Here is a 115,343-nt window from a genome sequence, read left to right as displayed (position 1 = left end):
ATCACTGGCCTCATCGAAAGCGGTAAAGGAATCCAGTACCGGGTCGTAAATAAAGACTCCCCCATCGGTACCAATCCAGATATTGCCCCGGCGGTCCTCGTAGAGCGCGGTTATGAAATTCTTGCCTAAACCGGAGTTCTCTTTCTTGTAAATACGGAAAGACAATCCGTCATACCGGTTCAGACCGTCCTTGGTTCCGAACCACATAAAGCCTTTCCTATCCTGCAAAATCTGATACACGGTGTTCTGCGAAAGACCGTTCCGGATATCCATCGTTCTGAAATAGTAATGAACAGCATCCTGCGCACAGACCGGCAACGCCGCTCCCATGCACAGGCCAAGTAAAAGCTTTATAATCAACTGTCTCATAACAACACTTTTAATGTACAATTTACCATTTACAAAGTACAATTTAACTATGCAGATGACAGCGCAGCCAAATTGTACTTTGTAAATGGTAAATTGTAAATGCCCCTATTTCTTAAGTGAATTGCAGATACGTGTATTTATCTCTTTCACGCGTTTCTCATCCAGCTTTATCACCTTGCGGTCGTAAGTCATCAGACCGTTCACTTCCACCTCCACATCCGTGGTCTGTGTATAGACGGCTGCCGAGAAACCTCTTTTTATCATCTGATACAGCATATCGGCATATTTCACGTACTCATCAGTCACTTCTTTGGAAGAGTTGAACTGAACATATCCCCAATTGCGGTTCGGTTCCCAGATATGGTCTTTCAAGACAAGGCCGATGCCGCCATACTCACCCAAAACCGTGGCACGCTGTGCATCATACAGATACATTTCCGGTTGGGGATAGTTGTGGAGGTCGAGCATGTCACCGCAAGTATAATGGTTACCGCCACTTGCCGGATTCACCAGGCGGGTCGGGTCATACTGTTTCGTCCATTCGGCTATCTCTACCGTCTTGAACTGCCCCCAGGCTTCGTTGAACGGTACCCATGTACCGATACACGGATAAGAGTAGAGACAATCCATTATTTCCTTCCATTCCTTGTGATAATAGGCTTCGGATTCGGCGGAGCGTTTCAGTTCTGTTCCGTCGAAATAGCGGCGGTTCTGCCATTCCGGATTACGGTCACCACTCGGCATATCCTGCCATACGATGATACCCAAACGGTCACAATGTGTGTACCAACGTGCCGGTTCCACCTTGATATGCTTGCGAATCATATTGAAACCGAAATCTTTCGTCTTCTGTACATCATACAGCAAAGCCTCGTCTGTGGGAGCTGTATACAGTCCGTCGGGCCACCAACCCTGGTCCAGCGGTCCAAACTGGAACAAAGCCTCGTTATTTAGTTCCAGGCGTACGATGCCATCCGCGTCACGACGGGTGGAGTACTTACGCATGGCAGCATAGCTGTCCACCTTATCCACTACCTTGCCTCCGCTTTTCAGAGTCACTTTCAGCGTATAGAGGAAGGGGGAATCCGGACTCCACAACTTGGCATTCCGGGGCATGGACACCTCCACCGGCTCTGCATTGATACTTTTGCCGGTGGCTACCAGTTGATTGCCGTCATACACATTCACTTCCACAAAGTCGGAAGGACATGCACTATTCAATTCAGCCTTCACTGTCAACAGATTACGGTCAATATCGGGAGTGATACGGAGGTTCTTGATATGTTTTCCGGCAACCGGCTCCATCCATACCGTCTGCCAGATACCGCTTACGGGAGTGTACCAGATACCTTCCGGATTGCTGACCTGCTTTCCACGGGGTTGAGGTCCTTTATCCGTTGGGTCCCAAACTTTTACGACCAACTGATTATTGCCTTTGCCAGAAAGGGCGGCAGTAATATCGAAGGAGAACGGAGTAAATCCACCCGTATGGCTGCCTACTTTCACATCATTCACCCATACATCCGTTTTCCAGTCGACAGCACCAAAATGCAACAGCACTTGTTTTCCCTTCCAGGCAGAAGGAATTTCAAAACTGCGCTGGTAGACCAGTTCCTGGTTTTCATTGATTCTTTTTCCAACTCCGGACAAGGAGGATTCGATGGCAAAGGGAACAAGTATCTGCCCTTCGAACTCTGCCGGAAGATGCTCACCTTTATTTATAACGGCATAATTCCACAGTCCGTTCAAGTTCTTCCAGTCACTCCGTTCCATGATGGGACGAGGATATTCGGGCAACACATTCGCGGGATTGATCTGGGATGCCCAGTCCGTTTTGATTTTATCACCTGCCGGCTTCCATTGCGCCGAACTTCCGATTGCAAACAACGTCAAGAATGACGATATGAGGAAAAATCTTCTCATAGTATTATAACTTTTTATTGGTTTCTACGAAAGCAAAGATAAGCCGATTCAGAAAAAAAGAATAGAAATTTCGAACCAATAAATAGTATTTTTGTGGAATATCAAGGTATTACCGTCTCATTTTATCAAAGAAATTCATCAAAGGCACCTTTTTCCGCTTTTCTTGCCACGCCTATGACAAGGTTTTGCCTTCCCATTGGCAAGACTTTGCCACCGCGTTGGCAAAACTTTGCCATAGGCGTGGCAAAAGTTTGCCAAGGCAGTGACAACTTGTTGGCAAAATACCTCCCTGATATACAAGGAGTAGCAAACAATAGACAGCAGGGAACGACTAATATCCCGGATTCTGCTGGTTCTCCAATGCCGGATTGGCATTTATCTCATCCTGCGAAATAGGAAGCACAATCTTCTCGAAAGTACGGTCGATTGTTTTTCCACGGTGACTCACCGGAATATCTTGAAAATCGTCGTTGAATTCGATGGTTCTGCCCATACGCATCATGTCGAAGAAGCGTTGTCCTTCACCAAAAAGCTCCTTGCTGCGCTCGTCCAGAATCATATCATCGGTAATGGTAGCGGCAGTGGCCGGTGCCAGTCCGGGAGAACGCCTGCGGATTTCATTCAGGTAACCGGCGGCGGCATCTGCGCCTGCTTCCTGCTTCGTGGAGTGCAAGGCTGCTTCGGCGGCAATCAGATATATCTCGGAAAGACGGATTATCTTGATATTGACGGCTGTATTGGTTGCCTTGCCGTCACCTGCCAGAGTGGTACTGCCCATATACTTGTAGCAGGCTCCCTTGCGTTCAATCTCATTGTCCACCCAGTATTCATCGTTGTCCATGATTCCCCAACGCACATCCGTCTCGTCTTCACCCAGACGGTTCAAGAAATAATCGCTGGCAAGATACCAGCCCATGGCATTCTTCAACTGTCCGTAGCGCATCAGGTAAAAGCCCAAAGAAGAAGTTCCCAGGTCTGATTCCTCAGTGGTGATGCCCAGCTCAAAGATGGACTCGGAACCAAACTGCTTGCTCCAGGAAGCCGTCCAATCGGCAGGCTCATACAGTTTGTACACACCGCTTTCTATAATCTCCCGGGCAGCGTTCAAAGCACCGTCATAATCTTCCATATAGAGTTTCACACGCGCTTGCAGGGCTATGTTGGTGTAATAGTCCGCATATCCGCTCTGCTTTGTCTTCTTCTTGGCAAGCAGGGCCGCCCCGTCCGACAAGTCCTGCAGAATCTGGCGATAGTTCTCCTCCACAGTAGCACGGGTGGGCTGGGCGTTCACCGTAAGCGGCTCGGTTACATTGGGAACTCCATAAGAGGTCTTGTTGTAATTGTAAGGAAGCCCGTAGAGACGGACCAAATCGAAATAGAACAGCGCCCTCAGAGTCAACGCCTGCCCTTTGGCTTCGGAAAAGTCTTCCATACTGCCCGATTCTTCCAGCTTCTCAATGTTGCTCAACAAGGTGTTGACCTGCAGAATGCAGTAATATCCACGGCTCCAGAAACCGGAATAAGTATTGCTGTTGGAAGTGTGGTTGAACGTATAGAATGCATCCAGTCCGCGTCCGGCAGCAAAAATCGTGAGGTCACCACCCTTGGCATCACCGTACATAAAAAGGTTTCTGCCGTAATAGGACGATGAGGTCATCGCACTCATCACACCGTTGATAACCACCTGCGCATCGGCTACCGTACCGACAGCACCTTCTGCATTTCCGGAGTTGGTGGGCTGCATATCCAGAAAATCGTCACACGAAGTGAATGTAAAGGCACCAAGTATCACAAGTGCCAATAAATGATATATCTTTTTCATTGTTAGTTCCTCCAGTTCATTAAAATTTCAATTCAACGCCAACGACAAACGTTTTTCCGATAGGGGTTTCCCAACCACGTGTGCCGTATTCGCTCACTTCGGGGTCTGCCTCCTTGTATTTGGCTATTGTCCAAAGGTTGCTGGCAGTGAAGAAAAGGCGGGCATTCTCGATGAAAGCCTTGCGGGTCATGGCTTTGGGCAGCGTATAGGCCAATGAGAGATTCTTCAAGCGCAGATAACTGGCATTGAACAAGTGGCGGCTGCTGTATTGTTGCGGGTCATCGAGGTCTACACCTTCGATACGGGGCTCTGTACCGTTCGTATGGTCTGGCGTCCAAAGGTTGTTGTAGTAGCTTTTAGCACGGATACGCTCCCAATAATAACCGTCGTCGGCCACATCCATGTAGGCTCCATCGTACAAGTCTCCTCCTATCTTATAGGTAAAGCCCAACGAAAGGGCTATGCCTTTGTAGGAGACCGAGGTATTGATGCCCCCATACACTTTGGGAACGGCATTGCCGATGATGGTGTAGTTGGCATTGTTATAGTCATAAGTAGCTCCGCGCCCGTTATACTCAAAATCTCCGGCCTTGCCATTCTTGGGGTCATTTACATAGTAGACGTTCTTGCCGTTGGTCTTGTCCACACCTGCCCATTCGTATCCATAGAAAGCCAGCGTGGACTGACCTTCCCGGTATACATATTGCGCACGGCTGTCGCTACTGGTGGGGTCGTACCAGATAATGTCCGCACCGCCATACAACTCTTTCACCTCAGAACGGAGGAAGGTTGCGTTGGCACCGGCACTCCATAACCATCCTTTACTATCAATGATGTCACCACTCAACTCCACCTCTACCCCATGGTTGTTGATGCATCCTACGTTCCGCAACGTAGAGGAAAATCCCGTAACCATCGAAATGGGAACATCCTGGAGCAGGTTCTTCGAATCACGGTTGAAGTATTCCACCGTACCGCGCAGACGCTGGCCGAAGAAGCCGAAGTCGATACCCACATTCGTGTTGTAGCTCGTCTCCCAAGACAGCTTGTCATTGGTAACGGTAGTGATTGTACCGCCCGGGTTACCCATGTACTTACTGGTATAGCTCATCAAGCTCATATAGCCGTAATTATCCGAAGGCAGCGTACCGTTAATACCATAAGAGGCACGTATACGCAGGTTGCTCAGGAAAGAATATTTGCTCATAAAACCCTCGCGCATGATGTTCCACGCTCCTGCCACTGACCAGAAGTTTCCCCAACGTTCCTGCTTGCTGAGCCGGGAAGAACCGTCGCGGCGGTAAGAACCGGAAATGAAGTAGCGTTCATCGTAATTATAATCCAACTTGGAGAGCACGGACACCATCGAGTTTCCCCAGGAATATCCGGCAGAAGTCTGCGTTCCGGCAGTAGAAACTGTATGAATGGTGCTGACCGCAAGATTGCTTCCTGTGGCACGCACATAGTCTGTCTTGTTCTTCTCCGCTTCGAAACCCACCATGGTGCCAACTGTGTGTTTGTCGAAGGTGCCGGTATAATTGGCGGTAGTGGAGGTAACCATCTTCTCGTATGTAGTACGGTATTCGTTGACATTCCCATTGTCTGCCGAGCCTTTATAGTGATTGGCACTGTAATAGATATGGTCTTTTACAGTAGTATTGTCGTAAGAGTAGATAGAACGAAGGTCCAGGCCCGGCATCAGATGCAGGGTGAGCGTCTCCGCAGCCATGATTTTGGTACTGGTAGAACCGTTCTCCCACTCTTTGTCATAATAAAGCCCATTGTAGGCGTAGCTACCGTAACGTTCGGTCCAGAGCTCGCCGGTCTTGTAATCAGTGGGCCAGTAGAGTCCCCACAGCAAGTTACGGGTCTGCATGAAGTAATTGCTGCCCGTGTTGCGTGTATCATTATAACCGCTTTTCTTGGTACGCGCCAGGCTGGCATTGGTGGTCAGTTCAAGGAATTTCCCCACCTTCTGGGTGAGGTTCAGGCGACCGGAAACACGGTCGAAGCTGTTCATCTTCAAACGTCCTTCGTCCTGGGTATAGGAAAGGGAAGTGTAATAGTTGGTATTCTGCGTAGCACCGCTGACGGACATATCGTAGGTCTGGTAAATGGCGGTACGGAAATATGCCTTGTCCCAATCGTAGTATTTGCCTCCACGCCCGGAGTTGTCGTACTCAAGGATATTGACGTTCTCGTAAGCTCCCGTACCATTTGTGGTAAATTGGTAGCCATGTTTGTTGAAACGGCTGTTCAACTGGCCTATGGCATAGGCTGCCGCCTTTTCGTCCGTTTCGCCCTTACCGCTTGTACGGGCATCGTGAAATACGGTGTAGAGCATATTCACATTCTCCTGTACGCTGGCCGTTTCATAGTTGTCCGTTGCCCAGCAGGGCGTGAAGCCCACTTCGGCTTTCAGCGTCACCACCGGCTTGCCAATCTGTCCTTTTTTGGTAGTAATCAGAATGACGCCGTTTGCCGCACGCGACCCATAAAGCGAGCTGGCCGCCGCATCTTTCAATACAGAAATAGATTCGATGTCTTCCGGGTTCAACGTATTCATGATGTTGTTGGTAGAATAGAGCTCACCGCTCATCTGCCCCGTATTGCCCGAAGAGACCGGAACACCGTCCACTACATACAACGGTTCATTCCCGGCATTCATAGAACCTATGCCACGGATGCGGATGGCCGGTGCGGAACCCGCCTGGCCGGAATTATTCGTCAGTTGCAAGCCCGCCACTTTACCGTTCAACGCGTTTTCAAAGCTGGTCGTCGGAATGTCTTTCAGCGCATCCGCTTTCACTAAAGAAGCCGAACCTGCATAGCTGCTCTTTTTGGCCGTGCCGTAAGCCACCACCATCACTTCATCCAGCAGTTCCGAATCCGATTTCAGCACCACCTTCATAGCAGGCTTTATGGCAGCTTCTACTTTCTGCATACCTACAAAAGAGACAATCACTGTCTTTGCCGTGCCCGGCACATTCAAGATTGTAAATTTACCTTCGATATCGGTCACGGCCCCCAGCGTTGTACCCTTCACCAATACCGATGCCCCAATAATCGGCTCATTGTTGTCCTCGGCAAATACTGTTCCCGAGACCGTAGACGTCTGAGCCATCACTCCCGCCCCCATAACCAGGCAGACAATGATTAACAAGAAGAATTTCTTTCTCATGCTTCTCTTCCTTAAAATTAGTCAATCAAAACACTTTTTAATATCCAAACGCTGCAAAGGTATGTATCTTTTTCAAAAAGAAAAGCAATAGTATTCAAAAAGCTTCATTTTGATTGTATTTTAAGCTAAACACAAGCAATATGTCTATAACCTAAGCATTCCAAGCAATAAGTATGATGCTGGATACGGAAATATAAGCAATGCCAAAGAAGATATATCCGGATTTTAAGATATGACACGTCCCGGCATACAACTTTTTTCGTAACTTTGCACAGTTTTAAAATACACTGAACGAATGGAGTTTAAGTATGACGTTATTGTAATCGGCGCCGGACACGCAGGATGCGAAGCCGCTGCCGCTGCTGCAAACCTGGGTTCGAAGACTTGTCTTATCACAATGGATATGAACAAAATCGGACAGATGAGTTGTAACCCGGCAGTGGGAGGCATCGCCAAAGGACAGATAGTACGCGAAATAGACGCCTTGGGAGGATATATGGGATTGGTGACAGACCAGACAGCCATACAGTTCCGTATACTGAACCGTTCCAAAGGTCCCGCTATGTGGAGTCCGCGCGCGCAGTGCGACCGCAACAAATTCATCTGGGCATGGAGAGAGATACTGGAAAATATCCCCAACCTGCATATCTGGCAGGATACCGTGCAGGAAATCCTCGTTGAAAACGGTGAGATTACGGGAGTAGTCACATTATGGGGAGTAACGTTCCATGCCAAATGTGTAGTACTCACCGCAGGAACTTTCCTCAATGGACTGATGCACGTGGGACGTACCATGCTTCCAGGTGGACGTATGGCAGAACCTGCATCCTACCAATTAACCGAATCCATCGCAAAGCATGGCATCACCTTTGGACGCATGAAGACGGGAACCCCCGTACGCATAGATGGACGCAGCGTGCATTATGAGGATATGGAAATCCAAGACGGAGAATGTGACTTCCACAAGTTCTCGTTCATGGACACTCATGTACGCCATTTGAAACAGCTCTCTTGCTGGACCTGCTTCACCAACGAAGAAGCACACCGCATCCTGCAGGAAGGTCTGCCGGATTCTCCCCTTTTCAACGGACAAATCCAAAGTATCGGCCCACGTTATTGCCCCAGTATAGAAACCAAGATTGTGACTTTCCCCGACAAACCGCAGCACCAGCTTTTCCTGGAGCCCGAAGGGGAAACAACCCAAGAGCTCTACTTGAATGGATTCTCTTCTTCATTGCCCATGAACATCCAGATTGCAGCATTGAAAAAGATACCGGCGTTCAGAGACCTCGTCATCTACCGCCCGGGCTATGCCATCGAATACGACTTCTTTGACCCCACCCAACTGAAACATACGCTGGAAACGAAGAATATAAAGAATCTGTTCTTTGCTGGACAAGTAAACGGAACAACCGGTTACGAGGAAGCAGCTGGACAAGGAATCATGGCAGGCATCAACGCCCACATCAATTGCCACGGCGGAGAGCCGTTCACCCTTGCAAGGGATGAAGCATATATCGGCGTTTTAATCGATGACTTGGTAACAAAAGGCGTGGACGAGCCTTACCGTATGTTTACTTCCCGTGCCGAATATCGCATCCTGCTCCGTATGGATGATGCGGACATGCGACTCACGGAAAAAGCCTGGAAGCTGGGACTCGCCAAGGAAGAGCGGTACAAGCTGCTGACAGAAAAACGTGAAGCCGTGAACCGGATTATAGACTTCGCGCGGAATTACTCGATGAAACCGGCATTAATCAATCCGGTATTGGAGCAGCTCGGCACAACTCCACTGCGCCAGGGATGCAAATTGATAGATTTGATAAACCGTCCGCAGATAACGATTGAGAACATTGCCGAACACGTCAGTGCCTTTAAACGAGAACTGGATAAAATATCCGATAGAAAGGAAGAAATTGTAGAAGCTGCAGAAATACTCATCAAGTACGAGGGATACATCGGACGCGAACGGATTATTGCGGATAAATTGGCAAGATTGGAAAGCATCAAGATAAAAGGTAAGTTTGACTATAATTCCATTCAATCCCTTTCTACCGAAGCTAGACAGAAGCTGATGAAGATAGATCCGGAAACAATAGCCCAAGCGAGTCGGATTCCGGGAGTATCTCCAAGCGACATCAACGTGCTACTGGTACTTTGCGGACGATAGAGCGCAAAGTTCCACGTGAAACAAAGAATTCAATAAACGTATTAAATAAACTGATTATGAGCAAAGAAACTCTTACCAAAAGCATCCGAGAAATACCCGACTTCCCCATTCCGGGAATTCTATTCTACGATGTAACTACCTTGTTCAAGGAGCCTACCGCCTTGCAGGAACTCTCGGACACACTATACGAGATGTATAAAGACAAAGGCATCACCAAAGTAGTGGGTATAGAATCAAGAGGATTCATTATGGGCCCCATTCTCGCCACCAGACTGGGGGCAGGCTTCGTACCTATCCGCAAGCCGGGAAAGCTTCCTGCAGAAACCATTGAAGAAAGCTATGATAAAGAATATGGCAAAGACACCGTGCAGATGCACAAGGATGCCATCAATGAAGACGATGTAGTATTGCTACACGACGACTTGCTGGCAACCGGTGGAACAATGGAAGCCGCCTGCAAACTGGTGAAACAGATGAACCCCAAGAAAGTGTATGTAAACTTCATCATCGAGCTGAAAGAGCTTCATGGCAAGGATGTGTTTGGAGATGATGTGGAAGTGGAGGCTGTGCTGTCGCTTTAGCCATTTCATATTTCACCACAGATTACACAGATTAACACAGATTATTTATCCACCACAAAACACAGTTTTATCGAAGAGAAATCTGCGCTAATCGGTGTAATCTGTGGTGAAACGTCGGTATTATGGAAGAACTCAGAACTAACGACTACCTCAAAGGGATTGTATCCAACCTTCCCGAAAGTCCCGGTATTTACCAATATCTGAATACCGAAGGGACTATTATATATGTAGGAAAGGCAAAGAATCTGAAGCGAAGAGTGTCTTCCTACTTCAACCGGGAGCACGAACCGGGAAAGACGAGGGTACTGGTCAGCAAGATTGCAGATATCCGATATATCGTGGTGAATACGGAAGAAGACGCGCTATTGCTGGAAAACAATCTTATCAAGAAATACAAGCCTCGCTACAACGTACTGTTGAAAGACGACAAGACGTATCCCAGCATCTGCGTGCAGAACGAATACTTTCCACGCGTATTCAGAACCCGGAAGATAATCCGTAACGGTTCCTCCTATTATGGCCCTTACAGCCATATACCTTCCATGTACGCATTACTCGACCTCATCAAGCATCTGTACCCTTTGCGTACATGCCACCTGAACCTCTCTCCGGAAAACATACGTGCCGGAAAGTTCAATGTTTGCCTGGAATACCACATCAAGAACTGTGCAGGACCTTGCATCGGGAAGCAAAGTCAGGAAGAGTATCTGAAAAACATCGCTGAAATCAAGGAAATACTCAAAGGGAATACCCAGGAGATAGAACGGATGCTTTTCCAGCAAATGCAGGAACTGGCAGCCGAAATGAAGTTTGAAGAAGCACAGAAGATAAAGAAGAAATACCTGCTGCTGGAAAACTACCGGGCGAAATCGGAAGTGGTAAGCAACGTGCTGCACAATATCGACGTGTTCTCCATCGAGGAAGACAGCGATGAAAAGTCCGCTTTTGTCAACTACCTGCACATTACGAACGGTGCCATCAACCAGGCTTTCACCTTTGAATACAAGAAACGATTGAATGAGAGCAAAGAAGAACTGCTCTCTCTCGGCATCATCGAAATGCGGGAAAGATACAAGAGCCTTTCTCGTGAAATCATCGTGCCTTTTGAGCTGGATATGGAGCTGAAAGATGTCGTCTTTACCATTCCGCAACGGGGAGACAAAAAGAAACTGCTGGAACTCTCCATCCTCAATGTGAAGCAGTACAAAGCCGACCGCCTGAAGCAAGCCGAAAAGCTGAATCCGGAGCAACGGACCGTGCGCCTGCTGAAAGAGATACAGCAAGAGCTGCACCTGGACCGCCTGCCCATGCAGATAGAATGTTTCGACAACTCCAACATCCAGGGTTCCGACCCCGTGGCCGGGTGCGTGGTCTTCGTCAAGGGGAAACCTTCCAAGAAGGATTACCGCAAGTACAATATCAAGACCGTAGAGGGACCGGATGACTATGCCTCCATGAAAGAGGTCGTAAAACGGCGCTATCAGCGCGCTATAGAAGAGAAAGCACCCCTGCCCGACCTTCTTATCACCGACGGTGGAAAAGGGCAAATGAGCGCCGTAAAAGAGGTGATAGACGAGCTTGGCCTGAACATCCCCATCGCCGGACTTGCCAAAGATGGCAAACATCGCACTTCCGAGCTATTGTATGGCTACCCTCCCCAGACCATCGGATTGAAACAGAACACCCCCCTCTTCCGACTGCTGACGCAGATTCAAGATGAAGTGCACCGTTTCGCCATTACCTTCCACCGCGACAAGCGCAGCAAACGGCAGATTGCCTCCGCACTGGACGAGATAAAAGGTATCGGTGAAAAGACGAAAAGCACGTTGCTCAAGGAGTTCAAAAGCGTGAAGCGTATCCGCGAAGCATCTGCCGAGGAGCTTGCCGCCGTGGTGGGAGAAGCGAAAGCCAAAATCATCCAGACCTATTTCTCAGAGAAATAATGACTGATAAATCAGCCTGCAAAGCCATGCACACAACGAATTAATTCGTAACTTTGTCCCCTCAAAAAGACAAAAACAACATGAGAGTAGTGATACAACGTGCCGGACACGCTTCCGTCACCATCAACGGAACCTGCAAAGCCTCCATTGGAAAGGGCCTCATGATACTCGTAGGCATCGAAGAATCCGATGGAAAAGAAGATATTGACTGGCTTTGCAAGAAGATAGTCAATCTGCGCATTTTCGATGACGAAAACGGCGTAATGAACAAATCCATTCTTGAAGCAGACGGCGAGATACTGGTTATCAGCCAGTTCACCCTCCACGCCTCCACCAAGAAAGGCAACCGTCCCTCCTACATACGGGCAGCACGGCCGGAAATATCCGTCCCACTGTACGAACAATTCTGCCGGGAACTGAGTTTAGCATTAGGTAAAGAAATAGGTACCGGCGAATTTGGTGCCGATATGAAAGTAGAACTGATGAACGATGGTCCCGTGACCATCTGTATGGATACAAAAAACAAGGAATAATGACGTTAGAAGAAGCACAGAAACAAGTGGATTCCTGGATAAAGGAATACGGAGTGCGCTATTTCAGCGAACTCACCAATATGGCGATACTGACCGAAGAAGTGGGCGAACTCGCCCGCGTCATGGCACGCAAGTATGGCGACCAATCCTTCAAGAAAGGAGAAAAAGACAATCTCGACGATGAGATGGCAGATGTTCTTTGGGTACTTCTCTGCCTTGCGAACCAGACCGGAGTGAACCTGACAGACGCCTTCTGCCGCAACTTCGAGAAGAAAACCAGACGTGACCAGACAAGACATATCAATAACCCTAAATTGAAAGACCATGGAGAAGAATGAGCCTACCCAGAGTAAGTATGACGCCGCCCTGGCAAAGTACAACACCCAACTGGATGATGCGGAAATAGCTGCACAAGCTGCCAGAATCATTGCAGAGAAAGTGCCGGCAAACAACACGCCGGAGGTAAAGAAATTCCTTTTCAACTGCATTGACCTCACCACACTGAACAGTACGGACAGCGACGAAAGCGTCATGAAATTCACCCAGAAAGTGAATAAATTCGACGAAGAGTTCCCCGACCTGAAGAATGTGGCAGCCATCTGTGTATACCCCAATTTTGCAGAAGTCGTAAAAGACACGCTGGAAGTGGAAGATGTAAAAATAGCTTGTGTATCAGCAGGTTTCCCCTCCTCCCAGACTTTCATTGAAGTGAAAGTGGCAGAAACTGCCATGGCACTGATGGAAGGCGCCGATGAAATAGACATCGTTATTTCGGTGGGCAAGTTCCTGGCGGGAGACTATGAAGGCATGTGCGAGGAGATACAAGAACTCAAAGCAACCTGCAAAGAGCACCACATGAAGGTAATCCTCGAAACCGGAGCTTTGAAGACGGCTTCGAACATCAAAAAAGCATCCATCCTTTCCATGTATTCGGGTGCCGATTTCATCAAGACTTCCACCGGCAAGCAGCAGCCTGCCGCCACGCCGGAGGCCGCCCTGGTTATGTGCCAGGCCATCAAGGAATATCACGAGCTGACGGGTATCAAGGTAGGCTTTAAGCCCGCAGGAGGAATCAACTGCGTGAACGATGCACTGATTTATTACACCATCGTCAAGGAAGTGCTCGGCGAAGAATGGCTGAACAACGAGCTGTTCCGTCTGGGAACCAGTCGTCTTGCCAACCTGCTGCTTTCGGAAATCAAGGGTGAAGAGATGAAATTCTTCTAAGAGAAAGCTGTATTTACCTATAAATAAAGCCTGATGGAGTGGGTTCCATCAGGCTTTCTCATATTATCAACCGGAAACAGTTCCGTCATTTTTCCCGCTCTACCACATAATCCAGATACCCGGCTAGCGCTACTTTTACCTCCGTATCGGGCAAAGAAGCCAGCAAAGAAAGAGCCTTTTCCTTATAGTCATACATCACTTGCGAAGCATACTCTATACCACCATTCTGCTTGGTAAATTCGATTAAATGGGCTATTTCGCCAGGCGTTGCCTCCCCATTCTTTATCTTTACGGCAATTTCTTCCGCTGTTTTATCCTTCACGGTATTGAGCACATGAAGCGCAGGTAGAGTCAACTTCCCCTCCACCATATCATTTCCGGTAGGTTTGCCTATTTCCTTGCTCTCGGAGTAATCGAAAATATCATCCTTTATCTGAAAACAAAGCCCGATATATTCACCGAACAGACGCGCAGATTCCGCCTTTTCATCGCTGGCTCCCACCGAGAGAGCGCCCGCCTTCGTACAAGCTGCAAAGAGCACGGCCGTCTTCTTGCGGATAACGTCGAAATAGACTTCCTCGGAGAAATGGAGATTGCTGACGTTGGAAAGCTGCAGAAGTTCACCATCTGCCAAATCCTGCCCCAGGCAGGAGACGATGTCGATAATGTCATGGTTACGGGTCATGCCCACTTGCACCAACGCTGTTGCAAGCAGATAATCGCCTGCCAGTACGGCTACTTTATTATTGAAAATGGCATTAACGGAGAGTTGTCCACGGCGTTCAGTACTTTCGTCCACTACATCATCGTGCACAAGGCTGGCATTATGAAGAAGTTCCAACGCAACCGCAGCATGCAGGGTTGCAGGACATACCTTGCCAAAAAGCTTCGCAGCCAGAAGCACCAGAATGGGGCGCATCATCTTCCCGTTCTTCTGCCGGATATGCGCAATTACGCTGTTCAGCAAAAGGTTGGAACTGGAGAGAGTACTTTCAAAAAGCTTCTTGAAGTCCTCCAATTCCTCAGAAATCGGAGATTTTATCAATGATGAGTTGTCCATGCATCGCTATTTGCCTACAAAAATAGTAATAAAACGGTTAATACGGTATTTTTTTGTACTTTTACCATGAAAAAAAGGATTAAATGTATGAATTCAATCGATAAACTGTTTTTGCTCGATGCCTATGCACTGATATATCGAGCCTATTACGCGTTCATCAAGAACCCGAGAATCAATTCAAAAGGATTCAACACTTCGGCCATTCTGGGCTTTGTAAACACCCTGGAAGAAGTGCTCAAAAAAGAGAATCCCACACACATAGGAGTAGCCTTCGACCCGTCGGGCCCCACCTTCCGCCACGAGGCCTACGAGCAATACAAGGCACAGCGCGAGGAGACACCCGAGGCCATCCGCCTTTCCGTACCTATTATAAAGGACATCATCCGCGCCTACCGCATTCCCATCCTCGAAGTATCCGGCTACGAAGCCGACGACGTGATAGGCACGCTCGCCACCGAAGCCGGACGGCAGGGCATCACCACCTATATGATGACTCCCGACAAGGACTACGGGCAACTGGTATCGGACCGCGTCTTCATGTACCGCCCCAAGCACACCGGCGGATTCGAAGTGATGGGTACCGAAGAAGTAAAAACCAAGTTCAACATACAGACCACCGAGCAGGTCATCGACATGCTGGGACTGATGGGTGATGCTTCCGACAACATCCCCGGCTGTCCGGGTGTGGGCGAGAAAACCGCACAGAAACTGATTGCCGAATTCGGCAGTATCGAAAACCTGCTGGAACATACCGACCAGCTGAAAGGCGCACTGAAAACGAAAGTGGAAACCAACCGCGAGATGATAACCTTCTCCAAATTCCTTGCCACCATCAAAACAGATGTTCCCATTCAGCTCGACATGGATTCGCTCGTCCGCGAAGAACCGAACGAAGAAGAACTCCGCAAGATTTTCGAGGAGTTGGAATTCCGCACACTCATCGACCGGGTACTCAAAAAGGGAAGCGGCAATTCGTCCTCCCCTACTCCAACCTCTCCGGTACCCGACCTCTTTGCCGGGACTCTGTTTGCCCAGCCGCAAACCTCCACTCCCGAAAACAGCGCCCCGATTCAAGGCGATTTGTTTGCAAATTTTGCGGGCGAGGGGACGGGCGTTTCTGAAAATTCAAACCTGACGCGGTTAGAAATGCTCGATATAGACTACCAACTCATTGATACAGAAGATAAAAGAGCAGAAATTATTCAAAAGTTACTTACAAGCGAAATTCTCTCAATAGATACCGAGACTACCGGAACCGAGCCAATGGACGCCGAACTTGTAGGAATGAGCTTCAGTGATGCCGAAAACCGTGCATACTACGTACCCGTTCCCGCCGAACGAGAGGAAGTCTTAAAAATTGTAAACGAGTTCCGTCCCCTCTTCGAAAACGAGAAATCCATGAAGGTGGGACAAAATATCAAGTACGATATGATTATCCTCCAAAATTACGGCGTCCAGGTGAAAGGCAAACTTTTCGACACCATGCTTGCCCACTACGTGCTTCAACCCGAACTGCGACACAACATGGACTATCTGGCGGAAATCTACCTGCACTACCAGACCATCCACATCGATGAGCTAATTGGAGCGCGAGGCAAAAACCAAAAGAACATGCGCGACCTTCCACCTGAAGATGTCTACCGTTATGCCTGCGAGGATGCGGACGTCACCCTCAAACTGAAAAACGTGCTGGAAAAGGAACTGAAGGAGCAAGGTGCCGAACATCTGTTCTACGAAATAGAGATGCCGCTCGTCCCCGTACTTGTTAATATAGAGAGCAACGGAGTGCTGCTCGACACGGAAGCCTTGAAGCAATCGTCCCAACACTTCACCGTCCGTCTGCAGGAGATTGAGAAGGAAATCTACGAGATGGCTGGCGAGACATTCAATATCAGCTCCGCCAAGCAGGTAGGCGAAGTGCTGTTCGACAAGCTGAAAATCGTGGAGAAAGCGAAAAAGACCAAGACCGGACAATACGTCACCTCCGAAGAGGTGCTGCAAAGCTACCGCAGCAAGCACGACATCATCGGGAAGATACTGGAATACCGCGGACTGAAGAAACTGCTGAGCACCTATATAGATGCCCTGCCCCAGCTCATCAACCCACGTACGGGCCGCATACACACCTCCTTCAACCAGGCGGTGACCGCTACCGGACGCCTCAGCTCCAGCAATCCCAACCTGCAGAACATCCCCATCCGCGACGAAGACGGAAAGGAAATCCGCAAGGCGTTCATCCCCGACACCGGCTGCGAGTTCTTCTCTGCCGACTACTCGCAGATAGAGCTGCGCATCATGGCACACCTCAGCGAAGATAAGAACATGATAGACGCCTTCCTCAGCGGACACGACATCCACGCCGCCACCGCTGCCAAGATATATAAGATAGATATAAACGACGTAACCGCCGACATGCGCCGCAAGGCAAAAACGGCAAACTTCGGCATCATCTACGGCATCTCCGTCTTTGGGCTTGCCGAACGCATGGGCGTTTCCCGCCAGGAAGCCAAAGAGCTGATAGACGGCTACTTTGAAACCTACTCACAAGTGAAGGAGTATATGGACAAAAGCATCCAGGTGGCACGCGAGCAGGGCTACGTGGAAACCATCTTCCACCGCAAGCGCTTCCTGCCGGACATCAACTCAAGAAACGGGGTGGTACGGGGCTATGCCGAACGGAATGCCATCAACGCCCCCATCCAGGGAAGTGCCGCCGACATCATAAAAGTAGCGATGGCACACATCTATCAGCGCTTCCAAACTTACAATCTGAAAGCAAAGATGATTTTACAGGTCCATGACGAACTAAATTTCAGCGTTCCAGAGGCTGAAAAGGAACTTGTACAGAAAATCGTAATCGAAGAGATGGAGCAGGCATATCGCATGCACGTACCCCTGAAAGCCGATTGTGGGTGGGGAAACAACTGGTTGCAGGCACACTAAACAGCCCAATAACTTTATTTAACTTACAATCAGAAAGCAACAGAAGCAATCCTTTCCAAATACAGTTTGCTCATCAGAATATCCGGCAACCTCACTGCCGGATATTTTTTATTCACCAATCTTGCCAAAAGGAAAGCATACCGAAGCCCTCACTACTGACATATTGATAAAATTTAATCCGATATTTATATTTATGTCAATTTAATACGTACCTTTGCAGCGAAATCAATGACATATTGATAGAAAACAGAAAGTTGAACTAAAAAAGACATAAAACCATGAAAGCAAAAGTATCTTTAAAAACAGTGATTGTTTCAGCACTTCTCTTAGTTTGCGGATTAAATGCCTCAGCCGACAATAAGAGCAACCTCATTTACAATTCGGAAGAAGTAAATGGCATGAAGGTGGCAGAGACCGTATACAAAATGGACGGAAACACGCTCGCCAACTATATGAAGTACAATTACAAGTACGACGACCAGAACCGCATGACCGAAAGCGAAGCCCTGAAATGGAACAGCACCAAGAATACATGGAGCAACGACATGTGCATCCGCTATGCATACCAGGGCAAGACGGTGACTACCACGTACTATAAATGGAACAGCAAGAAAGGCGAATACATACTGGTTCCCGAGATGACAGTAATCATGGACAACCCTAACATGTAATTGATAAACTCTCTCTTAAAGTAAGAAATCTTATTCCTAACAACAATAACCGAAACCTTTCATAAAAGAGCCGGAATGATTCGCACATTCCGGCTCTTTTATTATATCTTGAAAAACAAATCCTTTCCGTCAGATACCAATAACCTTACACGATTAGTATCCTGGATTGTTTTCTATAATGGCACTGTTTGTATCAATCTCACTTTGGGGAAGCGGCCAAAGTTCATCCTTTCCTTCGATATACTTCATCGTGTTATACACACGGAGATTCAGTGCTTTCCCATCCCAAGAACTACCTTCTGAATATGCCGGATGCCAGTTGTCATCAAATGAAGGCTTGGCATTGGACATAAGCCCTTTTTGATTGGGAGCATAAATCTTACCTGTCATCACTGTAGAAGCCATACCCCAACGACGGAGATCAAACCAACGAAAACCTTCATTACAAAGTTCAACAGTACGTTCGTAACGTAATGCCTTTCGGAGTCCGCTCTGCGAAGTAACTACCACATCGGGCATTCCTACACGATTACGAATTATATTGATGTCCGTTCGTGCTAACTCCAGATTGCCATCAGCCATTTCAATATTGGCTTCTGCCTCTATTAGATAAACCTCTGCTAAACGCATCAAGCCGCAATTAAGATCACTGGTTTCATGGTTGGAGATTGCAGCTCTTTCCAACTCGGCTATATCCAAATATTTCCTCCAGAGATATCCAGCAGGACCTTTAGTGCCATTGGCACCGTATACGCCCTTGGTACCCTGTGACTCCATGTTTGTCACGTCCTTGCCCGTGCTATAGTCGTGAATCTTTTTACTGGTAGTGGAAGTCTGGAATTCCAGATTGAATATGCGTGAACCAGGTCGCAAACAGAAAAGATCCAGACGAGGGTCCCGGTTTTGCCAAGGGTTCTGCCAGTCATACAGAGAAGATTCCGTAATCGATTTGCCATCCTTGCATTGAAACATATCAACAAATGTTTGTGTAGGACCAAAATAGGCGCATCCTCCCAGTGTACGTGGAGCCATGTAATATGCCTCCTTGGTTTTATTACTGGATATTACCGCATCATACTGCACGGACCAGAGCCACTCATTGCTTGCCTCACCGTCATAACCAAACAGAGCCGTCTGACCGGTTGGCTCTCCTGCCTCATGACTTTCTCCACAATACTGTGTATTGATGGATTCCAATTCAAAGCCTGCCTCCTTAGCCAAATTCAAGGCTTGTTTGGCCGAACTGGCAGCCAAGTCATACTTTTTCCAATTCAAGGCAATACGGGCACGTAACGCATACGCTGCTACCCGTCCGATGCGTGCACTGCCATAGCTTTCTGCTTTATGGCGGAGTGGAAGGTTAGCCAAACACTCGTCGCTAAGATCCGAAAGCAGATTCTCTACAATGGTCTCTCTCGGTGTACGTGGGGTCTGGCTGTCATTTATACCCGCTGTGTGGACCACATACGGCAAGTCTCCATAGTGCTGGCAAGCTTGATCATAACAGAATGCCCGTATGCACAGCAGCTCTGCCCGTATACTCTCTATATCCGTATCAGAGGCTGTGCCATGCAGATTATCCAGCGCATCGAGAAGCTGGTTGATACGTGCCACGGTCTTATACACGCAATTATAAAGCTTGTTTGCCACCGCGTTTTCAGCAGAAGCTCCGGAGGTGATTAATTCCGTATACATAGCCGTGTTGACACGTGTAGCACCAATATCTGTAATATTGTCTGTCACCTTCCACCAGGTGGTGGTGCTGGCACTATAAGCTGTCAGAGATGAGTAAACAGCGTTCAAACCGAAATTCGCCTCTTCCATACTCGAAGGATAAGAGGCAGAAGACGGTGAAGTGAGTGGTTCAAGGCCGAGTGAACAAGCACCGAGGCCTAATAGAAACAGCGAAAGGAGTGCTGTATAAATATTGTTTCGTTTCATATCATTTTTTCTTTTTATGTCTTCTTGAATACAGACGGTTTCCCTATTCCGACTAATCAGAATTTGATGTCAACGCCAAAAGTGAAGGCTTTCGTCTGGGGATAATTGTTTGCCGCACCCAGAGATACCCCATCTGTTGCTGATGCGTTATAGTTGACTTCGGGGTCATAGCCATCCCAAAAGTCAGTAAAAGTCAAGAGATTCTCAGCATTGGCATAAATGTAGGCAGACTTCAGTCCGATGGCTTTCATCCATTTGGAGGGCAGGTCGTAACCCAGCTGCAGGTTCTTCAGACGCAGGTAAGCAGCACTCTTCATCCAGAAGGATGATGTATAGGTGTTGTTACTGCTCTTATAGGAGAGGCGAGGCGTGGATGCATCATGATTCTGCTCCGTCCAATAGTCAAGGTGTTCCTTGCGGTAGGTTCCTCCCTGATAGCAAGGCATCACGTAGTAGGAATTGAGATAACCGTCGGCCTTGCCAACTCCTTGCAAGAAAGCCGAAAGACGAATTCCTTTGTATCCTACTCCTAAATTAAAGCTATAACTATAGCGTGGAACTGTACTTCCGATAATCGTCTTGTCATCTGTAGTAATTTTGTTGTCTCCGCTGACATTCCGGTATTTCAGGTCACCGGGATATACGGTTGTACCGAATTGGAGACAGTTGGCATTGATTTCGTCCGCTTCTTCTTGTGAATTGATGAAACCGTCGCATATCAATCCGTAAATGGAGTTAATGGAAGACCCCTCTTGGTTACGAATATCACCGCTTGTGCTGCTTGTGCCCCGCATGTCGGTGATGGTGTTTTTCACGTCGCTCAGCGTAAGGGCGGCATCCAGCGAAAAGTCCCTCGTCAGCTTCTTGCTGTAGCCTACGCTTAGCTCCCATCCCTGGTTTCTTACCTTGCCGGCATTCTGGAAGGGAGCACCCATACCAATGTGGTTGGGGATGTCCAGCTTCATCAGGATACCATCCGTTATCTTCCTATACCAGTCGGCAGTGATGTTGATACAGCCGAACAGTGAAAGATCTATGCCTAAGTCAGTCATGGTAGAAGTCTCCCATGTAAGGTCCCTATTGGAGAGCGAGGTAACAGCAGAGGTCGTGTAAAGATTACCTCCCATAGATATAGAGCCCGTAGAGAGTTGCTGAGTAGTGGGATAATAGGAACTTCCGATATTCTGGTTGCCCAGTTTGCCCCAAGAGGCACGTAATTTCAGATTATCCACTCTATCGCGTATAGATTCCATAAAGGGTTCCTCGCTGATGCGCCATGCTGCAGAGAATGAAGGGAACACGCCATATCGGTTACCCTCTGCAAATCTGGAAGAACCGTCGGTACGGATATTGGCCTCCACAAGGTAGCGTTCCTTGTAGTTGTAATTCAAGCGGCCAAAGAAGGAGTTGATGGCCCATTGGTACTCCCCTCCTCCATTGTTCATGTTCTCAATGTTACCGGCATCAATTTGGTCATATTGAGGGAAGTTGAATACTTGACGATAGGCAGAAAGAGTCTTTTCTGTATAGGTCTGACACTCCATACCTGCCATTACTTTGAAGTAGTGGTCATCCAGCTGTTTCTCATAGTTGGTCAGTGCCTGTGTGTTCCAGTAGAAGTAACGGTAGGCCGATTCTGTAAGCGAGTTGTAGGTTTCGCCGCTCTTGAAGCTGGTAGTACCTTCCGGGTCACCATACGTGGTGACAGAATTCTTATAGTTATGGTTATTCTTGGTGATATAACGTGGAGTGGCTTGAACTGACACATTCCATCCATCGAGAATCTTATAGGTCAGAGCCATCGCCATGGTAGCACGGATAACATTGTTTTTCACAATACCGCCTTCACGCAACAACAGCACGGGGTTATTGCCCATCAGACCATTTGCCCCATTATAAAGACCAGTAGTAAATTGATTGACAATGTTCGGGGTTCGGGTGTTCATATAATTGAAGGCATGTCCTTCGTAGGGAGAACTATTTTTATTGGCATTGCTTACTTGTATGTCAAACTTCATGTCCAGACGGTCGCTAAGCTTGATGTCCATATTGTTGCGTACAGAGATTTTACGGTAAGAGGAATTGACCACTATACCCGTCTGGTCCAGATACCCTATAGAAGTAAGTGTCTTGATACGTTCTGATGAAGAAGTCAGAGTAAGCGTATGCCCATGGTTGAATCCGTTTTCTGTAAGAATCAAGTCCTGCCAGTCTGTATTAGGATAGATGTCCGGGTCAGTAGCCATGCCAGCCACATATTCCCTTATATATTCATCACTATAGGGCAGGTCGGATCCGTCGTTACCTGCTGCCACATTTTCCAATTGCATATATTCCAATGCATCCACTTTTTGAGGAAGCATCGTTGCGCCTTGGAATCCAAAATATCCTTTATAGGATATGCTGAACTTGTCTTGACTGCCACCCCGTTTGGTAGTCACCAGAATGACACCATTGGCAGCACGTGAACCATAGATGGATGCAGATGCAGCATCTTTCAAGACGGACACTGACTCGATGATGTTAGGATCCACTTCATCTATGGTTCCTTCTACGCCATCGACCAACACCAACGGGGCGGCACTATCACCACCGAAGGTTCCGATACCACGTATACGTATATGACCGCCATTGCCGCCTGGCTCACCGCTCTGTGTAGTGACAGTTACACCTGCAGCCATGCCTTGCAGAGCCGAAGATACGTTTGATACTCGACGGCTTGCAAGCTTCTCGCTGTTAAGCGAAGAAACCGAGCCTGACAGATTAACCTTCTTGTTAGTGCTATAACCTACCACTACCACGTCGTTAAGCAATTGTGAGTCTTCATCCAGTACCACATGAATGAAGTTCTCCCCTGCAGTCTTCAGCTTGAGGGTACGGAAGCCGATGTAGGATACGATGAGTTCCGCGTCTTCGATGGTTTCAAAATTGAAGTTGCCGTCCACATCGGTAATGGTTTTCTCGGGAGAATGGGTCACTTGAATTGTAGCACCGGGAAGTGGATTATTGAACCGGTCCACCACTTTACCTTTGATGGGTTTCAGTGAAGCTGCGACTACATTCAACGAAACAAGCAGCCCACAGACACACACAAAGGATTTAATCATTCTTGTTTTCATTAGTTTCTATGATGATTTTAATTTCGGCTGCAAAAGAATGGATGCTGTATTACAGACTTGTGTCACTTCTGTGATTTTGATATGACACCGGATGAGAGCCCGACATATGTAACTTGAACGTAACCCCATAGAAACGACGAAGTAATTTCACTCACCTATTTTTGCTCTCAATTCAAACAACAAATAATTGAAAGAGAAAAGCAATGAACAAAAAGAACATTTTTTACGCCGCATTGCTGCTTATGGCAATAGGGGCAGAAGCTAAAGAGATTAAAGGCAAAGTCATGGCCGACGGCAAGGGGCTGGCCAAAGTTGTAGTAACCGATGGCACCGCATTCGCTCTTACCAGTGAAGACGGAAGCTATATGATTGATGCTGATGAGAAGGCCCACTTTATCTATGTAGTGACACCTTCAGGCTATATGGCACCTTGCAACGGGGGTACTCCCGTCTTCTATAAGACTCTGAACGAGAACAGCCACGATTTCCAGCTCCATCGCTGGGGAACAGTAGGAGGCAAATACGCCATGATGGCAGCAGCCGATACACAACCGCGCGGAGAGAACGCATTCCATCGGCTTGAAACGGAAGCTTTCCCCGACCTCAAGCAAGTGGGCTTTGAATATATGAGCCAGAATATTCCTGCTTTCGCCATCTTCTTGGGCGACATCTTATGGGATAACCTGGAAATGTTTCCCCACATCAAGCAAGAGATAGCAAAGATCCAAATTCCCATCTATCCGGTTATCGGCAACCACGACCACGACAAGGAGGTGAGCGACGATGATGCCAGTGCACATCTTTATCGGCATTTCTTTGGACCCACTTACTATGCGTTCAATGCTGGAAAAGACTATTATATCGTTTTGGACAATATCCTTTATAAAGGAAACAAGAAGTATGAGGTGGGGCTCAATGATCAGCAGCTCAATTGGGTGAAGAGCTATCTGCAGTACGTCCCCAAAGGGGCTCATCTGTTTGTTTGCATGCATGCTCCGGCATACTTCTATAACGAGAACTACAAGTTGGGACGCGTAGCCGAGTTACTCGACCTTTTCGAGGGTTATAAGGTAGATATTCTCAGTGGTCACACCCATGTACAATGCAACACACAAATCAGAAACAACATTCGTGAGTACAATATCGCCTCCATCGGAGGCGCGTGGTGGTTATGGGACGGCATCTATAGCAAAGACGGTACCCCTATTGGCTACCAAGTATTCGAATCCGGCAAGAACGGAATTGCAAATTATTTCAAGTCATTAGGACATGACCGTGACTATCAGTTCCGTTACTATCCCGTGGGTACAGTACCCGGCCATGAAGACGAACTCTGTGTCAAGGTATGGAATTGGGATAACCGCTGGAAAGTGGAATACTACGAAGACGGGAAGTTGAAAGGCGAAATGAAGCAGTATAAAGGCATGGATCCTGATTATGATTTCTTCCTGCAGCGCAAAGCTGTCACAGAGGGAAAGGATATGAAGGAACGTGGTCGCCAAGCTAACAAGAATGCTTATTTCTTTTTCTCTACAAAACCGAGCGATAAAGCAAAGAAAATAAAAATCGTGGTGACTGACGCCAACGGGAAAAGCTACGAGCAGTCTTTGGAACATTAAGTAAACAGACAGATAGTAATCGGTACCTAATTATGAGCCATTCCCTGCTCCTCGTTATTCAGCTATCGGTTATTATTCGTACCTTTACCCGAAAAAGGAATGCCACATGATACCCAAGCCCCTCATTACCTACATCGAGACAGCAATCATCCCCCGTTACAAGGAGTTTGACAAGGCACACAACCTCTCCCACGTCCGTACCGTCATCGAAGAAAGTCTTGCCCTCGCCCGGCAACATCCCGAAGCGGACGAACGCCTGGCATACGTCATTGCCGCCTACCATGATACGGGACTGTGCCGCGACCGCACCACCCACCACCTTGTCTCCGGCGAGATACTGATGGCGGACTCCACCCTGCGGCAATGGTTCTCCGATACGGAAATCCTCCTCATGAAAGAAGCCGTAGAAGACCACCGCGCCTCCACCGACCACGAGCCGCGCAGCATCTACGGCAAGATTGTTGCCGAAGCAGACCGTATCATCGACCCGGACATCACCCTGCGCCGCACCGTCCAATACGGCTTGAAACAGAATCCTGCCGCAGACAAGGAGTGGCACTACCAACGGTTCCATCAGCATCTCATGGCAAAGTATGCACCCGGCGGTTATCTGAAGCTTTGGTTTCCCGAGGGGAAGAATGCGGAACAGCTGAAGAAGCTCCAAGCCATTATCGCAGACGAAGGACGACTGCGGCAAGTTTTCAACCGAATATTCGAGGAGGAAAAGTAATAGCGGTATCAATGAAACATATGCCCCATTTCATTTCCGACTATGGAAACGGTTTGTTTCCTATAATGGAACAGAGTGTTCTCTATAAGGAAACAAAGTGTTTCCTATAACGGAACAAATCGTTTTATCCCGTCGAAACAAGTCGTTTCATACAAGAGAAACAATCTGTTCCGACGGGGTGTAACAAAGTGTTCAGTACTGTGAACTAATACAATAGCTCTATTTAGAAGGTCTCACAAGATAAGTATCCGCCTCCATAAGTATAAAGACTTATGGGCGTGCCAACATGAGGAAATCATAAAACTCACAGATGGACTGGCCTTCGGTCTCTGATTCGAAGACAAAGAAGAGCGGCTGCTTTCCCTTATGCAGCTTTGCCGGAATAGAGAGCGAAGCATAGAACTCCCTGCAAGTGCTGCCAGCCTTCACATTCACAAGTCCTATCTCTACACCGCCTTTTGTTGTCCAAGGGCTACCCAGCATGATGCGGATGCGCCCGTCGGTATCTTCAGCCTTCAACCTTAACTGCATCTGCAAAGACTTATCTCGCGGAACGGCACTCATATTCAAGTATTTATATCCTACAATCGACCCACTTGTGTTATTCACCACCGGAGCGAACGGGATTTTGTGGTTGTTATCGCCGGCATAGGGATTATTATCCCGGTACACAGGCCGGATATAAGACCCCGTATACACATAATGGGGATAGACCTCTTTGATTCCTCCGGGATTGGTGTGCCAACAAGCCAGCCCGGCCGAGATGCGCTGCATAGGATTGAGCCCTTCAAGAAGGAAGCCTTCAGAATTGAACTCTCCGCGTGAAATCACGACTTTCCCGCCTTTTCCTTTTTCCACCTTTACATCAATGGCCGACACCATAGCTTGGCGTGCATAGCAATCGGTACCTATCTGGCGATGATAGAACACGTACCATTGCTCGCCTATCTTGCAGATACTGCCATGCGTATTTCCACCGGGCATGGCCGAAGCTATCACGTTGCCTTTTTCGTCATACTCACGCGCCCGCGCATCGATGATTGTCCCACCATAAGTCCACGGGCCCAAGGGATGCTCGCTGTAGGCATAGGCCAACGTATAGTTGCTGGCGTTTGGCAGGCCATCTTCACCCTCAGCGGTAGTACGGCTATAGATAAACACATACTTATCCTCAATCTTGCGGATAGAAGATGCCTCAAAGAAGCGGAATATACCTTCCTGCCGATAGCCCGAAATCATGTTCTCCACCACTTCGGTACCGGGCTTTACCGTGCACATGGTAGCAGGGTCCAACTCCGCGCCATGCGAAATGCCAAATCCCCAATAACCATACACGCGTCCATCATCGTCAACAAACACTGCGGGGTCGAATCCCAAGCAACCGAAAGTCTCACGAGGACGTTCCTTGTTCCAATTGCATACTGTAAACGGACCATCGGGACGGTCGCTTTTGGCAATCATGGAATTGCGCCCGCCACCTTGATTATTCGGAAAGAGGTAATAAGTTTTCTTACCATCGGCATCGGTAGTTACTGTCACGTCAGGGGCAAAAAGCACGTCGTCGGTCCCATCAGCATTCAGTTTATACAGCTCGGGCGACTCATTGACTTTAAATATCACGCCGTCATATCTCCAACGGGTCAAGTCCTCTACGGGTGCCGACCACACCACTTGGTCACGTCCACAATACATCCACTTGAGATTATCGTGCGAGCCATAAATATAGACACGGTACTTGCCGGGGCAGTCAGGATCCTCAAACACATAGGGCTCACCGTCAGGAATAAACTCCCAAAGCGGCAGATAAGGATTCTGTGCAGATAATGTAAAAGACAGACCGATGAGACATGAGAAAATCATCAGAATTTTTCTTACTTTGTTTTTCATAATCGCATTGATTTATAGAATGATACTTAAATTTATAATTGCGACAAAACTATCAATTTATCATTTTACTCTCGTGCTTTTAATGCAAATTAACATACCCACTTTCCCCGGTAAGTACTATCTTTGCTTAAAAAAGTGAAGATAGGCTGCACCTCAGCATAAAAAATGAACGAGTTCATTTTATTCTGCATTCGGTTTGCACTATCTTTGCATCCAATTAACTGAACAATAACTAAAAAACAAGATAACACTATGGCATTAAAAGCTGGTATCGTGGGCCTTCCCAACGTAGGAAAATCCACTCTTTTCAACTGCTTGAGCAGCGCAAAGGCACAAGCGGCAAACTTCCCGTTCTGTACAATCGACGCCCAAATGGGACAAGTGTCCGTACCCGACGAACGACTGACCCGTCTCGCCGAGCTGGTTCACCCGGGGCGTATCGTACCCGCCGTGTGCGACATCGTCGACATTGCCGGACTGGTGAAGGGCGCCAGCAAAGGTGAAGGACTCGGCAACCAGTTCTTGGGCAACATCCGCGAGTGCGACGCCATCATCCACGTGCTGCGCTGCTTCGACAATGGCAACATCGTCCACGTGGACGGCTCGGTGAACCCCGTACGCGACAAAGAAATCATCGACACAGAGCTGCAACTGAAGGACCTCGACACGGTGGAAAACCGCATCAAGCGTGTAGAGAAGATTGCCAAAGTGGGTGGCGACAAGGCGGCAAAGATAGAGTACGAACTCCTGCTCCGCTACAAGGATGCCCTGGAACAAGGACAAAGCGCCCGCACCGTCATTCCGCAGAACGACGACGAGGAACAATGTGCCAAGCAGATGTTCCTGCTCACCACCAAACCCGTGCTCTACGTCTGCAACGTGGATGACGTCAGTGCCGCCAGCGGCAACCAGTACGTAGAGCAGGTGCGTGAAGCCATCAAGGGCGAGGATGCGGAACTCATCATCATCTCCGCCCAGACCGAAGCCGACATCGCCGAACTGGAGACATACGAAGAAAAGCAGATGTTCCTCGAAGACCTGGGACTGAAAGAAAGCGGCTGCAACCGTTTGATTAAAGCTATCTACAGCCTGCTGAACCTCGAAACCTTCATCACTGCCGGAGAGATGGAAGTAAAAGCATGGACCTATCGCAAGGGCTGGAAGGCTCCACAATGCGCCGGCGTTATCCATACGGATTTTGAAAAGGGATTCATCCGGGCAGAGGTCATCAAGTATGAGGATTATATCAAGTATGGCAGCGAAGCAGCCGTGCGCGAAGCCGGAAAGTTGGGTGTGGAAGGTAAGGAATACGTGGTGCAGGATGGGGACATCATGCACTTCAGGTTCAATGTGTAATGATATTCATTCCAGATGGCAATGTACTTTCTTTGTACATTGCCATTTTCTAATAAACTCCATACAATAACAATACTGTGAAACAGATTATCTTCCTTTTATTCTTATTGTCCTGTACTGCCGTTTATGCACAACAGCAAGACTCGGTAACCATTCACGGACGGGTGACTGATTACAACGGACAGCCGATAGACAGTGCCAGCGTCTGGTGGCAAAACCCGCAGTTCAATGACATCATAGAAGCCATAACCGACAAAGACGGGCATTACACGGCCCGTATACCCAAAGGGAAATATCAAAGTGCAGCCTCTATTTATCTGCCCTCCTATGCGCACATTGCCATGAAAAGCGGGCTGCCCGAGACTGAACACCGCCTGGAGTTCTGGGCCTGGGATTTCATCGCCGACCGCGACACTACACTCGACATACGTTATCATCGTATGGAAGCTTATGGCCTGCGTGCTTTCTGCATCCCCGGAGCCATGCCTACTTATCAGATATACGTCCGTCCCATGAGCTTGACACGTACCTACCAATGGATGAAAGAAACAAAGCCCGAGTCATTGGTACACGGTGAAAACCTGAGTGACATTGAGCAACAAGAACAAAACAAAGAAGCCAGAGAATGCCAGATGGCTCCCCGGCCCGGGCAACTGAAAGTCACCGTCTGGATAGACGGCGAGAAAGTCCCCGTGCTGATGAAGCAGGAAATAAAAGAATATTTCGACAGCAACGAATATGGCAACGCCTATCTATTGACAGTAGACATGCCCAAGCATCCCAAAAAAGACCTTCCCTACCGTATCTTCAAAGTAGAGCTGGAAGACATGGAAAACGGTGACCGGGGCGAAGGGCTTTACTATATGGAAAAGGAAAACTACGTTCAATAAACCATACACAACAAATGGCAAACAGTAATCTGAAATACCTCATAGCAGGTACCGGCGGCGTAGGCGGAAGCATCGCCGCCTTTCTTTCATTATCCGGCAAAGACGTCACTTGCATTGCACGTGGCGAACACCTTGCCGCCATACGCGGGAACGGTCTGCAACTGCACTCCGATTTGAAAGGTGAACATTGTCTGAAAGTGGCGGCATTTACCGCAGAAGAATTCCAAGGCAAAGCGGATGTTATCTTCGTCTGCGTCAAAGGTTATTCCGTAGACTCCATTACGGAACTCATCAAACGTGCCTCACACGAGCGTACAGTGGTAATCCCCATCCTGAATGTTTACGGAACCGGTCCCCGTATCCAGCGGTTGGTCCCCGGCGTCACGGTGCTCGACGGCTGCATCTACATCGTAGGATTCGTATCCGGACGGGGAGAAATCACGCAGATGGGAAAGATTTTCCGGCTCGTCTACGGAGCACACCGCAGCACGATTGTTTCCCGTGAAACATTGGAAGCCGTGCAACGCGATTTGCAGGAAAGCGGCATCAAAGCCGAAATCTCCGACGACATCAACCGGGACACATTCGTCAAGTGGTCCTTCATTTCTGCTATGGCCGTCACCGGAGCCTATTACGACGTACCTATGGGCGAAGTCCAGAAACCGGGCAAAGTGCGCGACACCTTTATCGGACTGTCACAAGAGAGTGCAGCTTTGGGCAGGAAGTTGGGTATAGAATTCAAGGAAGACATCGTGCAGTATAACCTCAAAGTAATAGACAAACTCGCCCCTGAAAGTACCGCCTCCATGCAGAAAGATATGGCCAAAGGACATCAGAGCGAAGTACAAGGCTTGTTGTTCGACATGATTACGGCTGCAGAGGAACAAGGGATTGAGGTGCCGACGTATAGGATGGTGGCGGAGAAATTCAAATAAACTGCCACGAAGAACTGCCAAACGAGATAATTTCATACCTTTGTCCCGAACAACCCCGTAATTCAGTAATTTAATTCTTCATAAATATGTTATCACTACTCACCATCAACTGGAACCCCGACCCCGAACTATTCAACTTCTTCGGCATATCCATCCGCTACTACGGTTTGTTATGGATTATCGGCCTCGCTTTTGCCTACCTTATCGTGCAACACCAGTACCGCGACCGCAAAATAGACGAAAAGAAATTCGAACCTCTTTTCTTCTATTGCTTCTTCGGCATACTGATAGGCGCACGACTGGGCCACTGCATATTTTACGACTGGGCATACTACCAAGACCACTTCGTTGAAATGATTCTCCCCATCAAGCAGACCGCCGCAGGATGGAAAATGACGGGTTACACCGGCCTTGCCAGCCACGGCGGCACGCTGGGCCTGATTATCGCCCTCTGGATGTACTGCCGCAAGACGAAGATGCACTACATGGACGTGCTCGACATGATAGCCGTTGCCACTCCCATCACCGCCTGCTGCATCCGCCTTGCCAACCTGATGAACTCCGAAATCATCGGCAAACCGACCGACGTGCCCTGGGCATTCATCTTCGAGCGCGAAGACATGCTGCCCCGCCATCCGGCACAGCTCTACGAAGCCATCGCCTACTTCATCTTCTTCCTGGGGATGGTCTGGCTATACAAACGCGGACAGAAGAAACAAGAGACCAAGCTCGAAACAGATTTCAGCACCACCAAGCGGAAATCAACCACCGTGCAGGCCGAAGCCTCCCTGCCCTATCACCGCGGTTTCTTCTTCGGACTCTGCCTGACGGAGATTTTCACCTTCCGTTTCTTCATCGAGTTCCTGAAAGAAAACCAGGTGAACTTTGAGGACAGCATGACGCTGAACATGGGCCAGTGGCTCAGTATCCCGTTTGTGATTATCGGGGTATATTTCATGTGTTTCTACGGGAAGAAAGCTTCCAAATAAACATTTCAGCCCTACATAAGCAACATACCCACCCCTTTCATCTGTGTGGATTTCTCTACTTTTACGGCATCGAAACAGTAACCGTAAATCATATATTTATCATGAAAGAGAAACAACTGATGAAAGGGGCAGCTTTTATGCTGCTAGCAGCAACTGCCATCCCGCCCGCACATGCCCAACTGAAAACAAATGCCGGCGTGCAATACCTGCTTTCCCAGTCGAAAGACATGAGCCAGGATTTTCTGGACCTCAGCAACACCTATTTCTTTGCCGACAGCCTGGTATCGTTCGACACCTCCACCGGCAAGGGGACTGTCCAGTGGAAACGCCAGCAACTGATGCCCCGCCAGGCATTCAATGCAAACACCTACCTGCACCAGCCCCTCCAGTCGCTGGACTTCCCGGAGACGGCCTACGACAACAATCCACAACTGACGTTCACCGTCGAACCGGTCAGCGAACGTACCCTCCGCATCCATATGCTTACCTCGCCCATCGTACCGAAAGAAGATGCCGATGACCCCATGCTCATAGGAAAGCCTGCCGACGGACGCTCCTTCTGGAAAGCCGAGAAGACGGATAAAGGTACCCTGTACACCTCCCGATACGGCAGCCTGCTCATCGAGAATTACCCCTGGCGCCTGGTGCTGAAAGATGCCGACGGACGCCTGCTGACACAGACTCGTTGCTGGAGCGACAACGACTCCACACAGGTCAAGGTACCTCCATTCAGCTTCATCAAGCGCGGCTCGGACAACTCACGCAGCATCAATCCCGTATTCAGCCTCGCGCCAAACGAGAAAATCTACGGTTGCGGCGAGTCCGCCACCGCACTGAACAAGGCCGGGCAGAAGGTCAACCTCTTTGTCACCGACCCGCAGGGCCCCGAAACCCCGGACATGTACAAGCCTATCCCCTTCTTTTTCAGTAACCGCGGCTACGGCATGTTCATGCACACTTCCGCCCCCGTGACCTGCGACTTCGGCTGTTCCTACATCGGAGCCACCAAACTCTTCATGGCAGACGAAGCGATGGACATCTTCATCTTCCTGGGTTCGCCGAAGGAGATGCTGAGCGAATACACCGCACTGGTAGGACGGCCCGAAATGCCCCCCTTGTGGAGCTTCGGCACCTGGATGAGCCGCATCACCTACTTCAGCGAAGCAGAGGGCCGCGATGTAGCCCGGAAACTGCGTGAGAACAAGATACCGAGCGACGTCATCCACTTCGATACCGGTTGGTTCGGCGTGGACTGGCAGTGCGACTACGCCTTTGCCGCCGACCGCTTCGACAATCCCCGGCAGATGCTCACCGACCTAAGGTCACAAGGCTTCCGCACCTGCCTCTGGCAACTCCCCTACTTCACTCCGAAAAACAAGTTCTTCCCCGAGCTAGTGGAACGCGGTCTGTACGTACGCAACGGTAAGGGGCAGCTCCCCTACGAGGACGTGGTGCTGGACTTCACCAACCCCGAAACCGTACAGTGGTATCAAGAGAAGCTCGGCAACCTGATTGAAATGGGTGTAGGCGCCATCAAAGTAGACTTCGGTGAAGGTGCTCCGCTGGATGCCATCTATGCCAACGGCCGTAGCGGACTATACGAACACAACCTCTATCCCCTGCGCTACAACAAGACCGTGGCCGAGGTAATCAAGAAGATACACGGTGAAAACATTATCTGGGCACGTTCCGCATGGGCAGGCTCACAACGCTATCCATTGCACTGGGGCGGTGACGCCGCAACCACCGAAACCGGTTTCGAGGGAACCATCCGCAGCGGCCTCTCCATCGGACTGAGCGGATTCTGCTTCTGGAGCAATGACATAGGCGGCTTCGTGACCCAAAGCCCCGAAAGCCTCTACCGCCGCTGGCTGCCCTTCGGCTTCCTCACCAGCCACAGCCGCGTGCACGGAGCACCTCCCACCGAGCCGTGGTACTACGGGAAAGAGTTCACAGACTATTTCCGCCGTTGTGCCGAACTGAAGTACAAACTGATGCCCTACGTATATGCACAATCCAAAGAGTGCACCGAAAACGGCTGGCCGATGCTCCGCGCCCTGCTGCTGGAGTATCCCGACGACCCGGGTGCATGGCTGGTAGAGGACGAGTACATGTTCGGTTCCAATCTCCTCGTGGCACCCATGCTCGAAGAGGGCAGCGGACGGGATGTCTACCTCCCCGGACGGCAGAAATGGATAGACTACCAGACCGGAAAGGTGTATGCTCCGGGATGGAACCATATCGAGTGCGGCACCCTGCCTATCGTCATTCTTGTAAAGGACGGTTCGGCCATCCCCCATATCCCCGTGGCACAATGCACAGACCAGATGAAATGGGACAAGATTACGTGGAAGAAGTATCTGGCAGACGAAAAGAAAGCTGAAGGATTGCTCTGCCTGCCGCAGGACGGACGGTTACAACGGATATCAATCCCATAACCGGTATATCAAACACATTAAACCCTAATACCCCATGCGAAACAAGTTATTGTTCCTCGCCTTGCCCCTGCTATTCGGCTTACAGGCAAGCGCACAACACATACAAGCCTTTCAAGATACCACGCTCACCGACGAACAGCGCGTGGAACATCTTCTTTCCATCCTGACATTGGATGAAAAGATAAACCTTCTTTCCACCGACCTCGGTGTCCCTCGCTTCAACATTCCCCGTTGCGGACACTACGAAGGACTGCACGGGCTGACCCTCGGCGGGCCTGCCATGTGGGGCGGACGCCAAAGAACGAAAGACGGGAAAGTAGTCCCCACAGACTGCCCCACCACCATATTCCCCCAATCCTACGGTCTGGGCTCCACATGGGACACCGATTTGGTGCGGAAAGTAGCGGAACAAGCCGCTGAAGAAGCCCGCTACTACATGCAGACCACCGGCAACAAGCGTCATGCCCTCGTGATGCGCGCTCCGAATGCCGACCTTGCCCGCGACCCACGCTGGGGACGCACCGAGGAGAGTTTCGGAGAAGATGCTTTCCTCACCGCCCAACTCACCATTGCCAGCGTACGCGGCCTGCAAGGCAATCATCCCCGCTACTGGAAAACCGCCTCTCTGATGAAGCATTTCCTTGCCAACAGCAACGAGGACGGACGGGACAGCACTTCCTCCGACTTCGACACGCGCTTGTTCCATGAATACTATGCTTATCCTTTCTATAAAGGCATCACCGAGGGAGGCAGCCGTGCCTTCATGGCCGCCTACAACAGTTGGAACGGCATCCCCATGTCCATCCATCCCTGCCTCGAAGAGATTACCCGCAAGCAGTGGGGCAACAACGGTATCATCTGTACGGACGGCGGTGCCCTGAAACTGCTGATTGAAGCGCACAAGAGTTTTCCGAGCTTTGCGGAGGGTGCTGCTGCCGTAGTAAAAGCCACCACAGGACAATTTCTCGACGCATACGTTCCTTACGTCAAGGAAGCTCTGGAAAAGGGATTACTGACCGAAGTCGACATCGACAAGGCTATCCGCGGGAACATCTTCGTCGCCCTCAAGCTCGGCTTGCTGGACGGGGACAACTCCCGTAACCCTTATCTCTCTATCGGAAAGAACAGTACGGAGACACCGCCTTTCATGACAGCAGAAGCCCGCAGGCTGGCACGGGAAGTCACCGCCAAGTCCGTGGTGTTATTGAAAAACAAAAAACTCCTGCCACTCGATGCCGGAAAGCTGCGTAAAATAGCCGTTATAGGCCCGTATTCGGACAAAATCGTGCAAGACTGGTATAGTGGTACCCCGCCTTACGAAACAACGATTCTGAGTGGCATACGCAATGCTGTGAAAGAAGGAACCGAAATCATCCACGCCGAAGACAACCGCATGGGCCAGGCAGAAAAGGCTGCTGCAGCCGCCGACGTTGCCATCGTGTGTGTAGGAAACCATCCTTACGGCACGCGTGCGGACTGGAAGTTCTCTCCCGTCCCCAGTGACGGCCGCGAAGCCGTGGACCGCAAATCGCTGATGCTGCCCGATGAAGACTTGGTGAAGCTGGTGCTCAAGGCCAATCCCAATACCATACTGGTGCTCGTCAGCAGCTTCCCCTACACCATCAACTGGAGCCAGGAGCACGTGCCTGCCATCGTCCACATCACCCACTGCAGTCAGGAGCAGGGCAACGGACTGGCCGACGTACTCTTCGGCAAGGTGAATCCAGCCGGACGTACCGTACAGACGTGGGTGAAAGACATCACTGACCTACCCGACATAATGGACTACGACATCCGCAACGGACGTACGTATATGTACCACCAAGGCCCTGTGCTCTATCCTTTCGGCTATGGTCTGAGCTATTCCGACTTTACGTACGAGAAGATTGAATCCGTCAAGCAAGACAAGAAGAACATCCGCGTGACGGTATCAGTGAAGAATACCAGCGGACGCGACGGAGAAGAAGTCGTACAGCTCTATGCCAGCTATCCGGACTCCAAAGTGGAACGTCCTTCCAAGCAGTTGCGCGCCTTCAGGCGTATCCCCATCAAGGCCGGCGAAACCCGGAAAGTGACGCTTACCGTGCCCAAAGAAGAGCTCGGCTATTGGAACGAAGGAAAGCAGATGTTCGTTGTAGAACCCGGAACGGTGAAGCTGCTGATAGGGGCTTCATCGGAAGATATACGGTTGGAGGGAAAGATCAGGCTATAAGAATGAAAAAGCCATCCCTTAACATACCGACTATAAAAATTAGCGAGTTATGCCACAACAACGTGGCAAACCCGCTAATTACATATTTGCAAGCATAAATGAAAAGTACAGGGTCACTTTACAATAAACTCATATCTTCCTGCCGCCAGTTCCACCACCCGTACATTCTCGGCCTTGTCAGGTAAAGTGAGTGTAGCTGTACTGTTAGCGGGCACTGTAACTTCATAATGCACACATTTCCCTTTCCATTCCCAGCGAGAAACAATTTCACCGTAAGGCGACCGATGACGAGCTTCAAACCGTTTCAATCCCTTTATGAAATGGGGACGGAGCAGAATGTTTTGAAAACCAGGTTGCACGGGATCAGGGAAAATACCTCCCAGCCCCTTGTAGAACCAAGCACCTATTTCACCGAACATCATATGATTGTCCGAGATGTCACGAGTAGCCTGCAAATCCCAGTTCTCGAGCAGCGTAGTGGCACCGTTCACCATCCACCAACCCCATGAAGGATAAGTGTCCTGTACAGCCACCTTATAAGCTGTTTCAGCATAACCATTTTCGCTGAGTGCATTCAGAATAGCTTTAGCTCCTAATACACCCACATCCAAGTGAAAACCGTCCTCCTCTACCTTATGTGCCAAGTTAGCTGCCACTTTTCCTATCAACTCTTCGGGCACAATCTTCCATTGCAAGGGAACACTCAATTCGGTTTGTGAACCTTCGGCATAGATGCCTGTTTCTCGATTCAGGAACTTATCATTGACAGCTTGCTTTATCTCCTCCGACAAGGCATTATAATATTCGTAATCGGCCTGTTTGCCGAAGAGTTTGGCAGCAGCGGCCAAAATCTTGGTATCTACATAAAAGTAGACCGAGGAAGTCAGCTCTTTATTGGATTTTGACTTCACCGGCACCCAGTCTCCGCGCCCCCACGTAGTGAGATGATTGTTAGAGATACGCTCCACATAATCCACATAACGTTTGATGCTCTCGTAACAATCGCTCAAGGGCTTGCTATCACCGTAGAAGAGGTAGATATTCCAAGGGATGATGGCAATAGTACTAGTCCAGTCCAGCCCGTTGTCTGTACCATATCCCCATCCACCAGTTGGAATAATATCGGGCAGCACTCCGTTGGGCTGCTGTTCGTCACGATGGTCGGCCAACCATTTTTCGTAAACGGTAATTCCATCAAAGTTATAAAATGCTGCCTCAATGGCAAAATGACCGTCACCAGTCCAACCGTTCTTCTCGCGCTGAGGGCAATCGGTGGGGTAGCCCATCAGATTGGAAAGGTAAGAGTGATTGGCAGCATGGAGCAGCTTGCCTATCAGTGGGCTCGAAGATTCCAAGCTACCTACTGCCGGCACATCACTGTGCATGAAGTAAGCAATCAAGCTGTTTTGGTCAAGCTCAATAGGCTTATCTGCCACTACCTCCACATAACGAAATCCCTTGTAATTAAATCGGGGCATGAACTCATCCTCTTCTCCACTCAGAATGAGAATGTCCGTCTGAAAAGGGTCTTTCTCCTTATCGCCTCGAAAGTAGACATCAATGTTCGAGAGATCGAGGCGGCCATTTGGATGTAAGCGTTCGCCATGTTTGATTCTGACCTCCGTTCCCCGTTCACCCGAAACATGAATACAAGTCACACCGGACATATTTTGCCCGAAATCATAGATGTATGTTTTCTCGTCCACTTTGCGGAAAGAGACGGCGGGGAAAATCTTTACATTACGGATGGGATGTACTTGCTGGGCAGTGACATTGGAAGAAGGTACACTCCGATAGGCTACTCCGCGCCACTTGGAATCATCGAATTCCGGAGTGCTCCATCCTTTCTGCTCCAGACGTGCATCGTAGTGCTCGCCAGTATAGATACTATTAAAAGTGATTGCACCCGACGCTGTCCGCCAACTGAGATCGGTGGGAATAGTCTCCACGCTTCCATCGGTGTAGGTAATGCGCAAGTCCAGACAGAAAGTGGGACGGTTGCGCCAAGGGGCACGGTCGAAGTCCCACACTGCTTTGGATTGATGGTTATACCAGCCGTTACCCAAAAGTACGCCAATAGCGTTGTCACCATTCTGTAATTGTGAAGTCACATCATAAGCCACATACAAGTTGCGGCGATCAAAGCGGGTATAGAGAGGGGCAAGGCAGTGGTCTCCTATCTTCTCGCCATTGATGTAAAGCTCATATAGTCCAGCAGCGGCAATATAAGCACGCGCTGACTTTACCTTTTTGCCGGTCTTGAACTCTTTTCGGAAGTAAGGGGCAGGCCCATAATGAATATCCTTGCCATCGCCAATCCAAGCACCTTGCCAATGTTGCATCCCCATCATGCCCGTTTCAAAGTAAGAGACAGGAGAAGCAGTCTCCTTATATTCCATGTCGCTGCAGATTACTTTCCAATAATATCTAGTGAAAGGCTGCAGTTTTTTGCCCGCATAGGCCACAAGCTGATTACGGGAATCGTTCTTTCCACTATCCCACATCCTGCCACAGCCATTGACCACATTCAACGAGTCTTCGTCTACCACAATCCGCCAGGAAGTCTGCACAGCTCCCTGCCTACCATCTTCCATCCGCCAAGAAAGGCGTGGAACGGGATTATCCAAACCTATAGGTCTGTCAAGATGTTCGCTCCTCAGATCAACCAAACGAACCGGAGTCTGCCCTTGTACAGTAATGCAAGCAAAGAATGTGAATAGAAGCAGTATATTTCTTTTCATAACTCCATTGTTTATCTATTCCGTAGTAATCACCAGTTCCTTGCCCTCCCTCAGTTGGTCATGGGTGATAAAGTAACCGTCAATCTTCTTACCGTCATAAGTAATGTCAATAATCTTCTTGCCGCTTCCTTTCTTCACAATCGTAAAGGGACGACCATTCAGATTGAACGTCACTTTATCGAACAAGGGAACAGTAACAATATATTCAGGATCGGCAGGCGAATAAGTGTAAAGTCCAATAGCATTGAGCACATACCACGAAGACATCTCGCCGGCATCATCCATCCCTGCATAAGCCAGCTTGTCGGCACCCATGTCATAGTAGTGGTTCATCAGGCTGTCGAGAATGCATTGGGCTTTCTCTTGTTTGTCTATGAAATAATAGGTGTAAGGAATGCTGTGTCCCGGCTGGTTTCCGTGACAATAGTTTCCGATGAATCCGGTCAGGTTGTGGGCCTCGTAACCTCTCCACGGTTCGCTGAATAAGGAATCCAGTTTAGCCTCCACCGCCTCTTTACTGGGATAGAGCTTAATCATGCCTTCGGGGTCGTGGGGGGCGAAGAAGAGGGCGTTCCATGCATTGGCCTCACGGTACATGTACTGGTAATAGGGATAATACGGATCGAAATCCTGAATCCAGCTACCATCGTCAATCTTACCTCTCCAAAAGCCGGTAGAGGGGTCGAATAGCGTCTTGTAGTTGTTGGAGCGTTCCATCATCAGCTTGTAGTTGGCTTCATCTCCCAGCTCCTTGGCTACCAAGGCTACGGCATAGTCATCGTAAGCATATTCCTGGGTCTTGGTCACAGCCCCTTTGTATTCGTCCCATGTGGGTACATTCACTGTGTCTTTTTCAGCAATCCAACCTCGCTCCATATACTCATCCAAATAGCGACGTCCTCCTTTACCGGGCACCGTAGCATTTTTCAGAATCAACTTATAAGCACGCTCCAGATCGAAATCATGCAAACCACGCAACCAAGAACCAGAAATAAAAGTGGAAGCGTGATCACCATGGAAGAAGGTGGGCATGTAGCCGTCACGCTTCTCGCCTTTGTCAATAATAGACCTAATGATGTCAGTAGTCACATCGGGAGAAATCATACCTATGAGTACCAGTTTGTTGCGATAATCGTCCCAAAAAGAAGGGTCAGTGTAATAGTGGAAGCCGTTATTCACTACTTCGCCACGGACATCAGTATATTCATGATTCACATCGCTACGCAAAGCCGGCCATTTAAAAGCATGGAAGAAAGTAGAATAAAACAATCTCTTTTCACGTTCCGTGCCACCTGCAACTTGAATCTTGGAGAGGAGTGCTTCCCAAGCCGCATCGGCTTCTTCTGCCACTTGTGCAAAACTTTTGTTCAACATTTCGGCCTTCAAATTCATTTGAGCATTCTCTATACTCACAAACGAGAAACCAGCCTTCACTTCCAAAGGTTCAACACCTTTGCTGTCGATAAAACGCAGCACAGCCACCTCATGTTTGTCGTCTTTTACCATTTCCACTTGGCCTATTTTATAGTTGGTCTTAGCGTAAAAGTAGATTTTACCATCGCCATCTTGATAACCCGTGAACGTATTATCGTCAACCTTCTCAATCTTCCAATCACGGACATCATTATTAGAACGGCGGATGTCTACCAATAATGACTTATCGTCGCCCTTGCCGAAAGTATATTTATGGTAGGCACAACGCAAGGTACTGGTCAACTCGGCGTTCACTTTATAGCGTTCCAGATAAACTTGGTAATACCCCGGATGCGCAGATTCCTTCTCGTGACTAAACCCGGAGCAATAATTACCCGGAGCGATAGTTCCCACCACTGGCAACATGGGGACATGCAACAAGTTCCAATGCCCTTTAGCAGTATGTGAAAAACCATAAATCACAGTGTCCTCATATTGATAGCCCGCACCGCTACGAAACTGTGTAACGGGGCTGAGCTGCACCATTGCGTTGGGCAAGGTAGCACCCGGATAAGTTTCCGCACCCCATGTACGTGACTTTATTTTGCGCGTATACCCTAAGTCCTCAGGCTCCCACAAAGTAGCCGTACCCAAGAAAGGATTGACATATTCGGTTAATTTCTTCTGCGTACCGCCACAGCCCGTCAGAACAATCAGGGCGAACAGTAGAAATAAATATTGATTCTGTTTCATCTTTTGTGTTTATTTTATATAAAAAACTGTTGTCTCTAAAAACATTATTTCCAAAATAACTGCCAATTAAAACTGGCTCTAAAAAAAAATGTGCCGAAACCCAATAACCAGATTGAGTTTCGACACACTTTTAATTGCTAACTTATTTCAGGCTCTTTTCAAAGAGAGCTTTGGCTTCAATCAAAGTACAACCACTTGTCTGCGTAGTCAAATGGTTGTTACCGCTATTGTTCATTGCCCAGTTAGTATTATACAGCAAATCAAGTTTATTGATTCCCTTTCGCCACAAGATTTCAGCATTATTGTTAAAGAAAGTGATGAATTTCTTCTTATATATGGGGTCCAAATTCGGTTCCATAATCAACTGCACATAATAACGCATGAAAATACCCTTAAACAAACCTCCGTCACCATCGCCTTCATCACGAAGTAAATTGTTTCCAGTATCTATCATGCTGCTATTACTGATACCGAAATTGGCAGCCTTACGAGCATCTTTCAAATAGGACTCTTCTCCTGTGATCTTATACAGTTCGTAAGCAGCACCCAAGAATGTACCTTGGTTATAAGAAAGAGAAAGTGTACTCAACTCACCCGTTTCACCGTTCACATTATCATAGATGGCGCCGGTAGCAGGGTTAAATAAATTTTCACGCTCCCATTTATAAATATTGACAGCCCAATCCAAATCCTCCTGATTCCCGTTAATACGGTAAAGACGAGCAGCAATCAAAGCAGCAGGACCGTTGGAACAAGCATTTTTGCTCCATAGCCGGTCGTGAGTCCAAGCAATGCCACCACCTGCGTAATCGTTCCAACCGGTCTTGATTTCATTCCACATCTCTTGAGAAGTTTCCAGATACTTGTTTTCATCAGTAACTTCGTACAAGCGAATCATGGTGAGAGCAATCCACTCCATATCATCATAAAAGTTGTTCCAATAACTGCCACCGTTCTTTGCCTTGATACCGACATACCATTTGTCGAACAAGTCGCTGTACTTGCTATCTCCGGTACGATTGTAAGCATCTATCATCACATCCATAGCATGAGCCTGCGGCCAATAATGGAAATCCTTGATTGAACCGTCATTCCCGTAGTTGAAATAATTCTCTTCCGTATTCCAGAAACGATCTATCAGGGTCACAGAACTGCTGTCGGCAGCCGCATCCCAATCTATGGTGTAAAGCCCCTTATCATACATATACTCATCTTCTATCTCGCACGATTGAAGTGCCAAAAGAAGCAGGGGCAGACAAAATAATATTTTTTTCATAATCTCTCCTTAAATTAGTTGGCCAATTCCACTTTATGAGTATAGTTCTCCACATTGAATATCACACTAATCTTGGTGATGGCACCCGGATTGTGGCCATCGGCCGCACCATCGAATTCATTGTTCAGTTTCCACTTCTGATCCCATTGGTTATCAGGAGTCTCCATAATGTAGAAATAAGGATCTTCGGGAGTAGCCGCACCAGGATTAGAGTCTGTAGTATTCTTGGTTCCCCAATACTGTATACTACCATCAGCATAAGTCATCAAGAACTTATAGCGTTGGTCGCGCCCCCATCCTTCTTGCTTGAACTCAATTTTATCCTGACCGCAGAACACACCGTTTCCAACATAAGGCAATTCAAAAGTTGCGGCACCACTCGGACAGAAGTAGAATTCCATCTTACTTACTTCCCTGACGGTTACAGATGCAATGGAGAAATCCATCTCAATGCGGTAAACTCCCGTCTTTTCTACGGTTGTCTCGCCTTCGCCTTCCATAATCTTATTGCCATTGATATAAAACACCTTGGCACCTTCGGCTGCTCTATCTACCAGTTTGTAAGTCTTTCCGCCTTCCAACTTCGTAAAGACTTCGAATTTATCCTTTTCGGGTGAAGCACACGCCACAGCCTTAGAAGCATCCATACCACCTTCAGTAGCACTTCCGGTCAAGTAAAGCTGTGCCGGAATCTCTTCAAATCCCACCAAGCGAGTGATGGTGAGCTTCTTGCTTTCCTTTGCCATTACAGAATTCAAACCTCTGGAAGCCATTACTGTCCAAACAAGTGTACCCGTCTCACCACTGTTCAATCCGGCAGCCGCACCAACCTTGTTCAATGTCTTGTGGCTGATGGTAGCATAGCTCAAAGAACCGCCATTGTCAGAAAGCACTTTGTAAATAGGCTTAGAAAAATCTCCACCTTCTTTATCGAATACCACTTCATAAAGAGGGGCACCGCTATCTTCAGCCTTGGCCGACTCCCATTCAAAGAACAGGCTGGCGCTGGCCGACGATTGCAAGACTACTTCCTTGCCGTCAGTGGGTTCATACAACTGATTTACTGAGGAAACTTTGGAATCCTTGTATTCCATGTCTTCCGTACAAGACGTAGCAAAGAGGACTGCCGAAAAAAGAGCTATTGTTGAGAATATTGTTTTCATTGTTCTATTGTTTTTAATGAGTTTAGATACACGTTAATTTCCATATCCCGGATTGTTAGGCGCCAGATTGGGATTCAAATTGATTTCACTGATAGGAACTGCCCAAAGATAATCTCTTGCCTCTTCGAACTTGCGAGTGTCAAGCTTGTTCTCGTCCACGAAGCTTGCACCGCGCACCTTGCCCGACAAGTATTCGTTGCCAGCCTTCCAACGCTTAATATCATACCAGCGCAAACCTTCCATCGCCATTTCTACACGACGTTCGTCGCGAATAATCTGCCTCATCTCTTCCTTGCTCTTTCCGGCAGGAAAGTTCAAGGCTGCATCGGCAGTGAATCCGGCACGTTCGCGGATGGGACGGATGGTCTTGTTCCATACCGCTTCAGTCATACCGCTTGTTTCGTGAACAGCCTCAGCATACATCAGCAAGATGTCAGCATAGCGCATAGTGATGATGTTCATACCGGAATTCTGATCACCGGAAGCCTGCGGATTATAATACTTACGGGTGAAATAACCGGTAGAAGTGCCGTTTCCACCACCATCGTAGGCATCGGTTCCCGAACCCGGACGAATGTTGATGACTACGTCTTTACTGCCATCGTCCACATTGCCACTCCAGTCATAGCCATCATAAATGATAGTAGCGGTGAGACGTGGGTCACGGTTGTCGTAAGGATAAGCAGGGTTATAATCTGTCCCGGCTTCACTGATAGTCTTTCCACTAAGCATCAGATAAGTATCTACCAATGATTGTTGCGGCACACGGTTCACGGCACGTCCGCCTCTTGACAAAGGAATCATGTCTACCATCTCACCCCAAGTAATCAAATTGGGTACATAAGAACGGTCCATGATAATCTCTTCATTATACTCATTGGCTTCATCAAAAAGCCCGGCATAATCAGGAAATAAGGCATAAGTACCATATTCGCCCTGTTTGTTCATCAGATTGTCGCAATAAAGCATCACATTGTTCCAGTCGCTATCCATCAAGTAGACACGAGCCTGCAAAGCACAAACGGCACCTTTAGTAATTTTGCCCTTGTCTTCTTCGGGCAATTGGTCGCGAGTGGGAAGCGCATCCTTGATGTCTTCCAATTCTTGGTGAATGAAGCTGATAATGGTTTCGCGGTCTGTACGACTTACACTCCGCGATTCTTCCAGCGTGATGTCCTCCGTAAAGAAAGGTACTGCACCATAAAGGTTAGTCAGACGGAAGTAGAGGCTTGCACGGATATAGCGTATCTCGGCAATCATACGTGCTTTAACAGATGCGTCCATGTTGGGTACCAGATCCACCTTTTCAAGGAACACGTGGCAGGTCTTTATGCCTCCGTAAAGGTCTTTCCATTCATTCTTGAAGATGTCGAGCGAGGGAGTAGCCATACCTTTGCGAATGGCACGTTGGTCGTCCACACTGCGACCGTCGTAAGCATTGTCACTCAAACTTTCATCGCTCCACATACGGCCTGCATTGTACATCTGGCTGTAAGCCATGTTCACCACATACTGGGCTTTGGTGGTGGAAGTCCAATAAGAGTTATCCGTAAATTTGTTTGTCGGTGCGTTCTCCATCTCGTTGCAACTGCAAAGCATCAGAACAGCCATTCCGGCAAAAGCTATATATTTTCTTAGTCTCATAGTTATCTGTTGTTTTTAGAATTCAATGTCTATACCGAAACCATAGTAACGGAGCGTCGGGTAGTTTCTACCAGAATTGGCGCCACTATTACCCATCTTAGAGTCGAACTCAGAAGATTCAGGGTCAATAAACGAGTTATTACTGAAAGTCAGCAAGTTTTGTCCGTTGACATAGATACGTGCCTTTTCCATGCCCACCTTGCGGCTCCATGTTTTGGGGAATGTGTAACCAATCTGCAAGTTCTTCAGACGCAGGTATTTTCCATCCATCAAGAATAGGTCGGAACCTTGTCCGTTTCCGTAGTTGTTTCTGTTGGAAGTAGAACCCGGAGCAGTAAGTCTCGGCCAACGTGCATCGGTGTTGGTAGGAGTCCAGAAATCCAGTTGATGCTTATAGATATTATAAGAGTAATTGGCGTGGAACGGTTCAATCAATTCACCACGAAGCATCATGTCACGCTTGCCCACACCCTGCCAGAACATACCGAAATCGAATCCTTTCCATTCTACATTGTAGTTGAAACCGAAAGTAAGACGAGGGAAGGCATTACCCAAGATAAACTTATCCTTCGAGTCGATGACACCATCTTCGTTACGGTCTACAAACTTCACGTCACCCGGCTGTACCTTTCCACCTACAGGAATAGCCGATGCCTCAATCTCCTCGTAGCTTTGGAAAAAGCCGTCCATCTTGTAACCGTAGTAAGACTCCAACGGACATCCTTCACGGGTGATACGGCTCAACTCCTCTATTTGTGAGATTCTTTCGTGACCAGGGTACTTCAGCACTTCATTCCAAGAGTCACCAAGATTGAAGTTGAAGTTATGATTTGCAGCTCCCGTTTTCAAACGATAGTTGATAGAGAGGTCCCAACCTTGATTCTGCATCTCACCAATGTTGTCCATCGCCATATCCGTACCGAATACCGAAGGCACAAGGGGCTTCATTAAAATGTCGCTCGTACGCTTGTAGAAATAGTCGAACGTCACATTCAAAGCGTTATTGAAGAACGAAGCGTCTACACCCACGTTGAAGGTTTTGGTCTTTTCCCAAGTCAAATTATCCTTACCTAACTTAAAACCTGCGCCCGATACTGTCTGGTTGTTGTATGCGTAAGAGTTGTTGTACAGTTCGTAAACAGTAAAACGGTCATAAGTACCAATAGACTGGTTACCCAAGATACCAAAAGAAGTACGCAGTTTCAAGTCACCCACACGTTCCTTGTAAGCCTGCATAAAGTTCTCCTCGCTCAAACGCCAGCCTAATGAAACAGAAGGGAAGAAACCCCATCGGTAGTCTTTATGAAACTTGGAAGAAGCGTCATAACGGAAGCTGAATTCTGTATAATATCTGTCAGCGTAAGAATACCCCACACGTCCCAACAGAGAAGTCAGACTGGTACGGTTGGATTCATCTACAAATGTTTTTCCTGTGATGTTTCCCACAGTACTATTGGTAATGTCTGTACCGATACCCAAGTCGGGATCTACCCCTTTCTTCTCAATCTCATTGCTAGACGAAGTAAACGATTCATTGGTTACTCCAAAAAGCCCGCTGACATTGTGTTTACCGAATGTCTTGTTGTAATCCAACAAAAGTTGGCTATTAATAAGGTAAGCCGTATGATTCCAGTTACTGGTCCGATAGTCAGTATCTTTCACTGGACGTGGTTCGGTAGCCTCTTCATTCAAGTAATAGGATACGCCCAAATTGCGGGTAGAACGCATGTCGTTTATCACATCCGCACCCAACACTCCACGCAACTTCAATCCGTCAATAAGCCGGAATTCAGCATTGACATTAGCGTTCAGATAATTGTTACGATACTTGTTACGGCCACCAGCTTCCAATGCTCCCAATGGGTTAAATTCAGTCAATACATCATTTAACAAATATCTTCCATCTTCCGATTTCATTTTGTAATAATAATAAGTAGGTACACGGGCGGCATCCACTTCCAAACTCCCACCGGTGGTACTTACACTATTATTACGTGTATAAGCCAAAATAGCATTCAGTTTCAAACGTCCCACTTCCGTGCTAACATTGGTACGAAAATTATAACGCTGCACGCCAAAATCACTGTTGCCCACATAATTACTTTCCTGGTCATAATAACCCATGGACACCATGTAAGTAGTTTTATCACTACCTCCAGATACGCTTAGATTGTAATTCTGCTGTAAGGCTGTGCGGACTATCTGATCAAAAAACCAGCTTTCTTCATTTTGATGGGCAGCCAGGTCACGGATTTGATCGGGTGTATACAAAGGAGCCTCTCCAGCATTGGTGGCAGCTAAATTGCGCAAAGTAGCGTTCTGATAGCCTTTCACCGGAGAAAACAAGATATCCGGATTCTGCCATCCCATCATACCACTTAACCGAACTGTCGCACGCTGGTTCTTCTTACCTTTCTTAGTAGTAACCAAAACTACACCATTGGAAGAACGTGAACCATAAATAGCAGCTGTACCGGCATCTTTCAAGATGGAAATGTTCTCAATATCATTGGGATTCAATTTATCGAAACTACCGCCATCAGCTACCAATCCGTCTATGACAAAAAGCGGACTATTGTCATTCACAGTGCTGATACCACGAATATTAAAGTTAGTCTTACGATCATTAGGATTGCTACTGCGCTGCTGGATAACCACGTTGGGCGCAGCCCCTTGCAAAGCATCTGTCATGTTAGCCACGGGACGGTCTTCGATCATGGAAGCCTTTACCTGGTCTACAGCACCTACGGCACTCTTGCGGGTAGTAGTACCATAACCGATGACAATAACTTCATCCAGCACCTTGGTATCCTCCTTTAAGACAACATTCAATTGTTTTTGATTTTTCACAGCAATTTCCTGAGTGGCATATCCCACATAGGAAAAGACGAGAACATCTTGGGCACTACAAACAATGGAATAGTTTCCATCCACATCTGTAATGGTACCCACACCTTCTTTACCCTTAACAGTAACACTCACTCCAATCAGGCTTTCACCTGTGGCATCCTTAACGGAACCTCTCACCGTGGCATTGTTTTGCTGCACCACAGTAATAGTCTCCGCATGTGCATAAACCGCAGGAGCCTGCGCCAGCATAGTCACAGCAGGCAAGGCAATAAGCCAGAACTTATAGTTCCCACCTATCCGAGCCAGCAATGAATTTACTGTGTACACTCGATTCTTTTTCATATTCTTTAAGATTAAACATTATAATAAATCACGATAAAAAAAGGAAAAGAACACAAATAATACCAACGAACAACCAATTCATGCAATTTGTATCCTAATCCTCCTTCCAGCGCACTTTATTGATTTTAAATAATTCCTGTTTTTACAAGCTGTTCAGCAAATCCACTTTACCCTCGTTCACTAATTTCAAAATCAATTCTCCAAACAGCGTATTCTGCCAAGCAAACCATGCACGGGTAAAGTTAGTGGGGTCATCCTTGTGGAAAGACTCGTGCATGAATCCCGTACCGGCATCCGTATCCATCAGCATTTTGATACAAATCTTTATCTCCTCATCATTCTGGCTGGTGAATGCCTTCATCATGATACTCATAGGCCATACCATATCATAACCAATGTGCGGACCTCCGATACCTTCACCGGCTTTACCTTTAAAAAAGTAAGGGTTGCTGCCACTCCACACAAAGCGGCGTGTATTCTGATAGATAGGATCGTTTACGTCCACATCACCCAAATAAGGCATAGCAAGAAGGCTGGGTACATTGGCATCGTCCATTAACAGATGATTGCCGAATCCATCTACTTCAAATGCATAGATTGTCCCAAACTCAGGATGATTGTAAGTGGCATATTTCTTCAGGGCTGCCTCCACTTCGGCTGCCAAATCGGTGCATTCTTTGGCCAAGGATGTTTCCTTGTTTACTTCCGTCAGAATTTCAGCAGCCTTTCTCAGAGAAGAGACAGCGAAAAAGTTGGAAGGGACCAGGTACTGAAGCGTAGTGGCATCGTCCGATGGGCGGAAAGCGGAAACAATCAGTCCCACCGGTTTGACCGGAGCACCCAAGCCGTCGTTATTCAGCGTATCCAGAGCACGTTCCGTCTTACGTTGGAAACGGTAAGGGCCTACACCGTCCTTACGCTGCTGTTCCTTGAAAGTCTTCAGGATAGCAGTAATTGCCTTCATCCATTCACCGTCGAAGATACTGCTGTCACCAGTTACTTTCCAATACTGGTAAGCCAGACGAAGCGGGTAACAAAGAGAGTCTATCTCCCATTTGCGCTCGTGCAGTTCGGGCTTCATATCTGTCAAGTCAGTCATCCAGTTGCCACCCGTAGGTCCGTCGTTGAAAGCATTGGCGTACGGATCAATGTTGATGCAAAGGAACTGACGGCGAATGACACCTTCGAGCATCTCTTTCAATTGCGCATCATTGTTGGCTAACTGCACATATGGCCACACCTGCGCACCGGAGTCACGCAGCCACATAGCATGGATGTCACCGGTATAAACAAAAGTATCGGGTTTACCGTCCAGCATGCGAAAGTGTACAGTAGTGTCAAGCGTATTAGGAAAGCAATTCTCAAACATCCACGCCAACTTAGGATTGGTAAGCAGTTTCTTCACGCGAACAATCTCAGCTTCCACCGCTTTTGAGGTGAAAAGGCGTTTCTTCATTTTTGGACGATTGCTCTTGTAAGCAGCAGTCATCTGAGCATAGTTCTCCACACAAGTGTTGTCACCTTTCAGGATAAAAGTGTCTGCCTTAGCATAGCCTTGCATACAGAGCATGGCAACAGCGCACAAGGTAATGTTTCTCTTTTTCATTTGGTCTGATTCGTTTTAATTATAAAGACTGATTAGCGAACACGGCCAAACGCGCGTACATCTCTACCATGGCGGCTTGTGTCAGCAGCCATTTACGATTGTCGCGGCTCTTGCCGGTGAAATCAGTATTGAAAAGGCCGTTATCTTCACGGGCATGCGTCCAAGCATAGTCCAGACTGCGGGCAAAGGAATCAAGATAAACCTTGTTACCGTCCACCTGATAGAGTTCCATAAAACCACGCAACATAACGGCGGTGAACCACACATCACCCTTCTTCAGCATATGGAACGGTTCTCCTTGTCCGGGGGTGAATTCCATGAAGAAATAATTATGACAAGCAGCAGCAATCGCTTGCGCATCCTTCAGATACTGCCCATTACCGGTAAGCTGATAGAGCAAAGCAGCCGACTGCATCATCTGACCGCTGTTATAGGCAAATTTGGCACGTCCTATCTCACCGTCCAAACGCATGTTGTCGAAGTAAAGGCAGTCTGTTGTGTCCTGCAATGTTGCTTTAGTCCACTCGTACAAACTCTTCCCTTTCTCAAAATAGGAGCTGTCTTGCGTAGCCTTGAAAAGTTTCAGGGCAAAGACGGAACCAGGGGCGTTGGAACAAGTGTTCTTTGATTCCTTCTTCTGTTCGCACCAATAGATACCTCCTCCCAAACAATCGTCCATACCGCTTTCTATAAACTTCCAGATAAGCTTGGCGCTCTGCAGATAGTTCTCTTGGCTAGTCATCAGATAGACGTCTGTGAAGTCAATGCCGAGCCACACGTTGTCATCGTAAAAGCGGTCGGACAACGGAGCGTCCTTGATGTAAGAAGCATACGCTTTGGGCATACGACGAGTATCGAAATATTCAGCAAGTCCCGGAAGCACTTTCTCATCAAGCAACTTCTGATAGTTCCCGAAATCTTTCTTGTTATCTTTAGTGGCCTCCATCAACGCATTCACTGCGGAGAAGGTACCGGAATAAGGCCACAAATAAGAGTAGAGATTGGGACGGTTCTTCTGTTCCTCGGAAGCCAGATAAGTAGCGGTATAGCCTTCCACGTCCGAAGGATAATTCTCACGCAACAGACAAGTGCCCGGTGCGGAATAGTGAGCATATAAGGAATCAAGTGTTTGTGTAGATCTGACCAGCATTGCGTTGTCTGCCACAGCCGGTTCTTTCTGTGTCTTGCATCCGGTTACTGCCAAGGCGCATGCCAATAGGCAGAGGAGTGCTTTCTTGGAATTTTTCATCTTTTTTCTACGGCATTAAATTGTTCGACTTGTTTTTCACTCCGTTGCAGGAGTCTTCTTTTATATAATATATAAACCCTATTAAAAACGATTGCAAAAATAGACAGTAAGGTTAAAAGCCAACTATAAATCCGTGACATAACCGTCCACATTCCGGACATGGCAGAATTCTAAAACAAGTTTGTCACAAAACAGACACACCGTTTCCCCCATACTTCGGAAACATCATTTCCCAACAACTGGAAATTCTGAAATACGCAGGGTTGTACAACCGTAGGGTATCAGCGTGATTTCTTGCTCTCCTCCTTCGGCACTGCCACAGAAAGAGAAAGGCTGGGGCCCTGCCATTTCATTATATACTGTCCAAGTAGGGATAAGACGAGCCTTCATCTTTATTTCAACCGGTGCATTTTCCTGATTCCAAGGAAAGTCCAATTGCTGTTTTTGGCTATTGATACTTACTTGGGCCACCTCGTTCATTCTGTTACGGTCAAAATCCACCAATCCGTAGTTCCATGGATCCGAAGAAGTCACCTGATAATAATAAGAACCATACCAACTATCCTTAAACTCTTTCTTTTCCCAATTTTCTTCCATTTTCAGGGCATATACCAACGGACCTCTTTCAATAGATACTGCGTTTTCATACCAAGTGCTAGTAAAGACCTCCATGGGCAGATACAGTTCAATCTTATCATTCCGCTTCCATATACGGTCTACGATAGCTATTTTCCCACCTTTGACAGTTTGCTCCATCTTTCCATTTACCCGTATTTCAGCTTGCTTGCACCACTTCGGAACACGCAGGTGAAATGGAAATTTCACTTGTTTCACCTTATTCCTCACCTCTTTAATGGTAAAAGTTATCTGATGATCCATCGGATAGTAAGTATCTTCACTGATAACCACCGGTACATTATCACCCACATTGGCTGTTACTTCCGACGGAGAATAGACAATGGCTGCAATGCCGTTATCAGGTGTGGCATACCATAGGTGCTGTGTAAATTTTGGCCAACCTTGGTGCATATTCGAAAAACAACATGGGTATCCGGTCAGAGTGCCAAAAGCAAGGTCTGTCCCTTCATGATCCTGGTCGAAGTTGCGACGATGGCGTGTTACCATCACCTGATTCGGTTGCTGGAAATATTGCTTAGTCATAAAGTCATCGGATATTTGGGCTGGTAAAGCATTAAAAGCAATGCGTTCCAAATGGTCGGCAAAGTCTATGTCTCCTGTAATCTCCACCATTTTTTCCAGCGAGTACATCAACTCTACGGCCGAACACAACTCCGAGCCTTGTGTAGGATTGTTTCCATGCAAAGCCTCATCGCCTCCATACATGCCTTGCGGCTGTCCGTGGAACCGGCGAATATCTCGAAAGCCTTCCTTGACAGCATCAATATATTTCCGGTCGGTATCTTGCTGATAATAAATAATCGGTTCTTTGATGCCTTGTGCCAAATTAACACAGTGTATAGTGCAGGGTCTGCGCAAGTCTCCCCTATCTACCATATCTATGAAACTGAAACTCTGCCGGTGCAGCAAATGCCCCAATTCAAGCAAAAAATCCTCCCCCGTAAGATTATAAAGCCAATATACAGCTTGCAAATTGTCACAAGCACGGAATTCTGCCCAACTGCTCCAGTGTCCTAAAGGTTTTTGCGGCAAGGTATTCAGTTGATAACGGAAATATTTTGTCATAAAAGCGACGACTCTCTTATCGTTCGTTGCCGAATAATACTGCTGTAGGATTTTCAGCACGACCATACGCGGCCACCAGTCTTGCGAGTTATCACGTTGCAGTCCAGGCTCTCCCGGATAATCTTTTTCAGGACCGAAGAATCCGTCCTCACGCTGGCTCTGCAAAGCCCATTCTATCCAAGGTTGCACTTTGGCTTTCAAGACATCATCATCCAGTATATACGCCAAAGGAAGTAGACCGTCTATCCAGTATGGACCGCGTTCCCACTGGTCTCCATCACCACCTAACCAACCATTGCGTTTGCCCATAACCGAAGGGTAAAGAACATCCATCTGACCACTGGCGCCATTTTTCTGACGAACCAGCATTTCGTGCAACCAGCCTTTAGGTTTGATACTGCCTAAAGGAAGTTCCATTAAGGGCTTACGGAGTAGAGGATAGCGATTATTCTTGTAGTTTCCTTCTACTACCTGGCTCAAAAGAGCATCCACTTGTTTCTCCGCCTCAGGCGTAAACCACTTTTGAGCAGATATTGTAAAGAGATTAGCAGCTAATAAACATACAACAGCAAATATTTTAATTTTCATTTTTCAAGGTATTTGTTATTTCCAATAAATTTACTTCAATAGAGTTGTTAACTTACTCACATTAAGCACTTACACCTGAGAATCATCAGATCCTTGTGTCTGTGGTGACAGACACAAAGATCTGAAAAATGGGAATATAATAACTGTTTATTCGTATACTTCCATTTCATAAATGCGCACATCTTTACCAGAAGCCGATTGCATGGGCTGTGTCACTAAAAGACGCAGGTAGCGAACACTTTCAGACTTATTTAGCGTGCGATTCAGTACATTCTTACCATTACCAGAAACATAGTCCAGTGTGCGCCATTCACCATTCTTGTCGCTCTTACCTTGCAGAAAGCAGGAGGAAGTGACGTAGGAATGGTTTTCGCCGGCAGCGTTCAGTAACTTCCAGCCATTAATGCTTCTTTCACCGCCCAAATCAAAGTCTACGTAGTGGGGCATTTCAGCAATAGCACACCACTTTGTGTTTTCGTCGCCATCTACCATGAAAGCCGGCTTCTCTTTCTCGTTCACATAGCTTGAATAGCCCATTACCATGTCCTGCTTCAGAATGTTCACTCTCTCTGTGGAGCTTTCCGTCTGATAGCGATTGCACTTGTTTGCCGTACGGAACAGTTCGGAAGCGGGACAAACAGAAGTAGCAGCAACATCAGTCAAAGTGGCGGCAAAAATAACAATATCCTTATTATCGGGCAATACCACCTCAGTAGCCTTTTCTGGCAGGTCTATTGCGAACTTAAACATGTAAGTGAACTCATACGGCTGATCGCCTTCACCGGAATGGCGGTGCGTACCCACATAGGCAACTTCAGCATCTTTCAGATAACCTTCCGTATGTCCGGTGTGCCCCCACTGACCGATGAAGCCAGTATAAGAAGGAACAATGACTTCCTGCACATACTTGCCTACGCGGAATATCCCCTTCACATCTTTATCAGAAGCGGCAGCAGCAAGGATATAGAGTCTGTTATAAGTACAGTCGGCGGGCAGTTTCAGTACATTGCCCTTGCAAGCCATACCATTCAGCTCTTCACGTGTCTCCAATTCGAAAGGCACTCCATGCACATTCATCTCGGCAGGTATCAATTCAGCAGCATAAGAATAACCAGACTCAAAGTTGGCAGCAGCCTTGAACTCGTTCCAACTGAAGCACTTCTTATCATAAACAAGGGGCAATGGTTCGGCCACCGTCTGCACCTTTTTATTGGAAGCAAAACGTACCTTGTAGGTCTTAATGCTGTTTGGATTGACTGACACTTCCAAGCGATTTCCACTGAATGTAGCCTTACCGATGGTCTTTTCCGTACCATCTGCTTCTACAGCAGCCACAAGGTTGTCGGCAAAGACAATCGAGGCTTTCTGCGCCTGCTTGCCTGCGGCTTCATACACGCGTACCACATATTCATCTGAACTTTCGGCTTTCTTTAAGGCTTTAATAAGTACATTCCGGTTATCGGAAAAAGCCAATGAATAGCTCTTACCTAATTCGCCGCGATGCTTTCCAACAACGAACGCCTTGATGCGCTGGTTCAGCAACTCAGCATTCTCGCGGGTTTGAACTACGTCCAAAGCGCCCACATGACCTACCAAGCTGTAAGTAAAGGTATGGTGACCGAAGTCCTGACGATCTTGATAAGCATAGTTCTTTTTTGTCTTCGGAGTGTGCAGCAAAGTGAGACGCAGGGTGTTGTTATCAGGCTTGTCCCAGCCATATTTGCTGTCGTTCATGATGGAAACGCCATAAGAACCGTTAGCGTCCGTTAAATCTGCCCAATATTGAGCATATACTTCGTAAGCGGTCAAGATGTTGTTTCCTCTCTGCACGCTGCCTACGCCCAAGTCGTAAGTGGCCACCTCATTATTCAAATTGAGGGGAAACTCAGCCTTCAACAGAGCGTTGGTAGACTGCCAGTCCACTTCGTTAGTAAAGTCAATGCGGTGGGCCAATACACCTTCATACAAATGGATGTACTGGCGGAAAAAAGAATCATCGTGACGTTTCTCCACGCAGAGAGTCTTACGTAATGCACCGTTTTCGCAAAGAGTCACTTTCACATCCTCGGTGATGGAGATAGGAGTAGCGTCCACAGTCTCTTTCAATATCTCCCATGCCGGCCATTCGAATGACTTGTTTTCAGTGAAGAGGGCTAAACGAATAGCCTTACCAGCCTTTACCAATTCCTTGTTGATTCTCTTGTCGAACAGTGAAGTAATGTCACCGTTCTCATTCAATGTCAGTTTGTAGAACGAATTTTCAACACTTGCAGCTTCAACAGCAGACATCTCTTTTCCTTCGCCGGAGAGGCGGACATCGTAAACTGCGTATCCATTGGCGGGTACAGTGGCTTCTACTAACAAGCGGACCTTTCCATCAGTATATGAAACCAACTGAGAAACCACCAACTTGCCTTGTTCGTTATATACAGCTACACTTTTGGGAAAACGGGAAGCCTCCACTTCGATGGTCACCACATCTGTAGCCTTGAAGCCCGAAGCGTTATAGAGCACTACGGGAATCCCCTTGACACGAGTATCAAACTTGCCTGCCACACTTCCCACAGAATGAGTCAGGATACTGGAGAACTGTTTCAGAGAGAGAAGTTCATCGTTCCAAGAAAATTCATAGGCACGGGGAATGCTGGTACCAGTCAAATCATCGTGGAATTGGTGGAATATGAAGCGCTGCCAAGACTCCGTCAGACTCTTGCCAGGATATTCGGCAACCCCCAAAAGGGCAGCAGCCACAGAAGCACGTTCAGCGGCATCACCCAAAAGTTCATTTTGACGATTATAGAGTTTCATAGCAGCCTGTGAAGTGTAGCAGCCGGTTCCATGAACGTCCATCAGCAATTCACCGTCAAATACGGGGAGCTCGGGATGGCTGCCATAGGGCTGGTAATCCTTGAACAACTGGTCACTGGCTGCACTGATAATCTTCAACGGACCGTCTCCCTTGATACCTTTCTCCACGGAAGCCACAGAAGCGATGGTAGGTGAACCGCCCACATCACCTGTTCCATAGTAGCGGTAAACGGTATTCAGGGGAGTGCATTTGGAGAGTTCCATCAAATATTTATTTTCTGAAAGGTCTTCATTATCCCAACGACGACCGTAATCATATCCGTGAGCCAGCATGACGGACGCTCCATCCACTCCTTTCCACAGTCCGATGGTAAAGGGATGCTTGCTCTTACCGTAGAAAGGATTGTTACGCCAATCCAGCTTCTGTGAAGAGAAACCTATCAGTCCACAATGGGCAGCAACAGTAGGCAATGTCCAACCGAATCCGAAGCAATCGGGAAGGAAGATGTCGGTACTTTCTACCCCCAGCTCCTTACGATAGAACTCCTGCCCCAGCATAATGTTGCGAATAAACGATTCAACAGACGGCACCAAAGTGTCGGTAGCATCCCAACTGGCCCCACTCACATGCCATCGACCTGCCTTTACAAAAGCCTTCATCAGTTCATATTCACGAGGATAATATTCCTTCATCCAAGCATATTTCACTCCACCTTCAAAATTAAAGATATAGTCGGGGTACTGGTTCAAAAGGAAAAGGTTCTGATTCAAGGTATTCCAAACATAATCCTTAATAGTAGTCTGAATGTCCCAGTTCCACTGCGTGTCCAAGTGGGCATCTGCCACCATGTACGCTTTTGCTTTCTTCGGTGCAACGGTCTGAGCCGATAATTGTCCTCCTGCAACGGCCAACATCACGGCTCCCGCTATCAGATGGGTCTTCCCCATCAGTATTCGTCTCTTTTTCATGGTTTTGTTATTATTGTTTTTTCGTAAAAGATAATGTCAATTCGATATAAACCACCGCATTCTTTGTTATAAATGTGCTGCCTCCTCTAGCCGCAAACCGCTCTTTCACCTTCTCTCTTTAGCCTCCATCCGGCAACAATAGTTTTCTGACATGTGGAATGTTGGTAACAAAAATAGCCCATCCTTCACTCTCATACTGTACAGATTCGCGACATAGATATGTAAAAAGTCGTCTGTGGCATGATTTTATATATTTATGTCATAAATAGCATACATTTCCTACAGAATACAAACTACTTTTGTATATTGTAAAAATCCAAAAGCTAAGAACATGAAAAAACAATTCCTACTCTCGGCAGTTCTCTGCCTCTCACTGACCGCTTTCGGACAGAAAGTACATCAACTGGCCTCACCCAGCGGAAACATCCGCATCTCAGTGGAGCTGACCGATCAAATCCAATATGATGTAACCCAAGGAAATCAAACACTGATGGACAACTGTGTCATTGGTCTGGAAACTGCCAACCACCAGCTGGGCATCCATCCTAAACTAAACAAAGTAGTACGCCAAAATGTAAACGAGGAACTGACTCCCATCGTACCCCTGAAATTCTCTACTATAACCAACCGCTACAACCAATTGCTACTGAAGTTTAAAGGAGGCTATTCAGTAGAGTTCCGTGCCTTTGATGACGGATTCGCCTACCGCTTCCTTACTGACCTGAAAGGCGAGCAAGAAATAATGAATGAAATCCTCCGCCTGAACTTTGTGGATGATTGCCTGCTACATCTTCAGCAACCTGACGGCTTTAAGACTTCCTATGAAGAAGAATATCGCCACCAAACAAGCAGCGAGTGGAAAAACTCCAATCGCATGGCTCTGCTTCCCCTTTTAGCCAGCACACCCAAAGGTGACAAAATCCTCATGAGTGAAACCAATCTGACAGACTATCCCGCCATGTTTCTGAAAAACGATGGACAAGGCGGCATTACCGCCGTCTTCCCCCGTCTGCCTCTTGAATTCGGAGAAGACGGTGACCGCAGTCTCAAGATTCTGAAAGAAGCCAACTGCATAGCCCGTACCGCAGGCAAGCGCAGTTATCCATGGCGTTACTTCGTCATTACCAACGATGACCGCAAACTTATAGAAAACACTCTATCCTATCGCCTCGCTGAAAAGAATGTCATAGAAAACACCTCTTGGATTAAACCAGGACTAGCCAGCTGGGAATGGTGGAACGGAGCCACACCCTACGGCCCCGACGTGGACTTCAAAGCAGGTTGCAACCTTGACACCTACAAATACTTCATCGACTTCGCATCCCACTACGGCGTAGAATATATAGTAATGGACGAAGGCTGGGCCATGAACACCCGCAACCCCTATAAACCCAATCCCTCGGTAGACATACACGAACTCATCCGCTACGGCAAAGAAAAAAACGTAGGCATTGTGTTATGGCTCACTTGGCTTACGGTAGAAAACCACTTTGACCTATTCGAAACTTTCGAAAAGTGGGGTGTGAAAGGCGTAAAGATAGATTTCATGGATCGTAGCGACCAATGGATGGTAAACTTCTATGAACGCGTAGCACATGAAGCCGCCAAACACCATCTCTTCGTTGACTTTCACGGTGCTTTCAAACCTGCCGGATTAGAATACAAATACCCAAACGTACTCTCCTACGAAGGCGTAAGAGGTATGGAGCAAATGGGCGGATGCCGTCCCGACAACAGTGTCTATTTCCCCTTCATACGCAACGCAGTAGGAGCCATGGACTATACTCCCGGCGCCATGCTTAGCATGCAGCCTGAAATCTACCATTCCGAACGTCCCAATTCTGCCAGCATCGGCACACGTGCCTATCAGATGGCACTCTTTGTTCTTTTTGAAACCGGCCTGCAGATGATGGCAGACAATCCTACCCTCTATTATCGCAACGACGAGTGTACACGTTTCATCACCCAAGTACCCCAAACATGGGACGAAACCATCGCTCTCGAAGCCAAAGCAGGAGAATATGCCATCGTGGCCAAACGCAAAGGAGAACAATGGTATATAGGAGGCATGACCAACAACCGCGAACGTGAACGGGTCTTTAACATCTCCCTTGATTTCCTGCAAGAAGGAAAAAATTATCTCATGACCTCTTTTGAAGACGGCATCAACGCTGACCACCAAGCCATGGACTACCGCAAGCAAGAACAATCCTTGAAGAAAGGCGACCATATCACAGTCCGTTTGGCACGCAACGGTGGATTCGCTGCGGTCATTCGCTAATCATATCCATACCTATCTGCTCCGTACAAATACATTTCTAAGGATACGGAGCAGATACAAAGCAAACTGTAAGCCTACAACTAAAGAAATATATTGCAAATATTGACTGTTTCCACCTTAAAATATATCTTTGCAACTCAAAATCAATACAACAAGCCACATGAAAGACATATACTGGAAAGGCCATACGATTTTATTGCTTATCAGCCTCTTATGCTGTTTTCCGGATTTTGTGTACGCTTACAGCCTACGGCAATTCTCCAATAAAAACGGTCTTTCCAATAGTGCCATCCAATCCCTTTACCAAGATAGCCAAGGTGTACTATGGATAGGAACATGCGACGGACTGAACGTGTTTGACGGCAACAATATCCACCTATATACGCCCGTTGATGCGTCACGCAACCTATTGTCAGGCAACATTATCAGCCAGATCGTAGAATCAGAGCCAGGCATACTGTGGTTACAAACCAACTACGGGTTAGACAGATTGGATACATACCGACAGACCTGCCGGACCTTTACCGAATTCAAGGACAACATCTTCTTGGCACGAAGCAACAACAAGTGCATGTTAGTGCTGAAAGATGACGGAAATCTGTATCACTACCAACAAGAGAACCAGAAATTTCTCCAGTTAAACATCTCTTCCATGGATTTTAATAAAGTACTGTCCATGACCATTGATTCCAACAACCTGCTTTGGATATTCGCAACTGGAAACAACACTCGTTGCTATCGTCTGAACCACACGGGAAAAAGCGTGACACTGATTCCGGAAAAGCCATTTGGACATCACGGCTTGAAGCATGCCTTCATCGGAGAAGATTCAGCCTACTTCATTGATGAAACCTATGCCCTCTACGAATATAGTTTCAGCAACCGACAGTGTTACTACATTGCCGACCTGAAAGACGAAATAGAAAAACGAGGTGAAGTATCTTCCATCATCAAACGAGAAAATGACTTCTGTATCGGTTTCAAAAGCAGCGGCTTGATAGTACTGAAATATGAAGCAAACCAAAAGATTAAATACCGTATAGAATACACTGAAATACAGTCGGGCATCTTCTGTCTGATGAAAGACAAATTTCAAGATATCGTATGGGTAGCTACCGACGGAGAAGGGTTATACATGCTTTACAATGACACATTCACCATGACCAACACCCTGCTCAACACTCCCGCATATCAGGTGAACAACCCGGTACGCAGCCTTTACCTCGACCCACAGCAAACCTTATGGATAGGAACCAAAGGCAGTGGCATATTGCGTATACCGAATTATCTTGTCAACAATACACCCGAAAAACATGATCGTCTCATCACCGGTAACAGCACATTGACCGACAACTCCGTCTACTGTTTTGCACCCGGTGGAAAAGACCGACTTTGGATAGGTACGGAAAACGGAATCAATTATTATTCCTACTCTACCCACCAATTGAAAGAACTGGCGGTACAAGCCAATGGAACCAAAGTGAAATATGTGCACTCCATTGATCAAACCAATGACAGTACACTTTGGATTTCCACCGTGGGCGAAGGAATCGTAAAGGTGACATTAGAAAATCAGAGAAAAGATCCTATTGTGAAGCATGCTACACGGACTTTGGTGAGTAACGGACATATGGCATCAAACTATTTTTTCACCTCCTACCGTGAAAGCAGCTCTACGCTGTGGTTCGGGAACAGAGGGCTCGGAGCCTACCGCATTGATGTACGTACTGGAGAAATGGCACAGTTCCGCTTCAACAACTTGGTAAACAGCCAAACCGCCAACGATGTGTTCGCCATACACAAAAACGAGCAAGGCTACTGGCTGGGCACTGGATCAGGGCTTCTCCGCTTCTACTCAAACGAAGACGGAAACCCAGACAGCATCAGTGCAAAGCTCTACACCAACAGCACCGTACATGGTATCTTGGAGGACAACCGAGGCAATCTCTGGGTGAGTACCAATCAAGGATTAATGAGACTCAATCCCCAAGAACAGACCAAGCAGACCTACAACAACGGAAACGGACTGGCCGTGACCGAATTTAGTGATGGAGCCTTCTACAAAGACAATGCTACGGGAATCCTTTTCTTTGGAGGTGTAAACGGCTTCGTCACCGTGAAGCCCGATTCTTACATCACCACGGACTATATGCCCGAAATCAGCCTGAAAGGACTTTCCATCTTCGGTAAGGAATACAACCTGCATGACTTTTTACATTACAAAGACGGGAAGCCCGTGCTACAACTGGACTACAAACACAACTTCTTCCAGCTCAACTTCCGGATAACAGACTACATTAACGGAAACGACTATTTCTACTCCTATAAACTAAAGGAAGCAAGCGACCAATGGATAGAAAACGGAGTTTCACCCAATGCCATCTTCTCCAACCTTTCCCCCGGAGAATATACTCTGTTTGTGAAATACCGCAACAACATCAACGGTAAAGAAAGCCATCCGCAAGCCTTCACCATTTACATCGCTCCTCCCTGGTATCTCAGTACCTGGGCCTATGTGGGCTACTTTTTGTTAGGGTTACTATTATGTACAGGCATAGTCGCCTATGCATTCTATACCTACCGCCTGAAGCGGCAGCACATGATGAAGAAAATGGAACGACAGAAAAAAGAGGAAGTCTATGAATCAAAACTACGCTTCTTCACCAACATCACCCACGAGTTTTGCACCCCCCTCACCCTGATTCAGGGACCGTGCGAGAAGATACTCACCCACAAGGAGACAGATATCTACACGCACCGCTACGCCAAGATGATTCAGCAAAATGTGGAAAAGCTGAATGGTCTCATTGTGGAATTGCTGGAGTTCAGAAGACTGGAAACGGAAAACAAAATGCTCTCCATACAGCCGCAACCTGTTTCCGAAAAGTTAAGGGACATCGCCGAATCCTTCGGTGACATGGCGGAAAACAGAGAAATGAACTACTGCCTTGACATAGCCCCCGAACTGACATGGAACACCGACCTGAGCTGCTTCAACAAAATAGCCGGAAACCTCATATCCAACGCTTTCAAGTACACACCCGACAAGGGGAACATCAGCGTAACATTGTACACGAAAAACGAACGTCTTATTTTGAAGATAGCCAATACCGGCAAAGGCATCACACCGGAAAATCTCGGAAAGATATTCGACCGCTATAAGATTCTCGACTCCGTGGAGATGAACGGCAAAAACTCAAGAAACGGACTGGGGTTGGCCATCTGCAAAAACATGGTGACACTGTTGGAAGGAGACATAAACATCGAAAGCACACCGGGCGAACTGACCACCTTCACTGTAAGCCTTCCCTCGCTCCCCCCCAACGGACAAGAAGTACCGCAAACAGCATACGAAGCGGCTTCTCCAAGCATTCCCACCGAAGAAGTGCAAGAATTGCCCGAAAAATACACCCAAGAATTCGACGCAAACAAGCAGACGGTCATGGTGATAGATGATGACCCTTCCATGCTGTGGTTCGTATCCGAAATATTCACAGAGAAATACAACGTACTCTCTTTCAATAATGCCCAAAAGGCATTAGACAGCCTGGAGCAACGACAGCCAGATCTCATCATCTCAGACGTGATGATGCCCGATATAGATGGGTTATCCTTCACCTCCACCATCAAGCAACACAAGCTGTGGAGCCATATTCCCCTAATCCTGCTCTCAGCACTGCATCACGAAGACGACCAAGTAAAAGGACTGGAATCGGGGGCGGATGCCTATGTCACCAAGCCTTTCAATGTGAAATATTTGGAAAAGATGGTCTATCATCTCATCCGCCGCGAAGAAAACCTGAAGGAATATTATAGTTCGGCACTCAGCACCTTTACCTGGAAAGAAGGAAGCTGCTTGCACAAAGAAGAACAAGAATTCTTAGAGAAAATGACAGAAGTCATTGAAAAGAACTTAGCCAATCCAGACCTGCAAGTAGAACTTTTGAGTAAGGAAATGGGCTACAGCAGCCGGCAGTTCTACCGCAAACTGAAACCACTTACTGACAAATCGCCTGCCGACATCATCAAAGAATACCGCCTCTCCACGGCGGAACGCTTGTTAGTCTCCAGCAACTTCACCATCGAAGAGCTGATGGACCGCACGGGATTCACCAACCGAAGCACTTTCTATAAAGCTTTTTCACAACGTTACGGAATGCCGCCCCGTCAATACTGCGAACGGCAAAAGAAGAACGTGAGGGAAGGACAGGAAATCACTAATACTTAATCATCTTATACCATCTGCATTTATGAAAAGAAGCTCTTTTTTGAGTATCGCATTCACCGGGCTGCTTGCTACCGCAGCCGCAACAGCACAAACTCACGAACAGCCCGAATGGAATGACCTGAACATTTCGGGAGTGAACAAAGAAACGGCATGCCAAACCGCCATTCCCTTTGCCGACGAAGGACAAGCCCTACGCCTGAGCATCGAGGAATCCCCCTATTATCAAACTCTGAACGGTACATGGAAATTCCATTGGGTGGCCGACCCCGAAAAACGGCCGAAGGATTTCTTCAAGCCCGACTACGACGTAAGTGACTGGGATAACATCAAAGTGCCCGCCACATGGCAGATAGAGGCTGTACGCCATAACAAGCCCTGGGACAAGCCTTTGTATTGTAATACCATTTACCCTTTCTGTGATTACAGTAAAGGAGTACAATGGCCCAACGTCATCCAACCTCGCCCGGCAGACTATACTTTTGCCAACATGCCCAATCCCGTAGGCAGTTACCGACGTGAATTCACTTTGCCCACATCTTGGAAGGGCAGAGATGTATTTATTCGCTTCAATGGAGTGGAAGCAGGTTTCTATCTTTGGTTGAACGGTAAAAAAGTGGGCTATTCAGAAGACAGCTACTTACCTGCCGAGTTCAATCTGACTCCCTATTTACAAGAAGGAAAAAACACATTGGCAGTTGAAGTGTACCGTTTCACCGATGGAAGTTTTCTTGAATGTCAAGATTTCTGGCGGTTCAGCGGTATCTTCCGCGATGTATTCCTATGGTCAGCACCACGCACGCAAATTAGGGACTTCTTCTTCCGAACCGACTTGGACGGAGATTATCGTAATGCTACAGTTTTTTTGGACGTGGAAATCACCGGTAAGAAAAGTTCTGCCGAACTCATAGTGAAGCTCTCCGACACAGAAGGAAAGGAAGTGCTATCACGCACTATCCACGCCACAAAAACAGGTAGTACCCATCTGGAATTCGATGTGGAGAACCCACTGAAATGGACAGCCGAAACACCCAGCCTCTACAACCTGACCCTGACCCTAAAACAGAAGGGAAAAGTGACAGACCTACGTAGTGTAAAGGTAGGCTTCCGCGAAATAGAGTTTGCCAAAAACGGACAACTGCTGATTAACGGCAAACCCACTCTTTTCAAAGGTGTCAACCGCCACGATCACAGCCCATTGAATGGCCGTACCGTCTCCAAAGAAGAGATGGAAAAGGACGTACAACTAATGAAAGCGCTGAACGTAAACGCCGTCCGTACCTCCCATTACCCCAACAACCCTTACTTTTACGACCTATGCGACCGCTATGGCATCTATGTATTGGCAGAAGCCAATGTAGAGTGTCACGGCGAAATGCGTCTCTCACACGAGCCACAATGGGAAAAATCATTCACCGAGCGCAACGAGAACCAAGTGAAACGTTTCCGTAACCACGCTTCCATCGTAATGTGGTCCATGGGCAACGAATCGGGAAACGGAAACAACTTCTCCACTGCTGAAAAGGCCATCAAACGTTTGGATACTACCCGCCCCACCCACTACGAGGGAAACAGTTCTTTCTGCGACGTGACCAGTTGCATGTACCCAAGTGTGGACTGGCTGGAAAACGTAGGCCGTGAACGATTGGAGAAAATACAAAAGGGCGAGATCGTGAAACCGCACGTAGTATGCGAGTATGCCCATGCCATGGGAAATTCCATAGGAAACTTCAAGGAATACTGGGAAACCTACGAACGCTATCCGGCACTCATCGGAGGTTTCATCTGGGATTGGGTAGACCAAAGCCTGCGTATGCCCACTCCCGACGGCAAAGGCTTCTACATGGCCGTAGGCGGTGACTTTGGTGACAAGCCCAACGACGGTAACTTCTGTACCAACGGCGTCATCTTCTCCGACCGTACATTATCTGCCAAATCCTATGAAATGAAGAAGATACATCAACCCATCCGCATAGAAGCATTAGGGAATGGCAAATATAGAATCAGCAACAAGCGATTCCATGCCAATATGGAAGACCTCTACGGGAGATACGAAATAACGGAAGATGGAAGGACCGTCTGCTCAGGCAATCTGGAAGATTTGAAGCTGGAAGCACAGGCAAGCAAAGTCATCACCCTGCCAGACATACCCGCAACGAAGGTACCCGGAGCAGAATACTTTATCAATTTCAGTTTCTGCCAAAAAAGAGATACCGAATGGGCAAAAGCCGACTACGAGGTAGCCACCGAACAATTCAAGCTATCAAGCAGCGAGAAACCTATATTCGTACCCGAAAAAGGAAACATCAATCTAAACGAAACTGCCGACGCATTGGTGGTGAAAGGTGAACGTTTTGAAGCTGTCTTCTCCAAGGAAGAAGGAACTTTATCGGCATATACATTGAATAATATCCCCCTGATAAGTAAAGGACTCGAACTGAACCTCTTCCGTGCTCCCACCGACAACGATAAACAGGTAAGTGGCGATTGGCAACGCAAAGGCCTTTACCAGCTGCAAGCGGAAACCGGCAAATGGGAAACCCACCAAGAAGAGGACAGAATAACCCTGCACATCCGGAACTGCCACAAAGGTAAACTCGGTTTTGAGTATCGCACAGAAATAGAATACACCGTAAATGCCGATGGTTCCATCATGGTGAACAGTGTCATCATCCCGGTATCCGACAGCGAAATCATTCCGCGTGTGGGCTATCGAATGGAACTGCCCGAAGGCTTCGAGCGTATGCGTTGGTATGGACGTGGCCCATGGGAAAACTACGTAGACCGCAAGGATGCCACCCCAATAGGCGTATACGAAAGTACAGTATCCGACCAATGGGTGAACTATGTAAAGCCTCAGGAGATGGGTAACCATGAAGAGGTACGCTGGATTTCCATCACCAACGCCGACGGTATGGGCTTCGTTTTCGTGGCAGGCGACCAAATGGCGGCTTCTGCCCTGCATGTCAGAGCACAAGACATGGCAGATCCCGACCATCTGCAAAAACTGATTCACAAATACGACATCCCGATGCGCAAGGAGACAGTTCTTTGTCTTGATGCCCACAATCGTCCTCTGGGCAACGCAAGCTGCGGTCCGGGCCCGATGAAAAAATACGAACTGCAAGCAACTCCCGTAGCATTCAGCTTCATCATGATGCCTTTGGAAAGAAGCTACACGCAAAGTGAGCTTACCAAGAAAGCACGCGTACAGATGCCTGCATGCATGCCCGTAATGGTAGAACGCGATAACAACGGTTACCTGCAAATGAGTACTGGAACTCCGGACGCGACCATCTTCTACAGCCTTAACGGTAACGAATACCGGGAATACACAGCTCCATTCGAGTTCATTGACGGTGGAAAGATACAAACATACGCTGTTTCCGGAAAATTAGGCAAGAGCCTGGTCACTACTATGGAACTACCCATATTCGTAGACCACTCGGCATGGAAGGTGGTCTCCTCCAGCAGCGACAGCCAAGGAGAAGAGGCGCAAAACGCCATCGACGGAGACCCTTCCACGTATTGGCACACCCGTTGGCACGAACCCATTCCAGAGTTTCCACACAGCATTGTGGTAGACATGGCTTCCCTACTGGTAGTGGACAAATTCATCTACACAGCACGACATTCCAATGATAACGGACACGTCAAAGACTACGAGCTAAGCTTCAGCAAAGACGGAAAAAATTGGGAAAGCACCGTCAAAGGTACATTCTCCAATCTGACGTCTGCCCAAACCATAACATTGGAAACACCCGTCACTGCCCGTTACTTCAAATTCGTTCCCTTGTCCGAAATGCACGGCAGGAAATGGGCTTCGGCAGCCGAACTGAATGTGAGCATCCTGAAAAACATCAGCGGAGCATCCCAGAGACAAATAGTGGTCTCCGTAGACAGCGATGCAGACAACAGCATGAAGCTGGCGGCAGACGGTAACATAAACACCTATTGGCACACGGTACACAACCAATTCTACATAGCTCCCTACCCTCATGAGATACATCTTTCCCTATCCAAAGAGGCCACTATAAAGGGTATCCGCTACACTCCGCGACAAGATAGCGAAGAAGGACGGATAGCTTCCTATGAAGTATATGCAAGCAAAGATGGAAAAAATTGGGGGCAGCCCATTATCTATGGCACCTTCCATATAGGTACAGCAACGCAAACTATAGAATTTACTCCTTGCCGGGCACGTTATGTGAAACTATTGGGATTATCGGCCCATGACAAAGGAAAGAAAGCTGCCATAGCAGAATTAGAGATAATCTTGGAAGAATAATTTTAGAGGAAAAACTATTAACCATGGAGTTTCAGGGCTTGTGCAAAAACTTGTACAAGTCCTGAAATTCCACGTTTTCTCCTATAAGTAAAAATCACTTTCCCTTCACTATCCGCTTAATATCATTCAGCTTGTTCAGCGCCTCCAGCGGCGTCAAGTTATTCACATCCAGATTCAGTATCTCATCGCGTATCTGGCACAGCACCGGGTCGTCGAGCTGAAAGAAGCTGAGCTGCATACCACCGCGTGTCTCTCCCACTTCCACCATCGGTTTGCTGGAAATCCCCTGCTGGCGGTTGTCTGTTTCCAGTTGTTTCAGAATGTCATTGGCACGTTTCACGATGCTTTTGGGCATACCCGCCATTTTGGCTACATGAATACCGAAGGAGTGTTCGCTGCCACCGCGCTCCAATTTGCGCAGGAAGATGACTTTGTTATCTATCTCCTTCACCGAAACGTTGTAGTTCTTAATACGCTTGAAGCTTTTCTCCATCTCGTTCAACTCATGGTAGTGCGTGGCAAACAAGGTGCGTGCCTTCGCCTTTGGATGCTCATGGATATGCTCCACAATCGCCCAGGCGATGGAAATACCATCATATGTAGAAGTACCGCGCCCCAGCTCGTCGAACAGCACCAGGCTGCGGGGAGAAAGGTTGTTCAGGATATCCGCCGCCTCGTTCATCTCCACCATAAAGGTAGACTCGCCCACGGAAATATTATCGCTGGCACCCACACGGGTGAATATCTTATCCACCAACCCGATATGGGCACTCTCCGCAGGCACAAAACTGCCGATTTGAGCCAGCAGCGTAATCAGCGCCGTCTGCCTCAGCAAAGCAGACTTACCCGCCATGTTGGGACCCGTAATGATGATAATCTGCTGCGTCTGGCTATCCAGCATCACATCATTGGCAATATACTTCTCGCCGATGGGGAGCTGCTTCTCAATCACCGGGTGGCGCCCCTGGCAGATTTCCAGCACATCGTCGTCGGCAATGACGGGGCGTATATAGTTGTTCTCGCGCGCTGCCGTGGCAAAGGAGAGTAGGCAGTCCAGACGCGCTATCTGGTTCGCATTGATTTGAATGGCGGGGATGAACTCGCTCAATGATTGCACCAATTCTGCATAGAGTTGTGTTTCCAGTACCAGTATCTTGTCCTCCGCACCGAGAATCTTCTCCTCGTACTCCTTCAATTCCTGGGTAATATAGCGCTCGGCATTGGCAAGGGTCTGCTTGCGTATCCACTCTGCCGGCACCTTGTCCTTATGCGTGTTGCGCACCTCGATGTAGTAGCCGAAAACATTGTTGTAGCCTATCTTCAAACTGGGAATCTCTGTCAGTTCGCTCTCGCGCTGCTGTATCTGCAACAGATAATCCTTGCCGGAGTAGGCAATCCGGCGCAACTCGTCCAGCTCGGCACTGACACCGGATTTGATGACACCTCCCTTATTAATCAATAACGGCGGGTCATTGTCTATCTCCCGGTCAATACGGTCGCGGATAGACTGGCAGATATTCAACTGCTCGCCTATATGATTCAAGCTGGCATTATCGGCATCCATGCAAGCTGCCTTGATGGGTTCTATCGCCTGCAAAGCCACCTTCAACGCCACCACCTCACGCGGAGAGACACGCCCTACCGCCACTTTGGAGATGATGCGTTCCAAGTCGCCAATCAAATGCAACTGCTCTTCTATCAACTCTTTGAAATCGGGCTGGCGGAAAAAGTATTCCACCACATTCAGCCGCTCGTTAATCGGCTGCACGTCCTTCAACGGGAATACCAGCCAGCGTTTCAGCAGGCGGGCACCCATCGGGCTGATGGTCTTGTCTATCACATTCAGCAGACTACTGCCACCGTCGTTCATCGACCCCATCAACTCCAGGCTGCGCACCGTGAACTTATCCAGGCGGACATACTTATTCTCCTCGATGCGTGCCAGCGAAGTGACATGCCCTATCTGCGTATGCTGCGTCATGATGAGGTATTGCAGGATGGCTCCCGAAGCGATGATACCGTTCTTGAGATGCTCCACACCGAAGCCTTTCAAGTTCTTCACCTCGAAATGCTTCAGCAGCTTTTCGCGGGCAGATGTCTCGGTAAACACCCAGTCGTCCAACTCGAAGGTGAAGAACTTGCTGCCGAAGTTTCCTTCGAACATCAGCCGCTTGCCACGCTCGAAAAGCACCTCTTTGGGGGCAAAGTTGTTCAGCAGCTTGTCCACATAGTCGAAAGGTCCTTCCGCCGTCAGAAATTCGCCCGTAGATATGTCCAGGAAAGCCACACCGCAGGCACCCTTACCGAAATGCACGGCAGCCAGGAAGTTGTTCTCCCGGTAGTTCAGCACATTGTCGTTGATGGAAACTCCCGGCGTCACCAGCTCCGTGATGCCGCGCTTCACCAGTTTCTTCGTCAGCTTCGGGTCCTCCAACTGGTCGCAGATGGCCACACGCTTGCCGGCACGTATCAGCTTGGGCAGATAGGTGTCGAGCGCATGATGCGGGAAACCCGCCATTTCGATGGTTTTCCCCTTGCCATTGGCACGTTTGGTCAAGGTAATACCGAGGATTTCGGACGCGACGACGGCATCGGTGGAATAGGTTTCATAGAAGTCACCACAACGAAACAGCATGACAGCATCGGGATGCTTTGCCTTCAAATCGAGGAACTGCTTCATCATCGGGGTAAGGACAATATCTTCGTGCATACAAGTCTTTAATTTTTAATTTCCAAAGCTTTGAGCCAAGAGAGCAGGAAATCGTCAAGTAAGACCCAAAACTTAATGTGACAAAGATAATTCTTTTTTAGAAAACAGCCACGGAGAGGCTTCAAAACCTTAGCAAGCCTTAACAAAGAGACGCATTTTCCTAAAACATGTTATAAAACAGTCTTTTTTATTTGCTTTATTTGGAGATAAGCAAAAAGTTCGTACCTTTGCAATGTGTTTTTCATAGTATTAGATTTAAGGTTAACAAAGGTTGGAGTACAGCGGTACTCCTTTTTTTATGCCCATACCTTTCGTATCTTTCCCCTTTTCCCTTACAAAAGTACATATTCACTCGGCGAAACGCCCTTTATCTTCTTGAAAACCTTGTTCATGCGATCCCAACAAGGATGAGCAACAGTTGTCTCCCATTTACTACATTCCCTATTTAAGCAACAATTCCTGCAATACTGCATTTTAAATTCTTGCTTACTAAAACTTATTCGTCCGACAGCCGTTGAATTATCGTCCGACAATTGTCGGACGATAATTCAACGGCTGTCGGACGATAATTCAACAAGTATCGGACGAATAAATCTTAGCAAATAGAGAGATAGATGGCTTACCGCTTGATTTATTTGTGATTATCCGCGCACACAATCAGTACCTCCCCAAAAGAATCAAGTTGCCAATGGGGTCTCATAGAGATTGTCATTGCAACTTCAGGAATGGCAACGTATTTCCACCGGTAGACAACGGCAATTTCCCGTCCCATTTCTCCACAGCCTTTAGTTGAATCAATTCCGGCGTGATGCTTTGTTGAAGGATACGGTTGGCATCTGCCTTACCCTTGGCGGCAGCTACTACCTTTTCCGCCTCGGCTATAGCGGCTTTCTTTTCATTCTCCACCTTCAAGGCATTCTGCACAGCAGTATTCTTTTCGTCAATGGCAGCTTGCAGCACATCGTTGGGTTTCACGGACGACTGTATGTTGGTAAACGTAAAGCCACGGGTACTGAGACGCTCCTTCAGTAATGCCTCCACCTCCTTCTCGAAAGCCGGACGGTTGTTGATGAGCGAATCCGTCTCATAGAGTCCTGCCACGTCCTTATAAGCGTTCTTCACTTCCGTCAGGATAACACTCTGTTCCAATTCTTCGGTAGTCTTGCGATAGCGTAGAAAAACTACTTTGGCATCCTCCCGCTCAATGAAGTATTCTATAGTAGGGTCTGTCTTGAAGATGGTTCCCTTCTTGTCCTGAATGTCGAAAGGTTCGTAGTCTACAATCTGCGCAAATGCAGGATATTCGAATAGCTGCTTGGCAAAACGGTTGTAAACCACCCATCCGGTCTCCACCTTGGCATCATCTACTCCACGCTCACTACCGGCCAGATTGACGATGATGCCCGTCTGTCCCGAATCAATACGCTCCACGGCAAACATGACCAAGAACAATACTATAATTCCAATGACTGCGACTCCTGCCGCGCCTACTCTCACTGTTGATTTGTTTGTGACTTTCATGGTGTTTTCTGTTAGTTTAATGAGTGAATAATGCTCCAAAGATATTTATAATTGTTTGTTCAAGAAAGGCAATCCGTTATTTTTGGAAGAGAAGAAGGCCTCCCTCCCGCACACAGTGTAGAAAGGAGGCCCATAGTCTCTATATTTTCAGAATTTACTCAGTCACGATACGACCTGCCAACAGTGATTTCTTCAGATAACTTTCAGCACACTATAGGAATTACCCTCACTCCCACTGGACATGGTGCTGATTTCCTTTGCCACTTCTTTCAGTCTTGCCGGATTGCTGTATTTATATATAATTGTAGGATATACCTTTTTACAGAATTCTGTGCCAAATTACTTAAACGTTCGTGTTTGCGAAATAATATTGCCATAATGTCTTGGTTTTTAAAATAAATAGAATAGAAATCGTGTTTTCTTATTTCTCTGCCAATAGCTGCACAGATTCATCCGTCATGTGATGGTCTGCTGTCAAGCTCCAGTCATTGTTCTTTTCGTCCCATTCGTAACTGAGGTAGCGCAAGACACTGCTGTCGGTCTGCCGATAGACGGCTTTCTGCTTGATGTCGGTGTAGGCATTGCTTTGCTCGTTCCAGAGGGCGTATTCCACAGTGACGTCGTCCGTATAGAAGAAGTTAAGACTGTGGTGCTTCTCAAAGCTTTGCGTGGATTCGTTCCATTTCAGCACTTCTTTTTGGGAGATGCGACCGGAGTTGTCGTAAATGTAATTGTACTTCAGGTGGCGGTGCAGGAATTTCTGATTCTCCACTTTGAATACGGTTTGTGTTTCCACACGGCCGTCGTTGGTTTCGGTATTATAGGCAAAGTTGTCTGTACGGTTAACGGCTGCTGCGCTTACTACGTTTACTAAAGAGGTCATTGCGATGATTGCTGAAATTACTAAAGTCTTCATAATGGTTCTATTTTTTAAGTTATACATTTTGTTTCAAGTTCTTGTCTTTGGGGGAGTTGTTCCCTTTCGACATTGCAAAGATAGGAGGTGGTAAAAAGCTTTTAGGTTATCGTTACGTTAATGTTAGGTTAACGGAGATATTTATTACTTTTGCGCCCAAAACAAGAACAAAATGAAAACACGTTTCCTCTTATATCTTTCCTTTTCCAATCTATCGGAGACGTAACTGGATAGGCATACAGCAGACTGTCACCACATCTACTATTGAGAAGTACCATCTTTCTTCTATGTCGTCCCAAACGGTTCGGACTTTCTTCGCTTCGAAAAGCTTGATGGCATTATGCTGGGTCATGATATTATGTTTTCAATTCTTAGTTTTAAGCTCTTTGATTGGGTCCTCGTTATGTGACAGAAACAATGCTCTTTCTTCAATTTAATCATAATTTCTGTTTTATTGCATCAGTTGACATAGTCTGTTTTCTTAGGTATAGTACAAAATATATGATTATTTTGACTTAAAACAAATCGCAGTCAATAAATCACTGCACATCATATGACAATAGGGAATAGCCTGCACCACAGACCATCCCCTATCACCTTAATTTTACTTGTGTGACTTCCTCTTACTTCACCACACCGTCCGTCATCGTAAAGCCTTCCAGAGAGCCGGCTTTCACCTGAATACAAATCACACTGATGGCGCTGTCTGCCGCAGCCGACAATTGGCGTTCTCCTGCCGGAGCCACGCGAAGCCAGTCACCCGCCTGCAGTTCTACGGTTTCTCCGTCAACCACCATGGTGCCGCGTCCGGAGAGGACGGCATAAATTTCTTCATTTTGCTTGTGCGAATGCACAAAAGGTACTCCTGCACCAGCCGGCAAATTGCTGATAGATACTTCTGCACCAGTCAGATTCAATGAATCGTGCAACTCGACACGTGCCTCGCCTGCGGGCACATTTACTTTCTGATAGTTCTTCATAATCACTTCTCCTTAGTATGTTTTGATTTACGGCTGCAAAGTTAGCCAACTACCAGACATCGTACAAGAAGGCACTTGAAGCTCAGCTAGTTACCTCCATGTTACCATTATTGGCAAATAAGGAGTTAGAAAAATAAGATTAACGAAAATTATTACTATTTTTACCGAAAAAGCAAATATCGACTAAACTCTATAAAACATGAAGATTCTGAAAAAAATTTCAAAAGTAATAGTCATCGTAATGGCTGTACTGGCAACCATTTGGTGTGGTTTGTATGTTTATGCCAACTATTTCTATAATGACAAGCAGATTGATGTAGAAAACTTCTACATCGCGGAACTACCGTTACCCCCCTCGCAGTTTGAAGAAGATTTCAAAGAAATACACCAGATTGTCATGGAGAATTATTCATTATACCAAGCCAAGCATCTGAATATGGATTCATTGTATCAAGCTTGTGACGCCCGCGTTCGCCAGGCGCAGACCACCACAGACTACGGACTGATAGTGCAGGAATACATCTCTGCCTTACAATGCGCCCACGCCATTACCTGCTACAAGAGGTACACAGCCAATCAGCGCGTAGCCTTTATAGAGGATTCCTTGTTCGTTGACAAACCCAGTGACTATCTGACAGAATACGGCTTCCAGGACAAAGACCGAATTATAGCTATCAACGGACTCCCCTATAAACAATGGATTGAACAGAACGAAAAATATACCGAAGCATCTACCGTCCCCCACAGACGGCTCCGTACAGCCTATGATGCGTTCCGTAGTTATGCAGACACCCTAAGAAACTATACACTGCTGAGAGGGGGCGATACTCTGACCGTCACCCTTCCCTTGAAACAAAGGGACTATTTTCCGGATAACGAAGAACAAACTGTGGAGAGCAGGATATTACAAGACAGCATTGGTTACCTTACCATCAAAACCATGATGAACCCCGTCATGGAAGATTTCAAGGCGGTCTATCCCAAAGTCAAGGATTTACCATACCTCATTATAGACGTACGTAGAAACGGAGGAGGAAACAGCATGAATGGAGTAAACATCTGCAAGTACTTCATCCGCGAAACACAACCACACTGCGTCAGCAAGAACTACTTCATGCAGCCCGAAGCCGACGCCTATAAGGGTAAAATCTATCTGCTGACCGACACATATACGCTCTCTGCTGCCGAGAGCTTCACACTCGACATGAAGGAAAGCGGAAATGTCACCCTCATCGGCGAAGCTACCGGAGGGGATACCGGCAATGGCCCCCGTCCTTTCTGTACCAAACAGCGGACCTATTTCCGTATCCCTACCCGCCAGCCGGACGTCTCTTCTAAAGGTTTCCCCATGGAAGGTATAGGCATACCGCCCCATCATCAAGTATCCCAAACCGTAGCAGATTTCATGAAGGATGAAGATACAGTGCTGAATTATGCTGTCGGACTGATAACAGAGAAACAATAATACATTTCCTCAACGAAAAAGAGCCAAGTATCAAAGGTGTGTCACCTCACGATACTTGGCTCTTTTGTATTTGATATATTATCCTTTATTTGGTACTTGCCAACATCAAAGCCGCATTGCTGTCATTCAGTTCGTAAACGGTAGTTTGCGTATAGCTGTCGTAACCATTAGTTCTACTGTTCCAACGGGCATAGCTCAACTCAACTTCACTGTCAGTGTATTCAACATCCAGCTTGAAATAAGGCACCCAGGCTTCCTTTACGCTATCCCACTTGAAAGCTTCCTTGCTCGTCACACGGTTCTCACTGTCATAAGTGTAAGTGTAGCGGAGGTGACGGAAAAGGTGTCCGTCCTCATTGCGGAAGATAGTCTTGGCGGTCATCAGTTCTCCGGTCATCTCCTCGTTTTTCACATAATCGGCAGGAGTTGTCGCGCTTGCAGAAAAGTTCATTACACTTGCCATTACCACTGCCATCATTACCACTGCTTTTGAAAATATTGTTGCTTTCATAATCGTTATTTTTTATTGTTATTACTTCTTTCTCTGAGGAGGTTGTTGTTTCATAACCGCCTTCGCCTATATATAGTCAATCTGCGTGCCAAAGAATTAAATCACTGATTATCAAAGAATAACTATTTTATAGTAATGTCCATTTTCGGACAACTGTCCGCACAAAAACGAACAGCAAAACAAAAAATAAACGAAATATCATGAAAGTATTTCTACATTAGCAATAATATTATGTAACAGTAGTAAACTGTTTGATGATTGTCCCTACAAAAAGCTGATTTATACTTATCTTATCTCAATGGCGGCATCTGAAAACGTGGTGGGGCAATAGTCGCTCCGCCACTGCCCCCTCTATTATCAAAGACGGTGTTACGCAGAATCTCATACAAGATTCCACCTACATCCAGACTTAATTTAAACTTGTCGAAATTATAATAGGGAATCACAACGGGAACCGTCTCCCAACGACCGCGATAAGCATCGTAATAACGTTGTACTCCAACTTCCATACCAAAACGTTCGGACATATCCAGAGACATGGTGGCACCGTAGCGGTGGGTATCCATCCCGTAAGTATTTCCTATGGCATACGAACCGAAAACCTTAAAAGCTACACGGTCCGAAGCCTGATACCGCAAAGCTCCCGAAGTACTGAAAGCCTGCCCGGTGGAATGAATCATATTTATCTTCATGGCATCTACGCCAAGCTGGAGCGTCAGCCTTTGGTTAAAGGCATGCTGATATCCCAGGGAAGCATTGTTGAAACGTCCGATACCCGGTACGCTGGTCTGCCCACCGGAACCGAATAACATACCGTGAGGAAACTGTCTTAATACACCGCTTGTACTGTAATCTCCCCGAAATAGCAGGGAAGGATTGGTCTGATAAGGCAGACGAAGAGACTCTTTCAGTGAAAAATCGGGCAGGGAATAGGAGTGCTCCGGATGAAACATGGAAGAAGGGGCAGAGTTTTCAGAAGGAAGCTCAAAAGGAGAGAATAGAGATTCATTGAATTCCGGCTGTATCTGTATACTGTCACGAATGAAACGTACACTGTCTTCCTGCGCAAAAAGCAATTGCGGCACAAAAGCCAACAGCAGGCAGATTCCCAAACGGCCACCAAGACAAGAGATACTGACTTTCCGTTTTATACGCATATACCCTCCTTCTTTATATTCATATAATACTGCTATACAAAAATAACGAAAATAAACCAGAAGAACAGTACATGTACTGCTAAATTATTGCAATATAGAAGGATACATTATTAATTTTCTATCAGTATCAATCCTACTCCTTTCACTGTTTTAATGGTTACCGACTCGTCTTCCGAAAGAAATTTCCGAAGTCTCGTCACAAATACATCCAGGCTGCGGGAAGCAAAGTAATCATCTTCCGTATTCCAGAATTTATCCAAGATAGCTTCCCGGCGGATAACGTCTCCCCGCTTCTCACAAAGCATCTGCAACAAACCTGTCTCGCGCACAGTCAAAGTCTTGTTTACACCCGAAGCATGTTTCAAAGTGGCATGTGTGGCATCCAACACATATTCCTTGCCTATCTTGTAGCATTGACTCGTGTCTTTCGATTTTTCGCCTTTGGAAAGCTTCAATAAGGCGTGGACATGTGCATCCAGTTCTTCGGGAATGAACGGTTTCTTTATATAGTTATTGGCACCGATTTCATAACCTTTTACCACATCTTTAGGAGATATCAGGGCAGAGGAGAACAGAATCGGAGTTTCCCCATCTGTCTCGCGGATACGCTTCACCATCTCGTAACCGTTCATAACGGGCATTTCTATATCAGATACTATCACATCAGGATGTTGTTCTTTCCACTGTTTCAAGCCCTCCTCGCCATTGGCGGCAACAATCACTTCATAACCGCCTATCATATCTTCCAACCCGCCCTGAACTATATATCTCAAGCTTGCATCGTCTTCTACCAACAATAACTTTATCATAATGCGTTTATTATATATTGCAAAAATAAGGAAAAGAATGAATGCAACAGTCATATTGCTATAAAATAAACGAGGAAAACAACGCCTCTTAACCTAATATTAACGTAGCGATAACTTATGAAGCATGTGCCCCACTCTACCTTTGCAACATCAATACAAAAAATCCACACTATGAAAGCAGATATTTCAATAACAAAAAGCCGAAAAGGGACAGAGATAGTAGTTTCGGGCAAGAGGATTAATAAATACGGCATCATAGCTGCCATAGTATTTGCAGTACCAATGCTGATTCTGTTTCAGTCGATACATGGAGAAACAACCAGCCATCTATCGCTGGTCAGATTCTTCATGTGTATATTGGCAGCTGTCCTGGTAAATCTATTCCTACATAAACTGTTGTTCAGATTGTTTTCGCCGATACGCATGTGGCAATATCGCACCACATGCCTGCTGCCCTTCCTGCTACTGGGTATATTGCCCCTTATATATGGTATGACAAGTGGCAATTATGATGTCACACGATTTGGAATATTACTGGCTGTCATGAGTTTCGATGACCTTTACATCCTCTGGCAATTACGCTCATTCGGTGGAGGCTCCTATATTACTGACAAATCAGAAGGATTGAATTTCCACGTGTGGTAAATTTATACAGTCTCAATAGGAAAGTAGAGTGTAAATTCACTGAAGCACCCCTCTTCACTTTCCACTTCTACCCTGCCGCCATGTGCCAGCATCACCTGCTGTACATAATTCAGGCCCAGACCAAAACCTGCAGCACCGCCCCTTCCACTTCGCCCGACTGCTGCAGAACGTTCAAAACGGTTGAAGATAAGAGACTGGTCTTTTAAGGGAATACCCAATCCGTTGTCACACACCTTTATCTTGCAGAAGCCTTTCTCCGATTCGCAAATAATATCTATCTTTACCTCTTCATGGGAATATTTAATGGCATTGTCCAGCAGATTGCCCAACACTTCACGCAAACAGAAGGCATCGGCATACACCATTTCACAACGATGATAAACGGTCGTAAATTCTACCCTTTTGCTGGTTTTCAGAGAAATTTTGGCAATCATATCATCAAGTAAAGGCCGCAAAGGCACCTCTTCCTGATGGAGTTCCAAATGTCCCTCATCCAGCTTGGTAAGTACCAGTACACGATTGGAAAGGGTAAGCAGATGCTCACACTCTTCCATCATCGCCTGCCGGTATTTCTCTTCTTTTCCGGGCTTACCGGACAATTTGCCGCTATTCAGAATATGAGCTCCCATCAGGATGGAACTCAGAGGAGACTTCATGTCGTGTATCATAGCATAAGTAAAATCCTTCTGGAATTGCTCCAAATGCCGCTGTGTACGCAAAACTTTCACCTGGCCGAGAATACAGTCCAACACCACCAAAAACATCACCCAAAGAGGCAGAAACAGATACCATACGGAACTTATGACGTAGCGATACGGATTCTTCACCACACCTTGTATACAAAGGATGCTGTCCTCCTTCAACGGTATAAACCGGGAAGAAATATCCTGATATTTTGCCGAGGCATATCCTGCTTCCACCACTGTACTATCGGAGGGAGCGTAGTACTGGCGGATACCACTCTTATAGGTCATTCCCAAGGCTTCCAACCTGGAAGCAAAAGCAGAATCGAGGTACTGCACGGAGAGAGGAAATTCCATTCCGCTTTCATTGATGCTGCGCTGCATAATCAAAGCAGAGCGTAGTCGATAATTCAAATCGACCGGATTGTACATATGTACCACTCCAAAGCGGTTCACCTTATACTTCGACTGCTCTTTCTCCAGAAATTCCCTTTGCTCCTTTGCAAAAGGCGATTCAACACTCTCTTCCCATTCATCCTTTCCATCCCTATCAGTCTGTTCGTAGAGCAAAGAAAGGCGGCGTTTCAAGACCTCGTCATAAAAAGCCGCTTCAAAACAATCATTTACCTGATAGGCAGTTTCTTTGAAAGAAGCACGGTACAAATAGACAAACCAGACTACCATCAGCAGACAGCCGGCAATCAACCCGACAATCGAAAAGACTTTAAAAGAATATTGCTTGCGCACCTGCCGCTGCCGTTCGCTTTGCTTAGCTCCCGTAAGCGTATGTTCTGTCATGTCCAGCAAATGTTGCCCCGAGGCTTCTATATCTGCCCACCGGCTCTCCGATATCTGACTACGTACCTCACCTATCGGCAACCTCATCTTCTCTGCCAGCACATAAAAAGCAGACCGCTGCTTCTCAATATCATTACCTTGTTTAAGTATGGAATCCATTTGCCTGGCCCAACTGTACACCAGAAAAACAACCAAGAGAAGCGTAGGAAGGAACAAAAAGACTATATCCTTGACAAGCGGTATAAAAGGAGAAAACATGACAGCTTCAATGGCCTCTCCTTTCTTCTCATTCAACCAGGCTTTTTCCGAAAGAACAGACTTGAACCGTACATATACCGAACGCTTGCTTCTGTCCGTCGCAGGACGGATATTTACAGTCCGGTCTATATTTTTCCATTTCAGTTTCTTCTCTACCAACCTCGCCATCACATCTAATGGAATGGCGACATGATATACATCTTCGAGAAAGGAAGCTGCCTGCTGATAGTTTAAAAACATCTCATCTTCGAAAGACCTGATACTGTCTTTGGATAGATACGAGTAAAAAGGGATAGTCATGTCAGGAAACGGTAAATTATTAATCTCGTTGTCCACCGTTTCGATAAAAGCCAGACGGAAACATTCGTTCAGTGCGCGTTCCGCCTCTTTCTTGGTATTGTCGTAAGCATACATCATACCACCAATCTGCACCACAATTACCAGTAGCAGCCCTACAATAGAAAGGATATAGAGTGAACGAAGTTTCATCTTACCTATTATTTTGAGGACAAAGATAGCATTTTATCATAGAAAAAGAACTGATACAAAAAAGATAGCCTTGGACTTTTATTTATCCAAAGCTATCCATACAAGTACAATCCCTGCGATAGAGACGTCTACAGAATTATTTGCGAAGAGTCAACTTATCAATCCCAAAAAAACCGGTATCATGTCCCGGAGCCAGTGCAATCGACTCAATCTGCAACTCATTCTTTCCTTTTTTCAAATTGACCCGCCCAAGATTCACCAAAAGCAGAGACACTTCTCCATTGGTCAGACTGACTTCCGGAGTAATCACCTTATCATTTACACGAAGGGCAAATGTACCATAATCAGGCGCCACAGTGAACTGTATTTTCGCATAATAAGTTCCTTCCACTTCACTGTCAAAAACTAATGACAGCTTATCTCCCGGTTTAAACTCTTTCCAGTAGAGCTGCATACCCTCACTCCACAAGGGGTGGAAGTTGGTCTGCAATTCAACGGAGCCCGTATGCCCCGGACAAGGCTGCATGGCTTCGCCTTCCACAACCAGACTCATCCCTGAACCGAAAATATCTGACGGTTGGTTGGCAACCCGTTCGCGTACATCGCTCACAAAGGGTTTCGGCTGTATTTCGCCTCCGGGAAGCATATACCAGAAGGTTATCGGAGCATAATTAAGGTGTATATTCGACCAATCGAATAACTCCATGTCAAAGCGCAGGCTCCGGGTAAACGGAATCGCATCCAAACTACGAACACGGGTATTCTGCGCCAAACCTATGTGAGCATAACAACCATCTCCTATGGGTTGGGCAACAAAAGGATGGTTTATCCACGGTTCATAGCGCCCCCAGGCATAGCCATAATAATCTTCTGTACCCGTTCCAAAGTGTGACGGAAAGGTTTCACCGTCCACATACACCTTTTCATCTCCTTCTCCCCACCAACCCAAGTTGGGGTTATAGACAGTAACCGCATCTCCCACATACACGCCCCTACCTTTAAGATCGGCAAACGTAAGGTCCTGGGCAAACTCATCGCCCCGGGCATGGATATGCGTAAACTGCTGCCATGTGGTACCAAAGTGCATGGAGCGCTCATCCCACTGCCACTTTCCACTAACTGCAGCAGCCTTGGATATCTCCACCGGCTGTTCCCCATAATTGGTCAAGGTAATCGTACAGTTCCGCTCGAAAGGCATCACCCACCATGCACTCATCACATCATCCTGCACGGCCCGCGTATACCACGTACCAGTTGCAACGGGATAATAGCCTACCCCAAAAAACTCACCGACCGGAGCCCAGACAGTTGGTTCCCCATCAAAGGCAATGGACAAGACCGTAGAGCGAAGTGCTTGGCGACGGTCATCGGCATCAATCCGCATCGAAAGACGACGAATGGCACGAGAGCCGTCAATCGTAAAACTACGGCTTTCACCCGGAGCCAGAGAAGCCGCCAGATTGAGCGTACTTTCTCTTCCCGCAAGCGGAGTATCAATACCAGGTGTTCCTTCCAACAGCTTCTTATTGACAGCAGCTATCAGCCGGGCATTCTTCTTCAACTCTTTGGCCGAGAAAGAAATCACCTTGACCGGAGAAGTATAAGTGCGGTAATTGATAGCATAGTATACAATGGTCTTACTCTCAATTTTCCCCTCCGGAGTAATCTTCAAGTCCGGCGATTCGATAGTCACCTTGCACCGCTTGGCATAAGGTATGGGCAAATATAAATTATGCCCTCTTTCTTCCATCGGAGCCTCATCGGGTACTGAAGTTGAAAGAGGTTCTCCACAAAGGACTTGTCCGCTCAATATATCACGTACATTGCCTTCAATTACCGGTTTTTCCTCATTGTCTATGTAGATACGCAGAGTCCCTTGTCCCCGATTTATGCCGGAGAAAGTCATCCAGAAACGAACTATGGCACCGGGGCCTTCGGCATCCATCATCACATATTCCGTCCTCCCTCCGTTCTCTTCCTGGCGGATAAACTGTCCTTGGTCGAAATTACCAAACCAGGCACGCTTATCCGTCATGTTATGCGAACTACGGTCGTAGCTGCTGAACTGCTTACACGTATAGGCATTTTCGGGCCAACGCGCCAGCACGGAACGGTCTGTCATCTCATGCAACAATGTCTTAAGAGAGATAACCGGGTCGGCCATAGCCAAACCGCTATAGAGAAATATCAACTGAATTACAAAAACTAGTTTTTTCATCATAACCGATTATTTTAGTAAATCTCCATCTCATTGATGCGTAACACCTTTCCTCCTGCATGCTGCATAGGACGGGTTATCATCAAGCGTACATAGCGTACCTGCGCCGGAGTGTCAATCATACGTGATACGACATTCTGCCGGTTTCCATCTATATTGTCAAGTGTCTTCCATTCTTCAGTCTGGCTGTTTCTGCCTTGCAGGAAGCAAGCGGAAGTAATGTACCCTTTGTCCTCACGGCCTGCATTCACCAGTTTCCAACCGCTCACAGTTTTCGCCTCACCCAAATCAAAATCCACATAATTCAACGCACTTCCCACTTCACACCATTTGGTATCGACATCCCCGTCAACGATACGTTCGGGCTTCTCATTATCATTAAAATAGCCGGAATAGGCGATAATCTTCGCACCCTTCAACAGGTTTTCTTTTTCCACCTCCACACTGTTCAACTCCATCTCATTGTCACGGATGGCTGTATGGAACAAGCTAGTGGCAACCTGGACGGGTTTCAGAGTTTCCTCCACCAATGTGGCAGCAAAAAGAACAACCTTTTCACTCTTCGGAAGTATAAGGCTGGCAGCACCTGCCGGAATATCGACACCGAACTTGAACATATAGGTAAACTCATAGGCCTCATCGGCTGTAGGAGAGTGGCGGTGAGTTCCCACATAAGCCACTTCGGCATCCTTCAGATAACCTTTGGTATGTCCCGAATGTCCCCACTGTCCGACAAATCCGGTATAGGAAGGTACAATGACCTCACTCTTGTTCCCTCCGCACCGGAAAGTGGCGGCATAGTCCCCGTCCGTAGCGGCAGCCAGAAAATACAGTTTATTATACTTTTTACCTTCCGGTAGAACAATAGTATCACCATTGCACGTCATTCCGTTGGCGGCATCTTTCTCGCCGAGCTGGAAAGGAATTCCGTTTACAGTCAAGGATTCGGGCAACAGTTCTGCCGCAAACGAATAACCCGACTCAAAATCAGCTTCACCGCGGAACTCGTTGAATGAGGAACATTTATAGTTATAGGACAACGGTAAAGAGGCATACTGCAATTGATAAGCGTCCTCGCCCGATGACTTCAAACGTACCTTGAATGTCTTTATAGAATAAGGCTTTATACTTATAGACAGCCCGTTTCCACTAAATTCGGCCGAACCGATACTCTTTTCAGTGCCATCCGCTTCGCAGACACTGGCAATCTCGCCTGCAAAAGAAAGTACCGTATCCTGCACCTTCTCACCGCCCATCTCATAGACACGCACTACATACTCATCCGAGTTCTCGGCTTTCTTCAATGCCTTGATAATGACATTGCGGTTATTGGAAGAGACGAAAGAGAACTCCTTACCCAATGTACCCCTATGTTTATCGGTACGGAAAGCTTTCAGCTTCTGGTTCAATATCTCCGCCTTCTCCATGGTGACAGCCTTGTCAAGTCCGCCGGCATGACCCACCAGACTGTATGTAAAGCAATGATGCCCGAAGTCCTGGCGGTTCTGGTAAGCATAATCCTTGTCTGTTTCGGGGGTATGCAGCAGGGTCAGGCGGAGGGTGTTGTCGTCCGGCTTGTCCCAGCCGTATTTGCTGTCATTCAGGACAGACACGCCATAGTTTCCACTACGGTCAGTCAAATCGGCCCAATACTGTGCATAGACTTCGTAGGCAGTCTCCGTATTGTTGCCCCGCCTCACACTTCCAAGTCCCAAATCGTAGGTGGCTTCCGTATTTGCCATGTTCAAAGGAAATTCGGCCTTCAACAAAGCATTGGACAACTGCCAGTCCACCTCATTGTAAAAGTCTATGCGGTCGGCACGGCTACCCTCATACAAACGGATGTACTGCTTGAAGAGTGACTCTCCATAACGTTTCTCGATGCAGAGTGACTTGCGCAGCTCACCATCCTCCACCAGTGTCATCTTCACATCCTCTGTGATGGAAACCGGTTCCCGGTCTATGGTCTCCTTCAAGATTTCCCAAGCAGGCCACATGTAGGACTTGTTCTGCGTGAAAAGCGCCAAACGAATAGATTTACCGGGTTCCACCAGCTCTTTGCCATTCTTCTTGTCAAACAGTGAAATGATGTCTCCCTTCTTATCCAACGTTATCTTGTAAACAGAATTCTCTAATGTATTGGCATTCACAGATACCCGGGCGTCAGCCGACAGACCGGATGTGCGGACATCATATACCGCATAACCGGTAGCAGGCAAAACAGCTTCCATCAAGAGTCTGGCTTTACCATCGACATAGGACAGTAGTTGGGCGGCCACTTTCCGGCCATTCATATCATATACGGTAATCCCTTTCGGTTTCTTTGGCAAGGCAAGTTCCACCTCTGCCATATCGGCAACCTGGAATCCAAGCGCATTGTAAAGCACCACCGGTATCCCTTTCACCCTGGTATCCATCTTTCTTGCCACAGCGTCAATGGAGGAAGTAAGAATACCGGAGAACTGCTTGAGGGAAATCAACTCGTCATTCCATGAGAATTCATAAGCCCGCGGTATACTTGTTCCCGTAAGGTCATCATGGAACTGATGGAAAATGAAACGCTGCCAGTTCTCAGTCAATGCAGCTCCGGGATAGGAAGCTTGGTTCAGCCATTCGGCTACAACGGAGGAGCGTTCCGCTGCATCCCCCAAAAGATCATTCTGACGGTTGTACAGCTTCATGGCAGCCTGGGAAGTATAACATCCGGTACCGTGAACATCCATCAACAGTTCACCGTTGAACTTGGGCAGTTCCGGATGGCTTGCGTAAGGCTGGAAGTCTTTATATATCCGGTCACTCGTGGCACTGACAATCTGCAGCGGACCATTGCCTTGCAGGCCTTTCTCTATGGCACGTACAGACTCCAATGTAGGTGAACCACCTATGTCTCCCGTACCGTAATAGCGGTAGACCATGTGAAGCGGAGAGTGGGTAGTCAATTCCAACAAATTCTTGTTTTCCGACAAGTCTTCGTCCTCAAAACGCTGGTTATAATCATATCCATGAGCCATCATGATGGTAGAGCCGTCTATACCTTGCCATAGGCCGATAGTGAAAGGATATTTGTCGTTGCCGTAGAACGGCTTGTTGCGCCACTGCAACTTCTGAGAAGAGAAACCAATCAGTCCGCAATGGGACGTAATGGCAGGAAGTGTCCAGCCAAAACCGAAACAATCCGGCAAAAAGATGTCAGTGCTTTCCACACCAAATTCCTTCCGATAATAATTCTGACCAAGCATGATGTTACGAATCGCAGACTCTATGGAAGGAACCAGTGTATCAGTGGCATCCCAGCTGGCTCCGCTGATATGCCAACGGCCGCTCTCTATGAATTTCTTCATCTCTTCGTATTGCGCCGGATAATATTCCTTCATCCAGGCATACTTGACCGCACCTTCAAAATTAAAGATGTATTCCGGATACTGCTTCAGCAGAAACAAATTCTGACTGATCGTGTTCCATACATAATCCTTTATTGTGGTCTAGATATCCCAGTTCCACTGTGTGTCCAAATGTGCATCAGACACCATGTAGGCTTTCGGTCTTTGCGCCTGAGCACCATTCTGAGCATAGGTACCGCCACCCATTAGCAAGGCGGATACCAATACAGCAATCTGTCTTTTCATTTTCTGTTTATTTATTGTTTATTGTGTTTAAAGGTTTTATTTATTGCAGTTCGCTGATCTCGGCGAAAAGCTCAATCATACAGGCATTCTCCAGTAGACTCTTGAACTGCTCTTTTCTGTTTCCCGACCAATCATTACTAAACAAGCCATTCTCATCACGCGCATAGTTCCAAGCATAATCCGCATTCGCAATCATGGTCTTTATGTACGCCTCATTCCTATCAACCAGATATAGCGCCTTCAAACCTCTGAACAAGATTACATTAAACCAAGGAGTTGCCGGAAAGAATTTCATCTCTCCTGTTGCGATAGGCTGTACCTTCAGAAAGAAACGGCAGGCACCCTCGGCTGTCTGCTGCGCTTCCTTCAGGTAACGCTTCTCTCCAGTTACCTGATAGAGAAGTACACCGGCCTGAATCATCTGCCCGCTGTTATAAGTATATTTGGCCGGATCCACTTTTCCCTGCAAATTCTTGTTGTCCCAATATACAAAGTCAGAAGGGTCACAAAGATTGTCACGGGTCCATTGATAGGTCTTCTTAGCTTGCTCAAGGTATTTTGCATCCTTAGTCAACTTAAACAGCCTCATACAGAGAACAGTAGCCGGAGCATTCGAACAAGTGTTTTTTGATTCTTTCTTCTGTTCGCACCAATAGATTCCTCCCCCCAACTCTTCGGACCATCCGGAATAAATATAGTCATGCAGCTGGATGGCTTTTTCCAGATACTCCTTGTCACCAGTCTGTTCATAGTAATCACAGAAATCAATGGCCACCCAGTCATTGTCATCGTAATAACGATCATTATGACCTGCAAAAGCCGGATACGACTGGTAACAATGGGGAATCCGGGTAGAGTCCCAATAAAGGTCCAGTCCCGGCTTTATCTGCCGGTCCATCAGTTTTCTGTACTTCTTTTGCCCGGAAACCTTATACAAAGAGACACAACCGGATACCAAGGCTGAATAAGGCCACAAGAAAGAGACCTCCTGCTGGTTAACAACAGCGCCGGTATTGGCCGTATATGTAATTCTCTGCTCCGGGTTTCTTGGATAAGTTTCCGTCAGCAGGCCATACTTCTCCACTTTATAGAGAGTAAGTATCTGCTGAAGCAAAGAATCGGCTCGTTGCAGATAGATTTGTTTGCTTGTCTGTGCAGACAAGCAAACCGGTAACGAGAGAGCTATTAATAAAAATAAATTCCTAAGCTTCATATCCAATTCAAGTCAAGTGATTATTATTCCAGCTTCATATCGGCACACATCAGGAAAGCATTGTATGGCCCCCACATGGACATGATGAACCAAAGCTGGTCATCATTGTCTTTCAACGGATGTATGTAAGCGCAATACAAAGCTGGATATCTGTCCGCTTCCGCCAATACTTTCGGCTCGCTCCACTGGACGAGATCCTTCGATGTACAATAAAGAATGGCATGCCTTTTGGTCAAAGGAGTCTCGTCATGATTCGGATCATAATTATAAGTCAGAATCCAACGCTCAAACTTCTTGTGCCATATCAGCGACGCTTCTCCTACGGGACCTCTCAATACCGGAGTAGCGGCAGCCTCATTTCCACGTATCCACTCTTTACTTTCACCGTTCCAGTATTCATAGGCCTTCATATCCAGAAGATCTTTCTCAAGGAAACGCGCCAGATACGCAGCATCACCACGTCCGGCCTGTGTGCCGAGCATATAAATCCATCCGTCACATTTGGCATAAGCCACTTGCGAAAAATGACTGTCGGGAGAAAAAGTCACCTCTTCACGCCGCTCCCATGTCCGACCGTCATCATTGGAAGTATAGACAGAAGAAAAATTGGTAAGCCAGCGTCCATGAGGCGCTCCCCAATCATAGATGTTCATAATATGGACACAATCCGTTTTACCGGCCCGAATAGCACTCGTAGGGATGGAAGTCTGGTATACCTCCGGATTCGTCTTACCGCCCGCACATACCTCAAGCGCCTTACCATCGGCATCAAGCAGCATTGAATCTATTTTAAGACCGTCTGTAAGCTCTGTATCCGATGAAAAAGCCAGTACGTTGGAACGCCAGTTGGAACCATTGCCACCATTTTTATTCACGACAAAACCTTCTCCACTGGTATCTCCGAAAAACATGCCCACACGGTTTCCATCCATATGCCACATTAACCCCAAATCCGTTCCATATACATCAAAGTCAGGTCCGGTATTATTGGGATTCAGCAATGTATCTCCCGGCAAAGGATCACCCGTGACACGGGATATCATGCGTACATTATCAATACACAGCGTTTTTTCACTATCAGCATCCTTACAAGCCATATTGCCCGTCAAACTACAGGTAACAAGCCCGAACAGTAAAATTTGTTTAGTTCTCATTCTTATCAATTCCATATACAAGTACACATTCCCACATCTATTCCTTCATTCTTTCCAGGATAATCAGTCCCAGTTCAAACTGGTCCCCACCGTTATTATTTCTCACATGGAAAGTGACCGAATTGGTTTGTTCCGTCAAATTGATGTCTCCTACATGTACTCTGTCTTTAGACACTTCTTTGTCCTTCTTAGTAGAGATCCATCCGGACAGTTGCTTCTGGCGTTGCCAAACCTGGAAGTCGGCACCATTCGGTTTCTCAAAATAGTTTATCAGCACTTTATATTTTCCTTCGGGCACATCGTTCAGCATGATGCGCACTACTCCTCCATGCTGGGTGGTCATACGGATTCCACGCTCATTTGTTACCTGGACACCTCCACCAAGACTCAGCTGCATCAATTGAGGGAAATAAATATGTTCTGTCGGCTGATATACAGTGCGTAATTCAGCAGTAGGCTCTTCTCTGCCTTGCAATGGCTGGGCTGCATAGAAGAATCCAACAGATGTATAATCTACCGGGAAATTATTTTTTACTTCACCATGTTCCATTCCATGATAGATTTCCTTCTCATAGGACATTTTGTCGGCCAAGAAGAAACGGTATCCACCGGTTCTGGCCATCGGAAGTGAATAATCCAGACAACCATGGAGAGGGAGGCTGTTTCCTCTGTCCCAACGATCCAATAAAGCATACCAGCCACCGTTGTAATAGTCTTCGGAACCGGTGCCGTGCAGACGCATTTTATTATCTACGTAAGTGCTGTCGTCCCCTTCGAAGAACAAGGTCATTCCCGGACGCAGGCCTTGTGCCTGATGGATGGTTCCTACATAATGTCCTTTTCCTTTTTGTGCAGCAAACTTATGGAAAATGCCGAGAGGAGTTTTCTCTCTACGCCATACAGAATAGAACTTACCCTCTTCCTTCACATTACGCTTATTACTGTTATAGTACACTTTAACGTTTACAGAAATAGGAGATTGCTGAATACCTTCTCTCTTTTTATAAATCATCTTCATAGAAGCTGACTTGTCAAAAGGCATTGGCAGATAGCAGTAGTTGGAAGTACCTTGCTTACCCATTAAGATACTCCGCATTGCTCCTTTTCCATAGGCATATCCAAAAAAATCAGCAACGGGGGCATAAATAGCCTCCACCTTCTCATTATCCCATTTAGCTGAAAGAATCACATCTTTGTATAAACCTTCGAAAGATGTTCCGCCATCAATCGACATACCTACAATACGTCCCGGTTCTGCCATCTCAAAGAAAGAAACTTCTTCTCCCGGACTCAGTGTAAATACCTTTTCTTCCGTCTGTACACCAGCTGATTTTCCAAAGGTATAATTCGTTACAGCAGGAGACAAGTCAGCCCATATTCTATTCACCTCAGCCAACAAATCCTTATCCTGCTGTGAGAATTCACCGGTATAGGTTTCCACCTTCTTTTCCGGCAAGTTACGGTATTGTATCTGAATGAATTCCAATTTAGGTCCATCGAAAACAATTTTGCAGGACTTTTTGTACGTAATGGGCAGATAACAATAAAAACCACCGATTTCATTACCACAAACGGGCTTTGTAAACGGATAAACCTTACCGGAAAACAAATCCGAGAACTTTATTTTCAGACCGGGCTCTTTCTGTCCATCAAAATAGAAATAGAGCATATTGTCCGTCGGTGTAGGAGTCCAGATTCGGTTGATGACTCCGGGGCCTTCCATCTCAGCAATCACCAACTTATCACCTTCCTTACGAAGGAAAGAATAAGTACCCGCAAAACCATCATCATTGCCTCCGGTACGGTCGTAACTCGAGAACTGCTCCACATAAGAGCCAGTGCGATACTCCGGCAATTTATCCACTCTTTTCAATAACTCCAGCTCATCCGTCCATCTGTATGGGTTCTGAGCCACGGCATACGAGCCTGCCAATAGAATGGCAGACAAGAAAACAGAAACTTCTTTCAAATTAATTTTCATAAACTATTTTACTATATGTTTTTTAAAAAGGCAAGGAGAGAATGCCTGTTTAAACGGTATCTCTCCTCACTGACAGTATTATTTCAATAGAAAGGATTATGGTCTATAAAACCACATCAATTCTCCTCTTCTGAAAGTACCATGGTATTTACGCCAAAGAATTTGGCCCATTGTACATTGTTCGGGCCCGGTTTCATCTCGATATAAACAACACCTTCGTCATTAGGCTCAATACCCTTAATCTCTACCGTTCTATCGAAATTATCGTCATTAACCAAATAAGCAACGCCATCGTTCTTTCCGATTACATGGAACTCGGTTTCAGTTCCACGGTCATTGATGTGACCATAGAAACTGAACGTATATTTTGTTCCTTGAGAGAGACCTGTCACCTTAAATCCACTGAGCGGAATAGCAATACCGTCGCTGAAAAACATATCCTCAGAAGCTGTTTTTGGAAGACCCAAATTATTATTCAAACCGCGAGCCAATTCTCCGGAAAACGGTTTGTCCACCTCGATGCCGAAAGTAGTAGGACGACCTCTATGGTCGAGCATATTTACCAATCCGGGGTCTCTGGGATTCCTATAGTTGTTAAACGGAGCCGGAGAATCAATGACACCAAAGTCAATGTAACACGTCTTAGGAGTCTTGGTAACAGTCAAGTCACTAAAGTAGCACAACTTGCCATCGGCTGTCTCTACCTTGATAACCGTTTTTCCAACGGCAATAGGCGTAATGACGGCTGCGTTGTTTTCTACACCTTCAATGGTCGCTACATCGGAATCGAGCACGCTCCATTTCAACAGATAGGAATCACCCGCCAAAGTGTCAACGGAAGCGGTGACAGTGACATTCTCGTCAATCTCCACATAAACTGCCGATTGATCGATACGGACAAACTTACGATTGGACAAGTCCACCTCATTATCATCCGAGCAAGACATCAATGTGGTAAACGCTAACGCCATCGTACAAAAAATGAATTTTATTGATTTCATACTTGTTCTCTAATTATTTATTAATATCCGGGAGCTTGTCTCAAATTGGGGTTGATGTCCATCTGAGCCTGCGGAACGGGCCATAAATACATTCTTTTGTTGAAGGTACGGCTCTTGTAGTAAGTTCTCTTATAAAAAGCCTTCGGATTGTTCACATCATCGCTCTTCTCAGAACCGTCATGATTCATACCATAAAGCTTGCCGCCCAGGTATTTGTCGGCAATCTTCCAACGACGGAGGTCATGGAAACGGATACCTTCACAATTGAACTCTACCCGACGTTCTTGCTGAATGGCGGCACGCATTTCTTCCTTACTCAGCCCTTCCTTCAAAGCGGGAATTCCGGCACGTTCACGAATCAAGTTCACATACTTATATACATCGGGAGTGGGAGCTGGCGAAGACTCGTTCAATGCTTCCGCATAGCCCAAATACGCTTCAGCCATTCTGTATAAGATACCCGGCTGATATACATACTTTCCATCTCTGGGAAGTACATCCAAAGAGATTCGCTTACGGACATTATAACCGTTCTGCGGAGAGTCGAAAGTCATATCCGTATCACGGCCTCCTTGAAGGAAGTTCACACGACGGTTATCAACTCCCAGCCATGCGCCATTATAGATGACGGAAACATAGAAGCGAGGCTCCCGGTTGCAATACATGTTGTAGGTACCTTCTTCTGTTACCGGGCTTACACCGGTTTCTTTATTGGCAAGGTTCGAAGGTCCACCGCCCGGCCACTTCGTGGTTCTATACTCTGTATTGGTAGAGAATCCGTTTTCCACATACCCCGATTCCGGGTTGATAATGGGCGAACCATCCTCGTTATATCCCAATATAGGCATTTCACCGTTCTTCATATAAAAAGCGTCCACCAGTTCCTGAGTAACACCCATAGCGGCATTTCCACCGATACCTTTCGGCAGATGATGAGCCTGCCAGTTGTTCAGGTCCACATTTTCGGGGCGTCCGAAAAGAATCTCCTTGTTGCCTTCTGAGAAGCGTTTCAACGACATGTTGTAGTAAGACATGAAGGGGTCGATACTTCCATCCACATTATACTCATAGTACAGCTTATGTCCGGCCGCTTCGGCTGCCTTTATCAAGTCGAGATGAGCTTTGGCAGCCTTTTCCCATCTTTCCGGCTTGGCTTCGGCATCAAAGAGGAATTCTCCTTCCGAATTCTTCCAGTCCTTGAGATCCGGATTGCCGTTGAACAATGGACTTGCGGCAAATAACAGTGTTTTGGCACGTATTGCCAAAGCCATGATAGAGGTAGCCCTGCCCCAATCGGTATTATTGGGATAGACAGCGGGCAAATGCTCTGACACTTCCAGCAGCTCTTTGTCAATCCAATCTACCACTTCGGCATAGGGTCTTTGGGGAGTCATCATCTCCGATTCGGGCGCATCGACGGAAACAAGCACACCGGGAGTAAACGGTATGGCACCATACAACTCAATCATCAAAGAGTAATAGTAGGCTATCAGGAAACGGACTTCGTACTTCATCTGGTTGACATAAGATTCCTTCAGGTCTTTTTCCGGAAGTACTTTTGCCTCTTGCAAGAAGATAAGGCCGGAACGTATGCGCTTGTGTAATTCTACCCAATAATAGGGGTCCCATGTTGAGATAGGACTCCAGTTTCCGGTGGTGTAGGCATACACATTGCTCCATCCATACGGCGACCAATCTTGGGGAATAGTGATATCATCGCCCATAATGTTATAACCTTGTGCCTTGAAATACCCCCACATGGGGCTGGGAATGGATGAATAAACACCTGCCAACCAGTCCTCAGTCCTTATCTTGTCCGTGAAAATCATCTCCATGGTAAGCTGGTCGTCGGGAGCCTTGTCCAAGAAATCGTTGCAACTCGTTGTCAATGCCAGGGTGCACGACAATAAGACAGCTTTTGCTATAGATTTATATTTTTTCATTTTCTTCGTATCTTAATTAATTGTTGAAATTGATGCTAAAACCCACTGATACAGATTTCATCTGTGGGTATCTCAATCCATCGGTAGTTTCCAGTTCGGGGTCCCAAAGCTTGAAGTTGGAGAACGTCAGCAGATTGGTTCCTCTTGCAAACAAACGGCAGCCGCGGATGCCAATTTTGGTAGTCCAACGTTGCGGAAGAGTATATCCAAGTTCCAGATTCTTCAAGCGCAGGAAACTCATGTCACGCAACCACCATGTGGAAGCTTGTTCATTGTTTGCCACAGCCTTGTCTCCCATACGGGGCCAGAATACATCTTGCCTCGGATTTTCAGGTGTCCAACGGTCGTCAATGTTCGAATAGATGTTACCAGCACCTAAGGAAGAACCCGGCAACCAGGTCTCTCCGCCCAAGAGCTGGTAGGTTTTACCTGTTCCTTGGAAGAATACTCCCAAATCGAACGACTTATAGCTTACTGTAGCTCCAAAACCATAGACAATCTCGGGAATACGTGTACCACCAATGGCTGTTTTATCTACTGCGGTCACTTCACCATCCCCGTTCAAATCTTTGTATTTAATGTCACCGGGACGTAGGTTACTCATATCACTGAACTTCTGTGCCGGAATTCCTTCCTTAAGCATACCGTTTTCATCGAAATCATCTTCCGTAAAGAGCCTTTCGGCTATCAAGCCAAACAATTGCCCTATAGGCTTACCGGTTTGCGAACGGTATGTACCCAAGATGGCGGCAGGTTCGTCTATTTCCACAACCTTATTGTGTGCGTAGGTATAGTTTGCCATAGCGGAAATGGCCCAATCGCTATTGAACTTATGGTTGACATTCAAAGACACATCAAATCCCTGATTCTCGACCTTGCCATAATTGGCCCAAACGGGGCGGTTGAATCCGGTAGAACCAGGTACATTGGTACGCTTCATAAAGATATCTTCACGCTTCTCCTTAAACACATCCACAACAATATTCACGCTATTGTTCCATAACCCCAAATCTAGTCCAGCATTCATCTTAGTCACAGTCTCCCAGGTCAGGTCAGATACACCAATCTCACCTTCCGAACGTCCCAAGCGATATATCTCTGCATCCGTACCCCAGCGATAAGAACCCGTATCAACGATAGTGGAAATATATGCAAAACGTCTGTAATCTGCGCGTCCCCTGATTCCCAACTCACTGTTTCCTGCCTTACCCCAAGTAGCCCTCAACTTTAAATTGGAGATGATACCTGAAAGCGGCTCCATAAACTTTTCCTGAGACACAATCCATCCTATCGCCGCTGCCGGGAAAAAGCCGAAGCGTTTGCCCTTGGCAAAGTTCTCGGAACCGTTATAACCGAAATTCAGCTCGGCGATATAACGGCTGTCATAAGTGTACGAGAGTCTTCCAGCTATACCTTGTGTACGATAAGGAAGCGCTTCTCCGTTGTTGTAGTCCTTTTGATTGTACAAAAACATCCCCCCCACATCATGTACGTCACCGAAAACATGATTGTACGAAAGCATTCCTTCCAGATAGATGGACTGGTCGCCCCATTCAGCTCCTTTTGCATAGCCCAGGAACTCTTGTCCGGTGGTCTGCACATCAGTGATGATGTTGCCCTCTGCATCGCGTGCGGTGGCGGGATTGTAGTAATAGGGGTTCTTGGAACGTGTTACGGAAGTTGCCGAGAACTTGTCGAAAGAGAAGGTTCCTTTGAACTTCAATCCCGGTGTAACGAACTTCAAATCTTGTTCCAACGATACTAAGGATTCAATCTTATTATGATTTAGTTTTTCGTATCCACGCTGCGTGGCCCACGCCCAAGGGTTCTCCTTGTACATCACACGTGGAATGCGCCCATCGGCATAGATAGCCGGATGCACGTAGGGAGGTACACGCATGGCTTGATAGAAAATGCCCTGGTTGGTTTCCGTGTCTCCCGGAGGAGCGTTACGAGTTTGCAGGAATACGCCCACATTGGCGCGGAACAAAGTGGTGGGAGTCACATTCACATCTACATTGGAACGCACCGTATATCGGCTCACCTTCAGGGAAGAGTCCCACTCCTGGTTTTTGTCGCGTTCAATGATACCGTTCTCATTGTAATATCCTGCCACCAACGCATAACGAAGAATGTCCGTACCACCGTTGACACTAACGTTCGCCTTTGTGTTGTCTGCATGGTCTTTGGAGATAACATCCCACCAATTCACATCGGGATAGAGTTCCGGGTCGGTCTGGTTCTTGTAGTTCAGCAGGGTGGCTTCGCTTACAAACGGGTTTCTACCCTGCTCGGCATACATTTCGTTAATCAGTTCCAGATACTTCACACTGCCGATGTAGTCGGGTATCTTGATGGGTTGCGTAAAGGAGTGTTCGAAGCGGACGTTCACCTGCGGCTTTCCAATCTTGCCGCGCTTGGTCTCAATCATCACTACACCATTGGCACCGCGCACACCATAGACGGCACTGGCGGCAGCATCCTTCAACACGGAAAAGGAGGCGATTTCTTCAGGGTCGATGTCGTGGAGCGAACGCTCGACGCCGTCCACCAATACCAGCGGATTGGTATTGCCAGTAAAGCTACTGATACCACGAATCCAGAAGTCGGAGTTATTGAACCAAGGGTCACCGCTACGCTGAACCGCAATCACACCGGGAACCATACCCGCCAAGTTGTTACTAAGCGAACGGCTGGGAGCCGCGGCAAGTTTGGCCGGCTCTATATTGGTAATGGAGCCGACCACAGAAGCTTTCTTCTGCGTTCCGAAGCCCACTACCACCACTTCGTCAAGGGCTGCCACATCTTCTTCCAAAGCTACATCAAGCACTCCTTTGGAGCCTACCGCTACCACTTTATCCTTAAAGCCAATATAAGAGAATTTTAATGACGGCTTATTACCTTTCAACGTAATCGTATACGTACCGTTGATGTCCGTCACCACACCATTAGAAGGGTCTGCCGCCTCCGTCACATTCACACCGATGAGTAACTCACCTTGTGCATCCATCACACGTCCGGTCACCTTCTTAGGCGACTGGGCAAATACCGAGATACTGATGCACAACAGTAGCATCAGCATCCAGCCCGCAAATTGCTTTTTGGGAATATTCTTCATTTCGTACCTTTATTAATGATTTATTGAATTTGCTGCTCCGTAGAACTATTTTTCCATAGTCGTGCCAATATATTGGCACAGTTTTGCCAATATAGAGACACAGTTTTGCCAATATAATGGCAAAACCCCGGATATAAATATCAGCCTATGAACGTATAAAAAAAGAGCGTTACAAAAGTTTACTCGTTGCCCCACAGAGTGGCTTTGTTACCCTTGGACTTACGCCAGGCATCCCGCCAACGATGTATATCAACATGGTTGATGAAAGGTTTCGGAGCACGCTGTGCCTTTGTAGGAGCTTCGGGAAGAGCCACAGCCGAATCTTGGTACCAATAAGCCACGGTAGACAAATCCAACGTCAAGTTGTTGTTGGAGCCATGTTCGATGGTTCCCTTCAGGCTCTTTTCAAAGAAAATGGGATCTTCAATGAAGAATCGGTAAACGTGGGTACGACCCAGCCAGCCTATATCATTGTTCACACGGGGATAACCGAAGTAAGGATGCGAGAAGGCTTCTTTAGGACACCAGGCCGTATTGAAGAAGTCTTCCGTACCTGTACCTATCAGCGAGGGAACCTTTTCTCCATCAATGAACCACATGTCGTCACCTTCGCCATACCACATGGGAGTGGGACAATGCACATAGTAATTGATACCTACAAAGTGTCCCTTGCCTTGGGTTTCCATGAACACATAGTTGCGTTCGCCGGTGGTGTTCGGCTTCTGGGCACCGGTAACTCCCCACTCCGTCTCGCCTTCGGGAAGTGCTTCAGTCAGGTTGTGGTTATACCAGGCATGAAAGCGGCCCATGTCCTTGGGAAGCTTCGCCATCTCCAGATAATCCACGTAGAAGTAGAAAGCATCTATGTTGCGGTCGCTCTGGTTCTCAATTTCAATGCGTGCGCCCTTCTCGAAAGGCATAGCGAAATAGCACGACAGACCGGTACCGTTTTCAGGACCGGCCGAAAGAGGCAAGGATGCGTAGTTGTATCTCTCATCCCAGCCTTGTCCGAAGAAAGGGCCGATGGGAGACTCTACCGAAGGATAATCGTTGCCGTCCCAATACATGCGAATGATAATGTCGTTTCTGCTCAAAGTGGGAGGTGGAGGCGCAATCGTCACCCAAATGTGGTTGATGACTCCCGTTCCCTTGATGTCTGCAATGATGCGTTTCTCACCTGGTTTGAAGGGCTCCAAGTGATCTCTGTTACCTCCGGTAGGATCTGTACTGGAGATTCTTTTGTTTTTTACACCCGACTTCAACTTTGCCAAGTCAAACATTTCGTTCGTCATGTTCGACTGTGCAAAAACAGTAGGAAAGTACAATCCCAGAACAAGGGAGAGTAACAAACTGAATTTTGTAATTCTTCTCATAAATTTTTGTTTACATTGATTAATTAGATGATTAATATTCCAATAAATATGGTTTCTCATTGAATGTTTTCCACAGCAATTCTCCAAACAATGTATTGGCCCATGCAAACCAGCTCCTTGTGAATTTCTTGGGGTCATCCTTGTGGAATGACTCGTGCATGAACCCGGTACCGGCATGCGTTTTCTGGAGCATCTGGATACATTGCTGTAACTCTTTATCGTCTTGAGCAGTCAGGGCTTTCATTATCAGGCTCATCGGCCATATCATGTCCGTACCAATATGATGTCCTCCTATCCCTTCAAAATAAGAACCTTTAAAGAAATAAGGATTGTATTCCGACCACACGAATCTTCTGGTATTGGCATAAATTGCATCATCCCTATCAACACCACCCAGATAGGGTAACGCCAGCAGATTAGGGACGTTGGCATCATCACTAAGATAAGCCGATCCAAAGCCATCTATTTCAAAAGCATAGATTTTACCGAACTTCGGATGATTCACCACGGCATAAGTCTGCAAAGCATTATAAACTTCTTTACTCAACGCCAACAGTTCATCAGCCAGTACATTGTCTTTGGTTATCTTTTGAACCATTTCGGAAGCCTGCCTCAAACTGGCCACCGCAAAGAAATTGGACGGGACGAGAAAAGGAAAGATAGTGGCATCATCACTAGGCCTGAAAGTAGAGCAAATCAATCCGACCGGATTTACTTTATAGCCCACTCCACCCATAGGAACAGCATCTATAGCCCATTCCGAAGTTCTGCGAAAGCTATAAGGCCCGTTACCATCTTTTCTCTGCTGTTCCTTGCAGACCCTTAAAACGGTTTCTATCGCCTTCTTCCATTGCGCATCGAAAGGAGAAGCATCATTTGTCTTTTTCCAGTATCCATATGCCAGGCGAATGGGATAGCAAAGCGAATCCAACTCGTATTTACGCTCATGAATACCCGGTTTCATCTCCGTATGGTCGCTGTTCCATCTTGTATACTTCGTATCATCATCATAAAAGGCATTGGCATACGGATCCTTCAATATAAAGGAGGTCTGCTTATTGATAACGCCAATTATCAGTCTTTGCAGGTTCTTATCTTCAGACATGAAATCCAAATACGGATATACTTGGGCAGAACTATCCCTTAACCACATGGCATCAATATCACCGGTAATCACATATGTATCCGGTCGGTCATCCTTTTCTGAATAAAAAACGGTTGTGTCCAACGTATTCGGAAAACAATTCCCAAACAGCCAGCCCAGTTCTTCATTCTTGACCTTCTGTTTAAAAGTAGCAATGGCCTTTTCAATGGCAGGACTTTTGAAGTTCCTTTCCGATATAGGCTTCCTTACTGTTGGAAACGACGAAAAAGAGGCAGCTGTCGAAGCTACGCCTGAATTCGCAAACATCAAGTTTTTATTCAGCGCATATCCTGCCCCCAAAAGGCCCACTCTCTTTATAAAATTTCTTCTGTTCATGTTATAAATCCATTGACTAAAAATATTATCCTGGAACAATCTTCTTATCCTAACAAACTAACAACTGATTGAAATACAATTTCAACTGATAAACATCACCCTTATAACCTTCTGATATGTAATAGCGCTCCTCCATCCTTTGCCAGATTCAGTTCAATGATATCCTTCCTTGTAACTTTCCGTACCTGTCTGTCCAGATGGTTTGGATTCCGGTCCACATCCTCTGCATCGGTATAGATCGTTGCTTGGTAGTCTCCCTCACTAAGGAAGTCCAATTCCAATTTCAGATTCCTTTCCGCACCGTTGTTTAGCGAGCCTACCCACCAGTCCGAACCGCTCCTGCGGGCCACCGTGACATGCTCATTCATCTTTGCCAGCGGAACTCTTATCTCATCCCACGTTCCCGGCACGGTACGGAGCACCTCGAACCCCGGTTGACCTTCATAAGCCTTTGGCGTATCGCACAAAGAGGTGAGATGGTTTTCCAAAACCACATACATGGCCAACATATGGCAGCGTGTGCTCATTACATGAGGATTTACATACTGTATCTTGAACTCCGAGCGCGGCAGTGCCCTGAACCCTCCCAGGTGATAGTCCGTCGCTCCCGCCAGCATCCTGGTGAAGGGTATCGCAATGTCATGGTCCGCATTCACCAGCGTGTCCCATTTGCATACTTCATAGTTGAGTGTCCCCTCCCGTGTGAATTCATTCGGATACGTCCTTACCAGTCCGGAAGGCTTGCTCGACCCATGGAACTGTATGAAGAGCCTGTGTCTTGCCGCACATTCCAGTATCTCTTCTTGGATGCGTATCATCTCTTGGTCATTACGGTCCATGAAGTCCACCATGAGTCCTTTTACCCCCCATCCCTCATAGAGCGCAAAGGCTTCTTCGAGTTTGTCGTACAACGGTCTCCAGTGTACCCACAGATGTATGCCAACCCCCTTGCTCCTTGCATATTCCACAATTCTCGGCATGTTCAGGCACGGTATCGGTTTTGTAACGTCCGCATTGGGTCCCGCCCATCCGAAATTGAAGTTGTCATCATAGTACCAAGGAGTCTCCGCATATCCGTAGATTCCATGTGCATCCAAGCCATTGCGTGCTGCAAAATCGATGTAGTACTTGTTTGTATCGAAGTTGTTTCCCGGAGAGAACGTGCTGTCCGGCACGACATTCCCGTTCCACCATGTGAACGTGGTCCTGCAAGGCTTAATCCATGAAGTGTCTTCAATCCTGCAGGGCTCGTTCAGGCTTGTTAGTATATTCGTCTCCAGCAATCCTCCCACCCGGTCTGCAACGGAGATTACGCGCCACGGGGTACGGTGCGGGAAACTGTCTGTCTCGACCTTTATCTTCTCCTGCCCCAGTTTTGGCGAGAGCTTTCCCACCAGTCCACCCTTCTCCTTCACCAGGTACATTCCCGCATAGTCCCTTATGGCCGCTTCAGTTATAGCCACTGCCACCCCGTTGTCGAACTCGAATGTCGCCGGCATCTCTATCAGCCTTTTCCTTGCCACCTTGTCATATCTTACATGACTGTATACCCCTTCGTGTGTATTCACATACCCGGGCAGGTACATGAGCAACGCCATCGGGTTTCCTTGCAAGTTGAACTGTGTCCTTTCATCATACATCACGTATGAATCCCATGCTTTCTGTTCCGGAAATTCATATCTGAATGCTATCCCGTCATCGAATGCCCTTACAACCAGGTTTATCAGACGGCCGGAATCTGACCGTTCCTGCATGGGAACGGTCATTTCATTGCAACGGCTACGTACACTACTTGTCTTGCCGACAATGAGCTTGTATGTCTCATCAATCTTTTTACGCTGCACCTTTCCTGCTTTAAGATTCCTTCCGAACTCTCCGCTATCAAAGCTGAAACCAAGCAAAGAATTTGTTATAAGAGGCTGCTTCCTATAGTCGATGTCATATGAAACACTCTCCGGCGTTACTTTCAGAGAAAATCTAAGTTTTCCGTCAAGAGACGATACAGACATTCTCTGCTGTGCAGAAACAGCTATAAAACAAAATAGTGCAACACACAAAACAAGAAGTTTCTTCTTCTCTGTCATCTTAATCTGTCTTTGATTGTACATCCCTATCCTAATTGACCTCAATCCACAATCTTGCCTGAAACATTATAGCGTTTCACATCAATGTTGCCATAAACCACGTTCAACACAGGCTTTCCTGCTTTCCATTCAATAGTTCCGAAACCGGTATCAGTACTGATGAAACTTTTGAAATCACCAATCTTAGAATTGATGTACATGGTTTTGTCAACAGCATCATACCGCACTCCTGTAAGCCCCTGCAACATTCCATAGCTTGCCATGGCACGTGCATACCAGTGGCCGCACTCTATCTCATTGAATGGGTTTCTTACTCTTCCATCATATCTCTCACGGCATTCACGGACAATATCCAAGCCCTTTTCCACCTCACCTTTCATCATCAAATGACTGGCAACCTGATATTCGATACCGGTCCAGACTTCATTGCTGTATACAAAAGGCAGTGACAGCATACCACCCTTCGGCCATGTGCAAAGCAATAATCCGCCATCCTTACCACAAGCATACACCGGTCTTTGAGGATTGAAATGGTCTACCAAGTCATGTTTCAGATTGTATTTGTGTACGGCCACCAGATGGCTCCTGACCTTTTCATTGTCCAGCACTTCATCCAGTCCGCATACGGAAGCCATCCACATCCCTAAAATTCCATCGGACAGACAACCGGTACCGTATTGGTATTTTGGCCCTTCTTCCTTCAGCAATTTCAGGGCCTCTTCGGAATAACTTCCCCCGAAAGACATTACATCAACCGGATTGGGAGCCTGAAGCCCTTCCCACTGAATTTTCTGTATGAAATATTCTCCATCGAAGAGTGCAGTTTCCATGTATTTCTTGCCTTTTGACAGCAGGGCCGTATATTCCTTAACGGGTTGCTTCAGCTCCTTGCCCATCTCTATAAACGCAGTCAAAGCTCCCAAATAGAAACTTGTACACATGCCGTCCGGTCCCCAGAACTCGATGTCATAAGTATTGTGGTGCGGCTCTTCAAGATAGCCCTTATGCAAGGGGTCCCATGTACGGATGCAATAGTCAAGACTCTTTTTCACTGCCGGGAAAAGGTCTTTCATCCACTGTGTATCCCCGCTGATACGCCATTCACGGTAAATTTTCATAATCCCACCCAACTGTCCGTCGGCAGCAGCATGGAAGTTGTGAGGCGGTGCCGAAATAGGCAAGTTGACTCTAAAATTCTGGTGTCCTTCCGTATTCTGGCTTACCCTAAATTCCGTTTCACGCAAGGTTCTTTCCAAAGACGGGAACAAATGGGGCAAAGCCTGTGCATAATTCCACACATGCGTACAACTTCCGTGACAAGAGCCAAAAGAATCCTGGCATCCTTCCCAAGCCCAAAATCTTCCATCCCATTGACGCAATACCGTAGGAGATTTCAATATAGTTAAATTAGCAGCAACAGCCTCCAGTACTTCTGCCGGCAAAGAGGAACTATAGAATGCATCACTGAACAGCCGGCTGTTCTTTTCCAGCATCGCCTGATTTGCATCCCAATAGCCGATAACCTCATTCAAACTCTTGAAACGCTCCGAGTACCAAGGTCTGTAGGTAGCTTCGACATCTCCTTCATCTGCCAGGAATTGTTTTTCTTCTTCAGAAGAATCCACAACCTGCCAGTCTCCCCAACTGTTACTTTCAAAATCGGCAAGTAAGGTGGATGTAGAAGACAAGTTGTAAATATCTTCATTCCTATTGTCTGTCAACACAAACTGGTCGGCCAGAATATGTCCCCACGGATAAACATCCAAATCAATGACTTTCACAAAAGCCTTCTTTCCTTGATAAGGTTTCAAATCCCATACGGTTTCACTCAGAGTCTCCGTCTGATTTCCGACCGCCGTCTCTACAATCTTTCCGTCTACTACAAGATTTACAGAAGTACGGTCAGCCTGACTGCCTCCACCTACCAGAAACTTCAGATATCTTTTCCCAATATTGAACTCAGGAGACTGAATAATACCCGTCAGTCCATCTCCACCCTTATCGAACGAGTTCAGCAACTGCTTGCCGACAAAGCCGCTCACAGGTTGCTGACCGGAAGCCGTTCCCTTGCAGGGCATCCCCGTAAATGCCTGTCCTACCTTTCTGGCACCACCGATAGAAAGGTTTGAATCGGGCAGATACCAGCAGAAGTTTACCTTGACTGTTTTTGTCTCTCCCGGCTGCAACGTCAGCGGAACATAAACAGACGCTCCCGGAGCAACACCCTTAACCGGCTGCTTATCAGCGATCCGCCCATAGCGAATATTATCCCAAACCACAGTCTGCGGATCGAACCAGGCACCACGGAACCAACAATGGTCTACAACAGCAGCAGCATTGTCCACATAAATAGCTAGCCCACTGTTGTTCTGATCGGATTCTAAAACAAACCCGTTCTTTACTCCTCGGATAGTACCCTGACCATCAATGAAATTTTTGGTATTATAAGAAAACACGGTTTCGATAGCCTTATCGGAAGTGTTTGTAAACTGATATTCCAGTACTCCAACCGGTAAGCTGGAATTGTCCGCATCCGTCGGAATGAAAGGACTCCAACCCGTAATCTTTGCAGCCAAAGGCATATCCTTGTCTTTCAAATCTACAGTTGCAAAAGGGAAACGTGCCTGGAATACCGCTTCTTCAAAGCGTGGAAGACCGTACGTCTTGTCTCCCCTACCTAAACCACTCTGTGCAGGACCAAATAACTTCCAAGTCGGAACCTGCCCTTCCAATACCTTTGCTCCGTTCTCAACCCCCTTTACATAAATCGCAGCAAAGGTATACGGCTCATTCATCACATCAGGATGGTGTCTGAGAGACACATGCGAAATGGCACCGGTTCCCTCCAAACAGAACATTCCGGCGCCGATTCCCCCTATAGGAAATGCAATCTTATCCAGATATTCCTTTTGATACTTACCGTTAAACTCCCGCCCTTCACTGTTCTGGGACATTGCTTTACCCGGAAACAGTATAGCCACATTAAATAGGGCCAATAAAGTTAAAGTTGATCTTACCATAGTTGAATTATTAATGTTAACGAATCATTATTCTATTTTTCCAAATTTATCAAGGATGCGGTTGTACGCTTCAGCCGCTGCTCCATTTCCCCAATCATAGATTGTAAACTCACCCATACCTTCACCTGCCGGATTTGTACGGCCGCCATGCCCGTAATTTTCCATCATGAATCCATAATCCTCTGAAGCAAAGAACGGATGAACTTTTTCCCATTGCTGTTTGGTTTGAGGATTTTCAGTACAATACATCATTACAAAAGATGCCTTAAGTGCAGCATATCCTCGTTCTATATACTCTGGTTTACCAAGAAGTTTTCCATATTGAATAATGAGTTCGGAAAAAAGACTTTCGCGTGAATCATTCCATTCACCATCGGCATTCAACACACCAAAACCACCCAATACATTTACATACATGTATGGCGGCTGCCACGACGCTTGGGTCATCAGCAATTCATCAAGTGTACGCTGTCCATAATCAAGATATTCTTTATTTGAGGTAAGACGATAGCACTCCAGTAAGGCTTCAGCTGTCCAGAACATTGAAAAATTATTCTGTTTATGCATATTGTTCCGCAAAACTTTTTTACCTACCAAGTTATCCGAACCGTAACGAGAACAAGACCAATAGGTTTCAAAGTCTTCCCACTTCCCAACCGGAATAATTTCATGGATAACTGCATTCATAGCTTTAAACGCTGCCCGTTTATACTCTTCCTTATGTGTAAGCTCATACAGTTTAAGTAAAAAAGTAACTGATAAAGATGTTTCAGGAGAAGCATTCAAATGGTTCATCGGCTGCATTGTCTTTAAGTCAAGCCAGCCAGGGAAAAAACCATTTTCATACTGTATCCCAAGTAAAGCCATCGCATAGTCTTCTGCATAAGCCAAAAGACGGGCATCTTTTTCTAATTCATCATACCACCGAAGCATCAACAATGCTGTCCAACTCATATCAAGAATATGATACGGAGATTCTTTCGGATTCCAGGTATAAGGGTTTCTGTTGGAATTTCCCCAATAATAGGTATTCCACCCCTTGCTCCGATTATACTTTTTACCATCAATCTCTACTTCATGCATTTCCGTACCGATAAGTCCATAGAAAAAACCATTCCTCTGCGGAAATGACAGAGCCAGTTCTTTTGTCAAATTTGCTTTTGCAAGAAGCTCCCTATTACCGGTTCTTCTTGCATATCGATATAACCCACTTGCAGAACGCAATGAACTGAACCATGCCTGATTCCAGATAGAACGAAATTCACGTTCATTAATCTCTCCCGGATAATTGGGACTTTGTGTAACATTCACAATAAATACGGGAGCACCCACTTTTTTCCCATCTAACTCAAATTGCTGCCACACATTTTCTGACCATGAATTAAAAGCCCAATTATAAGTATGTTTCACATACGTTTCTAGGTTCTCCTTCACCGGATTACCTTTCACATATGCAGTATGCCCCCATCGACTCCACATAAATTCTAACGGCTTCTTAAAAGGATTCCGCAATACTTCCTTGCTATCAGAATACATCAAATAAAAGCCTATTTCAATATCGCCTTTTGGGTAAGTAGTTTCTTGATCACGCTCAAACAGAACGTGTTCGGATACATGGTTATTGCACATTCCGAGAATAAGTGTATTAGAGGATGCGTCCATATCCATATACCATCGTACAGGAGTCCCCTTCTGCATAATATCCAAATCGGGAATAAGAATAAGAGTTTGATGATCGTCTGCTACAATAAGGGCAGGAGAACGGAATACATGTTGATCGATGACATTTCTATCAGTAGGAGTAAGATGTGGCGCCCAATGGAATGAAGGTAAAAAATCCGGCTTTACCGCTATACGCCAATCACCTTGTTGAACAGAGTTTTTAAGCGAAAAAGAAAGGTTTATGTACAAAGTGTTATTATCTATCATCTTCACATGGCTTTTTCCTCTCTCAATTCCTAATAAATCATACTGTATAGCATCAATAGCTTTACTAAAATTTTTCGGAAAAACATCCTTATTCAACTCAATTTTCTCTTGTACATCCCAATGCTCTTGAGCACAGATGCCTATGTTGGACATTATCATCCAAACAAAAGTTATAATTAATGTGCGTGTGTTCATGATATTATATTTATCAATATAATTAAAACTCTCCCATATCAGCCAATTCAGCCTTCATTAAAAAAACATTATAAGGCATCCACATTGACATCGTAAAATATAAATTATCACCAGTTACCGACAACGGATGAATGTAAGAACCATACAATTGGGCATACTCTCTACCATTAGCAAGCTCATAGGGTTCACTCCATGGGCCAGTTATGTCTTCTGCCGTACGCATAGTTATATTATATCTATCTGCATTGAAATAAGCAATTATCCATTTCTTATGTGTTTCATTATATATAAAAGAAAGTTCACCAACCTTATCTTCTATTAATACTGTTGCCTCATTTTCATTGCCTTTTATCCATTGATTAGTAGAAGCATTCCAATATTCATAAGCTGTCTTATTCTCAATATCTGTTTCATGAAATCGTGCTAATTTAGCATTGCTATCCCTCCCCGTTTGAGTACCTATCATATAAACATATCCATCTTTCTTAAAGTACCCTACCTGACCAAAAAAACTATAAGATGAGAAGGTTATATCTTTACATTTAGCCCATGTCAAACCATTATCAGCCGACTTATATATTCCCGAATAATTTGTAATCCATCCCGTCCAATTTCTCATATTAAAATAATGCACATAATCTATTCCATTAGCACGAATAGCAGCTGTTGGGATAGAAGTCCAATCACCATTACCTGACGAATCTTTTCCCCCATATACTATCTCGCGGGCATACCCTTTATCATCAGTAGCCATATTGCTGAATGACAATCCATCTTCTAAATTATTATCCTCCGAGAAAGCCAGCACATTACTACGCCAACTCCCTCCGTTAGGTCCAGGATTAGCTGGATTAGGCTTAAAGTCATACCCAAAAGTATCACCAAAGAAAATTCCATATTTTCCGGGCTGCATCTCCCAAATAATGCCAAGATCTGTTCCTCCTACATTCCATTTTGTCGCAGTATTATTAGGACTTGGAAAGTTTTCTCCATTTATTATACTCCCTGTAACACGAGCTATACGAGTAACATTACGAATAAAAAAACCCCAACGGTTATCCACATTCAAAGAGAGCTCTTTCGACATATTACCATCTTTGTAAAAGGCAGCCAATACTAGCCGAAAATTCTGTGGATCTGTTTTTTGGATGGTATAATTGAAAATATAATCAGACGTAAGTTCGCTTTGACTTATCTTAGCTGAATAGCTGTCACCTACACTCTTTCTAACCAGCAAATAATCTATGGCATCAATATCCTTAAAATTCAATGTTGTTGATACAATTTTTGTATCCTTATTTGGAATCAAATGAGTATCCAAAGGTATAATTTCATCAATAGGAATATAAGTTTCAGTTTCTTGTTCAGAAGTACAAGAAACAAATAAAAATATAAACGAAGAGAATACTATAAATAATATGTTTTTCATGTCTATTGATTCATTTTTCAATTTATCGTAACCAGATAACCCATTCGCCTTATATCAAATATTAAAATAGAGAGTGAGCTGACTCAGAAAAATACCAGTAAAAGCCCACTCTCTATCATTAACTACAAAAATCCTTCTCGAAACTATTCGACATTAACTATTACACCCTCAGAAGTAACAGTAGATGTACGCCCTGTTTCTTGATTTTCCTCAGTAAAAGTACCTACCAATTTAACGATATAGCGATACTTCTTAGCAGGATCAATAGTGAAAGTATGAGAGGTTTCCTCATTTACCAAGGTTATTCTATCTCTATAAATATTATTTTCCACTATTTGAATCTGTACTGAAATAGGACGTCTGAAGTCTTCTGGAATTACTGAAGGAATACTCCAAGTCAATGTCACTGTAGTAGCATTATCTTGAATATACTGCACATTCTCAGGCGTAGGCATGAAATAATTCAAGCCCTTGTCATCAAGCACATCTCTGTCATAGCAGCTGGACAGTGATAACACTACCAACAACATTGTAAAAATGGTTACTATCTTTTTCATAATTTTCTTCTTAATAGTTAAACATTAATATCCCGGATTCTGCGTATAGTTACCCTTTGAATAATTCATTTGTGGTTGGGAAATCGGAAAGTACTCATCACGACCGGCAGTAAAACGAGCATCATTGAACCAATCGAAGCGAGTTCTTTCAATAGCAAAATATTCGTTCATTGTCTTTTCCAACAATCCCCAACGCTGCAAATCAAAGAAACGATGACCTTCGCAAGCAAATTCAAGACGATTTTCCCACATTAAGGCTTTCCATGCAAAGTCCTTAGTCCAATTACAGTTAATACCCGGCTGATAAGTAGCAATATGATAATTCATTGTATATGAACCGTCAGCTTGAGTCAAACGAACCAAACTATTGGCAGCACGAGTACGAATCTGGTTAATATATGGCAGGGCTTCCATTTCTCTATCCAATTGAATCAAAATCTCAGCTTTCCACAGCAACACGTCATCGTAACGAATCATCTTCTTATTCATAGAATTAAATTGCCATCCATCATAAGCAATACAACCACAATCAGGATGTGGCATATCTTTGATGGGTTTCAAGAAACTATAAGTAATCGGATCACGAGTAGCAGTTGAATGGAATAATAAATCAGGATCATACTTCCAAGGCTGTCCAGGAGCTACGATAGTATGGCTAAATCGGGGATCCCATGTATACTTATCAAAGTAAGGCTTAGCGCCAGAATTAACGATATCCAAATTATAAGAACCATCTGAATTTTTAATATATTGACCATAATCATCCTCATTATAATCCTCGAAACGGGGTAAACCGTTTTCATCAGTCTTAAACGCATTAGTCAACGTATAGCTAGCATGGTTAAAGTCACAACACTTAAATACAAAATTACCAGGTTGTGTTTCGGGCCACATCCATGGATGATTCAAACCTTCAGCGCGATTAAATCGACCTGCTGTATGAAAATTATTATCAAGAGCAAATTGTAATTCCCAAATGGATTCTTTAGTAGCATTATCATACTCTACCAAAAAGTTATTACCAAAATCAGATTCCAAACCTACACGACCACCTTCTTGATCAATAATTTTATCAATATAAGGCAAAGCTTCTGCAAGTAATTCCTTATTGATATTTATCACCTGATGACGATCATCCTGTTCGTAAGCCATATTTAATATTGTCCTAGCAACCATAGCAGTAGCAGCATTACGGCTTACACGACCTTTATCCATCTGATCCAAAGGCAATAATTCCTCGGCCTTTTTAAAATCATCAAGAATACGTTGCCATAAGTAAAGATCATTCCCCTTATCCAATTCACGGTTAGGTACTGCTTCAAAAGCATCTGACATACCTACTACATTCTCATCAATATAGGGTACATATTTCCAAAGTTTTTTCAAACGATACAACGTAAATGAACGGATAAAGAGCATCTCACCCATAAAACTATTCTTATTAGGTAACTCTTCTTCCGTAAAATTTGCCATTCTTTGAATTGCTGTATTACATCTTTGGATAACTTGATAAGAATTATACCAAGTACCATCCAATGCACCAGTATTAGGATTTACATAAGTAAAAAGTGATATGTTACCAAAAGAACCTACAGCATCAGCAACACCACCACCACCTTTGTAGCAGTCATCCGAACGCATAGAACCACTCCACCAATACATATAAGGAGAGGAATCCAATGACCCCATCTCACACATACGGGCATAGGCTGCTGTGACAAAACCTTCTATATCGCTAGGTTTGTTAAGTATATTTTGGTCCAGAACTTGTTTAGGATTGATATCCAAATATGAATCACAACTGCTGACTCCCAATATAGAGCATAGAGCAATTGATAAAGTTATATATTTGCTTTTCATAATAATTTATTAATTAAGTTTAAAAAGAAACATTGATACCGAAATTGAAAGTAAATGGTGTCAGATAATGATAAGAAGGTCTTTCTGGATCGAAACTTGTATATTTGTCATCTCCCCAAAACTTCTTCAAAGTAAATACATTATATGCAGCAGCATACAAACGCAGATTACTCATATGCATTTTTTTGATAAGCTTAGTCGGAAATGTATAACCCAATTCAATATTTCTCAACTTAATGTATGAACCATCTTCTATGAACCAAGAAGAGAATCTTTGTTCTTGATTGGCAGTATTATTCGAGATAGCCGGAATATCAGAATTCGGATTGTCAGGTGACCAACCGCCCAACATACGAGTTGCATGATTTTTCCATGCAGGATTGGTGAAAAGCCAAATATCACTCTCTTTCTTCCAGTCGCTATTTACATCATTACCGAACATACCCTCAAAAAACAAGTTCAAATCAAAACCCTTATAAGCGAAATCAAAATTAAGACCTCCAAAGAAATCCGGGTCATAGCAACCTATCCAAGTTCTATCATATGTTTCATTGATTACACCATCACCATCTAAGTCCTTGTAGCGAATACGTCCAACTGCTTTACCTGGCTGGTCTGCATGAGCATCAACTTCCTCTTGAGTTTTGAAAATACCATCAGCTACCAAACCATAAGCAGAATTTGGAGAACGTCCTAAAATCAAATCGTGTACACCATCACCAGCATACTTATTGATTACATTGGAAGGAAGGTCAGTCAATTCAGTTTTGTATGTACCAATATTGGCACTAACAGCCCACTGGAATTCACTGGAGGGGTCACTCTTGAAAGATACTGTAAATTCTACACCTTGGTTATTCATACTAGCACCATTAACCCAAGGTTCACCACCTTCACCCATTGCTGCGATATATGGAGTCTGGACCAAGATATCATTTGTTTTCTTATAGTAATAGTCAAAAGAACCAGTCAAACGTTGATTGAAAAATCCAAAGTCAACGCCGAAGTCTGTTTGTTTGGTTGTTTCCCATTTCAAATCAGGGTTACCAATCCAAGTTCTTCTATAGCCAGACTGCAAAGCGCCGGTTGCTTGTCCCTTAATAGGATATGCAGTATCAAAATAATTAGTAGTAAATGGAGTAGTTGTGTAACCACGAGGTAATCCTTGTACACTACCATTCGTACCCCAACTGAAACGAATTTTCAGATCAGACAACCAGTCCGCATCTTCCATAAAAGCTTCATCCTTAATTCTCCAACCAGCAGAAAATGCAGGAAATACACCATAACGATTATTGACACCAAACAAAGAAGAACCATCACGACGTACAGTTGCAGACAACAAATATTTACCAGCATATGAATAATTGGCCTTAGCAAAAAGAGAGAAATAAGTATATTCATCAGCAGAACTACTTACATCAATTTCATCACCGGTAGCAACACTAAGACCGGCAAAATCACGATCTTCCAAATAAAGTCCTTCTCTACTTGCATAAAAACCTTCTTGTACATAACGGGTAAACTCACTACCAAATACAGCATCAATATGGTGTTTTCCAAAACTTTTATTATAGGACAAAGTATTAGTCCATACATAATTTAACGGATGGGACTGGTTATTTCTTACATAATTTTTATCATTGCCTCTAAAACCAGTCTCTACATAAGCCCCATCTACTGTTCTACTATAAGAGTTACCATAATTTATACCAAACTGAGTTCTAGCAGATATACCATTCCAAATATTCAGGTCTGCAAAAACATTACCAATAATTTTCACATAATTATTGATATTATCTTTACCCATAGTCATTTTACGTACCGGATTATCAAAATCATCAAGTCCTGCAGGTCCTGCCCAGTTACCATTTACATCATAAACAGGAACCATAGGTGGCATAATCATAGCCAAAAAGGTTTCCCATTGACTTTTATACTGCAAATAAGAAATAGCTAAATTTTCTCCTACTTTCAAACGATCTTTAATCAAACTATATTCCGTGTTAGCACGTACAGAATATTGTTTGAAAAAAGAATGAATTTGTGTACCTTGGTTGTTAGTATACCCTAATGAAAACAAACTTTTAGCTTTATCCGAACCATTAGAAATAGTCAACTGATGATTTGTAGAAACTGCTGTACGGAAAATCTCATCCATCCAATTTGTATCAGTTGCTTTTACCAATTGATTATTATCCAAATATTCTTTCATTTTCATATTATCCAATACCAGCATTCCATTATCACCTCTATGATACTCATACTCAAAGCCATTGGGTAATAATAGGCCTGAACCATAAGCCCACTCATCATAAGCAGCAGCGCGGAAGGCAGCAGTACCCCATTCTGTGGCGTTCATCATTTCCGGTCTATTTATTATAGAACTTACAGAAACACTACCATTATAGTCAATGGTAGTCTTACCAGCTTTACCTTTTTTAGTTTGGACTAAAATCACACCACCAGAAGCACGTGCACCATAAATTGAGGCAGAAGCAGCATCTTTCAATACCTGAATAGATTCAATATCTCCTGAATTTATGTCACGTAGATTCAGACCTTCAGCTGGCATACCATCCAATACAATTAATGGAGTAACAGCTCCAGACAAAGAAGAAAGACCACGAATTTGAATGCCTATATCTTCTGCAGGATTACCGCCATTGTTGCTAATTTTCACACCGGCCATCTTACCCTGCATAGCTTTCATAACGTTAGCGGAAGTCTTCTTGATGTCTTTTGAATCCGCCAATGCAACCGATCCGGTTAAGTCAGCTTTTTTCTGAGTCATATAACCAGTGTATACAACGACTTCAGACAACATCGTAGCATCACTTTTCATAATAACATCCAAAGATTTCAAGCCTTTAACAGAATATTCTTCTGTTTTTTGACCAATATAAGAAAAGACTAACACAGCATTATCAGAAGGTATTCTTATCGAATATTTTCCCTCCACATCAGTAGTTGTACCTATAGTAGTTCCTTTAACGACAACATTTACCCCAATAAGAGGTTCATTAGTCCCTTCTTCCAGAACTGTTCCTTGTATTACTCTCGCTTGTTGAATCTCATTAGAAGTATCTACGCCATGCTCAGATACTTGAATAGATCCATTTGTCCCCGATGCAGCGGTTGCAAGGGGCAAATTATCCCCTGCATACACTGCAAATGATAGCATTGATGCCAATGCTATGAAACCATTCCTTTTAAAAGAAATCCTCATAATACTTTGATTTAATAGTTAATAAAAAAACAACGTAATTTTAAATATCGGGTATACCCAATTTTACCATCTTGGAATTTCCAAATCGTCCTTGCTCGGCAAAGCCGGGAATTTGGCATGCGGCTCGGCCTGGTACCAGAAAGTGGTCGACGAGATATCCGACTTCTGGTTGTTGTAGCGTCCGTCATGACGCCATCCCAAATCCTGTATCGTGACCTTCAGGTCCTTGTCGAAGCGTACCGGGTCAAGGATATGCCAGCGGTACAGCCCGAAAGCGGTCACCGCACGGTACAGCCCGTCGGGACGGATTACCTGGTGCATGCCGGCATAGGGGGTGGTGAACTCCTGGTACTGGCGCGTCTTCTGGTTCTCGAAATTGTACGAGCCGCAGAAGTAGTCCTCAGTCCCGGTCCCGCAGATAGTCGGGTATTCCTTGTCACCGTCCATGTAGAACTTGATTTCCCCTTCACCCCACCAGCAGTTGTCGTTTACACGCCATGCCAGGTAGGTACCCACGTACTGTCCCTTGCCCTTCACACCGTCAATCAGCGT

At 46.3% G+C, this 115,343-nt stretch carries 67 protein-coding genes (1 of these 67 running past the window's edge); 21 read left to right on the top strand and 46 right to left on the bottom strand.

The window, feature by feature from the left end:
- The 4 genes from DW039_RS04360 to DW039_RS04345 form a co-directional block, all read right to left on the bottom strand.
- Positions 1-369, bottom strand: the beginning of a protein-coding gene (locus DW039_RS04360) for a hybrid sensor histidine kinase/response regulator transcription factor (protein WP_117703748.1). The gene continues 3,585 nt to the left of window position 1, outside the view; the window shows 369 of its 3,954 coding nt (coding positions 1-369); its start codon is at positions 367-369; its stop codon lies beyond the left edge, outside the window.
- Positions 370-474: 105 nt separating this feature from the next.
- Positions 475-2,292, bottom strand: coding sequence for a glycoside hydrolase family 2 protein (locus DW039_RS04355; protein ID WP_005826156.1), 1,818 nt, complete (start codon positions 2,290-2,292; stop codon positions 475-477).
- Between the two features lie 331 nt (positions 2,293-2,623).
- A complete protein-coding gene (locus DW039_RS04350) occupies positions 2,624-4,114 on the bottom strand; it encodes a RagB/SusD family nutrient uptake outer membrane protein (protein WP_005833916.1) in 1,491 nt (496 codons plus the stop codon).
- A gap of 19 nt (positions 4,115-4,133) precedes the next feature.
- Positions 4,134-7,295: a TonB-dependent receptor gene (locus tag DW039_RS04345; RefSeq protein ID WP_057281851.1), complete on the bottom strand. Its 3,162-nt coding sequence runs from the start codon at positions 7,293-7,295 to the stop codon at positions 4,134-4,136.
- 295 nt (positions 7,296-7,590) lie between these two features.
- Between DW039_RS04345 and mnmG the strand changes: the two genes are divergently transcribed.
- The 6 genes from mnmG (at position 7,591) to deoC (ending at position 13,749) form a co-directional block, all read left to right on the top strand.
- Positions 7,591-9,465 carry a tRNA uridine-5-carboxymethylaminomethyl(34) synthesis enzyme MnmG gene (gene mnmG / locus DW039_RS04340; RefSeq protein WP_120381735.1) on the top strand — a complete coding sequence of 625 codons (1,875 nt, stop codon included), beginning with the start codon at positions 7,591-7,593 and terminating at the stop codon, positions 9,463-9,465.
- Between the two features lie 56 nt (positions 9,466-9,521).
- Positions 9,522-10,046 (top strand): adenine phosphoribosyltransferase, encoded by a 525-nt coding sequence (locus DW039_RS04335; RefSeq protein ID WP_005826167.1) that lies wholly within the window; start codon positions 9,522-9,524, stop codon positions 10,044-10,046.
- A gap of 122 nt (positions 10,047-10,168) precedes the next feature.
- On the top strand, positions 10,169-11,989 hold the full coding sequence (gene uvrC, locus DW039_RS04330; protein WP_005833920.1) for an excinuclease ABC subunit UvrC: 1,821 nt from the start codon (positions 10,169-10,171) through the stop codon (positions 11,987-11,989).
- Between the two features lie 80 nt (positions 11,990-12,069).
- The gene (gene dtd / locus DW039_RS04325) at positions 12,070-12,522 is read left to right on the top strand and encodes a D-aminoacyl-tRNA deacylase (protein WP_120381734.1); all 453 of its coding nucleotides are present in this window, start codon (positions 12,070-12,072) and stop codon (positions 12,520-12,522) included.
- Positions 12,522-12,860 carry a nucleotide pyrophosphohydrolase gene (locus tag DW039_RS04320; RefSeq protein ID WP_005826173.1) on the top strand — a complete coding sequence of 113 codons (339 nt, stop codon included), beginning with the start codon at positions 12,522-12,524 and terminating at the stop codon, positions 12,858-12,860. The genes dtd and DW039_RS04320 overlap by 1 nt, the downstream gene beginning before the upstream one ends.
- Positions 12,847-13,749, top strand: coding sequence for a deoxyribose-phosphate aldolase (gene deoC / locus DW039_RS04315; RefSeq protein ID WP_035447524.1), 903 nt, complete (start codon positions 12,847-12,849; stop codon positions 13,747-13,749). Before DW039_RS04320 ends, deoC begins: the two co-directional genes overlap by 14 nt.
- Positions 13,750-13,834: 85 nt before the next feature.
- On the opposite strand, the gene DW039_RS04310 is transcribed toward deoC, so the two are convergent.
- Positions 13,835-14,809 (bottom strand): polyprenyl synthetase family protein, encoded by a 975-nt coding sequence (locus DW039_RS04310; protein ID WP_008662178.1) that lies wholly within the window; start codon positions 14,807-14,809, stop codon positions 13,835-13,837.
- 87 nt (positions 14,810-14,896) lie between these two features.
- On the opposite strand from DW039_RS04310, the gene polA reads away from it, so the two are divergent.
- Positions 14,897-17,752, top strand: a complete 2,856-nt coding sequence (polA, locus tag DW039_RS04305) for a DNA polymerase I (RefSeq protein ID WP_120381733.1) — start codon at positions 14,897-14,899, stop codon at positions 17,750-17,752.
- 278 nt (positions 17,753-18,030) lie between these two features.
- Positions 18,031-18,423 carry a DUF3836 domain-containing protein gene (locus DW039_RS04300; protein ID WP_120381732.1) on the top strand — a complete coding sequence of 131 codons (393 nt, stop codon included), beginning with the start codon at positions 18,031-18,033 and terminating at the stop codon, positions 18,421-18,423.
- 153 nt (positions 18,424-18,576) lie between these two features.
- On the opposite strand, the gene DW039_RS04295 is transcribed toward DW039_RS04300, so the two are convergent.
- Together DW039_RS04295 and DW039_RS04290 are read right to left on the bottom strand one after the other, a co-directional pair.
- Positions 18,577-20,364 (bottom strand): RagB/SusD family nutrient uptake outer membrane protein, encoded by a 1,788-nt coding sequence (locus DW039_RS04295; RefSeq protein ID WP_120139037.1) that lies wholly within the window; start codon positions 20,362-20,364, stop codon positions 18,577-18,579.
- A gap of 56 nt (positions 20,365-20,420) precedes the next feature.
- Positions 20,421-23,471: a TonB-dependent receptor gene (locus tag DW039_RS04290; RefSeq protein WP_243634886.1), complete on the bottom strand. Its 3,051-nt coding sequence runs from the start codon at positions 23,469-23,471 to the stop codon at positions 20,421-20,423.
- A 215-nt stretch (positions 23,472-23,686) separates the two neighbouring features.
- Between DW039_RS04290 and DW039_RS04285 the strand changes: the two genes are divergently transcribed.
- The gene (locus tag DW039_RS04285; RefSeq protein WP_005833924.1) at positions 23,687-25,102 is read left to right on the top strand and encodes a calcineurin-like phosphoesterase family protein; all 1,416 of its coding nucleotides are present in this window, start codon (positions 23,687-23,689) and stop codon (positions 25,100-25,102) included.
- 106 nt (positions 25,103-25,208) lie between these two features.
- A complete protein-coding gene (locus DW039_RS04280) occupies positions 25,209-25,832 on the top strand; it encodes an HD domain-containing protein (RefSeq protein WP_119957720.1) in 624 nt (207 codons plus the stop codon).
- 270 nt (positions 25,833-26,102) lie between these two features.
- On the opposite strand, the gene DW039_RS04275 is transcribed toward DW039_RS04280, so the two are convergent.
- Complete coding sequence (locus DW039_RS04275) at positions 26,103-27,719, bottom strand: family 43 glycosylhydrolase (protein WP_119957721.1); 1,617 nt, start codon at positions 27,717-27,719, stop codon at positions 26,103-26,105.
- 252 nt (positions 27,720-27,971) lie between these two features.
- On the opposite strand from DW039_RS04275, the gene ychF reads away from it, so the two are divergent.
- The 6 genes from ychF (at position 27,972) to DW039_RS04245 (ending at position 36,539) form a co-directional block, all read left to right on the top strand.
- Entirely contained in the window at positions 27,972-29,075 is a 1,104-nt protein-coding gene (ychF, locus tag DW039_RS04270) for a redox-regulated ATPase YchF (protein WP_016272151.1), read from the top strand.
- 77 nt (positions 29,076-29,152) lie between these two features.
- Positions 29,153-29,965 carry a carboxypeptidase-like regulatory domain-containing protein gene (locus DW039_RS04265; protein WP_005824864.1) on the top strand — a complete coding sequence of 271 codons (813 nt, stop codon included), beginning with the start codon at positions 29,153-29,155 and terminating at the stop codon, positions 29,963-29,965.
- A gap of 14 nt (positions 29,966-29,979) precedes the next feature.
- On the top strand, positions 29,980-30,900 hold the full coding sequence (locus DW039_RS04260; RefSeq protein ID WP_005833928.1) for a ketopantoate reductase family protein: 921 nt from the start codon (positions 29,980-29,982) through the stop codon (positions 30,898-30,900).
- Between the two features lie 86 nt (positions 30,901-30,986).
- Positions 30,987-31,889 carry a prolipoprotein diacylglyceryl transferase gene (gene lgt, locus DW039_RS04255; protein WP_022401919.1) on the top strand — a complete coding sequence of 301 codons (903 nt, stop codon included), beginning with the start codon at positions 30,987-30,989 and terminating at the stop codon, positions 31,887-31,889.
- A 101-nt stretch (positions 31,890-31,990) separates the two neighbouring features.
- Positions 31,991-34,327 carry an alpha-xylosidase gene (locus tag DW039_RS04250; RefSeq protein WP_120381731.1) on the top strand — a complete coding sequence of 779 codons (2,337 nt, stop codon included), beginning with the start codon at positions 31,991-31,993 and terminating at the stop codon, positions 34,325-34,327.
- A gap of 34 nt (positions 34,328-34,361) precedes the next feature.
- On the top strand, positions 34,362-36,539 hold the full coding sequence (locus tag DW039_RS04245; RefSeq protein WP_120381730.1) for a glycoside hydrolase family 3 C-terminal domain-containing protein: 2,178 nt from the start codon (positions 34,362-34,364) through the stop codon (positions 36,537-36,539).
- A gap of 113 nt (positions 36,540-36,652) precedes the next feature.
- On the opposite strand, the gene DW039_RS04240 is transcribed toward DW039_RS04245, so the two are convergent.
- The 10 genes from DW039_RS04240 to DW039_RS04195 form a co-directional block, all read right to left on the bottom strand.
- The gene (locus DW039_RS04240; protein WP_057087315.1) at positions 36,653-39,280 is read right to left on the bottom strand and encodes a glycoside hydrolase family 78 protein; all 2,628 of its coding nucleotides are present in this window, start codon (positions 39,278-39,280) and stop codon (positions 36,653-36,655) included.
- 15 nt (positions 39,281-39,295) lie between these two features.
- Positions 39,296-41,446, bottom strand: coding sequence for a GH92 family glycosyl hydrolase (locus DW039_RS04235; protein ID WP_005833933.1), 2,151 nt, complete (start codon positions 41,444-41,446; stop codon positions 39,296-39,298).
- A 142-nt stretch (positions 41,447-41,588) separates the two neighbouring features.
- Positions 41,589-42,722 carry a glycoside hydrolase family 76 protein gene (locus DW039_RS04230; RefSeq protein ID WP_005833934.1) on the bottom strand — a complete coding sequence of 378 codons (1,134 nt, stop codon included), beginning with the start codon at positions 42,720-42,722 and terminating at the stop codon, positions 41,589-41,591.
- Positions 42,723-42,736: 14 nt separating this feature from the next.
- Positions 42,737-43,885, bottom strand: a complete 1,149-nt coding sequence (locus DW039_RS04225; RefSeq protein WP_005833935.1) for a SusE domain-containing protein — start codon at positions 43,883-43,885, stop codon at positions 42,737-42,739.
- Positions 43,886-43,918: 33 nt separating this feature from the next.
- The gene (locus tag DW039_RS04220; RefSeq protein WP_005824845.1) at positions 43,919-45,529 is read right to left on the bottom strand and encodes a RagB/SusD family nutrient uptake outer membrane protein; all 1,611 of its coding nucleotides are present in this window, start codon (positions 45,527-45,529) and stop codon (positions 43,919-43,921) included.
- Between the two features lie 15 nt (positions 45,530-45,544).
- Positions 45,545-48,721 (bottom strand): TonB-dependent receptor, encoded by a 3,177-nt coding sequence (locus tag DW039_RS04215; RefSeq protein WP_005824843.1) that lies wholly within the window; start codon positions 48,719-48,721, stop codon positions 45,545-45,547.
- 142 nt (positions 48,722-48,863) lie between these two features.
- A complete protein-coding gene (locus DW039_RS04210; protein ID WP_005824841.1) occupies positions 48,864-50,327 on the bottom strand; it encodes a glycoside hydrolase family 125 protein in 1,464 nt (487 codons plus the stop codon).
- 19 nt (positions 50,328-50,346) lie between these two features.
- Complete coding sequence (locus DW039_RS04205; protein WP_005824838.1) at positions 50,347-51,576, bottom strand: glycoside hydrolase family 76 protein; 1,230 nt, start codon at positions 51,574-51,576, stop codon at positions 50,347-50,349.
- A gap of 225 nt (positions 51,577-51,801) precedes the next feature.
- On the bottom strand, positions 51,802-53,868 hold the full coding sequence (locus DW039_RS04200) for a beta-L-arabinofuranosidase domain-containing protein (protein ID WP_005824835.1): 2,067 nt from the start codon (positions 53,866-53,868) through the stop codon (positions 51,802-51,804).
- A gap of 147 nt (positions 53,869-54,015) precedes the next feature.
- Complete coding sequence (locus tag DW039_RS04195; protein ID WP_119957724.1) at positions 54,016-57,645, bottom strand: glycoside hydrolase family 38 C-terminal domain-containing protein; 3,630 nt, start codon at positions 57,643-57,645, stop codon at positions 54,016-54,018.
- Between the two features lie 331 nt (positions 57,646-57,976).
- On the opposite strand from DW039_RS04195, the gene DW039_RS04190 reads away from it, so the two are divergent.
- From DW039_RS04190 to DW039_RS04180, 3 genes are all read left to right on the top strand, one after another.
- Positions 57,977-59,926 carry a glycoside hydrolase family 97 protein gene (locus tag DW039_RS04190; RefSeq protein WP_016272163.1) on the top strand — a complete coding sequence of 650 codons (1,950 nt, stop codon included), beginning with the start codon at positions 57,977-57,979 and terminating at the stop codon, positions 59,924-59,926.
- Between the two features lie 160 nt (positions 59,927-60,086).
- Positions 60,087-64,154 carry a hybrid sensor histidine kinase/response regulator transcription factor gene (locus DW039_RS04185; protein ID WP_119957725.1) on the top strand — a complete coding sequence of 1,356 codons (4,068 nt, stop codon included), beginning with the start codon at positions 60,087-60,089 and terminating at the stop codon, positions 64,152-64,154.
- A gap of 22 nt (positions 64,155-64,176) precedes the next feature.
- On the top strand, positions 64,177-68,439 hold the full coding sequence (locus tag DW039_RS04180; protein ID WP_057087311.1) for a glycoside hydrolase family 2 TIM barrel-domain containing protein: 4,263 nt from the start codon (positions 64,177-64,179) through the stop codon (positions 68,437-68,439).
- A gap of 94 nt (positions 68,440-68,533) precedes the next feature.
- Here the strand turns inward: DW039_RS04180 and mutS are convergent, their stop codons facing one another.
- The 5 genes from mutS to DW039_RS04155 form a co-directional block, all read right to left on the bottom strand.
- Positions 68,534-71,149: a DNA mismatch repair protein MutS gene (gene mutS, locus DW039_RS04175; protein ID WP_117688936.1), complete on the bottom strand. Its 2,616-nt coding sequence runs from the start codon at positions 71,147-71,149 to the stop codon at positions 68,534-68,536.
- A gap of 708 nt (positions 71,150-71,857) precedes the next feature.
- Complete coding sequence (locus tag DW039_RS04165) at positions 71,858-72,670, bottom strand: SPFH domain-containing protein (protein WP_005824816.1); 813 nt, start codon at positions 72,668-72,670, stop codon at positions 71,858-71,860.
- A gap of 421 nt (positions 72,671-73,091) precedes the next feature.
- Positions 73,092-73,613 carry a DUF3836 domain-containing protein gene (locus DW039_RS04160; protein WP_005824811.1) on the bottom strand — a complete coding sequence of 174 codons (522 nt, stop codon included), beginning with the start codon at positions 73,611-73,613 and terminating at the stop codon, positions 73,092-73,094.
- 184 nt (positions 73,614-73,797) lie between these two features.
- Positions 73,798-73,938: a hypothetical protein gene (locus DW039_RS20870; RefSeq protein ID WP_005824809.1), complete on the bottom strand. Its 141-nt coding sequence runs from the start codon at positions 73,936-73,938 to the stop codon at positions 73,798-73,800.
- A gap of 271 nt (positions 73,939-74,209) precedes the next feature.
- On the bottom strand, positions 74,210-74,566 hold the full coding sequence (locus DW039_RS04155) for a cupin domain-containing protein (RefSeq protein WP_005824807.1): 357 nt from the start codon (positions 74,564-74,566) through the stop codon (positions 74,210-74,212).
- A gap of 199 nt (positions 74,567-74,765) precedes the next feature.
- On the opposite strand from DW039_RS04155, the gene DW039_RS04150 reads away from it, so the two are divergent.
- Complete coding sequence (locus DW039_RS04150; protein ID WP_008662200.1) at positions 74,766-76,031, top strand: S41 family peptidase; 1,266 nt, start codon at positions 74,766-74,768, stop codon at positions 76,029-76,031.
- Positions 76,032-76,116: 85 nt separating this feature from the next.
- On the opposite strand, the gene DW039_RS04145 is transcribed toward DW039_RS04150, so the two are convergent.
- From DW039_RS04145 to DW039_RS04135, 3 genes are all read right to left on the bottom strand, one after another.
- On the bottom strand, positions 76,117-76,542 hold the full coding sequence (locus DW039_RS04145) for a DUF3836 domain-containing protein (protein WP_119957727.1): 426 nt from the start codon (positions 76,540-76,542) through the stop codon (positions 76,117-76,119).
- Between the two features lie 290 nt (positions 76,543-76,832).
- Positions 76,833-77,699 (bottom strand): hypothetical protein, encoded by an 867-nt coding sequence (locus tag DW039_RS04140; protein ID WP_008662202.1) that lies wholly within the window; start codon positions 77,697-77,699, stop codon positions 76,833-76,835.
- A gap of 110 nt (positions 77,700-77,809) precedes the next feature.
- Positions 77,810-78,508 (bottom strand): response regulator transcription factor, encoded by a 699-nt coding sequence (locus DW039_RS04135; protein ID WP_044467324.1) that lies wholly within the window; start codon positions 78,506-78,508, stop codon positions 77,810-77,812.
- Positions 78,509-78,679: 171 nt separating this feature from the next.
- Here DW039_RS04135 and DW039_RS04130 point away from each other — a divergent pair, with 171 nt between their 5' ends.
- Positions 78,680-79,153: a metalloprotease family protein gene (locus tag DW039_RS04130; RefSeq protein ID WP_229076117.1), complete on the top strand. Its 474-nt coding sequence runs from the start codon at positions 78,680-78,682 to the stop codon at positions 79,151-79,153.
- 2 nt (positions 79,154-79,155) lie between these two features.
- Here DW039_RS04130 and DW039_RS04125 read toward each other — a convergent pair whose 3' ends face one another.
- From DW039_RS04125 to DW039_RS04035, 20 genes are all read right to left on the bottom strand, one after another.
- On the bottom strand, positions 79,156-81,381 hold the full coding sequence (locus DW039_RS04125) for a sensor histidine kinase KdpD (RefSeq protein WP_057259000.1): 2,226 nt from the start codon (positions 81,379-81,381) through the stop codon (positions 79,156-79,158).
- A 136-nt stretch (positions 81,382-81,517) separates the two neighbouring features.
- Positions 81,518-83,602 (bottom strand): DUF2961 domain-containing protein, encoded by a 2,085-nt coding sequence (locus DW039_RS04120; protein WP_119957728.1) that lies wholly within the window; start codon positions 83,600-83,602, stop codon positions 81,518-81,520.
- An 11-nt stretch (positions 83,603-83,613) separates the two neighbouring features.
- Positions 83,614-87,075 (bottom strand): glycoside hydrolase family 38 C-terminal domain-containing protein, encoded by a 3,462-nt coding sequence (locus DW039_RS04115; protein ID WP_243634888.1) that lies wholly within the window; start codon positions 87,073-87,075, stop codon positions 83,614-83,616.
- A 6-nt stretch (positions 87,076-87,081) separates the two neighbouring features.
- The gene (locus tag DW039_RS21195) at positions 87,082-87,225 is read right to left on the bottom strand and encodes a hypothetical protein (protein ID WP_005824785.1); all 144 of its coding nucleotides are present in this window, start codon (positions 87,223-87,225) and stop codon (positions 87,082-87,084) included.
- Between the two features lie 40 nt (positions 87,226-87,265).
- A complete protein-coding gene (locus DW039_RS04110) occupies positions 87,266-88,438 on the bottom strand; it encodes a glycoside hydrolase family 76 protein (RefSeq protein WP_117703756.1) in 1,173 nt (390 codons plus the stop codon).
- Between the two features lie 23 nt (positions 88,439-88,461).
- The gene (locus DW039_RS04105; protein ID WP_022400933.1) at positions 88,462-89,607 is read right to left on the bottom strand and encodes a DUF4185 domain-containing protein; all 1,146 of its coding nucleotides are present in this window, start codon (positions 89,605-89,607) and stop codon (positions 88,462-88,464) included.
- 22 nt (positions 89,608-89,629) lie between these two features.
- Positions 89,630-91,573, bottom strand: a complete 1,944-nt coding sequence (locus tag DW039_RS04100) for a glycoside hydrolase family 172 protein (RefSeq protein ID WP_119957729.1) — start codon at positions 91,571-91,573, stop codon at positions 89,630-89,632.
- A gap of 116 nt (positions 91,574-91,689) precedes the next feature.
- Entirely contained in the window at positions 91,690-92,574 is an 885-nt protein-coding gene (locus DW039_RS04095; RefSeq protein ID WP_034522918.1) for a hypothetical protein, read from the bottom strand.
- A gap of 20 nt (positions 92,575-92,594) precedes the next feature.
- On the bottom strand, positions 92,595-94,517 hold the full coding sequence (locus tag DW039_RS04090; protein WP_117703757.1) for a RagB/SusD family nutrient uptake outer membrane protein: 1,923 nt from the start codon (positions 94,515-94,517) through the stop codon (positions 92,595-92,597).
- Between the two features lie 16 nt (positions 94,518-94,533).
- On the bottom strand, positions 94,534-97,635 hold the full coding sequence (locus DW039_RS04085; RefSeq protein WP_120381729.1) for a TonB-dependent receptor: 3,102 nt from the start codon (positions 97,633-97,635) through the stop codon (positions 94,534-94,536).
- A gap of 179 nt (positions 97,636-97,814) precedes the next feature.
- A complete protein-coding gene (locus DW039_RS04080) occupies positions 97,815-99,008 on the bottom strand; it encodes a glycoside hydrolase family 172 protein (protein ID WP_022400938.1) in 1,194 nt (397 codons plus the stop codon).
- 31 nt (positions 99,009-99,039) lie between these two features.
- Entirely contained in the window at positions 99,040-100,488 is a 1,449-nt protein-coding gene (locus DW039_RS04075; RefSeq protein WP_120381728.1) for a glycoside hydrolase family 125 protein, read from the bottom strand.
- 101 nt (positions 100,489-100,589) lie between these two features.
- Positions 100,590-102,572, bottom strand: coding sequence for a glycoside hydrolase family 97 protein (locus tag DW039_RS04070; RefSeq protein ID WP_120381770.1), 1,983 nt, complete (start codon positions 102,570-102,572; stop codon positions 100,590-100,592).
- 41 nt (positions 102,573-102,613) lie between these two features.
- Positions 102,614-105,526, bottom strand: coding sequence for a GH116 family glycosyl hydrolase (locus DW039_RS04065; protein WP_044467973.1), 2,913 nt, complete (start codon positions 105,524-105,526; stop codon positions 102,614-102,616).
- Positions 105,527-105,619: 93 nt separating this feature from the next.
- Positions 105,620-107,716, bottom strand: coding sequence for a hypothetical protein (locus DW039_RS20865; protein ID WP_165853099.1), 2,097 nt, complete (start codon positions 107,714-107,716; stop codon positions 105,620-105,622).
- 22 nt (positions 107,717-107,738) lie between these two features.
- Positions 107,739-109,145: a DUF4185 domain-containing protein gene (locus DW039_RS04055; protein WP_120381769.1), complete on the bottom strand. Its 1,407-nt coding sequence runs from the start codon at positions 109,143-109,145 to the stop codon at positions 107,739-107,741.
- A gap of 143 nt (positions 109,146-109,288) precedes the next feature.
- Positions 109,289-109,702, bottom strand: a complete 414-nt coding sequence (locus tag DW039_RS04050; RefSeq protein WP_009037502.1) for a DUF4945 domain-containing protein — start codon at positions 109,700-109,702, stop codon at positions 109,289-109,291.
- Between the two features lie 24 nt (positions 109,703-109,726).
- Complete coding sequence (locus DW039_RS04045) at positions 109,727-111,562, bottom strand: RagB/SusD family nutrient uptake outer membrane protein (RefSeq protein WP_034529209.1); 1,836 nt, start codon at positions 111,560-111,562, stop codon at positions 109,727-109,729.
- Positions 111,563-111,581: 19 nt separating this feature from the next.
- On the bottom strand, positions 111,582-114,791 hold the full coding sequence (locus DW039_RS04040) for a TonB-dependent receptor (RefSeq protein ID WP_009037504.1): 3,210 nt from the start codon (positions 114,789-114,791) through the stop codon (positions 111,582-111,584).
- Positions 114,792-114,854: 63 nt separating this feature from the next.
- The coding region (locus tag DW039_RS04035) for a glycoside hydrolase family 172 protein (RefSeq protein WP_133302533.1) at positions 114,855-115,343 on the bottom strand (489 nt) is incomplete at its 5' end.

Source organism: Bacteroides sp. AF39-16AC (genome assembly GCF_003602735.1).
GTDB lineage: Bacteria > Bacteroidota > Bacteroidia > Bacteroidales > Bacteroidaceae > Bacteroides > Bacteroides uniformis.
This window is presented reverse-complemented; position numbering and strand designations above follow the sequence as displayed.

Bases quoted from the DNA above. Each gene is read 5' to 3' on its own strand.
- DW039_RS04205 (WP_005824838.1), bottom strand. From the start codon at position 51,576: ATGAAAAATTCCAAGAAAGCACTCCTCTGCCTATTGGCATGCGCCTTG.
- DW039_RS04185 (WP_119957725.1), top strand. From the start codon at position 60,087: ATGAAAGACATATACTGGAAAGGCCATACGATTTTATTGCTTATCAGC.
- DW039_RS04110 (WP_117703756.1), bottom strand. From the start codon at position 88,438: ATGAAGCTTAGGAATTTATTTTTATTAATAGCTCTCTCGTTACCGGTT.
- deoC (WP_035447524.1), top strand. From the start codon at position 12,847: ATGGAGAAGAATGAGCCTACCCAGAGTAAGTATGACGCCGCCCTGGCA.
- DW039_RS04295 (WP_120139037.1), bottom strand. From the start codon at position 20,364: ATGAAACGAAACAATATTTATACAGCACTCCTTTCGCTGTTTCTATTA.
- DW039_RS04285 (WP_005833924.1), top strand. From the start codon at position 23,687: ATGAACAAAAAGAACATTTTTTACGCCGCATTGCTGCTTATGGCAATA.
- DW039_RS04165 (WP_005824816.1), bottom strand. From the start codon at position 72,670: ATGAAAGTCACAAACAAATCAACAGTGAGAGTAGGCGCGGCAGGAGTC.
- DW039_RS04310 (WP_008662178.1), bottom strand. From the start codon at position 14,809: ATGGACAACTCATCATTGATAAAATCTCCGATTTCTGAGGAATTGGAG.
- DW039_RS04215 (WP_005824843.1), bottom strand. From the start codon at position 48,721: ATGAAAAAGAATCGAGTGTACACAGTAAATTCATTGCTGGCTCGGATA.
- DW039_RS04155 (WP_005824807.1), bottom strand. From the start codon at position 74,566: ATGAAGAACTATCAGAAAGTAAATGTGCCCGCAGGCGAGGCACGTGTC.
- DW039_RS04070 (WP_120381770.1), bottom strand. From the start codon at position 102,572: ATGACAGAGAAGAAGAAACTTCTTGTTTTGTGTGTTGCACTATTTTGT.
- DW039_RS04290 (WP_243634886.1), bottom strand. From the start codon at position 23,471: ATGATTAAATCCTTTGTGTGTGTCTGTGGGCTGCTTGTTTCGTTGAAT.
- DW039_RS04130 (WP_229076117.1), top strand. From the start codon at position 78,680: ATGAAAGCAGATATTTCAATAACAAAAAGCCGAAAAGGGACAGAGATA.
- DW039_RS04195 (WP_119957724.1), bottom strand. From the start codon at position 57,645: ATGAAAAAGAGACGAATACTGATGGGGAAGACCCATCTGATAGCGGGA.
- DW039_RS04105 (WP_022400933.1), bottom strand. From the start codon at position 89,607: ATGGAATTGATAAGAATGAGAACTAAACAAATTTTACTGTTCGGGCTT.
- DW039_RS21195 (WP_005824785.1), bottom strand. From the start codon at position 87,225: ATGAAAAGACAGATTGCTGTATTGGTATCCGCCTTGCTAATGGGTGGC.
- DW039_RS04065 (WP_044467973.1), bottom strand. From the start codon at position 105,526: ATGTCCCAGAACAGTGAAGGGCGGGAGTTTAACGGTAAGTATCAAAAG.
- DW039_RS04250 (WP_120381731.1), top strand. From the start codon at position 31,991: ATGAAAGAGAAACAACTGATGAAAGGGGCAGCTTTTATGCTGCTAGCA.
- DW039_RS04275 (WP_119957721.1), bottom strand. From the start codon at position 27,719: ATGAAAAACAAAGTAAGAAAAATTCTGATGATTTTCTCATGTCTCATC.
- DW039_RS04235 (WP_005833933.1), bottom strand. From the start codon at position 41,446: ATGAAACAGAATCAATATTTATTTCTACTGTTCGCCCTGATTGTTCTG.
- polA (WP_120381733.1), top strand. From the start codon at position 14,897: ATGAATTCAATCGATAAACTGTTTTTGCTCGATGCCTATGCACTGATA.
- DW039_RS04050 (WP_009037502.1), bottom strand. From the start codon at position 109,702: ATGAAAAAGATAGTAACCATTTTTACAATGTTGTTGGTAGTGTTATCA.
- DW039_RS04125 (WP_057259000.1), bottom strand. From the start codon at position 81,381: ATGAAACTTCGTTCACTCTATATCCTTTCTATTGTAGGGCTGCTACTG.
- DW039_RS04300 (WP_120381732.1), top strand. From the start codon at position 18,031: ATGAAAGCAAAAGTATCTTTAAAAACAGTGATTGTTTCAGCACTTCTC.
- mnmG (WP_120381735.1), top strand. From the start codon at position 7,591: ATGGAGTTTAAGTATGACGTTATTGTAATCGGCGCCGGACACGCAGGA.
- DW039_RS04245 (WP_120381730.1), top strand. From the start codon at position 34,362: ATGCGAAACAAGTTATTGTTCCTCGCCTTGCCCCTGCTATTCGGCTTA.
- DW039_RS04225 (WP_005833935.1), bottom strand. From the start codon at position 43,885: ATGAAAACAATATTCTCAACAATAGCTCTTTTTTCGGCAGTCCTCTTT.
- DW039_RS20865 (WP_165853099.1), bottom strand. From the start codon at position 107,716: ATGAACACACGCACATTAATTATAACTTTTGTTTGGATGATAATGTCC.
- DW039_RS04140 (WP_008662202.1), bottom strand. From the start codon at position 77,699: ATGCGTATAAAACGGAAAGTCAGTATCTCTTGTCTTGGTGGCCGTTTG.
- DW039_RS04220 (WP_005824845.1), bottom strand. From the start codon at position 45,529: ATGAGACTAAGAAAATATATAGCTTTTGCCGGAATGGCTGTTCTGATG.
- mutS (WP_117688936.1), bottom strand. From the start codon at position 71,149: ATGCACGAAGATATTGTCCTTACCCCGATGATGAAGCAGTTCCTCGAT.
- DW039_RS04045 (WP_034529209.1), bottom strand. From the start codon at position 111,562: ATGAAAAGCAAATATATAACTTTATCAATTGCTCTATGCTCTATATTG.
- DW039_RS04090 (WP_117703757.1), bottom strand. From the start codon at position 94,517: ATGAAAAAATATAAATCTATAGCAAAAGCTGTCTTATTGTCGTGCACC.
- DW039_RS04100 (WP_119957729.1), bottom strand. From the start codon at position 91,573: ATGAAAATTAATTTGAAAGAAGTTTCTGTTTTCTTGTCTGCCATTCTA.
- DW039_RS04095 (WP_034522918.1), bottom strand. From the start codon at position 92,574: ATGAAATCAATAAAATTCATTTTTTGTACGATGGCGTTAGCGTTTACC.
- DW039_RS04190 (WP_016272163.1), top strand. From the start codon at position 57,977: ATGAAAAAACAATTCCTACTCTCGGCAGTTCTCTGCCTCTCACTGACC.
- DW039_RS04280 (WP_119957720.1), top strand. From the start codon at position 25,209: ATGATACCCAAGCCCCTCATTACCTACATCGAGACAGCAATCATCCCC.
- lgt (WP_022401919.1), top strand. From the start codon at position 30,987: ATGTTATCACTACTCACCATCAACTGGAACCCCGACCCCGAACTATTC.
- DW039_RS04320 (WP_005826173.1), top strand. From the start codon at position 12,522: ATGACGTTAGAAGAAGCACAGAAACAAGTGGATTCCTGGATAAAGGAA.
- DW039_RS04240 (WP_057087315.1), bottom strand. From the start codon at position 39,280: ATGAAAAGAAATATACTGCTTCTATTCACATTCTTTGCTTGCATTACT.
- DW039_RS04260 (WP_005833928.1), top strand. From the start codon at position 29,980: ATGGCAAACAGTAATCTGAAATACCTCATAGCAGGTACCGGCGGCGTA.
- DW039_RS04160 (WP_005824811.1), bottom strand. From the start codon at position 73,613: ATGTATAACTTAAAAAATAGAACCATTATGAAGACTTTAGTAATTTCA.
- DW039_RS04210 (WP_005824841.1), bottom strand. From the start codon at position 50,327: ATGAAAAAGAGAAACATTACCTTGTGCGCTGTTGCCATGCTCTGTATG.
- DW039_RS04200 (WP_005824835.1), bottom strand. From the start codon at position 53,868: ATGAAAATTAAAATATTTGCTGTTGTATGTTTATTAGCTGCTAATCTC.
- DW039_RS04145 (WP_119957727.1), bottom strand. From the start codon at position 76,542: ATGAAAGCAACAATATTTTCAAAAGCAGTGGTAATGATGGCAGTGGTA.
- DW039_RS04350 (WP_005833916.1), bottom strand. From the start codon at position 4,114: ATGAAAAAGATATATCATTTATTGGCACTTGTGATACTTGGTGCCTTT.
- DW039_RS04135 (WP_044467324.1), bottom strand. From the start codon at position 78,508: ATGATAAAGTTATTGTTGGTAGAAGACGATGCAAGCTTGAGATATATA.
- DW039_RS04335 (WP_005826167.1), top strand. From the start codon at position 9,522: ATGAGCAAAGAAACTCTTACCAAAAGCATCCGAGAAATACCCGACTTC.
- DW039_RS04080 (WP_022400938.1), bottom strand. From the start codon at position 99,008: ATGAGAAGAATTACAAAATTCAGTTTGTTACTCTCCCTTGTTCTGGGA.
- DW039_RS04055 (WP_120381769.1), bottom strand. From the start codon at position 109,145: ATGAAAAACATATTATTTATAGTATTCTCTTCGTTTATATTTTTATTT.
- DW039_RS04040 (WP_009037504.1), bottom strand. From the start codon at position 114,791: ATGAGGATTTCTTTTAAAAGGAATGGTTTCATAGCATTGGCATCAATG.
- DW039_RS04180 (WP_057087311.1), top strand. From the start codon at position 64,177: ATGAAAAGAAGCTCTTTTTTGAGTATCGCATTCACCGGGCTGCTTGCT.
- DW039_RS04120 (WP_119957728.1), bottom strand. From the start codon at position 83,602: ATGATGAAAAAACTAGTTTTTGTAATTCAGTTGATATTTCTCTATAGC.
- DW039_RS04085 (WP_120381729.1), bottom strand. From the start codon at position 97,635: ATGAAGAATATTCCCAAAAAGCAATTTGCGGGCTGGATGCTGATGCTA.
- DW039_RS20870 (WP_005824809.1), bottom strand. From the start codon at position 73,938: ATGACCCAGCATAATGCCATCAAGCTTTTCGAAGCGAAGAAAGTCCGA.
- ychF (WP_016272151.1), top strand. From the start codon at position 27,972: ATGGCATTAAAAGCTGGTATCGTGGGCCTTCCCAACGTAGGAAAATCC.
- DW039_RS04150 (WP_008662200.1), top strand. From the start codon at position 74,766: ATGAAGATTCTGAAAAAAATTTCAAAAGTAATAGTCATCGTAATGGCT.
- DW039_RS04355 (WP_005826156.1), bottom strand. From the start codon at position 2,292: ATGAGAAGATTTTTCCTCATATCGTCATTCTTGACGTTGTTTGCAATC.
- DW039_RS04345 (WP_057281851.1), bottom strand. From the start codon at position 7,295: ATGAGAAAGAAATTCTTCTTGTTAATCATTGTCTGCCTGGTTATGGGG.
- DW039_RS04230 (WP_005833934.1), bottom strand. From the start codon at position 42,722: ATGAAAAAAATATTATTTTGTCTGCCCCTGCTTCTTTTGGCACTTCAA.
- dtd (WP_120381734.1), top strand. From the start codon at position 12,070: ATGAGAGTAGTGATACAACGTGCCGGACACGCTTCCGTCACCATCAAC.
- DW039_RS04075 (WP_120381728.1), bottom strand. From the start codon at position 100,488: ATGAACAGAAGAAATTTTATAAAGAGAGTGGGCCTTTTGGGGGCAGGA.
- uvrC (WP_005833920.1), top strand. From the start codon at position 10,169: ATGGAAGAACTCAGAACTAACGACTACCTCAAAGGGATTGTATCCAAC.